Raw genomic sequence first — 115,343 nt, 5'->3', positions numbered from 1 at the left:
TACGAAGGCCGTAGCCCTTCAGTTGCGCTAGAAGTTCGAGATCGTGATCGACTTTGGCGGCGTAGATGTCGTTGAAGAAGTAGTCCGGTTCGACCTTGAAGAAGCGAGCCAGTGCGGCCACCGTTTCGTTCGACGGGTTATTGCGCTGACCGGACCGGAGTTGCGAAATGTACGGCTTGGAAATCTGATGTCCGTTGCCGGCGAGCGCGTCGGCAACTTCGGCATTGGTGTGGGGCCTGCGGCCAGGGGGATGCACGACACTGAATAGCTTGTTCAGACGTGCCGCGAAGTCGATGGACATCGGGATATTTCATCCTTCCGAAACGGAGAGGCACCGCCCGCATGAGGCGCCGTAACGATAACGAAATGATAACCCTATACCCGGTAGCCGACCGTTTTCTCCTGATCGACGGACATGTTGATCTTGTAATTCGAGGCAAACCGTCAAAACGAGGCTTTCGGGCAGGACCCCGAACCCTCGAGAAGACCGATATCTCTGTCTTCGTGTTAACCTACCAAGCACTTGCTTGTTTTTCAGCTTACGTGAGGATCCTTGATCAATGGCAATCACTTCGAGCACCACCGACGGAATCACCGTCGTCACGGTCGACTACCCACCCGTCAATGCGTATCCGACGCAGGGATGGTTCGACTTCGCTGACATAGTCACCGCAGCAAGCCGCGACGAGAACACACGCGTCGTGGTCGTGCGAGCCGAGAACCGCGGGTTCTGTGCGGGCGTCGATATCAAGGAGTTCGCGCGCGACTCCGGGCACGGTCGCCTCATCGACGCCAACCGGGGATGTGCCGCCGCATTCGCGGCGGTCTACGACTGCGCAGTACCGGTCATCAGCGCCGTGCAGGGCTTCTGCCTCGGCGGGGGCATCGGGATCGTCGGCAACTCCGACATCATCGTGGCTTCCGACGACGCAACCTTCGGACTCCCCGAGGTCGACCGTGGCGCCCTGGGCGCGGCGACGCACCTGTCCCGACTCGTACCACAGCACCTGATGCGCGCGCTGTTCTTCACCGCGTCCACCATCACCGCGCAGCAGTTGGAGCACCACGGCTCGGTCTACAAAGTGGTTCCGCGAGCGGAACTGGACGATACGGCGTTGGAAATCGCACGCGATATCGCCGCCAAGGACCCGCGGGTGATCCGAGCCGCGAAGGAAGCACTCAACGGTATCGATCTGCAGCCGGTACACAGAAGCTACCGCTACGAGCAAGGCTTCACCTTCGAACTGAACCTGTCGGGAGCAGCCGACGAGATCCGCGCATCGTTCGAGGACGATCTCGCACGCGCCAAAGGAGCAGCAGGAAAATGACAGCAATGCGCAACAAAGTGCTTACCGCCGACGACGTCGCGGGCCGGCTGAAGAGCGGCATGACGATCGGCATCGGGGGCTGGGGATCGCGTCGTAAGCCGATGGCCCTCATCCAGGCGATCCTTCGCTCGGACGTGACGGATCTGACTGTCGTCAGCTTCGGCGGACCCGACGTCGGCTTGCTTTGTGCCGCAGGGAAATTGAAGAAGCTCTACTTCGGCTTCGTCTCCCTCGACTCGATTCCGTACGACCCCTACTTCTCCGCAGCCCGGACAGCCGGAGCGATCGAGATACGCGAGCTCGACGAGGGCATGGTCAACACCGGCCTCCAGGCTGCCGCACAGCGACTGCCGTTCCTGCCGATGCGTGCAGGTCTCGGTTCCGATGTGCCGAAGTACTTCCCCGAGTTGAAGACCGTTGTCTCGCCGTACGACGACGGCAGCGAACTCATCGCGATGCCTGCTCTCGAACTCGACGCCGCGCTGGTTCACCTGAACCTCGCCGACGCCCACGGCAACGCCGCATACCTCGGCCCTGACCCGTACTTCGACGACTTGTTCTGCCTCGCTGCCGAACAGCGTTTCGTCTCCGTCGAACGCATCGTCGATACCGCAGACCTCGTTGCTAGCGCTCCCCCGCAGGCTCTCCTGCTGAACCGAATGATGGTCGACGGCGTCGTGGAGGCACCGGGCGGTGCCGGATTCACCTCGTGCGTACCTGATTACGGTCGCGACGAAGAACTCCAGAAACAGTATGCGGAGGCAGCGTCCGAACCCGACGGGTGGAAGCGCTTCGCTCAGCTGACAAATCAGGAAGGGGCGTCCGCATGAGCGGCATCGACATCACCCGGGCGGACATCTGCGCAGTTGCATGCGCGGACATGTTCGCAGGCGCAGGCGAGATCATGGCAAGTCCGATGGGCCTCATGCCCAGCATCGGCGCCCGCCTGGCCAAACTCACCACCGAGCCCGACCTACTCCTCTCCGACGGAGAGGCGTATCTCATGGCCGACACACCGGCACTCGGTGCCACCGGCGCGATCGAGGGATGGATCCCGTACCGGAAGGTATTCGACGTTGTCGCCAGCGGTCGACGTCATGTAGTGATGGGCGCCAACCAGATCGACCGGTTCGGCAACCAGAATATTTCGCACTTCGGCCCGCACGACAAGCCGACGCGACAGATGTTCGGGTCCCGCGGCGCCCCCGGCAACACGATCAATCACCGCACCAGCTACTGGATTGCGCGGCACTCGGCACGCGTCTTCACCGAGACCGTCGATCTGGTGTCCGGTGTCGGTTACGACCGCATCACCGACAACGCAGGGTTCGCCCACCACGATCTGCACCGGGTTGTCACCAACCTGGGCGTATTCGATTTCTCCGGCGAGAACCACGCGATGCGCTTGCTCTCGGTGCATCCCGGAGTCACCGTCGACGAGGTGCTCGAGAACACCGGATTCGAACTCGACACTGCCGATGTCACAGACTCCAGGCTCCCCACCGACGAAGAGATGACCCTGCTCGGCGTCATCGATCCCAAGGGGTCGCGTAGCCGCGAGGTCAAGGGATGAGCGGCCTTCGCACGCCGCTGACCGAACTGGTCGGCATCGAACATCCCGTCGTTCAGACCGGCATGGGCTGGGTTGCCGGGCCGCGCCTGGTCGCAGCCACCGCCAATGCGGGCGGCCTAGGCATCCTGGCATCGGCGACGATGACCTACGCCGAGCTCGAAGCGGCAGTGGCGAAGACGAAGACGTTGACCGACAAGCCCTTCGGCGTCAACATCCGTGCAGATGCCACCGACGCTCGTCAACGCATCGATCTCCTGATTCGGGAGAACGTGCGTGTCGCTTCCTTCGCACTGGCACCCAAGGAAGAACTCATCGCGCTGCTCAAAAAGGCAGGCGTAGTAGTAATTCCATCGATCGGTGCTGCCAAGCACGCCAAGAAAGTTGCAGCCTGGGGCGCCGACGCAGTCATCGTCCAGGGCGGCGAGGGCGGCGGTCACACCGGACCGGTCGCGACGACGCTTCTGCTCCCGTCCGTGCTCGACGCCGTCGACATCCCTGTGGTGGCGGCAGGTGGTTTCTACGATGGCCGCGGCCTCGCTGCGGCACTGGCCTACGGTGCGGCGGGCGTTGCGATGGGTACCCGATTCCTGTTGACGCAAGAGAGCACGGTTCCGGATTCGGTCAAGCAGGAGTACCTCAAACGGGGCCTGCAGGACACGACCGTCTCGCGACGCGTCGACGGTATGCCGCACCGGGTGCTCAACACCGAGCTGGTGACGAGTCTCGAACAGTCGAACCCCGCTCGTGGCCTGTTCGCCGCTGTCGGCAATGCTCGCAAGTTCAAGTCGATGACCGGTATGACGTGGTCGAATCTCGCCCGCGACGGAATTGCGATGCGCCGCAGCAGCGATCGGACGTGGCAGCAGATCATCATGGCTGCGAACACCCCGATGCTGCTCAAAGCAGGCCTGGTCGACGGCGATACGCGTGCTGGTGTGTTGGCTTCGGGTCAGGTTGTCGGAATGATCGAAGACCTGCCGACGTGCGCCGAGCTGATCTCCGCGATCGTCGAGGACGCAGTGCGTCGTATCGACGACATCCAGAAGTTCACGACCGTGAGCTGATCAACCTTCTGTCACCGCCCTCCACCGATATCGCCACCTGCCGGACCAGCCGAGAGCTAGGAAGCGGAAGCCTTCGCGGCAATCCGCGCCTGGACCTCGGGCCTGCGCAGTGGCGGGACGGTGGGGGGCGGTCGACGTCTATCGGGCAGCGCGTCGAGCAGCCGGTGCGTCGTGGCAGTTACCTCCGCGACGGCCTGCTCGAATGCCTCCCGGGTGGCGTCGGATGTCTTCTGGACGCCACTGATCTTGCGGACGTACTGTCTTGCCGCGGCCTCGATCTCATCGTCCGTGGCGTGCGGTTCGAGCCCGCGCAGCGTCGTGATGTTTCGGCACATGGACGCCACGATAGTCCTGGTCGTGCGATCCTTCTAGAGCCTGAGAAGTCCTTCGAGCGCTCGTAGGCACAGTCCGCGCAGATCTTCTTCGGAGATGGTCCGGCGGTCCATCCAGTCGAGGCATACAGCCCGCACGAACGACACCCAACCCCGTAGCGCCGTTCTGAGAACCTCGTCCTCTCGGACCTCCGGGGGAAGGGCGGCAAGGATGCGATCCTGCTGCACCCCTAGTTCGGCCGTCACCATCGCCTGAATCTCGGTGTCTCCGGACATCGCCCCTCGGTTGACCGCGCGGACCCCGTGTTCGTGGGCGAGCACGTAACCGATATATGCATCGAGCCCCGCTGCAACCTGCTCGGTGATCGGGAGCGAGGTATCGGGGGCTGTCATCTCGAGAATCCGTGCCGACTCGACGCGAATGATCTCGGCGAAGAAGTCACGCTTCGAGGAAAAGTAGTGGTACATCAAGCCGCGTGAGACCCCTGCGAGGTCGGCGACTTCCTCGATCCACACGTCTTCGTACGGCCGCTCGGCAAACAGGCGGGACCCGATGTCGAGCAATTGTGCGCGTCGCAGATCAGGTGACAGGCGTTTACGTGGGCTGGACATCGTGTGTGCGATGTTACTCGGCAGCACTTCGAGACGAAGATGGACGTGGACTCCGCCGAATGCTCGGAGAGTCCACGCCCATTGTCGGGTCAGTGTGCGGCGTGCGCCGCAACATCCTTCGACGTCTTCTTGGGCCGGTGGGTGAAGACCAGCAGTGCCACGGTGAGGACGAGCCATCCGCCCAGGATGAACAGTCCCTTGTCGACGCCAGTACTACCGAAGTAAACGATGGAACGGGCCGCATCCATCGCCCCTGAGCCGATCCAGAAGTTGCTGACGCCCGACCAGAATCCGGGGAGGAAGTCGACCGGGATAGCCGCACCTGCGCTGGGGAAGTTCAGGAAGATCATGAGGAGCATCACCACCATGATCGCGGCGTGGCCGAATACCTTGTTGGCCAGGATACTGACCAGTCCGACGGTGAAGGTATAGGTGAAGATCACCGCGAGCATCGCCAGGTTCTCCACGAACGAAGCTGCGTAGAACCCCACGAATATCGACGACACGAGGTACGACAACGCGATACCGATGACGGACATCGCAGCGAGAATTCCAAGCTTGGGTCGCATCCGCATGGCCGGGGCAACCTGTGCGAGGACGGTGATCGTCAGATAGCCGATGATCGTGGACACGACGAGCAGGTAGAACAACGCTTGGCCGGTGGGGTCATCTGGTGCGAGCGGCGCGTGATCGACGATGTTCGCCGGCTGTCCCTGGGCGGCGGCGAGTGGTTGGGTCAACCCCTCGACGGCTTGCACGAGCACCGGACCCTCGGCGGACGCGACGTGCACGGTCATAGGTGAACCCAGTTCGATGACGCCGGCAATCTCGCGGCCTTGCAGGCGTTCGATCGCTGCAGCGGTGTCTGTCGACGTCTGGAGGTCGAACTTGCCCTCGACTTTGCTCGCGAGTCGATCGACGAGTGCGGTGGTGGAGGACTCCGGACCGGTGACCACTATTTCCACATTCCGGGGCGTCGGATTGTGAAAGGCGCTCACATAACAGAGCGCGAACATCACGGCGAAGAAGATCGGAAACACCATCGCTTCGACGACGGAGCGCCACGCGGTCCGACTTTCCCCGGCGGCGGGCGCCGATGCTTGGGAATGCTCCAAAATATGAGCGGGTGCGATGGCTTCGGTGTCGGCCCCGAAGGCCTGATCCCAGTCGGGATGCCGGTGGTCACTGGAGTGTGGCATGCGCAACAGACCTTTCAGTTCAAGTGTCAACGATGATGACAAATGACAGTCAACAGTGTTGACGGCGCACTTGTCAACACTGTTGACTACGATGGTTTCCCGAGGAGCGTTACATCGATCAAAGGACGCAGCAATGTCGGCAGAAATCTCGGACGAGGGTGCCCGGTCGGGTACCGCCCACAACCGCCAAGCCGTACAGGCCGCCGCGACGCAACTGTTCGCCGAACAAGGCTTTGCCGCCACCGGGGTCCGCGATATCGCCAGACATGCGGGCGTGGATCCAGCTCTCGTCATTCGATATTTCGGGTCCAAGGAAAAACTCTTCATTCGCACGATGACGATGTCCGACGCGTTCGTAGAGGTCATGCAGGGACCACTCGACGAATTGGGTAGCGCCTTGGTCGATTTCGTCGTCCGCAGAACACGTCAGCGACAGGTGGGCACTTCGGCTGCCGTCTACGCAGCACTCGTTCGCGCATCCGACCGCCCAGTGGTCCGCGAACACCTGCAGGAGGCGATCGAGCAGATGATCATTGCGCCACTCGCTCCGCGACTGTCGGGGGGCGACGCCGAGTTACGGTCTCATCTGCTCGCAGCGCAGCTGTCCGGGTTGATGACCGCCCTGTACGTCGTCGAGAGTCCGTGGCTGCTCGCAGCCTCGACCGATGACATCGTCGAACGCTACGGCGACGCACTACAAACCGTCATCGATGGCGAGCCGCGTCACCGAGGATAGACGCTCGGGAGGGAGCCGATCGTGAAGATCGACATTGCTTCGCCGAGTGACAGTTGACACTGATTCAGTAGCGAGTAGGTTCACTGTTGTATTCGAGTTCAGTAGTGAATCGAGAGGGTCAGCATGGTCACCGACGTCGACGTGGCGACGCACGCACTTCCGCACCCGAGCAGGCGCCTCCCATTCCTCGGCGATGTCCTCGGAGTACACGCATCGACGCCCGTTCAGGATTCGATAGCCCTCGCCGAGAAACTGGGCCCGATCTTCGAACGAGTGGTCATGGGGCGCCAATACGTGATGGTTTCAGGCGCCGACCTGGCCGGGGAGTTGTGCGACGAACATCGGTTCGTCAAACACGTATCCCCCGCTATCGTGGGCTTGCGCTCGATCGGAGGCGACGCTCTGTTCACTGCACATTCGGACGAGCCGAACTGGCAGAAGGCACACGATCTACTCCGACCGGCCTTCACCCAGCCCGCAATGCGCAGCTACCACCACATCATGGTCGACGTCGCAGCCGATCTCACGGCACACTGGCGCTCGCACACCAAGGTCGATGTGTCCGCCGACATGACCAAGCTGACCCTCGACACCATCGGCAGAACCGGATTCAGCTATGGGTTCGACTCGTTCAACCGCGACAAGCCGCACCCTTTCGTCGACGCGATGGTCGGGGTCCTTTCACACAATCAGCGACGCGAAATCGTGCCGATCCCATGGTTGGCCGACATCGTTTTTCGCAGAGCCGACCGTAGGAACGAACGCGACAAGCACTACATCGCAACCCTTCTCGACGACATCGTGCGTACTCGCCGCGACGCCGGCACGTCCGGTCGAGGCGATCTTCTCGACATCATGCTCGATGCTGCGCGCGACGCCGACAATCCCAATGCCCTGAGCGAAATCAACATTCGCCAGCAAATAGTGACGTTCCTGATCGCCGGCCACGAAACCACTTCGGGCGCTCTATCTTTCGCTCTGTACTACCTCTCGCAGCACCCCGACATTCTCGAGGCCGCGCGCGCCGAGGTCGACGAGGTATGGGGTTCACAGACCCCGGAGTTCGAACAGGTCCCCAAGCTCCGACTGGTTCGACGCATCCTCGACGAGAGCTTGCGACTCTGGCCGACTGCGCCTGCATTCGCCCGCGAGGCGCGCGAGGACACCTCGATCGGCGGCATCCATTCGATGAAAAAGGGCGATTGGGCGTTCGTTCTCATCCCCGGTTTGCACCGAGACCCGGTCTGGGGCGACAACCCCGACGCATTCGATCCCGATCGGTTTCTGTCCGCCAATGTCCGGTCACGGCCGGGGCACGTCTACAAGCCGTGGGGTACGGGTGAACGAGCGTGCATCGGCCGGCAGTTCGCCATCCATGAGGCTGTACTTGTCCTCGGAACCATATTGCAGCAGTTCGATATTCGGGCCGACCCCGACTACCGACTGAAGATCGAGGAGCGGCTGACTCTGATGCCGAAGAACTTCGAACTGACGGTGTCAGTCCGGGAGTAGTGGAACCGACAGCCCGGAGTTGCGGCCCAACAGAACTCCCCTGGTGAGAGCACTCTTCCCGAATTTGGTGTGAACGCCGTCGAGAGCAGCATCGAGCGCAGAAGCACTCGGAGCGTCCTGGGGTCGGTCGAACTGCAACTCGAGTTGCTCGGCACCCGTGCGTTCGATATTCGAGACCGTGATGCCCACCAGAGTGATCCCACGCTCGGCGATCAGAGACGCCGCGTCCTGCAGAAGCGTCAGGGACGCGTCGAGAATGGCCTGGGTGTCGGCTGTCGCACGGCCCAGCGTGTGTGAACGTGTGATGCGGGTGAAGTCAGCGAACCGGACGCTCAAAACCACTGTGCGGCCAGTGCGCTCAGCGGCGCGCATCCGCTGTGTCACTCGATCCACCAGGGCAATGAGGGAGACCTTCACCTCCGCCGACGACGTCGGGCCGCTCCCGAGTGCGTGCTGCGCACCGATGGAACTGCGTCCCCGATACGTCTGAACCTGTCGGGGATCGCGATTGTTGGCGAGCGAATACAGATGATGCCCTGCGCCTTTACCGAGAATCGACACGATGGAGGCTTCACTGTGGGCGGCGATGTCACCGATCGTCACGATGTCGAATGCATGAAGCTTGTCCGCGGTGACCTTCCCGACGCCCCATAGCCGCTCGATCTTCAGCGGATGGAGAAACTCGAGCTCACGGCCGGGCGGAACCAACAACAATCCGTCGGGCTTTCCGACCGCACTGGCCACTTTCGCCAGAAACTTGGTGCATGCGATACCGACAGTGATGGGCAGGCCAACCTGCTCCTTGACCTCACGCCGCAGTCTTTCGGCGATCCGAACCGGAGTGCCTCGAATTTTGCTTAACCCACCGACCTCGAGGAACGCCTCGTCGACGGAAATGCCCTCCACGAGCGGAGTGGTGTTACGAAAGATCTCGAATACGGCCCGGCTCGCCTCGATGTATGCATCCATGCGTGGGGCAACGAAAATTGCGTGCGGACACAATGCTCGGGCCTGAGCGCCACTCATTGGCGTCCGGACCCCGAATGCTTTGGCCTCGTAGCTGGCGGCGAGCACGACCCCACCGCCGACCAATACCGGTTTGCCTCGAAGGCGTGGGTCGTATCGCTGCTCTACCGACGCATAGAACGAGTCCAGATCGGCATGCATGATGCTGGCCCCAGCACTGCTCACCGGGGCATCGGGGGCGAACTCGGTCACGACCACAGGGTCGCACACAGGTCCGACATTCGCCCCGACGCCAGCGTGCTACGCGAGAATCAGAGCCGTTCGATGATCGTGACGTTGGCGGTACCGCCGCCTTCACAGACGGTCTGCAGGCCGTAACGGCCTCCGGTGCGTTCGAGTTCGCACAGCATGGTGGCAAAGAGCTTTGCCCCCGTCGCGCCGAGTGGGTGCCCTAGAGCGATCGCACCACCGTTGATGTTGACCCGGGCCGGATCAGCGCCGGTCTCCTTCAACCACGCTAAGACAACGGGAGCGAACGCCTCGTTGATCTCCACGACGTCGATGTCGTCGATCGTCAGGCCGGCCTTCTCGAGTGCGTGCTTGGTGGCCGTGATCGGCGCACTCAGCATGAAGATCGGGTCGGCACCGCGGGCACTCAAGTGATGTATCCGGGCGCGCGGAGTGAGTCCATGTGCCTCGACTGCTGCTGCGGAGGCCACGAGCGTCGCGCTCGCTCCGTCGCAGATCTGGCTGGCGAGGGCTGCAGTGAGCCGTCCACCCTCGGTGAGTGGCTTGAGCGAAGCCATCTTTTCGAGAGTCGTCTCACGCGGGCACTCGTCGACCATGAAGTCGCCGACGCCGACGATCTCGCGATCGAATCGCCCTTCGGCTATGGCGTGCCGAGCACGCTGATGGCTGGCCAGAGCGAACTGCTCCATGTCTTCACGCGTGACGTCCCACTTCTCGGCGATGAGCTCGGCGCCGCGGAACTGCGAGACTTCCTGCTTGCCATAGCGGTGTTCCCACCCCTTCGATCCACTGAACGGGGTCTCGAAACCGTACTGCTGTCCCACGACCATCGCTGCCGCGATCGGGATCTGTGTCATGTTCTGTACGCCACCGGCGACGATCAGATCCGATGTCCCGCTCATGACGGCCTGGGCGGCGAAGTGAATGGCCTGCTGGCTCGAGCCGCACTGACGATCGACGGTGACCCCTGGTACTTCCTCCGGGAATCCAGCCGCCAACCAGGCTGTGCGCGCTATGTTTCCAGCTTGCCCACCGATGGCGTCGACGCAACCGAAAATGACGTCGTCGATCTGGGGCGGATCGATCGAGGACCGATCCATCAAAGAACGCAGGACGCTCGCACCGAGATCGGCGGGGTGCGTCTCGGCGAGGGAACCGCCGCGCTTACCGACCGGAGTTCGAACAGCGTCGATTATGTAGGCCTCGGGCATGGGAAGACTCTCCTAGGTTGACGCCGTGCGGGATCGTGTGACGGACTTGGGAGTGCTCGACAATCCGTCGAGCACGATGGCGAGATACTGCTGCGCGACGGCTTCTGCGGTGAGCTTGCCGCCCGGGCGATACCACCGGACGGCCACCCACACTGTGTCGCGCATGAATCGGTAGACGAGTTCGACGTCGACATCCGGCCGGAAACTGCCGTCTGCGATACCGCGCTCGACGACACCGTTCCAGAGTTCACGAAACTCACCATTACGCTCGGTGATGTACTCGAAGCGTTCGGTGCCGACGAGATGCTTGGCCTCGTCCTGATAGATCGCGACGGCCGAGTGCGAGCGGTCGATCGCGTCGAACGACGCCACTACGAGACCTTCCAGTGTTTCCCGCGGACCCAATCCCTCTGCCACGATCTTGTGGTAGCTGTCGAAGAGTTCGTCGAGGAATCCCCGCAGAATCTCGTCGACCATGGACTCTTTGGAGTCGAAGTGGTGATAGAGACTCCCGGAGAGGATCCCTGCTGCGTCGGCAATGTCACGGACCGTCGTTGCACGCATGCCACGTTCGGCAAAGAGCGTCGCGGCGAGCTCGAGCAGCTCTTCGCGTCGTCCTACGGCTTTGGGGGTTCGGGGCACCGGGACATCATACCAACCAAGCACTTGCTTTGCATACGTGCGTGGGTCAGGCCGTCAGGTGATGCACGAAGCACCACCGCCAGTTCTCCCCCGGCTCGGCGGATTCCATGACGGGGTGGCCGGTCTCGTGGAAGTGCGCCGTGGCGTGCTGGCGCGCCGAGGAGTCGCAACACCCGATGTGGCCACACTCCAGGCAGGCGCGCAGCGCAACCCATTCAGTCCCGTCGCGGACGCACTCGTGGCAAGTTCCGTCGGAGTGCGTTTGCGCTTCCGGGTAACGGTCGAGATCGGCGCACGCGACTGAAGGATGGCCACGCAGTTCGTTCGACGCTCGAATGTCGCGACGCGACTCGCTCGCTGCGTCGATCATCGATTCCTCGACGTCGAGCATCCCCAACACTTCGCCGACGACCTCGGACGGCACGGTTCCGGAGCTGCGGATCTCGAGAATTCGATCGCGTTCGGCCTTGATCATGGTCAGCCGGACGCGTGCATACAGCTCGCTGGGCGTCTCCTGATCCGCAGTGGTGCCGAGTCGTTCCCATGCAGCGTAATTGCGTTGCTCCACGCGTTGACGAACGAGCGTGCCGATGTCGTGGGGGTCCTCGAATTCGAGCTTGTCGAGCGCGGCGTATCCCGCTTTCGACGCCTGTTGCAGCAGGGTGGCACGGGCCAACGCGTCACCCATCGGATCAGGTGACGGGACCTTCAGGCGCCGGGCGAGCAGTGGAAGCGAGAGCCCTTGCAGGAACAGGGTCCCGGCCACGACCGTGAAAGCAATGAGAAGCAGAACTTCTCGATCTTGGGTTCCCAACGGAATGATGAAGGCAGCAGCGAGCGTGACGACCCCGCGCATTCCGGCCCAGCCGATGAGCAGCGTGTAGCGCCACGACGGGACCGTCCCTGTCGTGAGATCGGCACCCGGGCGTACCAGGGCGTAGCGGGAGACGAATACCCAGAAGATCCGGATCACGATGACGCCTACGAGCGTGGCCGTGCACACCGAGGCGATGGTCAGGGGTGAGAGCGAACTCTTGGCGACATCGCGCACGATCCACGACGCCTGTAGGCCGATCAGCAGGAAGACTGCATTCTCGAGAATGAAGGCGATGGTTCGCCAGTTGATACGCTCCGCGATCCGGGATTGCGCCGACTGCAGAATCGGGGCTTCGTGACCGAGCAACAGCCCGGCGACGACGACCGCCAGAACACCGGAGGCATGAATCTCCTCGGCCAAGAGATACGCAGCAAACGGCACGACGAACGAAATTGCGGTGTCCAGCACCGGATTGGTCAGTCTGCGCCGAACCTTGGCGACTACGTAGAACGTCACCAGCCCGACTGCGACGCCGCCGCCTGCCGCGATGACGAAGTCGAGTCCGATCCGGCCGGCATTCACCGAGTTGCTCAGCGCATAGATTGCCGTGCTCAGCGCGACGAGGGCGGTCGCGTCGTTGAGCAGCGACTCACCTTCGAGGATCGTCACTATTTGACGAGGCAGGCCGATTCTGCGACCGATGGCAGAGGCAGCGACCGCATCCGGTGGTGCGACGACAGCGCCGATCGCGAGCGCTGCAGGCCAGGAGATATCCGGCAGGATGGTGTGCACGATTGCGCCGACGCCGATTGCCGTGACGGCGACCAGCACGACCGACAGTAGAAGGATCGATCGGCGATTGGCATTGATATCGACCAGTGAGGATTGGATCGCCGTCGCATAGAGCAGGGGCGGAAGCAGTCCGAGCAATACCACCTCGGGTTCGAGGTGAATCTCCGGCATTCCCGGCGCGTAGGACGCCGCGACCCCTACCGCGATCAGCAGTAGGGGCGGCGGAACGCCCAGTCGCTCGGCCAGGCCCGCGACGGTGAGTACACCGACCGCGAGGGCCACGAGAAAGACAGCGATCTCCATAGCCAGTCATTGTCCCCGCACTCTCGCCGGCGGCGAAGTGAGGGACCCGTCTCAGGCCCGCTGGCTGGAGACGGACACCACCTCGCCCGTCAGGTAGCTCGAGTAGTCGCTGGCCAGCATCGCGATGGTTGCTGCGATTTCCCACGGTTCCGCAGCGCGGCCGAAGGCTTCGTCCGCAGACAGTTGGTCGAGAAGATCCTCGGAGGTCACCTTGGCGAGGAACGCGTGCTTTGCGATGCTCGGTGCGACGGCATTGATCCGCACTCCGAATTCGGCCGCTTCGACGGCGGAGCAGCGGGTCAGCGCCATGACGCCGGCTTTCGCGGCGGCGTAGTGAGCCTGTCCCTTCTGCGCGCGCCAGCCGAGGACGCTTGCATTGTTGACGATGACGCCACCGTGACCGGCAGTACGGAAATACCGCAATGCCTCTCGCGTGCAGCGGAATGTGCCGTTCAGCGTGATGTCGAGGACCCGATCCCACTGCTCGTCGGTCATGTCCACGACGGGAACTTCGCCGCCGAGACCTGCATTGTTGACGAGGATGTCGATGCGGCCCATCCGCTCGGCGGCCGTGTCGATGAGGTTGCGTACTTGTTCGGTGCTCGATACATCGCACACCGCGGACTCGACTCGGGCGTCGGGGAACTGCTCCGCCAAGCTCTCGCGGGTGGCGTCGAGCCTGCGCTCGTGCCAGTCGGAGACGAGGACGTCGCCACCTTCGGCAAGTATCCGACGTGCCGTCGCCGAGCCGATGCCGGTTCCCGCTGCGGCGGTCACGACGGCTACCCGGCCGACGAGTAGTCCATGGCCGGAGATCTCGGCCGGTGGGGTGGACAGTGGTCCGGTCATGGACGCGCCTCTCGGGGTAGGCCGAGCACTCGCTCGGAGATGATGTTGCGCTGCACTTCGTTCGATCCGCCGTAGATGGTGTCGGCGCGAGTGAAGAGGTACAGGCGTTGCAGGTTGGTCAGTTCTTCTTCGTAAGTCAGTGAATTCGCACCGAGCACATCCATCGCGAGTTCACCGAGTCCTCGATGCCAGTTGGCCCACAGGAGCTTCGAGACCGATGCCTCGCCGCCGCCCGTGCCGGCGTCGACGGTTGCCAGTGTGCGCAAGGCGTGCGCTCGCATCACCGACAGTCCGATCCTCGCCCGTGCCAGCCTGTCGCTCAGAATCGGGTCCGCAGCCGAACCGTTGCGCTGGGCAATTTCCTCGATACCGTCGAGTTCGCGGGCGAAGCCGACCTGCTGCCCGAGCGTGGATACTCCGCGCTCGAAGGTCAGCGTTCCCATGGCAATCCGCCAACCATCTCCGGGTTCGCCGACGACGAGATCCGCTTCGGTCCGGGCGTCCTCGAAGAACACTTCGTTGAACTCGGACGTTCCGGTCAACTGGTTGATGGGTCGAACGGTCACACCGGGTTGGTCCATGGGAACGAGCAGATACGACAATCCTGCGTGCCGTTTGGATCCTGGCTCGGTCCGAGTAAGGACGAAACACCAGTCGGCGACGTGTGCCAGCGAAGTCCAGATCTTCTGGCCGTTGATCACCCAGCCCTCGTCGTCGAGGCGCGCCGTCGTGGAGACGTTTGCGAGATCCGAGCCTGCACCGGGCTCCGAGTAGCCCTGGCACCAGAGTTCGGAGACCGTATTGATGCCGGGAAGAAAGCGCTTTTTCTGCTCCTCGGTGCCGAACGCGATGAGCGTCGGGCCCAGCAGTTCCTCGCCGACGTGGCTTACGCGCGCGGGCGCATCGGCCTTGGCGTACTCCTCGTGGAAGATCAACTGCTGATCGAGCGTCGCCGCCCGTCCGCCGTGTTCCTCCGGCCAGCCGAGGCACGTCCATCCGGAAGCCGCAAGGTGGCGATCCCACGCAAGCCGCTCTTCGAAGGCCTCATGCTCCCGCCCGGGTCCACCCAGCCCACGTAAGGCTGCGTACTCCCCGTTCAGATTCTCTGCCAACCATTGTCGAACCTCGGCGGCGAACTCCACATCGGACGCACCCGAGATACCTTGCCGAACCTGCCCCTGGCTTCCATCCACTTCAGTAGGATAACCTACCAAGCACTTGCTTGTTAACGAACCGCTCGAGGAGATCATGACTACGGAACCGAGCATCGGCCCGGACCCACTCCGACGTGCGGCCGGGCCGACCCCGATCAACACTCGTTACAAGTATTACGAGGCCCCCGGCAAGGCCTCCCGGATCGAACTAGGTAAGGAAATCCGATGAGCGAACCCGTGACATACGAAGTTGTGGACAAGATCGCGACGGTGACGTTGAACAGGCCCGAGTACCGCAATGCGCAGAACTCGGCAATGACGTACGCACTCGACGCCGCGTTCACCCGCGCGACCGAGGACCCCGATGTCGCGGTGATCATTCTGGCGGGCAACGGCAAACACTTCAGCGCCGGACACGACATCGGTACGCCCGAACGCGACGTGGACGTTCACTTCGAGAACAAGGCCGTCATGTGGTGGGACCACATCGATCGAGTCGGCGGTGACCAGCGTTTCGCTCGCGAGATGGAGGTCTATCTCGGAATGTGCCGCCGTTGGCGCGAAATCCCGAAGCCGATCATCGCTTCGGTGCAGGGCGCCTGCATCGCCGGCGGACTGATGCTCGCGTGGGTGTGCGATCTGATCGTGGCCTCCGACGATGCATTCTTCTCCGACCCCGTTGTGCGCATGGGCATCCCGGGAGTGGAGTACTTCGCGCATCCGTGGGTACTCGGCACCCGTGCCGCCAAGGAAATCCTGTACACCGGCGACCGGTTCTCGGCACAGCGCGCCTACGAGTGGGGCATGGTTTCGCGCGTCGTACCGCGAGATGATCTGGAGTCGGAGACCCGCGCTCTCGCCGGACGTATCTCGGCAATGCCGCAGTTCGGACTTGCGTTGACCAAGAAGGCCGTCAACCAGTGCGAGGACCAGATGGGAATGCGCGCAGGCATGGACTCGGTATTCGGTCTCCACCACTTTGCGCATGCACACAATGCCGAGGTCGACACCGACTCCCTCGGCGGCATGAACGCCAAGACGATGAAGGAGAAGGGCAAGTAAATGGATCTCGATCTCGATGACTCCACAATTGCGTTCCGCGACAGCGTGCGCGAGTTCCTCGCCGAAAACATCCCCGCGGAGCCGCTCGCCTCGATGGACACGGCAGAGGGCTTCGAGCAGCACCGGCAGTGGGAGAACACCCTCGCCGACGCCCGCCTCTCCGTCGTCTCATGGCCGAGCGCACTCGGTGGCCGTGACGCTTCGTTGCTGGAATGGGTAATTTTCGAGGAGGAGTACTACGCCGCCGGTGCCCCGGGACGCGTCGCGCAGAACGGAATCTTCCTGCTCGCTCCGACGCTGTTCGAGTACGGAACCGACGAACAGCGCGAGCGGTTCCTTCCGCGTATGGGACGCGGCGACGACATTTGGGCACAGGCTTGGTCCGAGCCCGAGGCCGGCAGTGACCTTGCCGGTATCCGGTCGAGCGCCAAGCAGGTCGAGGGCGGCTGGGTCCTGAACGGTCAGAAGACCTGGAGTTCACGCGCGAGCTTCGCGGACTGGGGCTTCGGTCTGTTCCGCAGCGATCCCGAAGCGCAACGCCACCGCGGCCTGACATACGTGATGTTCCCGCTGACCGCCGAAGGCGTCACGGTGCGTCCGATCCCGCAACTCGACGGTGAGGCCGGTTTCGCCGAGATCTTCTTCGAAGATGTCTTCGTTCCGGACGCCGACGTCATCGGGCAACCGAACGACGGATGGCGCGTTGCCATGAGCACCTCGAGCAACGAACGCGGACTCTCCCTGCGCAGCCCCGGAAGGTTCACTGCCGCAGCGGATCGCTTGATCGAGCATTGGAAAAAGAATTCCGATGCGGTGGCGAACTCGAACACGGCCGATCGCGTCGTCGACGCATGGATCGGGGCGCGGGCCTACCGGTTGCACACCTTCGGCACGGTGACACGCCTGCAGGAAGGCGGAGCACTCGGTGCAGAGTCCTCGGTCAACAAGATCTTCTGGTCCGAACTCGACGTCGCACTGCACGAGACCGCGCTCGACCTACTCGGCGACGACGGCGAGCTCGACGGCTCATGGCAGGACGGCTACCTCTTCTCTCTCTCCGGCCCGATCTACGCGGGTACCAACGAGATTCAACGCAACATCGTTGCCGAGCGTCTGCTCGGCCTTCCTAAGGCGGACCGATGAGATTCGCACTGTCCACTGAACAACAAGACTTCGCATCCAGTCTGCGTGAACAGCTCGCCGGTTCGGCCGGGGCAGTTCGAGCTTGGAGCCGCGACGAACTCGAACCAGGCCGCAAGCTCCTGCGCGGACTCGCCGACACCGGCGTCACCGGATTGACCATCGAGGAGAACCACGGCGGTCTCGGCGCACATCCGGTCGACCTCGTCGTCGGATTCATCGAGATCGGACGCGCAGCAGCACCCGGGCCCCTGATCGAATCCGTTGCGGTGGCCCCGACACTGCTCGCGCCGTTCGGCGATCTCGCCGAGAAATGGCTTCCCGGGATTGCCGACGGATCTGCATTGGCATCCGTGGCAAGTCCTCGCGCACTGGACGCAGACGTCTGCGACCTCGTGCTGCGCGTGAACGGATCACGACTCGAGCAGGTGCAGCCGGGGACTCGTCGCAATTCCGTCGACACTGCCCGCAGGCTGTTCGAGGTTGCCGACGGCTCGACGTTGGTCGAGGACCCCGCCGTCGCACAGGCCTGGGATCGCGCGTTCGATCTGGCAGCGTTGGCCTGTTCGGCGCAGCTTCTCGGACTCGGTCGCCATCTGGTGGATACGACCACCGAATACGCCAAGGGCCGTGTGCAGTTCGGCAAGCCCATCGGCTCCTTCCAGGCGATCAAGCACCAGTTGGCCGACGCACTCATCGGTCTCGAAATGGCGATGCCGCTCGTCTACGGCGCTGCTATTTCCATCGCCGACGGCAGCGAGGACGCATCCCGTGACGTCTCGGCCGCGAAGGTCGCCAGTTCCGAGGCTGCCTACCGCGCGTCGCGCGTCGCACTCCAGGTGCACGGCGCGATCGGCTACACCGCCGAGTTCGACCTGTCGTTGTGGCTGACGAAGACACGGGCCCTGTACACCGCATGGGGAACCGTCGCGGCTCACCGCGCACGGATCGCACGCGCTCTGGCCGCGGTATGAACGGGGTAGGAGTGTTCACCGAAGAGCAGAACGATCTGCGGGTCATGATCAGATCGCTGCTCGACAAGCGCTCGGACATGCGCGCCGCGATCGACACCGACCGCGGCTACCAGGAATCGCTGTGGCAGCAATTGTGCGAGGTCGGCATTGCTTCACTGGCAATTCCGGAGGAGTTCGGCGGCGCCGGATTCGGGGCCATCGAATCGCATGTGGTGCTCGAGGAACTGGGTAGATCCCTGACGCCGTCGCCGATGCTCGGTTCGGTCGTACTCGCAGGCCAGGCACTGCTCGTGTCCGGCGACCGCGAGGCCTGTGAGCGTTTGCTCCCAGGCATCGCCGAGGGCAGTTCCATTGCAGCGCTGTGCTGGGCCGGTTCGGTATGGAGTGACGACGACGTCCCGGTGACCGTCACCGACGGAACTCTCACCGGTGTTGCGGAGTACGTCCTCGACGGTCTGTACGCCGATGTCCTCGTCGTCGCTGCCTCGGACGACGGCACGGTATCGCTGTACGAGGTGGACCCGTCCGCCGCAGGCGTCACCCGTCGCGACACTCCGACGATGGACCCCACGCGTCGACTGAGCACCGTGGAGTTCGCCGGCGTCACCGGGCGCAAGATCGACACCGCACCCGATACGCTCGCAAAAGTTCGCGATATCGCTTGTACCGCACTGTCTGCCGATCAAATCGGTGCTGCTGCGGCAAGCCTTGATATGACCGTGGAATACAGTCGCACCCGGGTACAGTTCGGTCGCCCGATCGGAAGTTTCCAGGCACTCAAGCACCGCATGGCGGATATGTACGTGCTGCTCGAGAGCGCAAAATCGGTGTCGTACGCCGCAGCGCGGTCACTCGCCGAGCAGCTTCCGTCAGCCCACGACGACGCGGGTGTGGCCAAAGTGCACTGCTCCGAAGCACTCTCGCACATCGCCGCAGATTCGATACAAATTCACGGTGGCATCGCGATCACCTGGGAGCACGACACACACCTGTACTTCAAACGGGCACACGGTTCCGCACAGCTGTTCGGGCGACCGAGCGAGTACGTGAGCCGATACGCGCCTGCGGCTGTGTAGTCGGACGCGTCACCTGCTGTACAACCACCGGCGGAGAAGCGAACCGGCATGGACTCGCCACCATATGTCAGAAGCGAGTCCATGTCGGATGCCGGAACCTACGTGTCCAAAACTCATTCGGCAATGATCTCTGTTTCCTACGATGGAGCAGACATTCCGGGTGAGAGGTAACCATGACCGAATTCGAACGTAAGTCGATACCTCCAACCTGCCACGGTCTGCCCGGAGTGGTTCGATGACCTCTTACATCGTGCTCGGCAGAGAAGTCGAGATGCCGGTGCAGGTCCGCCGATCCCGCGCCGCAATGGGAGTGTTCTCCGTCGACGCTGCTGCTGCGCAACGCACCATCGACTACTCGGGTCACGCAATTCGGAAATATCGACCCAACCGCGGGCTATGCGCGTTGACCTTCATCCGATACGAAGACGGTGATCTCGGGCCCTACAACGAGTTCGGTGTCGTATTTCCGGTATCCGGGGGTGTCCTCATCCATCGGCTTCCGGTGGACGGTGAATTCACCATGATGGCCGGCAGACAGATCTGGGGATTTCCGAAAGAGCTGGCCGACTTCGACGTCAGTTACGGTTCGAAGTTCACCGGCCGGTTGAGCCAGCACGGCCAGGAGATTCTGAGGCTGGACATCGCCCCGGGCATACGTGCACCCGGGGCGATCTTTGCCCGACCCCTCGACGCCTTCTCGTGCCTCAACGAGGTATCCCGCACCACCAGCTGGACCATGACCCCGGGAGCCGTGCGCACGAGGCCCGGCGGCGCGAGATTGTCGCTCGGTGATCACCCGCTTGCGCACGAGTTGCGCGGGTTGGGCCTGGGCCGTCGCGCACTGCTCACGACGCACATGCCCAGGCTCCGTATGGAATTCGGCGATGCAGTTCGGACTCCGTGAAACGATCTACAACCAGGTATCCGGCGACGTCGCAGTCAGGAATGCTTCGAGGTCGTCCCGCCATGGCGCTGGAACGGTCTTGTCCGGTTCGATACCGGTGTACTGGCCGCGATAAAAGAGCAACGGACGCTCACCGGTGATCTCGCCGAGCGAGTGAACCCGACCGATGGCAATGTAGTGATCGCCACCGTCGAGAACCGTCTCCACCGTGCAATCTATGTGCGCTAGCGAACCTGCCAGAATGGGCGAACCCAGTTCCGACGTGCTCCACTCGATACCAGCGAACTTGTCCGGCTCACGAGATCCGAAACGCGCACAGGTGTCCTGCTGCTCTTCACCCAGAACATTGACTGCAAATTTTCCGCTTCGTTCGATTGCAGCCCATGACCTGGAACCCTTTGTGGGGCAGAATAATACGAGAGGTGGATCGAGCGACAGCGCGGCGAACGACTGGCAGGCGAAGCCCACCGGGACGTCCTCGTCGACCGTAGTGATGATCGTGATCCCGGTACAGAACTGCCCGAGAACCGTCCGGAACGTCCGCGGTTCGAAGTTCGCCACAGCTTCACTCACCTATCTGACTCCCACCGAGAAATCGTGTCCCCACAAGCTCACGGCCGTACTTTCGCGGGCAACCCACTTCTCGTCTTCGACCTGTCTTCCTTCGCAACCGAATTCTATGTCGAATCCGCCAGGAGTCTTCATGTAGAAGGACAGCATCAAATCGTTGACGTGACGTCCAAGCGTAGCGGACATCGGAACCTTCTTGCGCAAAGCGCGGTCGAGTCCGAGTCCGACGTCATCGGAGTTTTCGACCTCGATCATCAGATGCACGATTCCACTGGGGGTCGGCATCGGAAGGAACGCCAAGCTATGGTGCCGCGGATTGCACCCGAAGAACCGCAACCATCCGGGATCGCCGTCGGCAGGTCGACCCATCATCTGCGGAGGCAGACGCATCGAATCACGAAGCCGGAAGCCGAGGACATCGCGGTAGAACCGCAGTGAAGCGTCGTCGTCGTCGGTGGAGAGCACGACGTGACCCAGCCCCTGTTCGCCGGTGACGAAGGTATGGCCGTACGGGCTGACCACGCGCCGGTGCTCGAGAGCCGCCCCGTGGAACGCCTCGAGGGTGTTGCCCGACGGGTCCTCGAACACGATCAACTCGTCTACTCGACGGTCCTGAATCTGCTCGGCAGTGCCTTCCTTGTACGAAACACCGGCACTGTCCAAGGAACTTCGAATACTCTGCAGCTCAGCAGCATTCGCAGTTTCCCAACCGGATACGAGCAGTCGGTCCTTCTCACCCGGAACGATGACGAGCCGGGCCGGGAAGTCGTCCATACGTAGGTAGAGCGCACCCGGCGTGACGCCTTTGCCCTCGACCATGCCGAGCACCTTGAGCCCGTACTCGCGCCACGCGTTCATGTCGGTGGCCTCGATACGCATGTATGCCAGAGATCGGATACCCATCTCTCAGCTCCCCTCGGTAAGAAATGCAGCGGTCAAACGATTGAATTCCTCGGCCATTTCAACCTGAGCCCAGTGTCCGCATCGACCGAACACGTGCAACTGCGCACGCGGAATCGTCTTGAGTGCCACCAGTGCACCGTCGATCGGATTGACGCGGTCCTCGCGGCCCCAGATCAGCAGCACAGGCTGACGTAGCTTGTATGCCTCACGCCAGAGCATGCCCTTCTCGAAATCGGCGCCGGCGAACGACTTCCCCATGGCACGCATCGCGGCGATGGACTCCGGCGTCGATGCGGCGGCGAAGCGCTGCTCGAGCAACTCTTCGGTGATCAGCGACTGGTCGAACACCATCACTTTGAGGAACGCCTCGAGCTTTTCCTTCGACGGCCCCGGCGGAGCACTGAAGTTGCCGAGATGTTTGACGCCCTCGGTCGGGTCTGGGGCAAACAGGTTGATGCTCAACCCTCCGGGTCCCATGAGCACCAACCTGCCTGCGCTGGAGGGGAAATCGAGCGCGAATCGCACCGCGGTGCCGCCCCCGAGGGAATTTCCGAGCAAGTGGGCTCTCGCGACTCCGAGATGATCCAGCAAATCCTTGAGCGCAGACGACGAGTGCACGAAGTACTGCGGATGGTCGATCGGCTTGTCGGACAACCCAAATCCAGGCTGGTCGACGCACAGTACGTGGAACTGTTCCGCGAGCACCGGGATGTTGGCCGCGAAGTTCGACCATCCCGACGCGCCAGGTCCACCGCCGTGCAGCAGCACGATCGTCGTATCGTTCCCGACGCCCGCCTCGTGGTAGTGAAGTTTCATGTCCGGACGAATCTGCGCGAACTTCGACGTAGATTCGTAGGTGATCTCCTGCGTGGCCGCGGTCATACCATCGTATCCTTGAGCGGGAGGCCGAACTCGCCTCCACCGAACATCTGGTACGCACGTTCCGGATCGTTGGCAGCATGCACTCGGCCCGCATGAGCGTCTCGCCAGAAGCGTTGCAGCGGAGCATCGTTCTGCAGCGCCGTCGCACCTGCGCTCTCGAACAGAAGGTCGATCGAGGCGACGGATCGGCCGGTCGCACGCACCTGATCGCGGCGAGCTCGGAGCCGTAGCTCGATCGGCACTTCCTCGCCTGCCTTCAGCAGTGCGTACTCCTCGGCGACATTGCCCGACAACTGACGCCACGCGGCATCGATGTCACTGCTGGCCTCGGCGATACGCACCTTCGCGAAGGGATCGTCCTTACCGGTCTCGCCGACGAATGCCTTGCGCACACGCTTGCCCTGATGCTCGACGTGCGCAGCGTATGCACCTTCCGCCATTCCGACGATCGGGGCAGAAATGGTGGTCGGGTGAATCGTGCCCCACGGCATCTTGTACACCGGAGCTGTGTTGCGCTCGAGCCCTTCGGCGGTGTGATCGTTCATCTTTCTGAAACTCAACACACGGTGCGCCGGAACGAACTGCTCCTCGACCACCACGGTGTTGCTACCGGTTCCACGCAGCCCGACGACGTTCCAGACGTCGTCGATGCGGTAGTCCTCGCGCGGAATGAGGAACGTCACGAAGTCGACGGGCCGACCATCCTTGATTACGGGACCGCCGAGCATCGCCCATGTCGCGTGATCGCAGCCCGAAGACCACTGCCACGCACCCGACACCCGGTATCCGCCGTCTACGACGGCGCCTGCGCCCATCGGTGCGTACGAAGAGGAGATTCGAACATCGGTGTCCTGTCCCCATACATCTTCCTGCGCCTGCTGCGGGAAGAGCGCGAGGTGCCAGTTGTGCACTCCGATGATGGAGGAGACCCAACCGGTGGATCCGCAGGCACTCGCGATCTTTTTCACTGCGGTGTAGAACAACTCCGGGTCTGCTTCGTAGCCGCCCCACTGCGCCGGCTGCAACAAACGGAAGAAGCCCGTCTCCTGTAGGGCCTTCACCGACTCGTCGGGTAGGCGTCGCAGATCTTCGGTCTCCTGCGCGCGTTCGCGCAGAGTGGGCAGCAAGGCGTCGATTCGGTCTAACACCTCGTGGCTGGCGATCGGCTCCTGCGTCACGATTGACTCCTACCTTCTCAGTGGTTTCCTAGCAAGACTAGAACACGTTCTCTCATGTGTCGAGAACTCTATTCCGCGCTTTCACTAGCCATTTCTACCGCAATTCTATAACGTGTTCTAGTAGCAACAGCTCGAGTAGACCGTGAGGGGTTCACATGGCAAAGATCCGAGAGATCGACGTCGGCAGTACACCGACCCGCTACGCACGTGGTTGGCATTGCCTCGGCCTCACCACAACGTTCACCGACGGCAAACCGCACTCCATCGAGGCTTTCGGCACCAAACTTGTCGTCTTCGCCGATTCGGCCGGAAAAATCGTCGTCCTCGACGGCTACTGCCGCCATATGGGCGGCGACCTGACCCAGGGAACAGTCAAGGGTGACGAGATCGCCTGCCCGTTCCACGACTGGCGATGGGGCGCGAGCGGCAAATGCACCCAGATTCCGTATGCGAGGCGTGTCCCACCGCTGGCGCGTACGAGAACCTGGACGACGTTGGATCAGAACGGCCAGTTGTTCGTGTGGAACGACGCCGAAGGCAATCCGCCCCCGGAAGACATCACGATCCCGCGGATCGAGGGCGCATACAGCGACGACTGGACCGACTGGACCTGGAACTCGATGGTCATCCAGGGGGCCAACTGCCGCGAGATCGTCGACAACGTCGTCGATATGGCGCATTTCTTCTACATCCACTACGCCTTCCCGACGTACTTCAAGAATGTGTTCGAGGGCCACATCGCCTCGCAGTACCTCAACACCAAGGGCCGTCCGGATATCGGAATGGCCTCGCAGTACGGCGGCGACACCCTGCTGAAGTCCGAAGCCTCGTACTACGGCCCCTCGTACATGGTCAACCCACTGATGAACAGTTACGGCGGGTACGAGGTCGAGAGCGTACTGATCAACTGCCACTACCCGATCGATCAGGATTCGTTCGTGCTGCAGTGGGGAATCACGGTCAAGAAGCCGGACGGCATCGACGACAAGACTGCAACCAAGCTGGCGAACAAGTTCACCGAGGGCATCAGCGCAGGTTTCCTGCAGGACGTCGAGATCTGGAAGAACAAGACCAAGATCGACAACCCGCTGCTCTGTGAGGAGGACGGGCCGGTCTATCAGTTGCGTCGTTGGTACGACCAGTTCTATGTCGACGTCGCCGATGTCGAAGACAAGATGACCGGCCGGTTCGAGTTCGAAGTCGATACCAGCAAGGCCAATGAGGTGTGGCAGATAGAGGTCGACGAGAACCTCGCAAAGCAGAAGGCCGACAAGACCGAGAACGCCGACGTGTCATGAGCCTGAGCTGGGCCAAGGCACCGGACTTCGCGCAGAATCCGGAGCGAATCGACGAGATTCACGCGCAGACCTTGCGCGACAAGGAAAATTATCTCGATTCGTCTCTCGCGCCCGTGGAATGCCGAGCATGTGGAACGAGTGTTCTGGTGCGCAAGAACAGTTCCAAGCAGACCTCGGTGCAGTGGACCACCAGGCCGGCCGATACCTGCCCGGTGTTTCGCGATGCTGGGAACTCTGCCACGCAGGATTCGTGCCCCCGCATGCAGGACAGCATCGACCATGCTGTGATGGAAGGGATTCTGTCGGTCCCTTCCGACTAGACAGTTCTACGTGTAGGGGCCCAGCGTTGCTGGGCCCCTACACCTCTCTCACAACGCTTACAGGTCGACCTCGCGGTCATCGCTTGCCGATACCAGCGCGTGCGCACCTGCTCGGCGGCCCGAGAAGACACAGTCCGCAAGCGAGAGTCCGCTGACGTACGAATTCGAACACAGTCCGACGGCAGTGCGGCCGGCGGCAAACAATCCAGGAATGACCACCCCAACAGAATCTTTCACTCCTCCGGTGCGCTCGTCGACCACGAGTCCACCCAGGGTGATCATCGGGCACGGATTCATCATCTTCGCGATCGTCGAGCCGCCAGGAATGCCCGCGTCGAAGAGAGTGAACGGCGCCACGACGACGGGTCGTCGGAAGTCGTCGTGCTTGCCCATCGGATCTACGGTTCCCGACGCGATGGCCTCGTTGTGTCGGTCTACTGTTTCCCGCAGTCCCGCGGGGTCCAGACCGGCAGCGCGCGCCGCTTCTTCGATCGTGTCTCCACGCACAGCGGTGCGCATCAGCCCGGCGTTCTGGACTCGTTGGAACCACATCGCCTGTTTCGGCAGTTGAGCTTTGGCGTCCCGCACCAGATCCGCATCGGCGAGCAACCAGCCACGACCACCGCCCTTTTCGACGATGGCGTGACCGAGAGCTGCACCGTAACGAGATTCGTCGACCATGCGCTCACCTGCCCGATCGACGAGCAGGGAGCCGAGGAACGGAACCGGTGGGACGATGAATCGCCAGGCCGAGATGTTGGCCAGCTTTGCCGTCCCGGCGCCGACGTCGGTGGCCAAGCCGATGCCACTACCGTCGTCGCCGGCCGTTCCGAGTGCAATTCCACCGGTGTACTTCGGTGCGTGCGTCTTCATCATCGTGCGGTTCGCGGCGAATCCACCTGCGCTGAGAATGACACCTCCACGCGCTTGGATGCGGACGAGGCGGCCATACTTTTTCTCGATCCGAGCGAGTCTGCGCTCGAGCAGGTACCGAAGCTGCGGGGCGTAGATGCCCGGCTTCGCCGAGAGTAGTCCGATTCTTTTGTGAGCCAGCCGGATTCGAGCGGGGGCATCCTTCAGCGTCCGACACTCGATGCCTACGACTCGGCCGTCCTCGACGACGAGCGAGACCGCGCGAGTTTGCGGTATCAACTGCACCCCCGCGTTCAGCGCAGATTTCGCCATCGGACCGTACAACATCTTCCCCGAGGTGCCCTTGCCCTTGGCACGATGTCCACGCGGTGCAGGCGTAGCCACCTCTCGGAATTCCCCCGCAGCCTCGCTGCCCGAGTAGTACAGATAGTGACGATTGGTCGGATACGAAGTCTTGTACGGACACAGTGAAGCTTCGAACGGAACACCGTGATGGGAGAGCCACTCGATCATCTCGGGGCTCTGATCGCAGAACTCCCGCAGGGTGGCCGGGCTGACGGCGTCGCCGACCTCCTTGGCAAGATAGGCGAACATCTGTTCGGGGCTGTCCTCGACTTCCGCCTGCCCCTGAACGGACGTACCACCGCCGGCGTAGACGACTCCCCCCGAGATCGTACTGGCCCCGCCCCCGGCGTACCGATCGACTGCGATGACGGCACTGCCCGCGGCGACAGCCTCGAGCGCAGCCGCTGCACCTGCCACACCGAACCCGACGACTACGACGTCTGCGTGTAGATCCCAGCTCACTTCAAACCTCCCGAACACGAACTGAAACGTGTTTTCGTTCTCGAATCGATTTTTTGCAATTCTTCCTGGCAGAAAGCATGGACTGACACCCACATCATTCTATAACGTGTTCTACATGAACAAGCAGGAATACGACATCGTCGTGGTCGGTAGCGGCGCGGGCGGAATGACGGCTGCGCTTACCGCGGCACATCGAGGACTCAGCGTCGTCCTCATCGAAAAGGCAGCAAAATTCGGCGGATCCACCGCCCGGTCGGGTGGCGGTGTGTGGATCCCGAACAACGAGGTACTCGAACGAGACGGCGTAGACGACACCCCTGAGGCCGCGCGCGACTACCTGCACGCGATCATCGGCGACGTCGTGTCGAAGGAACGCATCGACACCTATCTCGAGCGCGGGCCCGAAATGCTGAGCTTCGTGTTGAAGAATTCGCCCCTGAAAATGCAGTGGGTCCCGGGATACTCGGACTACTACCCGGAGGCACCGGGCGGACGGGTCGGCGGACGATCGGTGGAACCGACTCCGTTCGACTCCTCCTGCTTGGGCCCCGAGGCAGACAATCTCGAACCCGACTACGGCAAGGCACCGCTCAACGTGGTGATCACTCAGGCGGACTACCGGACGATCAACCTTTTGCGACGCCACCCGAGCGGACTGGCCCGCGTGATGCGCGTCGGGATGCGCTGGATGGGCGCCAAGCTCACCGGCAAGCACCTACTGGGCCGGGGCCAGGCACTGTCCGCCGGACTGCGTGCAGGCCTCCTCGACGCCAACGTGCCAGTGCTCCTCGAGACTCCGATGACGGACTTCCATGTCGAGGACGGCCGCGTCGTGGGCGTCGTCGTGGCCGGTTCCGGCTCGGTCATCAGGGCCAAACTGGGCGTAGTGCTGGCGTCGGGCGGTTTCGAGCACAACGCGGAGATGCGTAAGAAGTACCAGCGTCAGCCGATCGGGACCGAATGGACGGTCGGCGCCGCGGCGAACACCGGCGACGGCATCATGGCAGGGCAAAAGCTGGGTGCGGCAGTAGATCTGATGGACGACGCCTGGTGGGGGCCGTCCATTCCACTCACCGGCGGCCCGTGGTTCTGTATCGCCGAGCGCACACTGCCCGGCGGCATCATGGTCAATACCGCAGGAAAGCGGTTCCTCAACGAGGCTGCACCGTACGTCGAGGCCGTGCACATGATGTACGGAGGCGAATACGGCATCGGTGAGGGTCCCGGCGAGAACGTTCCGACCTGGATGATCATCGACCAGCGCTATCGCGATCGTTACATTTTCGCCGGGCTGACCCCGAAGAAGCGTTTCCCCTCTCGTTGGTTGGAGTCCGGTGTGGTGGTCAAAGCGGACACCGTCGCCGAACTGGCCGAGAAGACGGGAATGCCGGTCGAGCAGCTCAGCGCAACGGTGGAGCGATTCAACGGATTTGCACGCAGTGGAATCGACGAGGACTTCCGTCGTGGCGAGAGCGGCTATGACAAGTACTACGGAGACCGGACCAACAAGCCGAACCCGAGTCTCGGCGTGATCGACAAGCCGCCCTACTACGCCGTGAAAATGGTGCCCGGTGATCTGGGCACCAAGGGCGGGCTCGTCACCGACGCCGACGCACGGGTTCTACGCGAGGACGGAAGCGTCATCGACGGCTTGTATGCAATCGGCAACGCCAGCGCGCCGGTGATGGGCCACACCTACGCAGGTCCTGGCGCAACCATCGGACCCGCGATGACGTTCGGCTACCTGGCCGTTCTCGACATGGCGAGCAGGGCGTCACAGTGAGCATCGATCCCGACCTCGCGATCGGCGCCGAGCTACCGGCGGAAGAGTTTTCGTGGACTGCGAACGACGTGCAGACCTTTCATCTGGCGATCGGGGCCGGTGGGTCCCCCACCGACCCTCGCGAACTCCGCTACCTGGACGACGCAAAACCACAAGTGCTCCCGACCTTCGCGACAGTGGCAGCCACGTTCCACGAGGTCGAAGCACCCCGGGTGCAGTTTCCCGGCGTCGACATCGACCTCGCCAAGGTGGTGCACGGCAGCCAGGGGGTGACAGTTTCCGGTCCCATTCCTGCTGTCGGACAGGCTCGGACGATCACTCGCATCACCGACATCTGGGACAAAGGCAGCGCAGCGGTCATAGTCCAGGAGAAGATCACCACCTCGCTCGACGGCACCGAGCTGTGGCGGGCGCGGTCATCGATCTTCGCCCGCGGTGAAGGCGGCTTCGGTGGCCAGCGAGGACCGACCAACAAGACCGTACTACCCGAACGGGCGCCGGACGCCGAAACTGCGATAGCGATTCTGCCGCAACAGGCATTGATGTACCGCATGTGCGGCGATCGCAATCCACTGCACTCGGATCCCGAGTTCGCCTCCGCTGCAGGGTTTCCCAACCCAATTCTGCACGGACTGTGCACATACTCGATGGTGTGCAAGGCCGTCACCGACACTGTCCTAGACGGGGATGCCGACGCAATAGGCAGTTTCGACGCCAGATTCGCAGGCGTCGTCTACCCTGGCGAGACCCTGGCCTGCCGTATCTGGCTCGAAGGCGGTAGATATTTGATCAGCGTCACCGTTCCCGCACGAGAGAACGCGCCGGCCCTCGCCGATGTCGTATTGACAACCCTCTAGCCCCCCTTGTTCGTAGCTTCGAGACGACGGAGTACCCAGCATTATGTCCAGTCTTAATCGCCGAAAGTTCATCGCCGCAGGCGCGGGCGCACTTGCGGTGGCATCCGTGATGCGCGCTGCCCCTGCGGGTGCCGTGCCTTTCGGAAGCCCTGAAAGCACCATCCCACCACCCCCGAACTTTCCGTCGGGAATTCCCCTCTACCAGCAGCGCTATCAGAACTGGTCGAAGGAGATCATTCTCGACGCCATCTGGACCTGTTCCCCGGCCACACCGGACGATGTAGTCCGACTGGCGAATTGGGCACATGAGAACTCGTATCGCATCAGACCGCGTGGTGCTATGCATGGGTGGACGCCGTTGACTATCGTCAACGGTGAGAACCTCGACCGGGTCGTACTGGTCGACACCATGGTTCATCTGAACGGGATTTCCGTCGACACCGCCGGGGGTGCAACCCCAGGGGCTCCGGCCACCGTGACAGCCGGTTGTGGCGCAACCCTCGAAGCCATCCTTACGCAGCTTCAGGCCAGCGGTCTCGGCTGGGTAAGCGTGCCGGCTCCGGGGGTACTGACCATCGCAGGGGCGCTGGCCGTCGATGCGCACGGTGCTGCGGTCCCGGCGGCCGGTGAAGTTCCAGTGCCCGGAACCACGTACGGCTCGCTGAGCAATCTGGTGACCGCACTGACTGCCGTCGTCTGGGACGGCAATGCCTACGCTCTGCGTTCCTTCGATCGATCCGACCCGGAGATCACCCCGCTACTGACGCATCTGGGGCGCGCATTCCTGACCTCGGTCACGCTTATGGCGGGCGCCAATCCACGTATGCGCTGCCAGAGCTACACCGACATCGACTGGCGTGAGTTGTTCGGCGCAGCAGGGGCACAGGGACGTACGTTCGAGAGCTTCCTGCAACAGACAGGCCGCGTCGAGGCCATCTGGTATCCGTTCACCGAAAAGCCGTGGCTCAAGGTGTGGTCGATCTGCCCTGAAAGGCCACTGACGGCACGTGAAGTCACCGGACCGTACAACTACATCTTCTCCGACAACTTGCCCGAAGTGGTTTCCGACCTGATCGGCCAATTGACGGCTGGAAACACCTTCATCGCACCGGCTTTCGGTCAGGTCTTCTATGGGACCACCGTCGCAGGGCTGGCGGCAACTGCGTCGAATGATCTGTGGGGTTGGTCGAAGGATGTTCAGTTCTACATCAAGCCGAGTACGCTCCTGCTGACCGAGGGCGGTGGAGCGGTCATCACAAGCCGCGACAACGTCGCGCAAGTGATCCACGACTTCACCGTCTGGTTCGAACAACGGGTGTCGTACTACCAATCGATCGGACAGTTTCCGATCAACGGTCCAGTGGAAATCCGCTGCTGCGGCATGGACGCAGAGTCGGACCTACTCGTCGAGTCCGCCGGGCCGCCGACGATCTCGGCGATGCGGCCGCGTCCGGATCATCCGGAGTGGGACACCGCTATTTGGCTCAACGTGCTCGGAGTCCCCGGCACACCGGGCATGTTCGCCTTCTATCGCGAGATGGAACAGTGGATGCGCTCGCACTACACCGGCGGATGGGCGACATTCCGCCCCGAGTGGTCCAAAGGATGGGCGTTCAGCACCGAACTTCCGTACAAGGACGCGGACGTGATCGAGAACATCCTGCCCGACACTTATCGTGAAGGGGTACCCGTCAGCGAGAACTGGGACACCGCTCGGGCCACCTACAACGATCTCGATCCACATCGGATCTACTCGAATTCCTTCATCGATCAACTGCTTCCCTGAGTCGCATATCTCATCACCCAGGCTTCCCACATTCTGCGTTCGAAGTGATTCGAAATGCGAAGTGTGGGAAGTTTGGCAGTGATGAGAAACCGACGACACGACGCAAAGGAAGGATGCACCGGGTGAAATGGTGGTTGTATCCGATAGTGGCATCGGCCGCATGTATCGGCTACATCTTCACCCCGGATGGCACCCTGTCCAATGTCCTCTACGTCGGTATCGGCCTGTCCGCGGTGATCGCAGTACTCGTCGGGATCGCGGTGAATCGTCCCGTCTCCCGCGCAGCCTGGTGGGTGATCGCACTCGGCACCTCGATGTGGCTGGCAGGGGACATCGCGTTCTTCTGGATCGAACACGTCGACGGCGAACTGCCTGTCCCATCGTATGCCGACGCCATCTACCTACTCGGCTACCCACTGTTCGCGGTCGGACTCTTCCTTCTGGTGCGACAGGGTTGGCGACGAGACGAGTTCGGGCACGTCGCCAACAGCATCATCGTCATGATCGCGTTCGGTCTCGTCCTATGGGTATTCGTCATCCCAGTCGACGGTGTGAACGTATCGACCATCCCGGGCATGGCTGCCATCGCCTATCCGGCTATGGACGTGCTCTTGCTCGGGCTTGTGGTTCATTTCCTCGGCACGTTTCAGTGGCAGAACATGTCTTTTCGACTTCTGGCTGCATCGGCTGCGGTAACCCTGGCTACCGATACCACCATGCGCGTGGGTTCCGCCGAGGTGCCGACCATGGCCCCGAATGTCACCGTCGGCGGGTACGTCGTCTGCTATGTCCTCCTCGGAACCGCTGCACTCCATCCGTCGATGAGCTACCTGACTGTCCCGCGTATTCGGCGCGGCTCACCGGGCACTCTCGCTGCCTCGTTCAGTACACCCACCACGATCGTCTTGACATTGGCGGTGTTGACCCCGGGCGCGATCATGGCAACCTTCCTCGTCCGTGGGACACCTGCCGACGAGTGGGGATGGGGCATCGTGCTGTGTGCTTCGGTGCTCGTGGCCCTGGCATTCGTCAGAATCACCGAACTGCTCCGACTGCTTCGTAGACAAACGGCCACCCTACGACTGGCTGCTCAGACCGACCATCTGACCGGGACTCGCAATCGTCGAGGATTGGAAGAGTGGATCGACACGAACGATGGTCCCCTCGCGCTGTTGTTACTCGACGTGGATCGGTTCAAGGAAGTCAACGACACTTTCGGGCACGCGGTCGGCGACGACGTGCTTCGCGCCGTCGCCGACCGACTTGCCTGCGTTGTCGGCACCGGTGGAGTACTCGCCCGACTCGGAGCGGACGAGTTCGCCGTTGCGCTCGCTGTGGAAGACACCCATTCCGAGGCTGTGGTCGCAGCACACGGGATGCATGCATCGCTGTCCTGCCCCATCAGTGTCGGAAGCGCGACGTTGCTCGTGGAGGCGAGCATCGGTATCGCGCTGAGCGACCCGATCTCCGAGAGGAACGGCGCACGTACTTCCTCGGGCAACGAACTGTCCGGTGCACGCTCCGACGACTTGGTCCACCGGTCCAATCTGGCGATGCAATCGGCCAAGATGGTGCAACCACGTATCGCATGCTACGACCCGTCGATGGCCCGCGACAGCAGCCGTCAGTTGCATCTGCTCAGTGAGCTCACCACTGCGATCGACGCCCGCGAACTCGAGCTGTACTACCAACTTCAAGTAGATCTCGACTCGATGGAGGCCACCGGGGTCGAAGCGCTGCTCCGATGGAACCACCCCCTCGAAGGCATCATCGAACCCGACCAGTTCCTCCCGATGGCCGAACACACCGGACTGATCAGGCCCCTGGCGAATTTCGTCCTGAGCGAGGCACTGGCCCACCGGAAAGGATGGAGCGATGCAGGGGTCGAGTTGAACGTCTCGGTCAACATCTCCACGCGCAACCTGCTCGACAGCACACTCGTCGAGCAGGTTCGACGCGCGCTCGCCGACGTCGGAACCGCTCCCGAACAACTGACCATCGAAATCACCGAAACCTCGACGATGGCTGATCCACCCGTCGCCATCGAGTCGTTGTTGGGCCTGCGCAAGCTCGGCGTCACGCTGGCGATCGACGACTACGGCACCGGGTACAGCGCACTCGCCTATCTACAGAGGCTTCCCGTGCAGCAATTGAAGATCGACAAGACCTTCGTCAGCGACATGGCACGCGATCAGGCTCACGGCATCATCGTCAGATCGACGATCGATCTTGCCCGAACACTCGGGCTGACCATCACGGCCGAGGGAGTGGAAGACGCCGCCACCTTGCTCGAATTACGTAGGCTCTCCTGTACTACCGCTCAGGGATACTTTGTGGGACGACCAGTTCCCGCACATCGAGTTCCGGATTCGGTCGCGGAGTCGAACGCCAAACTGAAGGAATACACGAAGACTTATGAACGATGACGACAATCCGATGTCGGTGTATACGGCAATCGCGATGCGGCGCGACGTGCGCGCAGAGTTCGACGGCAATTCGGTCGACGACGAGGTACTGCAGCGCATCCTGAGTGCCGCGCACAAGGCGCCGAGCGTCGGCAACACCCAACCGTGGGACTTCGTCGTCATCCAGAACCCCGACACGCTCGCCACCTTCGCCGCACACGTGGCGCAGAAACGACGCGCGTTCGCAGACTCGCTCCCACCCGACCGCAGAGCTACTTTCGACCCCATTCGCATCGAAGGAATCGAAACGAGCTGCACCGGCGTCGTGGTCACCTACGACCCGACTCGAGGAGGACAACATATTCTCGGACGCGCGAGCGTCGAGGACACCGGCTTGTTCTCAGCCGTCCTCGCCATTCAGAACCTGTGGCTGGCTGCGATCTCCGAACGCATCGGAGTCGGATGGGTGTCCTTCTACGAAGAGGACTACCTGAAAGACCTGCTGGGTATCCCGGACCCGATCCGGCCGATCGCCTGGTTGTGTGTCGGCCCGGTCACCGAGTTCGCCGAGACTCCCGACCTCGAACGGTTCGGGTGGCGCCATCGCCGCCCGCTGGCCGAGGCAGTGCACTACGAGAAGTTCGGTGGCGCGTGAAGCATCTACTTGTTGCTGTTGCCGTACTCGCACTGGTGACGGGGTGTGCCGCTGAGACCAGCGACAAGCCTGCAGCGCAGACTCCCGCAGCGGAGCCGGCCGAAGCGCCCTCGGCACAGGCACCGGTAGGAGTGGTGAGCCCGCTCGCGGGCGCGCCGGAGGGAATCGTCGTCACCACTTCGGGTATTGCCGCAGTCGGCGTTCGAGAACCCGACGGCATTCGATTGGTCGACGCGACCACCGGCGTCGAGCGTTCGTTCGTACCGACAATCGGTGCACCCAGACACCTGTCCCTCGCGGGACCGGATGGACCGGTACTCGCACCGCTAGAAGCGAGCGACGAGCTACTCGTAGTCGATCCAGCGAACGGTGATGTTCTCACCACTGTGCAGGGAGTCGGAAGACAACCGCACGATGCTGTCACCACCTCTGACGGGACCACCGTCGTAACCAATGAGATGGGCGGTGGCGTCGTCTTCGTTCGTGACGGCGCGGTGACCGCCTCGCTCCCAGCAGGACCGGTTCAACCCGGTGGTCTTGCCGCTGTCGGCGAATACGCTGCGGTCGCCGATGTCCAGGGCAACGGCGTATGGATCTACAGCGGACCCGATCAGGAGCTCGTGGCACAGGCACCACTCGGAACCAAATTGACCCACGCCACCGCACTCGGTCGAGACCTTGCCGCGTTCGCCGACACCGACGGTGGTGCGGTGTTCATCGAGAGAGTCGGTCCGCAGGTGAGCGAAGTATCTCGCATCGAAGCACCTGGCAATCCCTATGGGCTCGCGTACGACCCGCAGCGACAGTTGCTGCTGATCACGTTGACCGAATCGAACATTTTGCGCGTCGTCGACGTCGCAGACCCGGCGGCACCGCGACCGGTCGTCGACCTCCCGACGGTGCGCCAAGCCAATTCGGTTGCAGTCGATTCACGTTCGGGCGACGTGCTGGTGACGGGCAGCAATCCCGGTAACGAATCCAGCTTGCAGATCATCCCCGCCAGCGCTCTGACACCCTGAAAATCACCAACCCCAGCTACCAGGGATCCCTTTGAACGGACCCACAACCTCGCTCGTGATCCAGCCTTCGTAGAAGCCGCCCTCCTGAGGCGTCACACGTTCACCGTCGACCTCGCATTCCAACCGCGAAGGCGAAAACGCCAGATGCCCGGTTATCGGCAGGAACGACGCCGTCGGCTCCTCGTAACTCCACGCGGCGCCGTCGCTCACCGAGTTGGCACCGTGCACGGTCCAGTACGTCGCTGCGCCCTTCCACTCACAGTGCGTCGAGCGAACTGCGGAGGGTGACAACGCTCCGGCGGCAACATCATCACGCGGGATGTACCAGGTCGGTGGGTGCGAAGTCTCCAGAACCCGCCACGCATCACGAGTCTCGGCGATCAGCGTCCCACCGAAGCGCACCGTGATCAAACGATCCGAATGCTCCAACCGAGGTGGTCTCGGATAATCCCACACTGATTCTTGCCCTTGCCCGGGAACCTGCGGTATCACCTTGCTCATCCCTCGATAGTGCCACTGCACCACCGCGAGGTCACTTCCGTACTGCACAGCCGTGCGGAATCCAGGGCCTCTCGGTCATGGGGCATCTCGGTCATGGGGCATCGACCGGGTAGAGGTCCTCGATGCGTTCATCGTCGAGGATCCACCTGTCGACACTGTCCAGAGGCTCTGCACTGCCAAGATCTTCGATGCCGTCCGACAGCTCGACACCTTGTAGATCGGCATCTTGTAGATCGACACTGCGCTGCAATTCGGCACTACGATTCGGTTCGGTTGTCGGGTCGGAATTTTCTGCCGTGGCGTGGACGACGGTAACCGGAGGAGATTGCGGCGAGTCCGGACCGACCGACTCGACGTCTCGTTCAACCGTCACTTCGGGTCGCACGGTCACTTCGGGTTGCACGGTTTTTTCGGTTTGCACGACGGCGGCCGGTCCGGGTTGCGTCGACGGAATTCGCACGAGTATGCCGAGCCCGTGGGTGGCAGCGAGCAAGCTGACCGGTGCGACGGTGGCAATTGCAGCGGACAGCGCGGGATGCAGCGTTCCGGTGTTGGAGGTGAAGGCGTGCAATGCATTTGCCCCGATACTGACCAAGGCTGCAATGACGAGCACCCACCAGAAGAAGCGCCTGCCGCTACGCTGATCTGCGAATTGGGCAAGTGCGATGACCGAAATAGTGGCCTGCAGGATTGTGCCGTCGACGATGACCGGCCACAACCACGACAGATTTCGTGGAACTCCGGCCATGGTCGCCAAATCCCACAGTGCGGCGAAACTCAATACGAACGACGCGATGCCGATGACGGTGGTGATGACGACAGCGCTGACGAGTGTCGCACGCAGGACCTTGTTCATGAGTGCACATGATGCAGTACGCCTCCGACATATGTGGGCTGATGCTGCTGCAGGTGCGGTTGTTCGGACTCCTACGGATCAGAAGGAGGCGTGAGCAGATCGCCCGGCCGACTCTGCTTCTCTCAGTCGGTCCGGCGAATGTCGAGTTCGGCGATGATGCGAGCGGCGATCTCCTCAGCAGGTGGACCGATGTCGAAGAGGAGTGCGTTCTCATCCGGTCCGATCGGCTCCAGCGTCGAGAGTTGGGAGCCGAGAAGCCCGCGCGGCATGAAATGGTCCGTCCGATCGTTCAACCGGTCGCCGAGCTGAGTCATCGTTCCGAACAGATGAACGAAGATGACCTGGCTTTCGGATCCGTGCGCAAGCACGTCCCGGTAGCTCCGTTTCAGTGCGGAGCAGGTGACGATTCCAGGTTCGCCGCGGCGAGTGTGAGATCTGATCCAGTCTGCGATCGTGTCGAGCCACGGCAGCCGGTCCTCGTCGGTCAGCGGGACTCCGGACGCCATCTTCGCGACATTCGACGCCGGATGCAGGTCGTCACCTTCCTGGAAGTCCCATGAAAGCGCCCGTGCGAGAACCCCGGCGACTGTGGACTTGCCCGATCCCGACACGCCCATTATCACCAGGATTGGACGTGCGGCGCGCGTGCAGTCCGTCAAGACGGATCACCACCCTCTCCACAGGCGCTGTGGGTTCGAGGGTGGTGATCTGTCTTGCCATCACGATCCATGTAGTCGAGTTTTCCACACATCGGTACCCGACTACTTGCGCTACCGACTTCCGGAGAGGATGAGCCCAGAAGTAGGAACACCGGTCCCCGCAGTGACGAGCACGTTCTCCACGTCCGGAACCTGGTTGACCGAAGTCCCGCGAATCTGCCTGACGCCCTCGGCAATTCCGTTCATCCCGTGGATGTACGCCTCGCCGAGCTGACCACCGTGAGTGTTCAGCGGCAACCGTCCACCGAGTTCGATCGCGCCGTCGGCGATGAAGTCACGTGCCTCGCCGCGCCCACAGAACCCGAGTTCTTCGAGCTGCATCAATACGAACGGCGTGAAGTGGTCGTACAACACCGCAGTCTGCATGTCCTTCGGGGTGAGACCGGACTGCGCCCACAATTGATCTCCGACCAGACCCATCTCCGGGAGACCTGTCATCGCGTCGCGGTAGTAGCTGGTCATGATGTATTGGTCCGGGCCACTTCCCTGCGCTGCCGCGGTGATGACGGCGGCCGGATTGGGTAGGTCCTTCGCCCGCTCCGGCGAAGTCACGACAATCGCAATTCCGCCGTCGGACTCCTGGCAGCAATCGAGAAGGTGCAGCGGTTCGGCTATCCAGCGTGAATTCTGGTGATCCTCCAACGTGATCGGCTTGCCGTAGAAGAACGCAGCCGGATTGTTCGCCGCGTGCTTACGGTCGGCGACGGCAACTCGGCCGAAGTCCTCGCTTGTGGCGCCGTAGACATGCATGTACCGGCGCGCCACCATCGCCACGAACGAGGCGGGCGTACCGAGCCCCTGCGGGTATGCCCATCCTGCGTCGACACCCGAGGATGTCGGTGCCGCAGCGAGATGCGGAGCAACCTGGCCGAATCGTGAGCCGGAGCGCTCGTTGAATGCCCGATACGCGACGACGACATCAGCGACTCCGGTGGCAACTGCCATCGCTGCCTGCTGAACGGTGGCACACGCTGCGCCACCGCCGTAGTGAATTCGGCTGAAGAACTTCAGGTTCGGGATTCCGACGGCCCGCGCAACCGCGGTCTCGGTGTTGGTGTCCATCGTGAACGACGTCAGACCGTCGACGTCGGCGGGCGTCAAACCCGCATCCGTCAGTGCGGCCTGCACAGCCTCGGCGGCCAGGCGAAGTTCGCTTCGCCCCGAGTTCTTGGAGAAATCCGTGGCGCCGATTCCGACGATCGCCGCCTTGCCCGACAATCCGCTCATGCCGACCTCTCCCCTGTCAGCTCTGACGATGCCAGCTTTACTTTTGCCACGATGTGATCACCGAGAGAATCGGAGCCGGTCACGTCGACCGTCACTTCACCGTCGGTGACGGCAGATACCTTCCCGCGCAGCGTCAACGTGTCGTAGGCGTACCAGGGAACCCCCAGCCGCAGACCGATCGAGCGGAACACCGCAGTCGGGCCGGCCCAGTCGGTCACGAAACGCTGCACCAAGCCAGTGTCGGTAAGAATATTGACGAAGATATCTTTGGAACCGCGCTCGATCGCCTTGTCACGGTCATGGTGAACATCTTGAAAGTCTCTGGTGGCCAACGCCGTCGAGACTACGAATGTCGGATCGGCGAAAATTTCGAGCTCGGGCAGTTCGTCACCTACCTGCGCTGCAATCATCGAATCGCCTTCCATGCGGGGAGTGTGAAGTTCTCGTCGATGCGGAGGAATTCGACCTCGACAGGCAATCCGACCTCGACCTCGGACGGTTCGATTCCGCGTAGCTCACCCAGTACGCGAACTCCCTCGTCCAGTTCGACGAGAGCAACCACGAAAGGGAGTGTCCGCCCAGGCACTTTGGGTGCGTGGTGGACGACGAAGCTGAACACCGTGCCCGTACCGTGGGCGACCACGTAGTCGATCGGCGCAGCCTTGTCCTGCCAGATCGCCGGAATCGGTGGATGCCTCAGCGAGCCGTCCTCGACCCGCTGAATCCTCAATTCACCTACTCGCGCTCCCTCCCAGAAGAACTCGGTCTCCTGGGATACGACCGGGCGAATCGCCTCCGACGCATCGTCCGCCGCAGGCTTGGCTTCCGGCGCGAACTTGAGCACCCTGAACACCATCTCGGCGACGGCCTCGTCGCCGACGTACCAGATGTTGCGCGTGGTGACGAACCAGCCGAGGCCGAGACCGGTCTTCTTCGGACCGACGACGTTGTCGAGTTTCGTTGTGACCGTGACTTCTTCACCGAGCTCGAGATAACGGTGATAGGTCTGGTCACAATTGGTCGCCACGACGGAGGTGAATCCGGCGTCGTCGAGTATGCCCATCATCAGCCCGAGAGGGTCGTCGGACGACCGCGTGTAATGCAATCCGCCCATCGTCCACACCTGTGCCATGGCAGGAGGCGCGACGACGCCCTTGTGCCCCGCCGCTCGAGCAGCGCCGGCATCGACGTAGATGGGGTTCGCGTCGCCGATCGCTTCGACCCAGTTGTTGATCATCGGTTGATTGATCGGGTCCCGCCCCGCGCGAGGCGCGCATTCCCCCGCTGCCGCAATACGATCCGCTGCTTCGCTGACCGATTCGCTCATCGCACGACCCTGGGCAGTCCGAGACCGGATGTTGCGATCAGTTCCCGCATCACTTCGTTCACTCCTCCACCGAACGTGATGACCACATTGCGCTTGACCTGCTTGTCCAACCAGGCCATGAGCTTGGCAGTGTCGGGATCGAGAGGGTTTCCGTGTCGACCGAGCAGTTCCTCGGCAAGCCGTCCGACGCGTTGAATCCGTTCGGTGGCAAAAACTTTGGTAGCCGAGGCATCGGCGACGTCGACCGCATCCGCAGTGGACGAAGCGATCTGCCAATTCAGCAGCTCGTTGATCCGGAACGTGGCATGGATCTCGCCGAGAGCGCGTCGCACATCGGGCTCGTCGAGTACCCCGTGCTTCTGCGCCCACCCACGCAAGTGCACGTACAGTCCGTCGATCTTACCGGCCGGTCCGAGCATGACGCGCTCATGGTTGAGCTGAGTGGTGATCAGGCGCCAGCCGGCGTTCTCCTCCCCCACCAGCATGTCGACGGGAACTCGAACATCGTTGTAGTACGTCGCATTGACGTGGTGTGCGCCGTCGAGAGTGATGATCGGCGTCCACGAGTATCCGGGGTCGGTGGTGTCGACGATCAGCATGGAGATGCCACGGTGACGCGAATCCGCCGGCCCCGTGCGCACAGCGAGCCATACGTAGTCCGCGTCGTGCCCGCCCGTGGTGAAAATCTTCTGTCCGTTGACGATGTACTCGTCACCGTCGCGCACGGCCGTGGTGCGCAGCGAGGCGAGGTCGGTTCCCGCCTCGGGCTCGGTGTAACCGATCGCGAAATGCACCTCACCAGCGAGGATCGACTTGAGGAACTTGTCCTTCTGGACCTCGGTTCCGTACTTCTGCAAGGTCGGGCCGACAGTTTGCAAGGTCACCGCAGGCAGCGGAATATCTGCGCGCGCAGCCTCGTTCACGAAGATCGACTGCTCGACGTCACCGAACCCGTGACCACCGAACTCCTTGGGCCAACCGACTCCTAGCCACCCGTCGGTGCCCATCCGTTCGATGATCGCGCGGTACGTCTTGCCGTGCCGCTCGGTCATCATGATCTCGGCGTCCTCGTCACTGACAAGATCGGCGAAATACGTTCGCAGTGTGTGCTGCAGCTTCTGCTGCTCTTCGGTCAATTCGACGAAGGGTGACTCGCCGGTTGCCTCGGAGGAGAGCGCGACCGATTCGAGTACGTCCTCGCGCTGAATCGAGGCGCCCACCAGATCGAGCCGGTAGGAGGCACCACCGACGAGCCGCGCGAGATCCTTTGCAGCCGAATAGTATCGGTGCATCGGATACGTGACGTCTACTCCGATGCCGCCGTGCAGATGATGACACGCCTGCATGGCTGCAGGCAGCTCGGCGGCGATCCAATACGCGAGTACATCGGCATCGCCCGGCCGGCTCGGCTTCTCCTGCGAGGCCTGCCACACCGCCGACACGGCAGCGACATGAATGGTCCGAGCCGTCACATATACATCGGCGATCTCGCCTGCAACGGCCTGAAACGTTGCCAGCGGCTTGCCGAACTGATGACGGCTTGCCAGGTGCGACGCGGTGAGCGCCGCTGCTCCCGCAGCCAGTCCGTCAGCGACTGCTCCGATGGCCGCGATCGCGATCCGATAGAGCTCGGCAATGTTCTCGGTAACGAATTGTCCCGGTGCCGAATCGAATTCGATCGCGTACTCAGGATCGCCACTCGAAGACGGGGTCGGCACGAGCCGAACACCCTCCGCGGAGGGGTCGACCAATACGACACCTTTGGAAGTCGGCACCAGGATGCGGTACGCCTGCTCGGCATACGGGACCGCGATCTTGGTCCCGCTCACACGCATGAGATCGCCGTCGGGAACGGCTTTCGTCTTCGGTTCCGCGGGGAACGGCGCCCCGGGCTCCATGAGCGCCGCCGTCAGAATGCGGCCCGAGCCGACGGTGTCACGGATCAGAGCCGGTTCCGCGAGTCGCGTGAGCGGGATGATGCCGAACCCGAGGGTCGCAAGTGCCGGTCCGACTGCCGCGGCCTTACCGAGCTCGGTCAGAACCGTCGCCGCTTCCGGCAATCCGAGTCCGTCGCCGCCGAGATCCTCGGGCAGCACCATCTGGAACAGCCCTGCCTCGGACAGCGCCGCCCACAATGCTTCGGGCTCGGAGTCGCGAGCGAGCAATCCGGAGATCATCTCCGCGACCGTCGATTGATCGGAGTTTCTGGTGAAGTCCACGCCTTGATCCTGCCTACGGAAGATGAACCGAAGAGTTCTTCGGTAGAACCTGTTCTATTTTTAACACCATCGGTACGGATATACCAGCAGTCAGCGAGGCAGACCGAGAATCCTCTCGGCAGCGACGGTCAGCAGGATCTGTGAGGTGCCGCCCGCAATCGACAAGCAGCGAGTCAGCAACATCTCTTTCGCCAAGGGTCCCTCGATGACCCCGGCCTGCCCCGAGACCTCCAACGCGAATTCCGCGAGGTCCTGCCGATGACGCACGCCGACGAGCTTGCGAACGGAGGATTCTGCTCCGGGATCCTGCCCACCGAGTCGCCGAAGCGTCGAGCGGAACTCGAGCAGTGAACCCACCAGTCCGTTCGCGACAAGCCCGCCCAGCGCATCCGAGACACCGGGATCGGTGCTGGACGACGTCGCCTCGACAACGTCCTCGAGCGCAGAACCGAGCGTCGAGCCGCTGCTCATCGCAACCCGCTCGTTTGCGAGGGTGGTCCTGGCAAGCTTCCAGCCGCTGTTCAGATCTCCGACGAGGCAATCGTCCGGGACGAAGACATCGTCGAGGAACACCTCGTTGAACACGGCGTCACCGGTGATTTCCCGCAGCGGCTCGATACGAATTCCGGGCGAGGTCATATCGAGAACGAAGTAGCTGATTCCCCTGTGCTTCGGGGCGTCACGGTCGGTGCGGGCAAGGCAGATTCCCCAGTCGGCCTGCTGAGCGAGCGAAGTCCAAATCTTGTGGCCCTTGAGCTTCCATCCTCCATCGACCTTCGTCGCCGTGGTCCGCAACGCCGCCAGATCGGAGCCCGCCTCCGGCTCGCTGAACAGTTGGCACCAGCGAATGTCCCCATGCAGTGACGGACCCGCGAAACGCTCGATCTGCTCGGCGGTTCCGTGTTCGAGAATCGTCGGAACGGCCCACCAGCCGATGACCAGATCGGGAATCTCGAGACCGGCCGCAGCCATCTCCTCCGCGTAGAGCAGCTGCTCCGCTGCACTGGCGTCCCGGCCGTGAGGTTGCGGCCAATGCGCGGCAGCGAGCCCCGACTCGGCCAGCGTGCGACGAGGATCCTCCGCCTCTGCCACCGCGCGAACCTCCGCGCGAACATCCTCACGTCGATTCTCGGCCTCGCCGAGGTCGACGCTCAGGTGGCGTCGCACACCGGCACGGGTCAGATCCGTCACGCGCATCCGCCAATGCGACGTACCGCCGAGCAACTGCCGGATGGACAGGGCACGTCGCAGATAGAAATGCGCGTCGTGCTCCCATGTGAATCCGATACCGCCGAGGATCTGGATCGCGTCCTTGGCGTTGTCCACTGCGGCATCGAGAGCGATCGCGGCAGCGACAGCGGCAGCCAGTGGGTGTTCCTCTGCCGCGGAGTCCACTGCCACCGCAGCGTCCCATGCGGCGGCGCGAGCCTTCTCCACCCGGCACAGCATTTCGGCGCACAGATGCTTGATCGCCTGGAAGCTACCGATCGGTGCACCGAACTGCTCACGCATCTTGGCGTGCTCGACAGCGGTACGCAGCGCCCACCCGGCGACGCCTGCCGCATCCGCAGCAGCGAGGGTGGCCGCCAAATCGAGAACGTACGACGTCGAGACGTCGGACAGGACCGAATCCGGATCCACCGCGACATCCTGCAGAGTCAGCCGGGCTACCGGGACACTGCGATCGACGCCGAGCAACGACTCGATCTTCAGACCCGGCGTCTCGATTCCGAGCATGCACCAGACCGTCTCGCCGTCGACCGTTGCAGGCAACAGCACGCCGACGCCATCTGCCGCACCGAAGGCAATATCCGCAGTGCCGTCGAGGAACAATGTGTCACCGTCGCGGCGGGCTGCGACCGGCGCGTCGGACAGCACTACGGCGCAGGGAAGTCTGCCTTCGCAAAGGTCGGTACCCCAGCGGGTCGCTGCAGGTCCACCGGTTCGGCCGACTACGAGTGCGGCCAGTGCGGTCGAGAGCACCGGACCGCCGACGAGGGCGGCCGAGGTCTCCTCGAGCATCGCCGCGAGATCCGCGACCGTGCCACCGACGCCGCCCACCGACTCGGGAACGGCAACGGAGAAGACGCCCAGTTCAGCGAGTCCGCGCCAGTGCGAGCGCCAACCCGACTGCTCGTCGGCGCGTAAAGTCCGCATTGGATCGGCAGTGGAAGCCCACGACCGAATCGACTGTTGGACGTCGCGCTGATCGTCGGTGGTGGCAATTGTCACAATGCTCTTCCCTACTCCTCATAATGACTTTTTTGTCTAGAACGTGTTCTAATACGGTAGCTGGTTCAGAGTCAAGGTGCGAAGGACAACGTCGATGACCACATCTTCTCGGTCGCGATCGGTGAACAATGCCGACAAGAACACAGGAGCCGACAAGAACAGGGGAACGGCCGTGAACGAAACCAACACGGCTACACCGTTGCGTTCGGTCGGCGTCCTCACCGACGACGACCTGAGTTCCAACGCTCAGCGCGAGCGCCGTAAGCGAATTCTTGATTCGACCCTCGCTCTCGCGTCCAAAGGCGGTTACGAAGCCGTTCAGATGCGCGCCGTCGCCGAGCGTGCCGACGTCGCGGTCGGAACGCTGTACCGATACTTTCCGTCCAAGGTGCACTTGCTGGTTTCAGCACTCTCCCGGGAGTTCGAAAAGATCGACTCCCGTCGTAAGCTCCCGCCCGGCCAGACGCCGCAGGAGCGCATGCACCTGATTCTGGGGCAGATCACACGTGCGATGCAACGTGATCCTTTACTCACCGAGGCCATGACTCGCGCCTTCATGTTCGCGGACGCGTCCGCTGCCGCAGAGGTGGATCAGGTCGGCCGATTGATGGACCGACTGTTCGCCAAAGCGATGAGCGACGGTGAGCCAACGGAATTGCAGCTCAGCATTGCTCGCGTCATCAGCGATGTCTGGCTGTCCAATCTCGTCGCATGGCTGACCCGTCGTTCCTCGGCCACCGACGTCGCCGCTCGACTCGAGCTGACTGTCGACCTGCTACTCGGAGACTCCGAGCCACTCGACTGAGCGTTTGCGTCCGAATGAGCCGTATCGGCTCGCATCGCCTAGATTCGTTCCGTGACTGCTCTGAATTTACCGGTTGAACTTCGCCGCGCCCTCATAGCCGTGGCCCGGACGCCTCGCCTTCTCGTCGCCTCCGACTACGACGGGACGATGGCACCCATCGTCTCCGATCCGTCGAAGGCATTTCCGCATGATGAGTCCGTGACCGCTATGCGCGGGTTGGCAAGTCTCGCCGCAACGAAGGCCGCGGTCATCTCGGGTCGCGCTCTCCGCGATCTGGCCACACTGTCCAGGCTCCCTGCCGAGGTTCAACTCGTCGGCAGCCATGGCAGCGAATTCGACGTCGGATTCATCAATGCAATCGACGACGAGGCCAAGCGACTTCTGCAGGATATCGCCGTGGAGATGTCCTCGATCGCCGCCCGATTCCCCGGTGTGGCCGTCGAAACCAAGCCCGCGAGTGCAGCCCTCCACGTCCGCAATGCCGACCCGGCCGATGCGGAAGCCGCTCTCGTCGCCGTGCGCGACGGCGTGGCGCTGCGCGAAGGCGTGCAGGTGACCGAGGGTAAGTCCGTCATCGAACTCGCTGTCATCGTTACCGACAAGGGCGACGCCCTCGATATCCTCCGGCATCAGGAAGGCGCGACGGCTGCAGTGTTCTTCGGCGACGATGTCACCGACGAAAAGGCCTTCACCCGCCTGCACGGCCCCGACGTCGGCGTCAAGATCGGCCCCGGTGACAGTCTCGCCGAATTCCACATCGACAGCACCGAGCAGGTCTCACTTGCGCTGGCTTTCCTGCTCGGAGAGCGTCGCCGGTGGCTCTCCGGTGCCGATGCTCCACGCATCGAGCGGCTCACGATGCTCGCCAGCCCCAATGCCGTCGCACTGGTGACTCCGGATGCGAACCTGACATGGCTCTGCCACCCCGAACCGGACTCGGCAGCGATTTTCGCGCACCTCCTCGGTGGCAACGAGGCCGGGCACTTCAGCATCGGCCCCAAGCGCACTGCCTTGCCGCTGAGCCAGCAATACGTCGACGGCACCATGACCGTCCAGACCAAGTGGGCGAGCCTTCAGGTCACCGACTACCTCCCGCACGACGTCCCCGTCGGGCAGACCTCGCTCACGCGCGTCGTCACCGGCAAGGCCACGGCGATCGTGACGTTCGCACCCCGACCCGAATTCGGCAAAGTGTGGGTTCAGCTCGAACCCGAAGAGGACGGGCTTCGGATCTCCGGCACCGCAGAGCCGATGGTCTTGCGCAGTCCCGGCGTGAAATGGAACGTCGTATCCGACGGCGCGCAACAGACCGCGCACGCCGAAATCGACCCGACCGGTGGACCTGTCGTTCTCGAATTACGTTTGGGCAGCGAGGATCTCGGTTCGTCTGCGCTACCGGAACCGGAACGCCGGGCACAGGCCGAGGCCTATTGGAAGGACTGGGTCGATGCCCTGAACCTGCCGCCACTCAAACCGGATCTGATGAAACGATCAGCCCTGACGCTACGTGGGCTCGTTCACGCCGACTCCGGTTCGATCATGGCAGCCGCGACGACCTCACTACCCGAAGAGATCGGCGGCGTGCGCAACTGGGACTATCGTTACTGCTGGTTGCGCGATGCGGCCCTCACCGCGTCGGCGCTGGTCAACCTCGGCTCGACGGCCGAAGCCGAGGGATACCTCGGATGGATCCACGAGGTTCTGAAGTCTGTAACTGGCCCAGAACGACTGCATCCGCTGTACACGATCCGAGGTCTCGGTCTGCCGTCCGAGGCCGTCATCGACGAGCTTCCTGGATACGCCGGCTCGCGTCCGGTCCGCGTCGGAAACGCAGCCAATCAGCAAGTCCAGCTCGACGTGTTCGGGCCGATCGTCGACCTCGTCTCCTCCCTCGCACATGCCCGGCAGTCGCAGGGCCTGGCAGGGAAAGAGGCCTTGTCCGACGACGATTGGAGTCTGGTCCGCTCGATGGTCGAGGCTGTAGAACGCCGATGGGACGAACCCGACCACGGCATCTGGGAGATCCGCGGGACACCCCGCCACCACGTGTACTCCAAGGTCATGGGCTGGATGACCATCGATCGGGCGATAACCCTCGCCGCCGCATTCGAGCGGGATACCGAACCGAGCTGGGCCGGTCTTCGCGAACAGATCTATGCCGAGGTCATCGACAAGGGTTGGAACGAAGAAGTCCGATCCTTCACCGCCGCCTACGATGGCACCGACCTCGACGCTGCGACTCTGCACATCGGGCTCTCCGGGCTCATCGATCCGTCCGACCCTCGCTTTGCAGCGACCGTGACGGCAACCGAGGCCGAATTGCGCAGCGGATCGACCGTGTATCGCTACCATCACGACGACGGATTGCCCGGCGGCGAGGGTGGATTCCACCTCTGCGCGGCGTGGCTGGTCGAGGCATACCTACTCATCGGGCAGCGATCCGAAGCAGAGGCCTTGTTCGCGCAACTCGTCAGTGCAGCCGGTCCGACCGGCCTGCTCAGTGAGGAATACGATCCCGTCGCCGAACGCTCACTGGGCAACCATCCTCAGGCCTACAGCCACCTCGGCTTGCTCAGGTGTGCGAGTTTGCTCAGCGCGTGAGCGGGCCCGCAATCGCTTGAATGGTCCACTCATACGATCTGTCAGCATCAGGTGGCCATTCAAGCGGTCTAGCCGGGGTCTAGGCGGGCGGCGGAGCCGCCGTACGACCTTTGACCAATTCGGTCGGCAAGAACTCGGCCGCCATGATGCCCGACTGCGAGGTGGAGAGCAGGAGCGCACCTGCGCGTCGCCCCTTCTCCTCGGCATCCTGACGAACGGTGGTGACGTTCTCGCGGATTGCATCTTCCACGCCGTCGAAGCCGGTAATGGTGAGCTGACCCGGAACGTCGATGCCGGCGACCTTCGCGAAGTTGAGTGCGCCGAGTGCGAGGACATCGGTGGTGCAGAGCAGGGCGGTGGCGTCGCGGTTGGCTTGCAACGCCTGAGCTGCAGCGGAGTGGCCGGAGCGGGTGGTGTGTTCGAACCGCTCTACGACGGTGAGCGATTCCGGATCGAGGCCGCTGTCTTTCATAGCGTCCTTCACCCCTGCTATCCGCTCCCGTTGGACATGGAAGTGGCTTCCAGCGAGCCGGGCGGGCGGTACGACGCCGTCACGACGGTCGCGTCCGAGTCTCATACAGAGAACGGCGATGTGGCGGTGTCCGAGGGCGATGATCTGCTCGGCGATCATTTTCATCGCGGCACGATCGTCGATGGCGACGAGTGCAGCCTCCGGCACCCCGCGTGGTTGGTCACAGATGACAATCGGTAGGTGCCGCTCGCGGACGGCCATCAGGTAGGGGTCGTCGTCGGCGACGGAATAGACGACGAAGCCGTCGACCCCGGCTTGTTGCACGACGGCGGCGGCCGCAGTGTCATCTCGGTCGGGCCCTGCTGGAATCAGAAGCAGGCCCTGGCCTGCAGCTTCGCAAGATTCGGCGAGCCCGGCCAGGAATGCCATGGCGGCGGGGTCGCGGAAGGAATAGCTGAGCGCTTCGGTGAGAACGAGGCCGACCGCGCCCGCCTTACGAGTGCGAAGCGAGCGAGCGAGCGGGTCGGGGCCTGCGTATCCGCGGCGTTTGGCTGCCATGAGAACTCGCTCGCGAAGTTCGGGTGAGAGCTGGTCGGGCCGGTTGTAGGCGTTCGACACTGTGGTGCGCGACACCTTCAGGTCGGCAGCGATGGAAGCCAATGTGGCTGGGCGGCGCGGCTCGCTCGACCTGGACATACGGGGACGTTAGCCGGAAAAGGGTGTTGCAGTGAAATTCGGCGCCCGGGTACCCGATTCGGTCGAGAGCCATCGAATCGCTAGAGTACAACGGTAACCATTTCCAACTAGGCGAATATTTCGTTTTCGCAAGCTTCGACTCAAGGGGTCCCCAGTGCGACAACTCGCCCGCTCGACTACCGCTCTCGTAGGGCTCACATGCGCCGCCGCACTGGCCATGACCGCATGTAGTTCGGATACGAGCACATCCAATTCCTCGGCGCCCGTCACTGCCATCGACGGCCCGATCACCATCGTGGCCTCGACCAACGTGTGGGGCAGCGTCGCGCAAGCCGTCGCGGGAGACCTCGCTTCGGTGGAATCCATCATCGCCGACCCGTCGGCGGATCCGCACTCCTACGAGGCCAGCGCCGGCGACGCCGCGAAAGTGGCCGAGGCGTCGCTCGTCGTATACAACGGTGGCGGATACGACGAGTTCATCGACGACATCCTCGGCTCGGAGGGAAAGAACGTGCCGTCGGTCAACGCGTACGACCTCGTCGGTTCGGACCATACGCACGACGCCGAAGAAGCAGCCCCGAACGACTCCACCGACTCCACCGACTCCACCGACGGTCACGGCCATAGCCACGGCGACGCCAACGAACATGTCTGGTTCGACGCCGAGGTCGCCGCATCCACCGCGGAGTCGATCGCCGAGAAGCTCGGTCAGCTCGACCCCGACAACGCCGCCCAGTACACCGCGAACGCCGACACGTTCCACGATCAGGTCCACCGCATCACCGACGTGACGAACAAGATCGCCGTCGATCATGCCAATGCTCCTGTCGCACAGACGGAACCGATCGCGCACTACCTGATCGAAGAGTCCGACCTCGACGATCGGACACCCGAGGACTTCAAGAATGCCCTCGAATCGGGCAACGACCCGTCGCCCGCATCCATCGCGGCTACTCGTGACCTGTTGACCTCGAAGTCCGTTCGAGTCCTCGTCTACAACATCCAGACGCAGGACGCTGTCACCCAGGACATCCGCTCCACCGCCGAGGCTGCCGGAATCCCCGTCGTCGAGGTGACAGAGACGCTGCCCGAGGGCAAGACCTACATCGAGTGGCAGACGCAGGCAGCGGAGGATCTCGAATCTGCGCTGGCGCCGGCATCCTGAGCATGACGACCCTGGAAACCGGGAGTGGAACCCGCGGAACGACGCTCGGGTCAGGGCTGGAAAGCTGTAGTTCATGCCTGCTGTAGAACTGCGCGATGCCGGACTGGCGTTCGGGGAGCGCACGTTGTGGCGGAACCTCGATCTCGCGGTGGAGAGCGGTGAGTTCGTAGCTGTCCTCGGACCTAACGGTTCGGGTAAGACGTCACTTTTGAAGGTGCTGCTCGGCCAGAACCATTTGACGGCGGGGACTGCGGCGATCGCGGGAGAGCCTGTCCGCAAGGGCCAGTCCGGTGTCGGTTACATCCCACAGCAGCGAAGTATCGACGACGGTCTGCCACTGCGTGGGCGTGATCTCGTCGGTCTCGGCTGGGACGGCCATCGTTGGGGGCTGGGTCTTCGCGGAATGCGTGAGCGCACACGTGTCGTGCAGCATGCAATCGACCAGGTCGACGCCAATGCCTTCGCGGGTGCACCGGTCGGGACGATGTCGGGGGGCGAGCAGCAGCGCCTACGCATCGCCCAGGCGCTGGTTGGCAATCCGACAGTGTTGCTGTGCGACGAACCTCTGCTCAGCCTCGATCTGGCCAACCAAAGTCTGGTGTCCGGTCTCATCGATCGGCGACGGCGAGAGCACGACACGGCAGTGCTGTTCGTGACGCACGAGATCAATCCGATTCTGCCGCTGGTCGACCGCATCGTCTACATCGTCGACGGCAAGTTCCGTATCGGCACACCTGCTGATGTGATGACGACCGAAGTGCTCTCGGAGTTGTACGGAACCGAGGTAGAAGTTCTGAAGGTGCGTGGGCGACTCGTCGTTGTCGGCACCGGCGATTCCATCGACGCTCTCGGCTCTGCGGGTGCGCACCATCCACCGACCGAGGATCTCTGAATGAACGAGAAAGTGGTCGACGCCCTCTCCAAGATCTTCGACTTCAGCACGACGGCGAACTTGTTGAGCTACGACTTCGTGCAGCAGGCACTCCTCGCGGCGGCCATTCTCGGTCTCCTCTCCGGTGCGCTCGGGCCGCTGATCGTCAGTAGGCAGTGGGCGTTCGCGGTCCACGGTTCGAGTGAATTGTCGTTGACCGGCGCGTCAGCAGCTTTGCTTGTCGGAATCACCGTAGGTCTCGGAGCTATCGTCGGCTCGGTCGTCGCTGCGGTGATGTTCGCCCTGCTCGGCTCCAAGGCTCGTGATCGCGACTCGGTGATCGGTGTCATCATGTCGTTCGGGCTGGGCCTGTCGGTGTTGTTCATCTGGTTGTATCCGGGCAGAACCGGCACGAGCTTCTCGCTTCTGATCGGTCAGATCGTCGGCGTCGGGCAGAGCGGTATTCAGCTTCTGCTCGTGTGTGCAGTCTTGGTCCTCATCGTGCTCGCGATCGTCTACCGTCCACTGTTGTTCGCCAGCACCGACCCTGAGGTTGCGCTGGCGCGCGGTGTCCCCGTCCGTGGGCTCGCCGTCGTGTTCGCAGTTCTGGTCGGAGTCGCGTGTGCGCTCGGCGTTCAGATCGTCGGTGCGTTGCTCGTGTTGTCGTTGCTGATCACGCCCGCAGCCGCTGCCGCGCGTGTGACTGCAAGCCCACTCAAGGCGACGCTGTTGTCCATTCTGTTCGCCGAGATCGCCGCTGTGGGTGGCATTCTGCTCTCGCTCGCACCCGGCGTTCCCGTCTCGACATTCGTCACGACCATCTCGTTCGTCATCTACCTCCTCTGCCGCGCAGTGGGGTCTCGCCGAAAGGCCGACTCCGGTCGCATCGTTGTCGCCTAGACTCGAAGACGATGACGTCCATCGATATCAATTCAGACCTCGGCGAGAGCTTCGGAACGTGGAAGCTCGGTAACGACGACGCAATGCTGGCGGTGGTGACCAGCGCCAATATCGCATGCGGATTCCATGCTGGTGACCCACAGACGATCCTGGCGACCTGTCGTGCCGCGGCCGGCAAGGCCGTCCGTATCGGCGCTCAGGTCGGCTATCGCGACCTCGCAGGTTTCGGACGACGCTTCATCGACATCGAGCCTGCTGATCTGACTGCCGACGTGCTGTATCAGATGGGGGCCCTCGACGGACTCAGTCAGGCAGCCGGTTCGGCCATCGCCTACGTCAAACCGCACGGCGCGCTGTACAACGCCATCGTGACGCATCGTGATCAGGCGAAAGCTGTCGTCGAAGCCGTCCGAATCTACGATCCGACGCTCCCCGTCCTCGGCCTGGCAGGCTCGGTGTTCCTCGAGGAAGCCGAGGCCGCCGGTTTGCGAACTGTGGTGGAGGCTTTTGCCGACCGTGCGTACACACCCGCGGGTGAGTTGGTGTCTCGGCGTGAGGCCGGCGCCATCCTGTCCGATCCGGCCTTGGTCGCAGCGCGTATCCTTCAGCTCGTTCAGGAAGGAACGGTCGAGGCAATCGACGGCACCAGCGTCGCAGTCTCCGCGGAATCGGTGTGTGTGCACGGAGACTCCCCAGGTGCGGTCGACATGGCCTTCGCAGTCCGGAAGATACTGTCCGACAACGGTATCGCGATCTCACCCTTCGTCTGATGATCGTCCGAGATGCAGGTGAACATGCCGTACTGATCGAGTACGGCGACCTCCGCGAGACGATGGCCTTCTTTCGTTCACTGCACGCGACGGCCCCCGTCGACGTCGAGGATCTGGTGCCGGCCGCACGGACGGTCCTGGTGCGATTCCGGGGCGAGCGAGAACGGATCGTGACGTGGATCCGTTCGGTAAAACCAGTGGCAGATGACAGTGAGGCGAAGGCCGACGCGGTGACGATTGCGGTCAGCTACGACGGTCCCGATCTCGAAGATGTCGCCAGACACACCGGACTGTCGACGTCGGAAGTCGTGGCAGCGCACACGGGGCGGATCTGGACCGTCGCATTCGGCGGGTTCGCACCCGGGTTCGGCTACCTCGTCGGCCCCGACGACCGTCTGCATGTTCCTCGCCGATCCGAACCTCGCACTTCGGTCCCGGCAGGTTCGGTCGGACTTGCCGGCGAGTTCTCCGGGGTCTATCCACGCAGTTCCCCCGGGGGATGGCAGCTCATCGGGACTACCGACGCAGTCCTGTGGGACGAGGGCGGCTCGCCCCCCGCACGGCTACAGCCCGGCACGAAGGTCAGGTTCCAGCAGACGTGAAAGCTGTCGAGATACTGCGCCCCGGGCCGCTGTGCACCGTGCAGGATCGAGGCCGCCCCGGTCACGCGTCGATCGGTGTCGGGAGATCCGGCGCCGCAGACCTTCGCTCGCACGACGCTGCCAACAGGTTGGTAGGCAACACCGTCGACGCTGCAACGCTCGAGGCGACGATGGGCGGCGTGCAGGTTCGCATGCGGGGATCGGTCGTGGTGGCGGTCACTGGCGGTTCGGGCCAGATCACCGTCAACGGCATCGCGGGTGCGATGTACAACACGCTGTATCTCGCAGACGGAGACGAATTAACAGTCGCCACACCTGTTTCCGGGCTGCGTAGCTACATTGCTGCGCGCGGCGGATTCGACGTCGCACAATTCCTCGGGAGCAGGTCCACCGACACTCTGTCGGGACTGGGTCCGCTGCCACTGGCGGAAGGTGACGTCCTCGAGGTCGGCGATGAGCAGTCGGAGTGGCCGGCAACCGAACTAGCGCCGCCACCGGCCAGAACCGGGCACATCGAAGTGTCGGTGAACCTCGGTCCGCGACAGGACTGGTTCACCTCCGAGGCACACCGCATCCTGGCAAGCGAGGTATGGAAGGCAACCAGCGAATCGAATCGTGTCGGGGTCAAGCTCGACGGTACGACTCCGCTGCAACGAGCACGAACCGAGGAGCTACTCAGCGAGGGCATGGTTCCCGGCGCCCTGCAGGTTCCACCGAGCGGTAAGCCCGTCCTCTTCCTCGCCGATCACCCGGTGACAGGCGGATATCCCGTCATCGCCGTCGTTCGAGACGCCGACCTGCCAACGATCGGCCAACTGCGTCCCGGGGACTCGATACGGTTCAGAGTGCACTAGCCCACGACGGGCGTGCCGAGCCTATCGACGACGCTGACGCGCGATATCGGCCAACACGACGCCCGCGGCTACCGAAGCGTTGAGCGATTCGACCGGACCTGCCATCGGGATGGACAGAATCGAATCGCACGTCTCGCGAACCAGACGCGAGAGGCCCTTACCTTCGGATCCGACCACCACAGCCACTGGGCCGGTGCCGTCGAACTCGTCGAGCGTGGTGTCGCCCTCGGCGTCGAGACCGATGATGGTGACACCCTTGGACTGCCAATCCTTCAACGTCCGGGTCAGGTTGGTAGCGCGGGCAACCTGGAGTCGGGCCGCGGCACCTGCGCTGGTGCGCCACGCAACTGCCGAGACGCTGGCGCTGCGACGCTGCGGGATGACGACGCCGTGTCCACCGAACGCCGCCACCGAACGCACGACAGCGCCGAGGTTACGAGGGTCGGTGATGTTGTCGAGAGCGACCAGAAGTGCCGGTTCCTGATGCGAGCGAGCCGTGCTGATCAAGTCGTCCGGGTGAGCGTATCGATACGGCGGAACCTGCAAAGCGAGACCTTGATGCAGACCGTTCGCGCTCAGCTTGTCGAGATCCGAACGTGGAACCTCGAGAATGGAGATGCCGGCGTCGGCTGCGCGCTGGACGCTCTCTTTCAGCCGCTCGTCACTGTCGGTGCCGACGGCAACCCACAGGGCCGTCGCCGGAACTCCCGCGCGGAGGCACTCAACGACGGGGTTGCGACCCAGCACGACCTCGGGACCGTCGTCGTTCTTCCGAGTCGGGACCCGAGTGCTGCGACCACGGCTGTCGCCACGGTTCTGAGCGGACTTCTCCGCCATCTTGGCGCGACGTGACGCTGGATGCTTGGTGCGCTCCTCAGCGGGCGGCGTGGCGCCGCGGCCTTCGAGTCCTCTGCGCCGATTTCCGCCGGAGCCCGCGACCTGACCCTTCTTGGTGCCGGTCTTGCGTATCGCGCCGCGCCTACTTGAATTGCCTGCCATCACTGCCCTGCTTCGTCGTTACTGCGTGTTGCCCCAACGGACCATTCCGGCCCGTTGGGGGTATCTGTCACGTCTATGCCTGCCTTGGCGAGGCGATCTCGAATCGCGTCCGCGGCCGGCCAGTCCTTGTCCACCTTGGCTTGTGCTCGCCGCTGCAACTCTGCGTCGACCAACACTCCGAGCGCTCCCTCGAGGGCGTCCGTGTCGCCGGAGCCACTCGCCCAGTGCGGATCCAGCGGATCCACACCCAGAATCGACAGCATCGCACGCACCTGCCCGGCATGCTCGACGGCGGATTCGAGCTCCCCGCCTTCCAGCGCGCTGTTGCCTGCCCGCACCGTCGCGTGAAGCTCGGCGAGCGCCTTGGGAACTCCCAGATCGTCGTCCAGCGCAGCGGCGAAGCCGTCGGTCCAGGTGCCGAGTGGTACTTCTCCCGCTCGCTCGACCGTCCGTTTGACGAATCCTTCTATTCCTCGATAGGTCACCGCTGCCGTCTGCAATGCGTTATCCGAATACTCGAGCATCGAACGGTAGTGCGCACCACCGAGGTAGTACCTCAGTTCCTGCGGTCGCACGTGCTGGAGAACATTGGGGACCGACAGGACGTTGCCGAGCGATTTCGACATTTTCTCGCCGCCCATCGTGACCCAGCCGTTGTGCAACCAGTATCGACTGAATCCGTCGCCGGCTGCCTGGCTCTGCGCGCGCTCGTTCTCGTGATGCGGGAACACCAGATCGAGACCACCGCAGTGAATATCGAAATCGGGCCCAAGGTAGGTCTCGGCCATCGCCGAGCACTCGAGATGCCAGCCGGGCCGTCCACGACCCCAAGGTGTCGGCCACGACGGCTCGCCGGGCTTCGCTGCTTTCCACAGCGTGAAGTCCCGGGGATCACGCTTACCCTCGGCGGCGCTTTCGCCCTGATGTACGTCGTCGAGTTTGTGCCCGGACAGTGCTCCGTAACTCGGGAAGCTCATCACGTCGAAGTACACGTCACCGGCGGAGGCGTACGCGTGCCCGGACTCGATCAATCTGTCGATCAACTCCACCATCTGGGTGATGTGTCCGGTTGCTCGCGGCTCGACCGACGGGGGCAGCACCCCGAGCTGGTCGTAGGCCCAGGCGAAGGATCGCTCGAAGGTCGCGGCCCACTCCCACCACGGCCGTCCAGCATCGCGCGCCTTGTTCAGAATCTTGTCGTCGATGTCGGTGACGTTGCGGACGAAAGCGACGTCGACCTCGTGGGCGAGTAGCCACCTGCGAAGGACGTCGAATGCGACACCGCTACGAACGTGGCCGATATGAGGCTCACCCTGGACCGTCGCCCCACACAGGTACACCGACGCATGGCCAGGGACCAAGGGGGTGAATTCCCGCAAGGCCCTCGTCTCGGTGTCGTAAAGGTGAAGGGTCACGACTCGCCATGCTACCGGGGGTTTTACTCGCTCATGACAAGTGCCGTCGCAACGGCGGCAATTCCTTCGCCTCGACCCGTCAATCCCAATCCGTCGGTGGTGGTCGCAGACACCGAGACGCGGGCCCCGAGAATCGCCGACAACGTCTCCTGCGCCTCCACACGACGCGGACCGATCTTCGGTCGATTTCCGATGATCTGAACTGCGGCGTTGCCGATACCGAACCCGTGCTCGGCAAGCAGGCGACGCACTTCGGTCAACATTGCGGCACCGCTGACACCGTCCCACTCGGGTCGCCCGGTCCCGAAAACCGAGCCGAGGTCACCGAGACCTGCCGCGGACAGCAGCGCATCGCACAGCGCGTGGGCGGCGACGTCACCGTCCGAGTGACCTTCGAGACCGTCACCGTCCTCGAACAACAGGCCGGCGAGCCAACACGGCCGCCCGACCTGAATCGGGTGCACATCTGTTCCGATGCCGACTCTCATGCATTCTCCTGTGCGGTGATCGCCTCTGCGAGCAAAAGGTCGTGTGGAGTGGTGATCTTGAATGCGAGCAATTCACCGGTGATCGTGTGCACCGTCTCACCGAGGCGCTCCACCAGTCCTGCGTCGTCGGTCGCGGAGTCCGCGGATTCGGCGTAGGCGCGAATCAACAGATCCGCGCGAAATCCCTGTGGGGTCTGAATTGCTCGGAGTGAGCTCCGGTCGGGAGTTCCGACCACGGCGCCCATGAGATCGACCGACTTGACGGTGTCCGTTACCGGAACTGCGGGTACGACGGCACCGCGTCCAGCGCGCACCTCGGCGACCACCCGTGCAACCAGAGTGGGCGGAGTGAGCGCGCGCGCAGCGTCGTGAACCAGCACGATGGCTGCGTCTCCTGCCACCGCGAGACCGCAACGCACCGAATCGGTGCGTTCGCGAGCCCCTTCGACCACCGTGACAGCAGGCCCGAGGAGGTCACGCGTGTGCTCGACCAGATCGGCCGGCACAATCACAACGATTCGGTCGACGGCGCCTGATGCTGTCAGACCATCGACCGAATGTTGCAGAAGGGTTCTGCCCTTCAAAGTCACATACGCCTTCGGCATTCCTTGCTGGAGCCGAAGGCCCTGGCCCGCCGCCGGTACGAGCGCGACGACTGGGCCAGCATGCACGCTGGTCACACCTAGGAGGCTGCGGCCAGTACTTCGTCGAGAATGATGTCGGCCTTGGCCTCATCCGTTCCCTCGGCGAGCGCAAGCTCTCCGACCAGAATCTGACGCGCCTTGGCCAGCATGCGCTTCTCGCCTGCGGACAGGCCGCGATCCTGCTCACGACGCCAGAGGTCACGAACGACCTCGGCAACCTTGTTCACGTCGCCGGAAGCGAGCTTCTCGAGGTTTGCCTTGTAGCGTCGCGACCAGTTGGTGGGCTCTTCCGTGTGCGGTGCCCGAAGCACCTGGAAAACTTTGTCCAGACCTTCTTGGCCTACGACGTCACGAACACCGACGTACTCGGCGTTGTCCGCAGGAACTCGAACAGTGAGATCACCTTGCGCAACTTTGAGAACCAGGTACTCTCTCGGTTCACCCTTGATGGTGCGGGTTTCTATCGCTTCGATTAACGCCGCTCCGTGATGGGGGTAAACGACGGTCTCTCCGACCTTGAAAATCATGTGTCCCGTGCCCCTTTCGATTTTGCCAGTTTACCACGCGCTCAGATCAACGGCGCAGGTCAGGGGCATAACGCAGTCTTTTCAGGGGTTGACAGCCGCCGGTTAACGTGTATCCGCGGCCCCCCAGGCGGGCAACTCGGCACCCTCCGCCAAGGTGGTCCACGTAACAGTAATCACCGGTCAACACGCCGGTCGGAGCCCGATACCGCACGTTCCGGACGCCCCAGAGGTCTACCCTCGAAAGCTGACTACTACTCTGCCTAGTGGACCTGGAGCTACCGGCCTAGGCTCGGAAAAGGCACTGGCCCGGAACCGCATCGGCACCCCCGGACACACCGGCACAACTGGAGGACGACCCGTGACTGCGTTCAACGCTGCGACCACGCACCGAAAGACCCGCCTGTGGGCAACCGCTCTCGCGGCAGGCGCAGCACTGACTCTGACTGCCTGCGGCTCCGGCCAAATTTCTCAGACCGCCCAGCAGGTCTCGGCCGTCAACGGAAACTTCGCCAATGTCGGCGACATCTCACTGCGCAATGTGCATGTGGTGTACCCGCAGAGCGAGGAGTACTCGATCGAGCCGGGTGGCAAGGTCGAGCTCGGCTTCGTCGCCGTCAACAACAGCGCGACGACTTCCGATCGCCTCACACGGATCTCCACGACAGCGGCGTCCTCGGTGACGGTCGGCACGGAGCCTGGCGGAAGCGAGATTGCACCGTTGACCGCCCTCGGGGCCGGAGCGCCCGTGGACACCGAGGTCGATGACGAGCTGATCCCCTTGCAGATGATCGTTGTCGAACTCAACAGCATCAGCGAGGACGTTCGCCCAGGCCTCACGGTTCCTGTCACGTTCACATTCGAGGAAGCCGGTGACGTCGAGGTTCTCGTCCCTGTCGATGCAGGCCAGGTTCTCCCGCGCGACGTCTCGACGAAGTCGCCCATCGAAGCCGAGGCGCACAGCGCCGAGAACAGCGTCGTGGAGACTCAGGTCGAGGAAGGCGCCGACGGGAACAACTGACGTTCCTGTCGGAACCGTCGTCTAACGTTTTCCGCGTGGCCAAACTGAAGACCAATTACCGATGTTCGGCCTGCAAACACACCGTAGCCAAATGGGTAGGTCGATGCCCGGACTGCGGTAGCTGGGGATCGATGGACGAGGCGCCCGTACTCACCCCCGTTGCGAGCAGGCCGGGCGCGTCCGGTCTCGGCGCCGGCAACACACGCTCGGCGACCACCGCAATGATCCCGACGTCGCCGGCGACGGCCCTCACCCAGGTCAGCAGCAGCACTGCACAGGCCAATTCGACCGGTATCCCGGAGTTCGACCGCGTACTCGGTGGCGGGCTCGTCCCCGGGTCCGTAGTACTCCTCGCGGGCGAGCCTGGGGTGGGCAAGTCGACGCTCCTTCTCGAGGTGGTACATCGCTGGGCCCGTACCGGCGAAGACCGGCGTGCGCTCTATATCACCGGCGAGGAATCCGCTGGTCAGGTTCGGTTGCGGGCAGACCGGACAGGCGCGGTCCACGAACGCGTCTTCCTCGCCGCAGAATCCGATCTTGCGACGGTGTTCGGCCACGTGGAACAGGTCGCGCCGAGTCTGCTGATCGTCGATTCGGTCCAAACGATGCTTGCCGCGGACGTCGACGGAGTCATCGGCGGTGTCACCCAAGTCCGCGCGATCACCAGTGCGCTCACGTCGCTGGCGAAGACGACCGGCGTCGCGGTCCTCCTGATCGGTCACGTCACCAAGGACGGAGCCGTCGCGGGTCCGCGGTCGCTCGAGCATCTGGTCGACGTAGTTCTCCACTTCGAAGGCGACAAGCACTCCACTCTCCGCATGATCCGCGGGGTCAAGAATCGCTTCGGTGCTTCCGACGAAGTGGGGTGCTTCGAACTGCGGGATACCGGCATCGAGGGCATCACCGATCCGTCGGGTCTGTTCCTGCATCACCGCACCGACGCGGTACCCGGGACGGCCGTGACGGTCACCATGGACGGTAAGCGTCCGTTGCTCGCCGAAGTGCAGGCACTCGTCGTCGATACACACATGCCTTCCCCGCGTCGAGCCGTGAGCGGCCTCGACCATGCGCGAGTGGCCATGATTCTGGCCGTCCTGGAGCGACGCTGTGGGGTGAAAGTGGCACGAAGCGAGGTCTATGCGGCAACGATCGGCGGAATGCGTACCAGCGAACCTGCTGTGGACCTGGCACTCGCGGTGGCAGTGGCGTCGGCCGTAACGGACCGTCCGATACCGACAGGGCTCGTCATCCTCGGCGAGGTCGGACTGGCGGGAGAAGTCCGTCGGGTGTCGGGGCTTGGTCGACGCTTGGCCGAGGCCGCGCGTCTCGGCTTCACTCACGCCATCACCCCCGAACACGACGACACCGTGACGAAGGGAATCGAAGTCCGCACCGTCACCAATCTCGGCGAGGCACTCGATTACGCACATATGCGGACGGTTTGATCAACTCCAGTAGCCTCTAGCTGCGAGACTGTGAGACACCACTGTTGTTGAAGTAGTGCCGATGCAGCCGACAAGCCGTTGTGGAAGTAAATGCTGGGACGAGGGGACGAACGTGGACGAGAACGCACGCGATGCCAGTGCATCCCCGGCGCTACGTGAAACCATCGCTCGGTTAGCACCGGGCACAGCCCTGCGCGACGGGCTGGAACGAATACTTCGAGGCCGTACCGGCGGCCTCATAGTCCTCGGCTACGACGACGAGGTCGAGAAGATCTGCGATGGCGGATTCGAACTCGATGTCGAGTTCGCGCCTACCCGGCTGCGTGAACTCTCCAAGATGGACGGCGCCGTCGTCCTGTCCACGGACGGCAAACGAATCGTCCGCTCCAACGTGCAGCTTGTGCCGGATCACAAGATTCCTACAGTCGAATCAGGAACGCGGCACCGCGCCGCCGAACGTACCGCCATGGAGACCGGATACCCGGTCGTCTCGGTCAGCCAGTCGATGAGCATCGTCAGCGTCTACGTGGCCGGAGTTCGACATGTCATCGAAGGCTCGGCAACCATTCTCTCGCGTGCGAACCAGGCCGTAGCCACGCTCGAGCGCTACAAGCAGCGTCTCGACGACAACACCCGTCAGCTCTCGGTCGTGGAAATCGAGGACTTCGTAACCCTGCGTGACGCACTCACGGTCGCTCAGCGTTTGGAGATGGTTCGCCGAGTCTCGGTCGAAATCGAGCAGAACGTCCTCGAACTCGGCACCGACGGCAGGCAGTTGGCGCTGCAGCTCGAGGAACTACTCGGCGACAACGATGTCGACCGTCAACTCGTCGTCCGCGACTACCTTGCCGGTCCGGAGCCGTCGAGTACGGCGGCCGTGGAGAAGGCCTTGGCTGCTCTCGACAAACTGACCGATGTCGATCTACTCGACCTCACGACGCTCGCACGCGCATTCGGCTACCCGGCGACCATCGAAGCGCTCGACACACCGATGAGTCCACGTGGATACCGCGTCCTCACCCGGGTTCCGCGGCTGCAGTTCAGCCAGATCCATCGACTTGTCGGATCATTCGGCACCCTGCAGGGGCTTCTCGCAGCAACAGCGGCAGACCTACAGTCGGTCGACGGCATCGGCGGACTGTGGGCTCGCCATATTCGTGAGGGGCTTTCACGTCTGGCCGAGTCGTCCATCGCGGGCCCGTTCGACTGACTGGACCCGCACACCGGCCGGCTCAGGTCATGTTGAACGGCTCGGGAGAGCTACGCAGCTCACCGAGTTGAGCGATCACCTTGTACGAGCCGACGCCGACAGGTATCCGCTCCTCACCACAGCCGGGAACCGAATTGGTACCGGACCACTTGACCGTGAACCCAGCCTGCTCGCCGGGCTTGAACGTCCGCAGATCGGATTGCGCGTCGGGGAAGCAATCAGTGTTCGACCAGATACGCAGATCGTCGAGCGTGTACACGAGGGCCTGCTGCAGACCTGCACCCACGTCGCGCTGGCACTCCGTGGAACTGATGTTGGTGATGACGACGGTGAAGCCGGGCTCTTCGCCGACCTTGTACGACGCTTTGTCCGGCGTCGCCTTGATGGCAAGGCTTTGATCCGAGCACTGGTTGCTCGGGACGGCAGCTGCCCCGGCGGGCTTGGAGGCCGTCGTGGACGCTCCAGTGCTCGCCGAAGTGCCACTTCCGGAACCACCGGAAGCGGAACCACCCGATGCCGATGCGCCGGATCCAGCACCCGCCTCCTTGGCTGCGGCGGAGGCACTCGGCGTTGCGGCCGGACTCGGAGACGTGACGACACCTGCCGGTTCCGCCTGCGGCGGATCCTCGTTGCCACCACTGAGCGAGGAGATGAACCACACGATCAAACCGAGCACCACGACAGCCGCACCGATGGCGAGTGCGCGACGACGCCAATAGATTTCGGGAGGCAACGGCCCGCTTGGTTCCAACACAGACCAACCGTAGGCGTTACGCAGCTACGATTCCCTGAAGCGCCTGCGGCGTGTCGCCTTGTAGGTCACGAAGAATCCGTCTGATCGACGAACAACCTCAGGGAAGCTCGCCGATATCGCCGATTACTCCGCGCAAGCGAGCGTTCCCTTCGGACAACTGATAGGTCAGGCCGACGATGGCCACTTCCCCGGCGTCTACCTTCTCCGCGATGATCCGCGACCGCTGCATCAACAGATTGCCGGTCTCCTCGACGTGCCGTGCCTCGAAATCGTCGACGTTGGAGTAACCGTCACGGCGGGCGGACAGCACGGACGGGGTGACGCGTTCGACGAGGTCACGAATGTAGCCGCCGGGGATGTCACCGGTGTCCAACGCGTCGAGAGTGGCTTTGACGGCGCCGCACCCATCGTGGCCGAGCACGACGATGAGCGGCACATCGAGAATCGCCACACCGTATTCGATCGAGCCGAGGACTGAGGAATCGATGACGTGGCCTGCGGTCCGGACGACGAACATGTCGCCGAGGCCCTGGTCGAAGATGATCTCGGCGGCGACGCGGGAGTCCGCGCAACCGAAGAGCACGGCGCGTGGGTGCTGCTCCTCGGTGAGACGGGCACGGTCCTCGATACCCTGGCTCGGGTGCAGAGATTCACCTGCGATGAACCGCTGGTTACCCTCTCGAAGAGATTTCCAGGCGGTTATCGGATTCGTCGAAGGCATAGCGATCATTGTGCACCGATCCTGCTATTACCGGCGAGTCGGATACCGAAGAAGTCGAGGAGACAAGCGTGCCGATCAGTCCAGTTGCACTTCTCGGGTGGTTCGACACCGAGGAGCGGGACCTGCCGTGGAGACGGCCAGGTGTCAGCGCTTGGCAGATTCTGATGAGCGAGATCATGCTGCAGCAGACGCCTGTGTCCCGCGTTGCTCCGATCTGGGAAGAGTGGGTCGCACGGTGGCCCGTCCCGTCGAAGATGGCTGCGTCCTCACAAGCCGATGTGCTGCGCGCATGGGGCAAGTTGGGCTATCCGCGTCGGGCGTTGCGTTTGCATCAGTGCGCGGGAATTCTGGCCGCCGAGCACGGCGACGCCGTGCCGCAGGACGTCGAGACGCTGCTGTCGTTGCCCGGCATCGGCGCTTACACCGCGCGCGCTGTCGCATGCTTCGCGTACGGCCGGCGAGTTCCCGTCGTCGACACCAATGTTCGACGCGTCGTCGCTCGGGCAGTGCACGGCGCCGCGGAACCGGGTAACCCGTCGACGACACGAGATCTCGCCGACGTCGAGGCGTTGCTTCCCGTGGGGGACGCGCGCGCATCAAGGTATTCGGCAGCACTGATGGAATTGGGCGCGCTGATCTGCACCGCGAAGAACCCTGCCTGTTTGCTGTGCCCGCTACCGGAGTGCTCCTGGATCGAAGCGGGCCGCCCTGCATACAGCGGACCCGCCAAGAAGGTGCAGAAGTTCGCGGGCACCGACCGGCAGGTCCGCGGGAAACTGATGTCGGTTCTACGTGAAACCGACGGTCCGGTGGATCGGTCACGATTGGACGTCGTGTGGCTCAGCGACCCCGGGCAACGCGATCGCGCCTTGGATTCCCTGCTCGTGGACGGTCTGATCGAGCAGACGGCGGCAGGGCTTTTCGGGCTGGCCGGTGATGCGGGGTCCCCGACCGGTCTCGGATAGTCGGTGACCCCGAGTGTCAGCGCAAGAAATCGATGAGCACTTCGTTGACCTTCTCTGGCCGCTCGAGGTAACCGAAGTGTCCGGTGTCCGGGATCTCCTCGTATCGAGCACCCGGAATCGCCTGCGCGACTTCGCGACTCAGATGGACGGGGATGAGCCGATCGTCGGCGAATCCCACCACGAGGGTCTTGGCTGCAATCGTGCGATAGGCGGTGAGTCGTTCGGAACCGGCACGCATTTCGAGGCCGATCTGAGCACGCTTACCCGCCGATCTGGTGCCACCGGAGAACTCCATGACGGCGAGCCAGTCACCGATTACCGCCTCGTCGCGCTGCGTTTTCGGTGCGAAATTGTTCATTGCGGTGATTGCCGCGCGGTAGGTCGCCGGGAGTGTGATGCTCGCGTCGTACAGATCTCTTTCGCCCTGGGCCATGGCCTTCTGCATCGGCGACGAACGGCCGTACGTCGCCATCATCACTGCGTGCGACACGAGATCCGGCCGCGCCAACGCCAACTCTTGGGTGACACGTGAGCCCATCGACGTTCCGACGACTCGTGCCGGCGCTGCGCCCACGTGCTCGATCAACGCGGCGGTGTCGGCCACCAGATCGTCGAGCACCATGCCGCCGCCGCACTCGGACGACGGCGCTATCCCTCGGTTGTCGAACGTGAGGACCTGGAAGCCCGCCTTCACCAGTGCCGGCACCTGGTGTGTCTGCCACACCCGCCCCGGGCTCCCCGATCCCATCACCAACACGACGAGAGGGCCGGTACCTTTGACGTCGAAGTTGATATCGATTCCGTTGAGCTTCACCAGGGACATTCGCGTCATGGTAGTTGTCGGAGGAACGCTTCCACAGCTGCGCGGTAGAGCTCGGGTTGCTCATCGTGCACGAGGTGCGCCGCCTCTGGAATCAGTACGTAGCTCGACTTGGCGTTCCTCTCGTGCATACGACGCATCTGTCCCGGTGGTGTGATTCCGGACGCACCCTCGATCAGCAACGACGGAGCGGCGACGGATTCCCACTCGTTCCAGAAGTGCCTCGTACCCCACTCCTGCGAGATCGCCTCGAACGTCGATACCTCACCGTGCAGATACCAGCCGTCGTTTCGACGCTCGAAGGAATCCAGAAAGTAGTGCCCTGCGACGTCGCCGAAGAACTCCCGTACCGCCGATTCGGTCACGAACGGCTGTGGCCACCGACGAATGAGTGCAGCCCAGTCATCGGCCGTACGCCCGCGGAAGTCCGGTGCAATGTCCTCGACGACCAACCCTGCCACCAGATCGGGTCTCGCCGCGGCGAGACACCAGCCGTGCAGCGAACCCATCGAATGCCCGATGACGACACATTCCCCGAGTTGCTCCGCATGAGCAGTCAGGTCCTCGACGAAGGCCTCGGTACCGATCCCGCGCGGAGCGGGCCTGCCGTGCCCCGGCGCGTCGTAGGTGTAGACATGGCCGAACGCACGCAGCCATGGCACCTGGCGGCGCCACGTTCGCGCGCTACCCATCAACCCGTGCAACAGCAAGATCGGTCGCCCGTCCCCACCCTCGTCGTACAGCATCGTCACGACTGTAGCTCTCCGCACGACCGAGTAGCCTCTCGGTCATGGCTGTCGTGAAGATAAATGCAATCGAAGTTCCCGAGGGTGCAGGCGCGGAATTGGAGAAGCGATTCGCCGCCCGCGCCGGCGCTGTGGAAGGTTCGCCGGGTTTCATCGGATTCCAACTCCTGCGCCCGGTCAAGGGTGAAACCCGCTACTTCGTGGTGACCCAATGGGAGACCGAGGAAGCATTCCAGGCCTGGTCGGCGGGCCCAGCCAGGGCAGCGCATTCGGGCGAGCGCGCCAAGCCCGTCGCCTCCGGAGCATCGCTACTCGAATTCGAAGTAGTCCTGGACGTCGCAGCCAAGGCCTGATGCCCCGCCGGGGAGTTGGCCGTCGGCAATCGTTCCTGCAACGCTGCGACGGAGAGCTCGCGTTCGATGCGGGTGATCGACTCCTCCAGCTCTTCGGCCGGCACCGGACGTCCGATATAGAAGCCCTGCGCGCCATCACACCCGAGTGCGCGAAGTCGATTCAACGTGTCCCCGTCCTCGACCCCCTCCGACACCACGTTCATTCCGAGACTGCGTGCAAGGTCGATCGTCGACCGCACGATCGAGGCATTGATGGGCTGAGAAACCATCGCCGTCACGAACGACTTGTCGATCTTCAGAGTCTGAACGGGCAGCGAACGTAAATATGCCAGCGAGCTGTATCCGGTCCCATAGTCGTCGATCGCAATGGTCACACCCAGATCGCGTAGCGCGACAAGGGAATCGACCGACCGACGAGTATCGGTCATTGCCGAGGTCTCGGTCACTTCGAATTCCACAGCCGCCGGAGGCAGATTGTGACGCTGGAGTGCCCGATCAACCTGCCCGACGAGCGTGGGGTCGATCAGATTCCGGACCGAAAGATTGATCGCGACCCGAATGTTCGATCCATTGCGGCGCAGCGCGCTGCAGCACGCCAGCGCATCCTCGAGAACGTAGGCGGTGATCGCGGGAAGCATGCCGGTGCGCTCGGCATCGGGAAGAAACGCCGAGGGGGCGATCAGGCCCTCTCGCGGATGCTGCCAACGAATGAGCGCTTCGACGCCGGTGACCGATCCAGATCCGAGATCGAGACAGGGTTGAAAGAATACCGTGAGCTGGCGTTCGTTCAGCGCTGTCTTCAATTCCCCCAGCAAACGCATCTGCTCGTGGCGATCGCAGTCCATGGAGGGTGCGTACACCGATAGTCGAGTGTGCTCGTGCTTGGCCGACGTCAGGGCCACATGCGCATGTTGCAACAATCCTTGCGGATCGACACAGGGCTGATCTGCCGACAAGGCCATTCCGACTGTGGCCTCGAGCGCGACGTTGATATCGGTGACGAACATGGTGCGATTCACCGCACGCTGCAAGTGCTCGGCCCACCGAGACGGCGACAGCTCCATCGAGTCTGCGGGGACGGACACGACGAACTGATCGCCACCCAATCTTCCGACTACTGCATCTACGACGGCTGCCGAGACCAACCGGTCCCCAATCTCCCGCAGCACCCGATCGCCGACGGCATAACCGAACGTCTCGTTGACGTGGGCGAACCTGTCGATGTCCACGACCATCACCACAATCCCGGCCTCGCCTGCGGACTGGATCGACCGGTCGAGGAGCTCCACGAGGTGGGTGCGATTCGCAAGCCCGGTAACGGGGTCGGATATGGCCGCATGGGTCAGCGCCGCAGCCTGCCTGCGTAGCACCAGCAGGAAACACGCTATCCGGGCCGCCGCAAGCGCAATGATCACCATCGTGGAGCCGAGCACCACCCATCCCCACTCGGCTGCTGGAAGCCCGCGCGCCAGCTGCACTGCCATCACCGTGGGTGCCATCAGTATTGCCAACCCCAACCCGACCAGGCGGGTGCGATCGAGCACGAAGTGCGACTTCGGACCCCGACGGGGTTTCCAGGCACGAGAAGGCGGATACAAGGCCACCGAGCCGGCGAGGACGAAACCAGTGAGCCAGCAGGCCTGGACGAGGGCCGAGTCGCGCACTTCGACGCTGACGGCGACACGCGAAATCCAGGTACCAGCGAAAAAGAACAGAAATGCACAAGCAGCCAGTGCGAACGGCGCCTTCCGTGCCCTTTTCGACAGCAACAGAATCACCATCAGCGATACGAGAAAACCGCCGGCTCCGGCGTAGACGATGGCCTGCCAGTGATGAATGAAGGACGTCATGTCCAGCGTTGATTCGACCCGCGCCTGTGTGACAACCATCCATGTCGCCAGTGCGACACCGATGGCGACGATCGCTCCCTCGAGGATGTCCTCAACCCGGAACGCTCGCGTGTTTCCCACCCTGAACAGAAGTAACCCGACGATGAGGGCCAGATGGCCGCCGACCCAAAGAACATCTGCCCAGGACATCATCATCCTGTGACTCGGGTTGCCGACGAGATTGCCCAAACCCCACGCGAGCAGGCCTACAACCCACAGCGTCCAGCTGACGCCGTTCACCGACCGATTCATCCGGGCGCCGAAGACCACGAAGCCAAGCGCCGCCGCCATCAGTACGCCATTGGCGAGCGAGCGCGGCAGGCCTGCGGGCAATACAAGGTACAACCCCGTGCCCGACAAGCCCAACAGCAGAAACCTCGACCAGCGCATCCTTTTCAGAGCGTCCCCTTGTCCACCGACTACAGCCGTGCCCGACACCGAGTAGAAACGGTCCAACAGTGGACATTCGGAGCGAGAACGTCAGCGGATTGGTCAGATTTCACTCTGAGCAGAGCCCGATGAAAATCAGGATTCGAGTGCAGCATCCAAAGTGATGTCGACCCCGGTCAGCGCTTTGCTCACCGGACAGGTTTCCTTCGCGGCCTGCGCAGCCTTCGCGAAACCGTCGGCGTCGAGACCGTCGACTTCGGCTCGGACGGTCAGCTTGATCCCGGTGAGCTTGAAGCCCGGCGTATCCGGTCCGAGCGAGACCTCAGCAGTCACGTCGAGGATCTGCGGAGTGCCGCCCGCCTCCGCGATCACGGCCGACAGTTGCATCGCATAACAAGCCGAATGCGCTGCAGCGATGAGCTCCTCCGGACTCGTCGTGCCATCGGCGTTTTCAGCCGCGCGCTTGGGGAAGGACACGTCGAACGTCGCAGCACCCGAACTGGTCAACTCGACCTGACCCGACCCCTTCTCCAAGGTTCCGTTCCAGGCCGTGCGTGAAGTGCGTGTAGGCATCGCTTTTCGACTCCTCGTTCGATACAGGCTCGGATGAGCCCGGAGAATCCCAGGCTAACCGGGTTAGTCGATCGGCGTTGCAGATCGAACAGCGTCGATCGAATGATATTGAGCGAGAAGCTTTTTCTCCTCCTCACGACCCGGAAAAGCGAAGAAGACCAGTACAGTACCGACCAGAACCACGATTATCGCCGCGGCATAAGACATTTGATCGCCGTCGAGAAAAGCTTGTTTGGCTGCACCGATGATCTGATCGGCGTACTGCGGGTAGCTGCTCGCCAAATCGGTTGCCGACGAGAACGACTTGGTGAGAATCGACTGGGTCTCCGCGCTGATGCTGCTCGCATCCGGCGAACTCGAAATCTGCGAGGCCAACGATGCCGCATACCCAGCGGTGAGCAGCGCACCCAATGTCGATTGCATGATTGCTCCGCCAAGATCGCGCTGGAGATCCGCTGTTCCCGAGGCCATGCCGGCGCGAGCGACCGGCACCGAGCCGGTCAACGAACGCGAGGCCGGTGTGCCTGCAAGCCCGACTCCGATGCCGAGCAGCACGTAACTGATCGCCACCACTGCATAGGAGACGTCTTCCTTCCATGTCAGCCAGGCCATCACCAATCCGAGAAGGATGAAGAGGTAGCCGAGCAGCAAGGTGAATCGCGACCCCCGGCGCTCCACCAACTTCGCCGACTGCGGAGCCACCAGCACCATCGCAGCAGCCGCGGGTAGCGTCGACGCGCCGGCGGCAAGCGTCGAGTAACCGAGAACGTTCTGCAGAAACTGTTGGCCGACGAAGATGACACCCATCAACGAACCGAACACGATGATCCCGGCCAGAGCCGCGACCCAAAATATCCTACGACGTGCGATCTTCAGATCGAACAGCGGAAACGACGTGCGACTCTGCCGGAGGAGAAATACCGCCCCCGCTGCAAGCGCAATCACACCCAGACCGAGGGCGACGGCTCCCATACCGTCCACCGGCGCAAAATTAATGCTGAGCACCAGCGCCGCGATGAACACGACCGAGACGATTCCGCCGAGATTGTCCACCGGATCCGTTGTTTCGTTCACATGCCCAGGCACGAAGGCAGCTGCCAGAACCAGGGCGAGTAACGCCAGCGGCGACGTCACCAGGAAGACCGATCCCCATTCGAACTTCTCCAGCAACGCCCCGGACAACAGTGGTCCCAGCGCCGACATGGCGCCGCCGAGAGCCGACCACAGCGCGATTGCTTTCGTGCGCGAAGCACCGGCCCACAACGCAGTGATCAGTGCCAGGGTCGTCGGGTAGGCCATGCCCGCGGCCACACCACCGAGCAACCTCGCACCGAACAGGATCTCGAAATTGGGAGCGAAACCGGCGATGACACAGGCTGGTATCGACAGTCCCATTCCTAGAACCAACAACAGTTTGCGCCCATAACGGTCCCCGAGAGCACCGAGATAGAGGACCGAACCAGCGAGGCCGAGCGAATACGCGACCGCGATCAGATTGAGCTGCGTCTGACTGGCGTCGAAGTCTCGACCGATTTCAGGCAGGGCGACGTTGGCGACCGCCAAATTCAGGTTTGCCACGGAAGCAACAAGGATGAGGACGAACAGAACCAATCCGGCCCGCGCGGGTGCTGTGTGCCTGTCGAGAGTAGTCACGCACTCAGTAGAACCCAGCGTTGCGTTCTCCGCCTCACCTTCTGAGTGCGAATCCGTCGGATCCGCCGCCGCTTGAATGTGACATCGAAGCCATCAAATCGTATGAGTGGACCATTGAAGCGGTGGGGAGTCAGGAGCGGACGGAGCGGGCGAACCACCCAGCCCGCGGACGACAAAGCGGGCCGCACCCCTTTCGGAGCACGGCCCGCTGAGCGGAAACTACTGAACCAAAACTACTGACTAGTCGTGTCACTGTCGCCGGTGGCCTTGGCCAGGTCAACGGGCAGTTCGTCAGGAACGCTGATCGGCTTCTTCTCACCGCGGAACGTGAACTTGGCGTCCTCGCCCGAGCCTTCGCCGTCCCAGTTCTCGACGTCGACGAGGATGATCTGGCCGGCTTCGACCTCGCCGAACAGGATCTTCTCCGACAACGCGTCCTCGATCTCGCGCTGAATGGTGCGACGCAGTGGCCGCGCACCCAGTACCGGGTCGAATCCACGCTTGGCCAGCAGGGACTTGGCCTTCTCGGTGACCTCGATCGACATGTCCTTGTTCTTGAGCGCACCTTCGACTCGGTTGAGCATGAGGTCGACCATCTGGACGATCTCGTCCTTGGTGAGCTGGTGGAACACGACGATGTCGTCGATACGGTTGAGGAACTCGGGGCGGAAGTGCTTCTTCAGCTCGTCGTTGACCTTGAGCTTCATCCGCTCGTAGTTCGATCCGGTGCCTTCACCCGAGGAGAAGCCGAGACCGACTGCCTTCGAAATGTCCGCGGTACCGAGGTTCGAGGTGAAGATCAACACGGTGTTCTTGAAGTCGACCGTGCGTCCCTGGCCGTCGGTGAGACGGCCATCTTCGAGCACCTGCAGGAGGGTGTTGTAGATCTCCTGGTGTGCCTTCTCGATCTCGTCGAACAGAACGACGGAGAACGGCTTGCGGCGGACCTTCTCGGTGAGCTGACCGCCCTCTTCGTACCCGACGTAACCGGGAGGAGCACCGAACAACCGCGAAGCGGTGAAGCGATCGTGGAACTCGCCCATGTCGATCTGAATGAGGGCGTCGTCCTCGCCGAACAGGAAGTTCGCGAGTGCCTTCGACAGCTCGGTCTTACCGACACCGGACGGGCCGGCGAAGATGAACGAGCCCGACGGGCGCTTCGGATCTTTCAGGCCCGCACGGGTACGACGGATTGCCTTCGAGACGGCCTTGACTGCCTCGACCTGGCCGATGATCCGCTTGTGCAGTTCATCTTCCATGCGGAGCAGACGAGTGGTCTCTTCCTCGGTGAGCTTGAACACGGGGATACCGGTCCAGTTTCCGAGGACCTCGGCGATCTCGTTGTCGTCGACCTCGGCGACCACGTCGAGGTCACCGCTCCGCCACTGCTTCTCACGCTCGGCGCGCTGGGAGACGAGCTGCTTCTCCTTGTCGCGCAGATTCGCGGCCTTCTCGAAGTCCTGCGCGTCGATCGCGGACTCCTTCTCCCGACGTGCGTCGGCGATCTTGTCGTCGAACTCACGCAGATCTGGTGGCGCGGTCATCCGACGAATACGCATCCGTGCGCCGGCCTCATCGATGAGGTCGATCGCCTTGTCCGGCAGGAACCGGTCGTTGATGTAGCGATCGGCCAATGTGGCAGCTGCGACGAGTGCGCCGTCGGTGATCGAAACGCGGTGGTGAGCCTCGTACCGATCACGAAGACCCTTCAGGATCTCGATGGTGTGCTCGACGTTCGGCTCGCCGACCTGGACCGGCTGAAAACGACGCTCGAGAGCGGCATCCTTCTCGATGTACTTTCGGTACTCGTCGAGAGTGGTGGCACCGATGGTCTGCAGCTCACCGCGAGCGAGCTTCGGCTTGAGGATCGAAGCCGCGTCGATAGCACCCTCGGCCGCACCGGCACCCACCAAAGTGTGCAGTTCGTCGATGAACAGGATGATGTCGCCGCGGGTGTTGATCTCCTTGAGGACCTTCTTGAGGCGCTCTTCGAAGTCACCGCGGTACCGGCTACCGGCAACCAACGACCCGAGGTCGAGGGAGTAGAGCTGCTTGTCCTTGAGAGTCTCGGGGACCTCGCCGTTGACGATCGCCTGCGCCAGGCCCTCGACGACTGCAGTCTTACCGACACCGGGCTCACCGATGAGCACGGGGTTGTTTTTTGTGCGGCGCGAGAGCACCTGCATGACGCGCTCGATTTCTTTCGCGCGACCGATGACCGGATCGAGCTTGCCTTCGAGTGCAGCCTGAGTCAGGTTGCGTCCGAACTGGTCGAGAACCAGCGACGTCGACGGCGTACCTGCATCGCCGCGTCCGCTCCCGCTCTCGGACGGCTCCTTGCCTTGGTAACCGGAGAGCAGCTGGATAACCTGCTGACGCACCCGGTTGAGGTCGGCTCCGAGCTTGACCAGTACCTGAGCCGCGACGCCTTCGCCTTCGCGAATCAGACCCAGCAGGATGTGCTCGGTGCCGATGTAGTTGTGGCCGAGCTGCAGTGCTTCACGCAGACTGAGCTCGAGTACTTTCTTGGCGCGCGGGGTGAACGGGATATGACCGGACGGAGCCTGCTGGCCCTGACCGATGATCTCCTCGACCTGGCTGCGGACTCCTTCGAGGGAGATACCCAGCGACTCCAGAGACTTCGCTGCGACGCCCTCACCCTCGTGGATGAGACCGAGCAGGATGTGTTCCGTGCCGATGTAGTTGTGGTTGAGCATCCGGGCTTCTTCTTGAGCCAGGACGACAACACGCCGCGCGCGATCGGTGAACCTCTCGAACATCGCTCTCCCTCACTTCTCGGTGGGTGGTAGCACTCCGCCCACCAGGTCTTCTAGCACCACGGTATTTGGTAAATCGGGTTCGCCGGCATTTGAAGGTAAGTCTCACGCAGATGCCGAAAGGTATCCACGCCTCCAGCCTTACTCTAGTTGGCCGAAGGTTCACTTGCCGACCCTCGACCCCCTCTATAGATCATCTCTGATCTGTAGTGACGGACCTATGTGCCTGCTTACTGTTCATAACGCGCCGTCGGGGCAATTCGTTTCCCCTCGGGTGTCCGCTGTTGGCGAACAATAAACTTTGCTGGCAAGTCAGCCCTGAGACGGCTTCACGATCGGAAACAGAATCGTCTCTCGGATACCTAGTCCTGTCAGCGCCATGAGGAGCCTGTCGATTCCCATGCCCGTGCCCGTGGTCGGAGGCATGCCCTGCTCCATCGCGGCCAGGAAGTCCTCGTCGAGAACCATAGCCTCGTCGTCGCCGGCCGCGGCCTGACGTGCTTGATCTTCGAAACGCTCCCGCTGGATGACCGGGTCGACCAGTTCGGAATAGCCCGTCGCCAATTCGAACCCGCGAATGTAGAGATCCCACTTCTCGGTAACGCCCGGCTTGCTGCGGTGCTGACGAGTCAGCGGAGACGTCTCGACGGGGAAGTCACGAACGAAGGTCGGCGCGAACAAATCGTTACCGATCTGGTTTTCCCACAGCTCTTCGACGAGCTTGCCGTGACCGTAGATCGGCTTGCCGTCCTTGAGCGGCACGTCGACCCCGATCTTCTCCGCCAGGGCCAAAAGTTCCTCGACCGTGGTATCGGGCGTCACGACGATTCCGAGCGCATCCGACAAGGACGGGTACATCTCGAGCGTCGTCCACTCCCCGCTCATGTCGTAGGTCGTGCCGTCGGGCAGCAGGATCACCTGAGTGCCGAGCGCAGCCTCGGCAACCTCTTGGATGAGCTCACGAGTCATCTTCGCCGAGTCGTCGTAGGTTCCGTACGCCTCGTAGGTTTCGAGCATCGCGAATTCGGGAGAGTGCGAGGAGTCGGCGCCTTCGTTGCGGAAGTTGCGGTTGATCTCGAAAACCTTCTCGATGCCGCCCACGACGCAACGCTTGAGAAACAGTTCGGGTGCGATACGAAGAAACAGGTCCGTATCGAGTGCATTGGAATGGGTGACGAAGGGGCGAGCGGCAGCTCCGCCATGCAAGGTCTGCAGCATCGGCGTCTCGACTTCGAGAAAGCCCCTTCGCTCCAGTGCGTTGCGTAGTTCACGTACGACGGCGATGCGCTTGCGGGCGACCGCGCGCGCTTCCGGGCGCGTGATCAGATCCAAGTATCGCTGCCGGATACGCGTCTCTTCGTTCAGTTCCTTGTGTGCCACCGGGAGCGGCCGGAGAGCCTTCGACGCGATCTCCCACGAATCGGCCATCACGCTGAGCTCGCCGCGACGGGAGCTGATGACCTCGCCGTGTACGAAGACGAAGTCACCGAGATCGACGTCCGACTTCCACGCCGCCAGGGCATCCTCACCGACACCCGCGAGGCTGATCATTGCCTGGAGTTGAGTTCCGTCGCCTTCCTGGAGCGTGGCGAAACATAACTTGCCGGTATTACGGACGAAAATTACGCGACCGGCAAGTCCGACGAGCACGCCAGTCTTCGCATCCGCTTCGAGGTTGGAGTACCGGTCACGAATCTCGAGCAACCTGTGCGTCCGCGCTACGGACACGGGGTACGCCTCACGTCCCTGTTCGAGCAACCGGTCCCGCTTGGCGCGACGGATCCGAATCTGTTCCGGAGTGTCGTCGGCGGTGGAGGAAGCTGAATCAGTCACAGGCGCACACTTTATCTGTCGAACCCCACAACAGGAGAATCAGTGCGCACTGACGGCCTTTGCTTCACGGACGGTGTGCTTGGCCTTGGTCAGCACGCCGAGCAGCCCGGCCGACTTCAGTGCCTGATACCCGCCGACGAGGTCGGTGGCCTTCGTAAGCCCCAGATCCTGCAACGAGGCCGCAGCGAGGCTGGAGGTGTAACCCTCGGAGCAGATGACGATCCACTCGACATCGTGATCGACTGCGACAGCGAGCCGGGCGTCACTCGTCGGATCCAGGCGCCACTCCAGCACGTTGCGCTCGATGGCAAGCGCGCCGGGCAACGTGCCCTCGACGGCACGTTGCGCTTGAGGCCGAATGTCGACGACGACGGCACCACGCGCAATCGCGTCGCGAAGCTCGAAGACGGTGGTGCGCTCGATGCGGCTGCGCGCCTGATCCAACATTTCGACGATCGTCATTTCGATGCACCTTCGGGTTCGTCGGTCAGCTCGGTACGGGTTCGCCGGAGCGAGGAGTGCTCGGTCACTTCGTAGTAGGACATTGCTGTCAGCGGTGGCGAGTAAGCGTGAACGCTGAGCGTCGGACCGGGCGCGGTGGTGTCCGGTGCATGTATGACGTCGTGCACCCACCCGAGCGGGAACGATGCTTGATCCCCGGCATCGAGGTGCCGGCTCTTCAGTTCATTTCCAGCCCAACGAGATTCGATGAGGGAGCCACTGAGGACGGTCAAAGCGCCGATCGAACCCGCGTGATCATGAAGCTCGGTGGACTTGTCCGGTACCCAGCTGATGAGCCAGACGTCCAGGTCGTCGTCGGCGTGCAAACGGGCTGACCAGCGTTCTTCGGTCGGCCAGAGACCGCTCTCGGGCAGGATGTCGTCGAATCGGCCGTCGAGAACGTCCGAGGCGCCCTGGTCGGTGATGCGCAGTAGGTCATGTGGTCTGAGCCGAGTAGGTAGCGATAGCTGAGGTGCGGAACGGGCGCGGTGGGAAGCAGAGCGCACCGGTGAAGAAATAAAGACAGGTGTGGAAAGCACGGGAGGTACTCCAGAGTCGATGTTCGAACGAGGCAGCGATCAGCCTCGACAACACTCCTGGGGTCCCATGCACGTCATCACGAGAAAGATTGTTACACACGCCGCCTGCAAGCGCTAGCGCACGCGTCGTTTCGCAAGATTGCGCTCGTAGACCAAGCGCAGGCCCTCTAGCGTCAGGTCTGGCTCGTGGTGCTCGATCGCGCTGCTCTCCCCCATGATGAGCGGGGCACTGGCGCCGGTACCGATCACTGCCACGTCCGTCCCGGAGAAGTCGGCGAGTTCGCGACGGATGCGACCGATCAATCCGTCGACCAACCCGGCGAATCCGAACACGGCACCGGACTGCATGCATTCGACGGTATTCTTTCCGACCACCGAGCGGGGTCGCATCAACTCGATCTCCCGCAATGCTGCTGATCTGGAAGACATTGCAGCGGTGGAGATTTCCAAACCAGGCGCAATAGCCCCGCCGAGGAATTCGCCTTTGGCGGAGACGACGTCGACACAGGTCGTGGTGCCGAAGTCGACGACGATGCAGGCGCTCCCGTACAAATCGTGCGCCGCAAGGGTGTTGACGATCCGATCGGCGCCGACCTCCTTGGGGTTATCGACCAACAGCGGAACACCCGTTCGCACACCAGGTTCGACGACCACGTGCGGAATGTGCTCCCAGTAGCGGGTCAACATCGTCCGCATTTCTCGCAGCACCGAAGGCACGGTCGACAGGGCGCTCACACCGGTGATCTGATCGACGTCGTCGCCGAGAAGGCCGCGGAGCATCAATGCCAGCTCGTCCGCCGTTATTCGCGAATCCGTTCGCATCCGCCAATCACGCAACAACTTTGCGTGATCACCACTGCCACTGAAGAGGCCGAGTGTCATCGATGTGTTGCGAATGTCGATCGCAAGCAGCATTTTTACACCAGTACGGAATCGGCACGGAGCGTGCGAGGTGTGATCAGGCCCGAACCCTCGGGTGCATATGCAGGGTCACTACCGAGTTCGACGGGATTGTTCTTCTCGTCGACGAACACCACGCGGGGTGCGTAGTCCTTGCATTCCTGCTCGTTCATCACGCCGTAGGCAATGAGAATGACCAGATCACCAGGATCGACCAGATGTGCTGCGGCACCGTTGATACCGATCACCCCACTGCCACGCTCGCCGGTGATGACATAGGTTTCCAACCGTGCGCCGTTGTCGATGTCGACGATGGTCACCTGCTCACCTTCGAGCAGATCGGCCGCCTCCATCAGGTCCTGGTCCACGGTCACCGAACCTACGTAGTGCAGGTCCGCGTGGGTTACGGTCGCGCGATGAATCTTGGACTTCATCATTGTGCGAAACATGTTTTATCCCTTCAATTCTTCGGGTCGTCGGGGTATTCCAGAAAGCCGGTCCCGACAGCGACACCGACGTTGTCGATGAGTCGGGTGGTGCCCAGCGTGGCGGCCACGAGAAGTCGACCGTCACCACGCTCGGGAGCAGGTCCGAGATCGACACCTCGAAGTTCGAGATAGTCGACCTTCACCTCTGGTACCGCCGAGAGCACTTCGCCCGCAGTAGCCAGAATCACTTCGGCTCCGCCCGCTGCGGCGTGAGCCCCGGCTACCAGCGCCGCCGACAATGCCATGGCTGCCGAACGCTGGGCGTCGTCGAGATAGCGATTGCGAGAAGACAATGCGAGCCCGTCCTGCTCGCGCACGGTGGGGACACCGAAGATCTTCACGTCGAAGTTCAGATCTCGCACCAGCTGTCGGATCAATGTCAGCTGCTGGTAATCCTTCTCACCGAAGAACGCTGCATGCGGGGAGGTGATCTGCAACAGCTTGGTCACCACGGTGAGCATCCCGGCGAAATGCGTCGGCCGGCTTGCACCCTCCATCTCGCTGCCGAGTGGACCGGGGAGCACGGTCGTGCGTGGTCCGGCCGGGTACATATCCGACGCCGAAGGCGCGAAGACGATCTCGACGCCCTCGCTTGCCAGCAACTCCACGTCCGCGTCGAGAGTGCGTGGATAGGCCTCGAGGTCTTCCCCGTCGCCGAACTGCAGGGGATTGACGAAGATCGACACGAACACCACTGCGCCGGTGCGTTTGGCCTGCCGAACCAGATGGATGTGCCCGGCGTGCAGCGCGCCCATGGTCGGTACCAGCGCTATCTGCCTGCCGACACCGCGCAGTGCCTTCGACACCGCGGAGACGACAGTCGGATCGTGATGAACTGTCAACTCCCCCGCCTTGTGGCTACCTGCCAGGGTCATAACTCGCCTTCCAGAATCTCGATGAGTTCGGGCTTCGATCCCATGCGTTGTGCGGATCTGAGCGAGAGCGCGCGGTATCCCGCTGCAATCGCGGGATCGACGTCGCTGAGCACGTCCAGATGCTTCTGAACTGCGGCAACGTCGCCTCGCGCCACAGGCCCGGTAAGTGCGCTCTGCCCGTGCCGCAATGCGTTGTCCAACGCTGCTCGCACGAGCGGACCGAGAACACGCTGCGCTGCTTCGGGTTCGGAATCGATTCCGGGAAAACCTGGGCCGTCGAGTGCGACTCGCAACGCGTCGACGGCATCGGCTACGAGAGTGACGAGGTGGTTGGACCCGTGAGCCAACGCTGCGTGATAGAGCGCGCGATTCTCTTCGGCGACATGAACCGGTTCACCGCCGAGTTCCAGAACCAATGCTTGCGCGACGGCATAGCCGATCTCGTCGGCTGCCGTAATCCCGAAGCATGCAGCGGCCAGCCGATCGGTGTCCTCGGGACCGCCGGTGAACGTCATGGCCGGGTGAATCGCCAACGGGATCGCACCTTGCGCGGCCAATGGGGCGAGGATGCCGATGCCATTCGCGCCGGAGGTGTGCACGACGAGCTTTCCCCGGGCAACGACACCGGTTGCCGCCAACCCAGCAGCGATGGATGCCAACTCGTTGTCCGGAACGGCGAGGATCAGCAACTCGGCACGCCTGGCAACCTCGTCGACAGGCAGGATCTGCGAATCCGGCAGGCGAGTGTGTACGCGCTCCTTGGATTCTTCCGATACTGCAGCACAACCGAACACAACATGCCCGACGCGCTCCAGAGCCTCGCCGAGGGCGGTACCAACCCGTCCTGCGGAGACGATACCTACGGTCAAACGTGCAGGTGCCGGGTCGGCAGACATTGGGGGTATTCCGCGGGCACCACTCCTGAACTCAGGTGAGGTCACCGAAACTTCCTCTCGTTCGTTCCAGTCCCGCGCGGCGGGTACCAGACGTCCTGCACGAAGGATAGCGGCAACGGGATCCTCGGGCCACGGCCTGAGCAGTGATCTATTTCACCCTTCGGTACCTCGTCCAGCGTTCGGACGAGATGTCAGCAGGTCAGTCGGCGCGGCGTCGATGACGACGTGCACTCGGCTCGGTGTCGCTGGATTTCATTCCTGCCATGATCTCGGCCACCGAACGGCCATTGGAGTGTGCACCCGCGCCATCACCATCCGGCTCGGCTCGACGCCGTCGCCTCGGAGGGTCGGGAGCGGGCTCCGAAATGTCGTGACTTTCCACGTCCTCGGTGTTCGAGTCGGGTGCAGGTGCCACAGCTCCCTCGGGAACCGGTGCAGGTTGTTCCGTCGACTCCGCAACAACCTCAGGCTCGGACACCCGGCTCGCGTACGGCTGCGGGCTCGAAGAAGGCTGGCCCGAATATGGTTGCGAACTCGCGCCCGACCGCTGGGCTGCCGCGAGCGGTTCTTCGGCTTCGACGGCCGTCGACCGATCGGACGAATAGCCGACGGGCTCACTCACCAGCGGTGGTGTCGGAGCCGGGGCCTGCGGCGGTGTGGGTACGCGTCGACCGCTGGCCGGGGATTGTGATTCTGCGCGACGGGCCGGCTCGCTCGGCACATAACCCCCGCTGGGCACAGAACCCGCGCCGGGCATGTCCTCGCTACCGATGGGGACGTCGGGATAGAGCACCGACGTCTCGGCTGTGACGGGCTCGTCGTACGGCGTTCCAAGTCCGGGCACAGGGGCGTTCGGGCCCTCCGTGCCAGAGGAAGAGGACTGCGAAGATTTGCCGGGAACGAACAAGCCCGAAGGCGCCGGCTGGTAGCTGGCGTAGCTGCGACCGCCGAGCTCCTGCACACGCGTCGCATCGGCCCGCAGCGCCACCCGTTCGGTGGGCAGATTGCCGTCGAACAATAGTTGCAGGTTGTTGCGTAGGTGAGCCAGTTCTGCTCGAAGTGCCGCGATCTCGCTGGTCTCGACAGCTACCTCGCTCCGTACGCGAGATTCCACGCCGAGTTCGTACTCCCGCCGTGCCGAGATCTCACGGGCGAGCTGCAGCTCGTACACAGTCTGAAGATCTTTGGCCCTGGTTTGGTCGGCCACTGCTTCGCGGCGGTACTTCGTCATCGCGAACGCACCGATGATCGCGGCCCACAACGCTGAGACCAAGCCCACACGTAGCCACTGAACGTTTTCGCTGAACAACATCAACATGCTGGCGATGATGCCGAATACGACCAGCGCTGCAATGAAAAGCTGGCTCGCACTCCGCCGCTGACGGCGTGACGCTTTCGCGCGAGTCGGTTCGGTCATGACGTCCAGGGTAGCTGGCGAACCGTCGACAAACGGGGAAGCGGGACTATGCTCGTCCGCTTCGGCGGTAACGATCCGGCGCCGGGAACGGTAAATCCCTTCACCGTTCGGGCCTGTCACCGGAGTCGGTCGGGGTCCTGCAGCAACGCTCGAGCCACAGCGCCGCACCCACCAGGGCCACTGCAGCAACGAGTCCGACGATGACACCCGCCCGGTCCGAGGACGCGGCACGCACCGAGGACGCGAGCGGGACGATGTGGAGCAAGAATCCGAACCACACACCGGCAGCTGCTGCGCCTACCAGAGCAGATGCCTTGGCCAGGGCCAACGCTCGGGCCGCGGTGATCGGATGGAGCTGGTTCGGCCCGTCGCCGACCCGCAGTTTCTCGATACGCGATCGGATCACGAAGCCGAGCACCGTCTCGGCGATCGCGACGACGTAGAGCGACGCGCCAGCGAACGCGTGAATCGGTGGTAGCGATCCATAGAACGATCGCACGAGCAGCCACGTTGCGAGAGCCGCGAAGACTGCGAGGCCGAGCAGATCTCTCATTTTCGTGGCCGTCATGGAGCCGCATTCGGTGTGGGCAGTGTCATGTCCGTGCGGTGGACGCCCGCCCGTTCTTCCTCGCTCAGAGATTCGATCCATTCGCACACCGACCGAACCTCCCCGGCCACTTCGAGCGACGCACTCTGATCGACCTCGAGCCATGGCACCAGGACGAATGCTCGCTGGTGTGCTCGAGGATGTGGAAGAAGCAGTTGTGGATCACTACTCGAAATGTCGTCACACGCAATGATGTCGACGTCGAGACTTCGCGGTCCCCAACGCTCGACTCGCACTCGGTCGGCTGCCTTTTCCAGTTCTCGAGCAAGCTCGAGCCAGTCGTACGGGCCCCGCTGTTCGTCGTCCGCTACGACGATCGCATTCACAAAGTCCTGTTGCTCGACGCCTCCCCACGGCACCGACGAGTACACCGACGACACCGCAACGACGCGGTCGCCGAGCGCGGACGTCACCGAACGCAGATGCGCATACGAGTCGCCGACATTGCTGCCGATCGACAGCACCGCGCGCGTCACCGACGACTCCGCGAAGCAACTACCGCCACGTCGTCGAAAGCGAGCGGGATCGGCGCCGACGGTTTGTGCAACACCACCTCGACTGCATCGACGCGCGTGTCCTCCATGACTCCGTCGGCGATTTCGGCTGCGACGGTTTCGATGAGGTCCCGCGATGGACCTGCGATGATCGCCGCTGCCGCTTCCGCAAGCTCGCCGTAGTGCAGTGTGTTCGCCAGATCGTCGGTCGCGGCAGCAGGCCGCAAATCCATCCAGACGGTGATGTCCACGACGAAGTCCTGACCGTCACGTTTCTCGAAATCGAACACTCCGTGGTTGCCACGAATTTTCAACCCGCGCAACTCGATTCGGTCACTCATCTTGTCAGCCCCTGCCATGCTTTCACCACTGCCACCGCGTCCAGTGAGGCCTGGGCGTCGTGGACGCGAACACCCCACGCTCCTCCAGCGACCGCAAGCGCGGATACGACCGCTGTTGCGACTTCACGACCGTCGGGAGGTCTCGGTTCACCGTCGGATTCGAGAAGTGCGCCGAGAAAACGTTTACGCGACGCGCCGATCAGAATCGGCATGCCGAGCTCGACGAACTTCGGTAGCGCTCGCAGCAGTTCCCAGTTGTGCGCGGCGTTCTTCGCGAAACCGAGACCCGGATCGAGAATGATGGCCGCCGGATCCACCCCAGCCGCTACCGCACGGTCGACTTGCTCGAGCAGTTCGCGCCGAACATCGGCGACGACGTCGTCGTAATGCGCGGCTGCGCCACTGTCGTAATGCGCGACTGCGCCACCGGCGTAACGAGCGGCTGCGCCACCGGCGTAATGGGAACCAGCCCCCTTGGGGACGTAATCGGCGGCCGAGCGCCAATGCATGAGAATCCACGGCAGACCGGCATCGGCGACCACCGACGCCATCGCAGGATCTGCGCGGCCACCGGAGACGTCGTTGATGATCGACACCCCTGCTTCGACAGCCGCCGCCGCTACCGATGCCCGCATGGTGTCGACGCTGGTGGCGATGCCACGCGCCGACAGTTCTGCAATGACGGGCACCACTCGGCGCGCCTCGACCGCAGGGTCGATCCGATCGGCACCCGGACGCGTCGATTCACCGCCGACGTCGACGATGTCGACGCCGGTCCGGTGAAGTTTCGTTCCGTGTGCAACTGCTGCGTCCACGTCCAAGTACCGCCCGCCGTCGGAGAACGAGTCGGCAGTCACGTTGAGGACACCCATGACGACGGGTGCGACGGGCAAAGTCATTTGCGTCATTTGCGCAGGATGAGATCCAACGCTTCGGACCGAGAGGCGGCAGAAGATTGGAACAAGCCCCGCACAGCCGATGTCGTCGTACTCGCTCCGGGCTTGCGGATGCCACGCATAGCCATGCACAGGTGCTCTGCCTCGATGACGACGATAGCTCCGCGTGGGCTCAGCTTGCGCATCACCGCGTCGGCAACCTGACTGGTCAGACGCTCCTGAACCTGTGGCCGCTTGGCATAGAGGTCCACCACTCGCGCCAGCTTCGAAAGGCCGGTCACCTTCCCGCTGCTACCCGGGATGTACCCGACATGTGCAACTCCATGAAACGAGACGAGGTGATGCTCGCACGTGGAGAACATGGGAATGTCGCGGACGAGAACCAATTCTTGGTGGCCTTCGTCGAACGTCGTGTTCAGGACATCGTCCGGGTCGGTGTAGAGGCCTCCGAAGATCTCCTTGTATGCGCGTGCAACGCGGGCGGGAGTCTCGAGCAGTCCCGGTCGATCCGGGTCTTCTCCGACTGCAATGAGCAGTTCGCGCACTGCAGCCTCCGCGCGCGGTTGATCGAACGCGTTTCCGGTCGCCACTGCGACGAACTGGTCGCCGGGTATTACTCCGTCTTGGTCGATCTGCCTGACTGACACTGAGCTTTGTACCTCCGGTTGCGGGGCTCCGATGCCCCGAGGTTTGACAGTCAGCCTATCCGGCGGCGCCTCGGGCCTACCGAGCTAGTGCTGTCCGTTCGGACCTTCCCAGCGTTGCGTGCGGGGGCCATCGTTCTGGTCGCCGTCCGGATTCGGGGTCTCCCAGGGTGGATTCGACTCCTCGTTCCCACTGCCGCGAACGGCGTCATCCGGCAGGGCTCCGCTCAAAGGATCCCATCGAGGGGCTTCCTGCCCCTGGGACTCTTGTTCCCGGCTTTCAGGCTGGCGGTTGTCAGGCTGGGGGTACTCGGGGGGCTGATATTGCGGGGGCTGGTAGGAGGGGTCGGTGTAGCGATTGCCCTCCGAATAGCCCGTTGGGGGTCCGCCCTGAACGGGACCGAGCGGATCGCGTGGAGGCCAGCCGGGCGCGGACCATCCAGCCGGGGCGCCGTAGTCGGGACGCGAGCTCTTCGGTGGCTCCGGCTTGCGATACGAGCCACCGTTGTAGGGCGCGCCGTCATTGTGTGCTCCGGTGGAAGGTGCACCACCGTTGTATGCGCCCCCGTTGTATGCGCCCCCGTTGTAAGGACCGCCGTTGTACGGGCTGCTGTTCTGGGCGCCACCGTTGTAAGGGCCGCCACCGTTGTACGGACTACCGCCGTTGTACGGACTACCGCCGTTGTACGGGCCACCACCGTTGTTGCCGGCTGGGTTGTTGCCCACTGTGGGCGCACCGTTGGCGTAACCACCGCTGGAGTTGCCCGGACCACCCTTGGAAAGCTGGGGCGAACCTGCGTACGTCGGCTGCGGGAACTGTTGTGGTGGAACAACCTTCGGGGCGATGGGCTCTGGGGGCCAGGGCTCCCCGCGCTCGGCAGCGAGTTCACGTGGTGTTTTCACTGGTGGCTTGTCGGATGGGATCCGTGCGCCGAAATCGTTGAACGCGGTGATTCGAGGGCGTTTGCTGACACTCGTGAAGATCTTTTCGAGATCCTTGCGGGTGAGGGTCTCGCGCTCGAGCAGTTCGGTGGCGAGGATGTCCAGGATGTCGCGGTACTCGTTGAGGATCGCCCAGGCCTCGGTGTGCGCGGCTTCGATCAGATTGCGCACCTCCTCGTCGATCTCCCGTGCGACCTCGTGCGAGAAGTCGGACTGCATACCCATCGAGCGACCGAGGAACGGATCGCCCTGCTCCTGCCCGTAACGGACTGCGCCTAGCTTGCTGCTCATGCCGTATTCGGTGACCATTGCCCGCGCGATCTTGGTGGCCTGGTCGATATCAGAGGAAGCACCGGTGGTCGGCTCGTGGAAGACGAGTTCTTCGGCTGCACGACCACCCATTGCCATGACCAGACGAGCGATCATCTCGGAGCGCGTCATCAGGCCCTTGTCGTCCTCGGGCACCGTCATCGCGTGGCCACCGGTTCTACCGCGAGCGAGAATCGTCACTTTGTACACGGGCTCGATATCGGGCATCGCCCACGCCGCCAGCGTGTGCCCGCCCTCGTGGTAGGCAGTGATCTTCTTCTCGTGCTCACTGATGATCCGACTCTTACGACGGGGGCCACCGACGACGCGATCCACCGATTCCTCGAGAGCTGCTTCGGTGATGACGGTGCCGTTCTCGCGTGCCGTCAGCAGAGCTGCTTCGTTGATGACGTTCGCGAGATCTGCACCGGACATGCCGACCGTGCGTTTCGCGAGGCCTTCGAGATCGGCGTCGTGGGCCACCGGCTTGCCCGCCGAGTGGACGGCCAGGATCGCGCGTCGACCAGCGAGGTCGGGAACCCCGACGGGGATCTGTCGGTCGAATCGACCGGGACGTAGAAGAGCTGGATCGAGGATGTCGGGGCGGTTGGTGGCGGCGATGAGGATGACGCCGGTGCGCTCACCGAAGCCGTCCATTTCGACCAGAAGTTGATTGAGGGTCTGCTCGCGCTCGTCATGGCCGCCGCCCATGCCCGCACCACGCTGGCGTCCGACGGCGTCGATCTCGTCCACGAAAATGATGCAGGGACTGTTCTGCTTGGCTTGTTCGAACAGGTCGCGCACACGAGAGGCACCTACGCCGACGAACATTTCGACGAAGTCCGAGCCGGAGATGGTGAAGAACGGCACTCCGGCTTCACCGGCGACTGCTCGCGCAAGGAGCGTCTTGCCTGTTCCGGGAGGGCCGTACAGCAGCACGCCACGCGGAATCTTCGCACCGAGGGCCTGGTAACGAGCCGGATTCTGGAGGAAGTCCTTGATCTCGTACAGCTCTTCGACGGCCTCGTCGGCACCGGCGACGTCCTGGAACGTCGTCTTGGGCATGTCCTTGGTGAGCTGCTTGGCTTTCGACTTGCCGAAGCCCATCACGCCACCACGACCGCCGCCCTGCATACGGCTCATGAAGAACACGAAGATGCCGAGCAGAATGATCATCGGAAGAAGGAAGAGCAGCAGTGAACTGAACCAGCTGTCCTGGGACACCACGGTGTTGTAGCTCTTCAGCCCGTCCTGGCCGACCTTGTCGAAGATCTGCTCCGACGCAGAGGTCGGGTACTTGGCGAGGATCTTCGTCTCGCCGTCGGTTGCGTCGCTGCCGGACTTGAGGTCGAGGCGTATCTGCTGCTCACGATCATCGATCTGAGCTGTGTCGACGTTCTTGGAATCGAGCTGTGCTATCGCCACTGACGTGTCGACAGTCTTCCACCCGCGTGTGTCGTTTCCGAAGTAGCTGAAGGCAGCGATCACCATCAGGACGCCGAAAACGATGGCCAGGTTCCGTATAACTGTCTTCCGATTCATACAGCTTCAGCCGAGACGGCCTCGTCCTTTCCAGTCTTCTCCAGTACGCAGACTCCGGCCGCGCACCGGATGATCCAGGTTACCGCGAACGGCAACCGACTGCCCCAGGTGCATCACGTGCACAAACGGGCCGGCAACACTGCTGCGTTGCACAACGCATCTCCCCCTTCAACGTCTCCCCTGCCCCACAGGTTCCCCACCACAGTCTTCTTGTCCGACCTACTGCTTTCGGCAGAGGACAGCGACGCTGGAGGGTCTATTCTGTCAAAGTGCAGCCAGGCTCGGACAGAGTCACCGTAAATTCGGAGGGTGTCACAACCCATCCGGACGGCATGGCAGTGCCGGATCACGCCGATGCAGCAGCTGAGCTGCTGAGATCCGCCTGGCGGACGAGTACCTCGACGGCTGATCCCTGGGTGCCCGACCTTGCCGAATTCCTGCCTGATTCGACGACTCTGCGGCATCGGTGGCTCGCGGCACTCATTTCGGTCGACCTCCAGGAGCGCTGGTTGCGTGCACGCTTACCGAAGCGACTGCGGGAGTACTGCGCGGAGTTCGACCTCGCCGAGGCTCAGCTCCCGGCCGGATTGATCTACGACGAATTCTGTGTGCGACGTCAGAGCGGGGACTCGGTATCACCGTCCCACTACGTCGCGGAGTATCCGGTGCAGGCAGCAGCGTTGGCCGAGTTGCTCAACGTCGTACCAGGTGAAACCACCGAGCTTTCCCCGACCGAGCCGGAGTCGGAGCTCGATGCCACCCAGCTGGAACCCACGGCCGCCGGCACGACGGGAACCGCCTCCGCCGGACTGGAATGGACCCGCCCCGGATCCCAGGACGAGCTCGAGGACCTCGACGTCGGCGATCGGTTGGATGATTTCGACTTGTTGATGGGACTCGGCCGGGGCGCTTTCGCACGGGTGTTCCTGTCCAGGCAGCGCTCGATGCAACGAATCGTGGCGGTGAAGATTTCCGAGGACCGCGGCACCGAACCGCAGACTTTGGCGCAGCTCGATCACGACTACATCGTTCGGGTATTCGATCAACGTGTTCTCCGGAACCGCGGGCTGCGGCTGCTGTACATGCAGTACGTGCCTGGAGGCACCCTGCTCAATGTGCTCGGAAGAGTCAGGGCGAATCGAGAAGCCGACCGCTGCGGACGGCTACTTCTCGACAGCGTCGACGCCTCACTCGCCGAAAAGGGCGGCCTTCGACCCACCGACTCGACTGTGCGAGAACAGATTTCGAATCTGTCATGGCCGGAGACGGTGGCGTGGATCGGACGCCGACTGGCGGATGCATTGGACTACGCGGGCGAACGCGGTGTGTTGCATCGCGATATCAAGCCGGCGAATGTGTTGTTGACTGCCGAGGGCGTCCCCAAATTGGCCGACTTCAACATCAGCTTCAGCGGCGCCGTGGCAGGAGACAGCCCGGTCGCTTATTTCGGCGGGTCACTGAGCTATATGTCGCCGGAACAATTGGAGGCCTGCCATCCCGGTCGGCCGGGGCGCGCCGAAGATCTCGACACGCGCAGCGATCTGTACTCGCTCGCGGTGGTGCTGTGGGAACTACTGACCGGCCACAAGCCGTTCCCCGACCCCGACGATTCCGCTGCCGGTGACCGTACGGCCATCGACGGCTTGCTCGGTGCACGCCGGGGGGGAGTCGGCGCACAGGCACTGTCCGAACTGCCGGAAGACTGTCCGGCGACGCTGCGACGCATTCTCGTCAAATGCCTCTCGCCCGACAGGGAGGATCGCTGGGCCACCGGCCAGGAAATGGCTCAGCAATTCGACCTGTGCCTCGACGCACGCGCCCGCAACCTGGTCGACCCACCGCCCACCAGCCCGCGCGTGAGAATTCGGCCGTACACGGTCCCCGTCATGACCCTCGCGATCGGCGTTCCCAATGCCGTCGCTGCGGTCTACAACTACCAGCACAACAAGGCACTGATCATCAGCGACCTCGCCCCCGAGGCGCAGGAAAGATTCGGGTTCGTCGCGACGGCCATCAACGGCATGGTCTGGCCCCTGGGACTGGCGTTGATTCTCTGGTTCAGCCGCCGAGTTCTCGCAGTTCCGCGAGCATTGCGGACCGGAAGAATTGTTCCGGAAGAACGATTGGCGCAAGCAAGGGCAGACACGCTCATGATTGCGGGCCGAGTGGTCGCGGTATGCCTCGGACTGTGGGTCGTCGCCGGTATCGCGTTTCCCGTGTCCCTGCAATTCGCCGCCGGTTCGGTGCCGACCGAAGCGTACGTGCACTTCATCGCATCGCTGGTCGTCTGCGGCGCGATGGCAACCGCGTATCCGTTCTTTCTGGTCTCGCTGTTCACCGTTCGATGTCTGTACCCGTCGCTTCTTCCATACGGCCGCGCAGGGAGCGGGGACGCCTCACGACTGCGCACGTTGCAGCGCCGCAGCGTCGGCTTTCTGACCGTCGCCGCATCGATTCCGCTGATCGCCGTAGGTGGCCTGACTTTCGTTCCTACCGCGGACATCCCCAACATCATCGACGTCGTACGGGTTGTCTGCGTGGGCGGAATTTTGGCATTCGTCGCGTCGTACTCGATTTTCCGGTTGATCGAGGGCGATCTGAATGCCTTGCTGCGAGCCGTCTCTCGCAGGTCCCGCTAGCGTTGGCCAAGCCCGGTATCGCACGGTTCGATGCCAGTGACTCGACACCGCCGCGTCCATTGCAGTCGTGTAGACAGAGGTGCCTGAACCGAATTTTTCGGTCAGGCACCTCTGCAGCGTCGGTAGCTAGCCCAGCAGGCTGGCCGGGGGGTTCGAAGCGCTCGCTGTACTCGACGGCGAGCTCCTTCGGCGAGCCGACGTGGACGTGGACGTGATCATCACCGAGGACAAGGTCAGCGCAGGGACTGCTCGCGGGGCAGCCCCAGGATCAGCTCGGCGATCTGATTGCGCAGGACCTCCGAGGTACCCCCGGCGAGGGTGCTGTAGCGCGCGTACAGGAAGCTGCGCTGCAGCTCGTTCAGCGCCTTCGCCTCCAGCGCGCCGGCCTCGCCGGCCACCGCGAGGCTCACGGTCGCCAGGCGCTGTGTATGTTCGCTGCCGACCAGCTTGAGCACCGCACCCTCGGGCCCGGACGCACCGCCGCGCACGGCCTGCTCAGCGATGCGGCGGGTGAGCGCCGCCAGCGCGAGATCCTCCGCGACGAGGTCCGCGATCGACTGGTCCAGCCCGGCGTCGACGCGCACTGCGGCGTACAGCGCGAAAAGGTCGTAGGACAGGTCGAGGCCGAGTCGGTCGCGCCCGATGGTTACGCGCTCGTTGCCCAGGGCCGAGCGCGCCACGCCCCAGCCGCCGTCGACCGCTCCCAGGACATCCTCGTCGGCGACGAAGACGTCGTCGAAGAACACCTCGGCGAACAGTTCGACGCCCCGACTGTCCTGGATCGGCCGGACGGTGAGCCCCGGCGCGGCCATGTCGATCAGCATCATGGAGATGCCCTTGTGCTTGGCCGCGTCCGGGTTGGTCCGAATGGTCGCCATACCATGCGTCGACGTGTGCCCGCCGCTGGTCCAGGTCTTCTGGCCGTTGACGATCCAGCCGCCCTCCGCCCGCTTGGCCTTGGTGGTCACACCCGCGGCGTCCGAGCCCGCGCCGGGCTCGCTGAACAGCTGGCACCACGTGATCTTGCCCAGCAGGCTGGCGTGCACATAGCGGTCGAGCTGCTCCTGCGTGCCATGGTCTACAACCGTGCGCAGCACCCACTCGCCGATGCCGTACTCCGGCCGCTCCTGCCCACGCAGCTCCTCATCGAGCACCAACTGCTCGACGGCGCCGGCGCCCCGGCCCCAGGGCCGAGGCCAGTGCGCGATGGCGTAACCGGAGTCCACGAACAGCTCGCGCCGCTCGGGCCCGGCCGCCGAGCCCAACTGCGCGACGAACTCCCGCGCTTGGGCGCGGTAACCCTCCGCCTCGGGCGGCAGGTCGATGCCGGACTCACGGCGCACGCCCGCGGCGGTCGCGGCGGCGATCTCGCGGCGCGCGGCGACGACGCTGAACATCATGCTCAGCACTCCGGCGCGACGCATGTACAGGTGCGCGTCGTGCTCGCGGGTATAGCCGATGGCACCGTGCACCTGGACGTTCTGTTCGGCGGCACTCACCGCGGCGGGCAGCGCGGTCACGACCGCGGCCGCGGCGGCGAGGCTCCGCTGCTCCGGGGCGCCTGCCAGGATGCCAGCCGCGTCCCAAGCCTGAGCCATGCTCAGCTGCTGATCGACGAGGACGTTCGCCAGGATGTGCTTGATCGCCTGGAAAGACCCGATCGCCCGGCCGAATGCCTGTCGCTGCTTTGCATAGTCCACAGCCATGTTCTGGCACGCGCGTGTCACGCCCGTCGCCTCCGCGGCCGCCAAGACACGGCCGATGGCCTGGGCCAGCTCTGCGGCGCCCGGCAGCTCCATCCGCGGCTGCACGGGGCCGTCCGCACTGATCAACGCGACGCTGCGCGTCGGGTCCATGCTCTCCGCGTCCACGCTGACCAGCTGCACGCGGTCGAAGGCCAGCACGTCCGCGCCGACCGTCAGCAGGATCAGATCGGCCTCCATGCCGCCCAGCACCTGGACCGGGCCCGAGAGTCGGAACGCCCCGTCCGCGTCGCGCGAGGCGAGCCCCTCCGGCACGGTACCAACCGCGCCGACGACGGTGCCCTCGGCGAGCCCCGGCAGCGACAGCTGCTGCTCGGGGGTACCGCTCGCGGCGAGCAGCGCCGAGGCCCAGACTGTCGGTAGGACCGGGCCAGGGGCCAGCACTGCCGCGAGCTCCTCGACGACCACCGCGGCCTCGCCCATACCCATGCCCGCCCCGCCGACGTCCTCAGGGAGGTGGATGCCGAGCCACCCGAGCTCCGCATACTTCGTCCAGTCGCCAGGCAGGCCCACAGTCGGACTCTCCAGCCGGGCACGGGTCTGCCCGAGGGCGTCCGTGCGGCGGTAGTAGTCATTGATTGATTCAGCCAGCGAACGCTGGTCGTCGGTAAGCGCAATAGCCATATTGCGGACATTACTGTAAGGCTGGGGTGAGGTTGGCCACGTCCTAGGCGTAGGCGTAGGCCGGCACCGTCAGTAGGCAAAATCCGCGGCCGGCCGGATGAAAGACCAACATGCTCGTCTGCTCGAGGCCGTCCCACTCGCCGTCGATCCGGCGTCCCGTCCATCACACAACAGCAATATCCGTAATTCTTCCTTCGCGATGTACGCCGACAGTATCTGCGCCCTGGGATCTCGAGCATCGACGCCGTCTCCACCCAGTGAAACCGTTGTCCGACATACGTTCCCGCGCTCGGAGCAGTCGGCGCCGGTTCGGCCAGAAGGTGCTCCTCGCGAACCGGCATGAAGCACGAGACCAGGTCAGGCCAAAACTAGGCCGGTTTCAGCCGCCGTAGACCTTCGGGTGAAGAGTTCCGATGTACGGCAGATCGCGATAGCGCTCGTTGTAGTCGAGTCCGTATCCGACGACGAATTCGTTGGGAATGTCGAAACCCACGTTCGCGACCTCGATGTCCACTTTGATCGCGTCGGGCTTGCGAAGCAGTGTCACCACCGACAACGAGGCAGGGTTACGAGTGGCAAGGTTGCGCTTGAGCCAGGACAGCGTCAGTCCCGAATCGATGATGTCCTCGACGATGAGTACGTGACGGCCGCTGATGTCGCGGTCGAGGTCCTTGAGAATTCGAACCACGCCGGAAGACGACGTCGACGAGCCGTACGAGCTGACCGCCATGAACTCGAGTTGCGTCGGAATCGGGAGCGCGCGAGCAAAATCCGTCATGAACATGACGGCACCCTTGAGGACACCGACCAGGAGAAGATCACCCTCCGGCGCGCCCTGCGGATAACGCTCGGCAATCTCGTTGGCAAGCTCGATCGTACGAGTCTTGATCTGCTCCTCGGAGATGAGAATCGATTCGATATCGCCCTCGTACACGGCGCTTCCCTTCAATTGTTTCTCGTACCTTCACAACTCTCGCAGATTCAAGCACCGCCATGTCGCAGGCTCCACTCTTGCTCGAGCATCAGCCTGCCACGTCGACGCGCGACCACCAACCTGGCGTCGGACGCCCCTGAACGGACAGCTACGCCCCCCTGCCCGTGCCAATCTCCGACGAGATCGTCTATCAGCCGTAACTGCTTGTCCGACAGCGCCTTCACGCCACTCCGCAGCAACCACAAACGCAATGCCCGACGACGCAACGCAGCGGGGACCGACGTGAGGGTCGTCACGTCCACTTCTGGTTCGGCGAAGTTCTCCCTTATCAAGGTCTCGGCCATGGCGTCGAGAACCGTGAGGTCTTCACGAAGTTGCGTCGCCGTGCGAGCAAGAGCCGCCGCGACACCACCACCGAGCGCATCTTCGAGCAGCGGCAGAATCTCGTGCCGAAGCCGGACTCGAGTGAAATCGGTGTCCGTGTTGTGCGGATCCTCGAACGGCGTCAACCCCAACTCGGCACACGTTTGCCTTGTCACTGCTCGCCGAACCCCCAGCAGTGGTCGGCCCCACGGCTGATCCACCGGGGACATACCCGCGATCGATCGCGGCCCGGAGCCCCGCGAGAGTCCGAGCAGAACGGTCTCCGCTTGATCGTCGAGAGTGTGCGCGAGGAGGACCGTGGCGTCGCCGCGGTGGCGGTTCAATGCCTCGTACCGCGCGCGACGAGCCGCGGCCTCCATTCCCCCCGAGCCACCGACGGTCACCGTCAGCACCGACGCGTCGATGCACCCCAGCTCCAGTGCCGTCGCTGCAGCAGTCTTTGCCACCGTGTCCGATCCCTGCTGTAGCCCGTGGTCGACAACTAGTGCTCGGACGTCCGGGGCCTCCGCGGCCACTGCAGCGGTCAGAGCGAGTGAATCGGCACCGCCGGACAGTGCGAGCACCACTGGGCCCGGGCTCGATGCGATCCACCGACGAACTGCCTGGCGCAGCTCGAGAATCGCAGGCTTCTCCGGCAGCGCCACCCCGGTACGCCGCATCATCGAAGTACGCGGGCGATCCACCGGTCGGGGTCCTCGATCTCGTCGAGAAGCGGCAGCGTGGCGGCGTCGGTCCAGATGGTGTTGAACTGTTCCATGCCGACCCTGCCGACGACGTGGTCGACGAACGCTTTGCCTCGCACGTACTGCGCCATCTTCGCGTCCATCCCGAGAAGGGCCCTGATGAGGCGTTGGAGTGGGTTGGTCTTTCGTCGACGCCTGCTGTCGAAAGCCTGGCGGATTTGCTGGACCGAGGGCACCACTGCGGGCCCGACCGCGTCCATGACGTGATCGGCGTGACCTTCGAGGAGCGTCCCGAGCACGAGAAGTCGATCGATCGCGTCCCGCTGGGCCGGGGCTTGCGTTGCGCGCAGCAACCCGACGATGCCCGCGTCCTCGGCTTTGCCGGATTGCTTCCGGTTCTTCAACGCGCTCGTCAATCTCGCCGCGAATTCACCGATCGGTTCGTCGACACCGCCGGACAACAGTGCGACGGAACTGCGCATGTACTCGCCCAACCACGGCGCCGAGGAGAACTGAACTCGATGTGTCACCTCGTGCAGGCATACCCACAGCCGGAAGTCGCTCGGCGGCACTCGCAACGCCCGCTCTACGGCGACGACGTTCGGTGCGACGAGCAGAAGCGTCCCGTGCTCACCGGTGAACGGGTCGTACTGACCGAGAATCGCGCTGGACAGGAACGCGAGCATCGCGCCTGCTTGCACACCCGCGGGTTTACCGCCGAGCAGACCGGAAGGAGGCTCTGCATCGGCATCGCCTGTCAGGTGTTTCATCGATGCCGATGCTGCGTGGATCCACCCTGCCCGATCGACGACGAGTGCCCGCGGTACCGGAAGTCCGTCGGCGAGACCTGTCGTTTCACGTACCGGTCCTTCCGCACGCACCGACGCCTCCGACAACTCGGCGACGACAGCTTCAGCGGTGTATCGGGAGATCGACGGTTCTTTCGGAGCCAATTTGGCACCGGTCTTCGCGGCCAACGCCCAATCCACGGACCCGCTGAAGCCTTCTGTGTCCGCTGCTTCGTTCGTCATCGGCAACCACACAGTCTGAGAGTAGCCGCCACGGCGTCGAGCGCCGGTCTGCTGACTTCGGGTGGACGGTCGTTGGACATCAACGCGAACGTCAACGTCCGGCCGTCCACATCCACTACGTATCCAGCGAGAGCACTTGCGGTCGACAAGGTGCCGGTCTTGGCCCTCACCCAGCCTGCACCGACGCGTTCGGCGCTGGCGTATCGATCCGACAGCGTGCCGGTGGACCCGGCGACGGGAAGGTAGTCGAGCATCGGGCGGAGTTCGGGCTTGCCCGATCCTGCGGCCGAAGTCAATATCTGATCGAGCAGTCTTGCCGGGATCACCCCGTCGACCGACAGTCCGCTCGAATCGTGCAACTCGAGGCCGGACATGGCGAAACCGGCAGCGAAGAGTGTCTGTTCGATCGAGTCCACCGCACCGGTGAAGGAAGGCTGCGTGTTGGTCTCGATGGCGATCTCGCGCCCGATGGCTTCTGCGAGGACGTTGTCCGAGCGGCCCATCATCTGACCCAGACGATCACGAAGGGGTGCGGATTGAACACTCGCCACCTGATCGGCACCGGGTGGTGCCGATCCGGTGGACACCCGAGCCGGGTCGATCCCCAGGCCCCGGGCCAGCGCGCGACCAGCATCGAGGGCGGGCTCGACGCTTCGTGGGGACTCGTCTTCCAACGGATCGGATCGGCCGCCGTCGATCATGATCGGTTCGATCGGCGTGATGTAACCGGCTGCGATGTCAGGAGCGAACCATCCCTGTGCCATCGTCGGGCCGCTGTAGATGGATGTGTCCACGACGATTCTGTCGACCGGCGTACCGGATTTGGATATCTGCTCCACCAGATCGTCTATACGCGCCGAGCCTGAGTAGAAGCTCTCGCTACCCAGGGGCCGAGCGGTGATCGTCGGATCGCCGGCGGCCACGATGACGATCTCACCAGCGGATTGCCCCTTCACCACTCTGGTGGTGACGCGATGTTCCGGTGACAGCGCGAGCATCGCCGCGCCTGCCGTCAAGACCTTCGTCGTCGATGCGGGAGTCATCGGGGTGTCCGGCCCCGAGGACCACAGCACCTCCCCCGTGACGGCGTCGGCCACAGATCCGGTGAATGCGCCGAGATCCGGCGATGCGACCACCGGCGCGAGCGCGGCAGCGATACCTTCGACGGAGGGTGCAGGTGCAATGTCCGATATCGGCGCGATGGTCGGCACGAGCGTTACCGGGTCCGGCTCGGGCGCGAGAAGCACCTCGGAGTTCGTATCGGCTCCGTGCGGGACGATGGCCGCAATTGCTGTTCCGCCCGCAGCAAGGACCGATACCGCAACGAGAATCAGAAGGATGCGGGTTCTCCGTCGCCGCCTCCCAGCGGTGGGACCGAGATTTCGCTTGGTCAACCTGGCCAACATTCCTCCATCGGTGTCTTCTTCTTCCCGTTGCCAGTTTCTCCAACAGTATCCTCGGGTCCGGTACGCTGACCCCGCCACCATCGTGCGTCATTCGAGACGCAAGACGAGAACAAAGAAGAGCGAGGGCAGCGCGTGTCGTTCGACGTCACCATCGAGATCCCCAAGGGTCAGCGAAACAAGTACGAAATCGACCACGTTTCCGGTCGAATTCGCCTCGACCGCTACCTGTACACGGCGATGGGTTACCCGGCCGACTACGGCTTCATCGAGAACACCCTCGGCGAGGACGGCGATCCGCTCGATGCTTTCGTCCTTCTCCCGGAATCCGTTTTCCCCGGAGTCGTCGTCGAGGCCCGCCCAGTGGGAATGTTCAAGATGGTGGACGAGGCCGGCGGCGACGACAAGGTCCTGTGTGTACCCGCAGGCGACTCACGCTGGGACCACATCCAGGACCTCAGCGATGTCTCGACATTCGAACTGGACGCGATCAAGCACTTCTTCGTCCACTACAAGGACCTCGAGCCCAACAAGCACGTCACGGCCGCGGACTGGGTAGGCCGGGCCGAGGCAGAAGCCGAAATCGCTGCATCGTTCAAGCGTTTGGCAGACAATCCAGAGCACTGAAAACCTTTCGACACCTGCAGTTCCGTACTTGAATGTTCCCGGCAGGGGAAGTGTTTGCGCTTCCCCTGCGGTACGCAGCACAGCATGGTTCGATCGACGCACTAGTGGGGAGATTTATGAGCGAAAGCAATTCCGTCGATTCGTCCGCAGATTCGGGCGAGCGTCGTAAGAACAGACAAGTCAGCTTCGTCTCCGATGCAGGACAATTTCCGGAGCTGCCGGTGACGGTTGTTCTCGACCGCATCCCCGTGCCGATTCTCGCGGTCGATCCCAGTGGCGCAATCGTGTTCGCGAACGAAGCCTTCGACGATTTGTTCGGCACCGAGGAATCCGCTCGTGCAGACTTTCATTTGCACGACATCTTTCCCGATCAGGCCCCCGAGGGCGTCAACGTCGCCGACATGTTCTTGACGACGGTTGCCACGCGAGCTGATTCGCTGTGGCGCATGACCGACAAGACCGGCGATGTGGTCCAGGTTCGGGCCAGTAAATCGATCCTTCGTCGAGCCGAGGACACGGTCGTACTCGTCGCGCTGGAGGACTTCACCGATCAACTCTGGAACGACCCCAAAAGCGCCCTACGCTGACTCCGGGTCGTCATGCCTCGACCCGGGTAGCCCGGAGACGAGACATGACCGACCTGGATTCGGTCCTCACGAACCTCTGGACGCATCCACTCTGGATCGCTCGTAATCGGTCAGAAATCTGTCCAACAGTTCGACCAATGACGCACGGTCGTCGTTCGACCAGTCCTCGATGATCTTGCCGATGTGCGCGGTCCGGCGCAGCTGGATTCGATGAACTACTTCCTTGCCCGACTCGGTGACGGCCAGGGCAAACGCTCTGCCGTCGCTCTCGTCGCGAACACGTTCGACATGCCCACGGTCGACGAGCTGGGCGACCTGCCTGCTCACCGTCGACGGGTCCGAGTTGACCAGTGCCGCCAGCTCACTCGACCTCATCGGGCCGTCGCGAAGCAATCGAAACAAGCACACGAAAGCTGCCCCGTCGACGCCACCGGACTCTTCGGTCAGCTGCGCGATCTTGCGGTCCCGTGCGCGCTGCAGACGCACCAGCTGGGTACCGATTTCTTCGGCGTAATCCACGGTGGGTCAGCTTCCGGAGAACTCTGCCGGGCGCTTCTCGAACACTGCGGTGATCGCCTCGGTCAAATCATTCGAGGCGAGGAAAGCCGCGTTCCAAGCAGCTACGAATCGAAGGCCGGCGTCGACGTCGGCTGCACGTGAGTTGTCCAGGACCTCCTTGACGCCCTGCACGACGAGAGGCGGGTTGGCGGCAATCTCTGCTGCCGTAGCCCGAGCACCGGCGATCAGCGCGTCGTGGCCCTCGAACACGTCGTTGATCAGTCCGATCTTCTCGGCACGAGCGGCGTCGATGTCCTTGCCCGTCAATGCGAGTTCGCGAAGGTGACCGTCGCCGATGATCGCGGGCAGTCGCGCGAGCGAACCCATGTCGGCGACGATGGCGACCCGCACTTCGCGAACACTGAATTTGGCATCGGAGCTGGCGTACCTGATGTCGGCGGCACTGATGAGATCGAGGCCGCCGCCGATGCACCAGCCGTGCACGGCTGCAACGACGGGCTTGCGGCAGTCGGCAACGGCGTTGGTAGCCAACTGCATCCGCTTGATCGTGTTGTGGAATGCGGTGCGCGGACCCGCAAGGGCCTTGTCTGCCATCAGCGGTGCGAACTCGCCTGCCATCGCTGCCAGGTCGAGACCGAAAGTGAAGTGTTTGCCCGAGCCGACGAGGAGTATTGCGCGTACGTCGGGATCAGCGTCGAGCTGCGCGAAAACCAGTGGACACTCGTTCCAGAAGTCCGGGCCCATCGCGTTACCCTTGCCAGGACCGATCAGGGTAACTACCGCCACATGGTCGGCGATTTCGACGGAAAATGCGTTCCAGATTTGTTCCTTCATGCCGCTGAGCCTAGCGGCATGCCTGCGGTCACCTATTAGTAGAGACCGAAGATTCGACCGATCAGCCCAGCTGCGACGATGATCACAACTAGCCCGATAAGACAGAGAAACACGATCGGCAATGCCAACCCTCGCTGCGGCGGTTCGTGATGTGGCCCGCCGACGCCAGTTTCTGCCGGTGGCGTATCTCCGGGCTGAACACCGCCGCCTTTTTCCAAACCTGCGGTTTCGTTCGGATCCGGGTTCTGAGCGCTCATATCGGGTCGGATACCCGATGAGATCCGCTTCAATCTTGCTCGGTCGCCCGGGCGATTGCCCCTGCGAAGAGTTCGGTGATCGCGGCCCCGATGGTTCGTTCGTCGATCTCGTCCGGATCGACGGAATGCTCGACGGACAGTCCGGAGATCAGGGCCAGCAGTGACGTCGCGACTTCCCGCGCATCGAGGGTGTCCGCTACGTCCCACGCCTCGGCTCTGGCGGAGATCAGGTTGGCGAGTTCTTCGCGAAGGAGTCGACGCTCGCGTCGGTAGCTCTCCGCCAACTTCGGGTCTCGACCTGCATGTATGCCGAACTCGGTCACCAACAGTGGCCACCGGGGCTCGGCGACGATCCACGACGCGATGGCGCTACCACCTGCTCCGGCAGCGTCGCCGGGCCCGAGGTCGGACACGTCGTCGACGACTCGCGCGGCGAGTTCCAGCGAACGGCGCGAGAGCAGCTCGGCGAACAGCGCCTGCTTGGACTGGAAATTCGAGTAGACGGCGCCCTTGGTGAATCCGGCTCGTCTTGCGATGTCCTGGAGTTTGGCTGCCGCGAATCCGTGTTCGGTGAACTCGTCGGCTGCGGCGTCGAGCAGCCGTTCACGCACGTTCTCGCGTCCGGGCCTGGCCGTCGGCATTTGTGTCGACAACCACTCTTCTTGACCATCTACTATCACGATACCTAGAGTATTCAATACCTTAGGTATTTACAATTTTTCGAGAGGGAGTTCGACCCATGCGCAAGGTTGTCTGGCTAGCGGCCGGAGTGCTGATACTCCAACTCGGCTTCATCCTCAGCTATGTCGCGGCTTTCCATCAGCCCACGCCTCGTGAGATTCCGATCGTGGTCGTAGCCGAGCAAGGACTCCCTGCCGGAGTGGACTCCGACACAGCCGACAAGCTCAACGCCATCGACGGCACTCCCCTCGATGCCCGAACTGCTGCCAGCACGGGTGATGCACGTGCAATGATCCGCAACCGAGAGGTCCTGGGCGCCTATGTTCTGAGCCCGACGGGCACCGATACACTCATCACCGCCAGCGCTGCAGGCAGTTCCATTGCCAGCTCGCTCGAGGCAATCTTCACCGAAGTCGACCAGAGCCAGAACCGCACCTTCGTCGTCCGCGACGATATTCCCGTGAGTATCCACGACAACCGCGGATTGTCCGGCTTCTATCTCTCCGTCGGTTGGGTCGTCGGCGGGTACCTACTCGCGGCAGCAATCGGGCTCCTCATCGGCGCACCGAAGTCGCTACGCGAAGCGTCGGCTCAATCCGGGGTGCTCATCGGCTATTCGATCCTGTCCGGAATCCTCGGTGCGTTCATCACCACGCATGTCCTCGGCACGTTCGCCGGCCACTGGTTCCCTCTCGCACTGCTGGGGACAGCCGTGGTTCTGGCCACAGCACTGTTCACGCTGGGGCTACGCGCTGCGGTGGGTGTTGCCGCTGTGCCGATCGCGATCATCGTATTCGTCATTCTCGGAAACCCCAGCGCCGGAGGCGCATTCGGTCCGAACGTGCTTCCCGAGTTCTATTCGGCAGTCGGTCGCTGGATCACCCCAGGTGTCGGCACCGAAGGCGTTCGGAGCATCGTCTACTTCTCCGGCACCGGCCTGGGACAACCGGCCCTGGCACTCGCCCTGTACACAGTGATCGGACTCGCCCTGTTCTTCGGCTTCACCTACCGCAGACAACAGAAATCTTCGAACCTCCCAGTCGACGCCTAGTACGAGGCACGGACTGCCGTTTGGCAATACGCTTGCCCTATGCACCGGCTTCTTCACCCGAACGCAGCCCACGTCGCGGACGTCCTGATCTCGCGTGGACATCACGGGGTGGTCGTCACCGCGCCCGTGCCGACAGTGACCGCCGACGCCGCCGCCGAATCTCTCGGCGTCGACGTCGGCGCGATCGTGAAGTCGCTGGTGTTTCTGCTCGACGACGACCCAGTGCTACTGCTCGTCTCCGGTGCGCACCGCGTGAACCTCGATCGGACAGGTCGGCGCTTGGAGGGCACGTTGTCGCAAGCTTCACTCGACCTGGTCAAGCACTGCACCGGTCAACCGATCGGAGGCATCGCACCGGTGGGTCACCCGACGAATCTGCCCACATACGTCGACGAGCAACTGGCCGAGTACCCCGAATTATGGGCTGCTGCAGGACATCCGAACACGATCTTCCGGACGACCTATTCGGAACTGCTGCGCATCACCGCCGGACTCGCTCTGTCTATGACATGAAAGCAAAGGCTGCGGGGACATGAAGGCAGATGCGGAACGAGTAATAGTGCGAGCTACGAGGCGAGCACGTGCGAGGCAGGTCGAACTCCGGTGGCTCCCTCCACCTTCGACGCCGAGAACGCAACGCCACGATCTTCCAGCCACGGCACGACGCCGTAGGCGACCTTGCCGAAATTCGCTTCCTGGGGACCCACTGCGATCAGGGTGACGCCATCGGCGACGTCAGCAGCTTTCACATCGGCTATGAGGCCTGCCAGCCCGACGGGTGTACCGATATAGCGAATCGAGGCCGGAACTACCGGGGCGTCGAGGCCTGAAAACTCTCGACGGGCAGTGCGTGCATCGTCCGCAATATGTATCTCGATATCGAGATACACGGCCACGTCGTCGGCGTTCTTGCCCGACTCGACGGCCTCGGCGCGTAGCCGCGTGCGCAGATTCTGCGCTTCCCGTAGGTCCTCGGCCTGAATTCTCACCATCTCCGAAGACGGAGTCGAGTCGGTGAGTTCGGTCCACTGACCCAACACGTCGAGGGCCAGCCGGATGGGGCGAGCGTGGGCGATATCGGAACTGTGCGACATGCGATCGTGTCCTTCGTACAAGGCAAGGGATGCGGCTTCTGTAAGGGTCTAACCCGAGCGCCTACAAGATCCGGACGCGGTCCGGCACAAATCGACGTACCTGTCGCACCAGCGACGGTTGCGCCACAAGACAATTGCTGTCATATTCCGATGCTAACCGCTTCAGCCGGCGATGGGGCTTCGTTCCACTCAGCGGCACCTGGCTCCCCGAGGGCACTCACCGGCACCGCGGCAGGAACACAGGCCGATCCGACTCCTGCCTTCCCGTCCACCAGATCGGGGAAGGGACGCGGATCGGGCACCGGATTCCACCATCCGTCCTCCTCCGCGTACGTCCACGAAGCACCCTCGTGCACGAGCTGCGTTATGGCTCCGAGCAGGCGATCGACGTCGGCGCCCGAGCTTCCCAGACCGAGGCTCGCCCGCACTGCCCCGTCGGGACGGCCTAGGCGCGCAAGAAGTGGATGCGCACAGAATTTGCCGTCTCGAACACCGATGCCATGCTCGGCCGACAGGTAGGCAGCAATTTCACCGGGCCCGAAGCCGTCGATCGTGAATGTGACGATCCCCACAGTATCCGGAGCGTCGGTCCACACTTCGAGCAAGCGCACGCCGGGGGTTGCCGTCAGTCCGGCACGCAATCGGTCCGACAGAGCACGCTCGTGTTCGACGGATCCCGATCTCTCGTGCCCGGCGAGCGCCTCGCACGCCGCAGCCACTGCGGCGACACCGAGGAGATTGGGCGTGCCTGCTTCGTGACGCGCGGGCGAGCGCGCCCATGCAGTGGATTCCACGCTCACACTATGGACGGCACCGCCCCCTGCCAGGTACGGCTGAGCCGCATCGAGCCAGTCGCGACGACCCACTAGCACTCCTGCACCGTGCGGGGCGTACAGCTTGTGGCCGGAGAAGGCGAGGTAGTCGATGCCGAGGTCGCTGATGTCGACTCGCCGATGCGGTACCAACTGGGCGCCGTCGACGAGTATGCGGGCACCGTACCGATGAGCCAGCTCTGCGAGTTCACGAATGGGCAACACCTCACCGGTGACATTCGAGGCGCCCGTGACAGCAAGCAACGCAGCAGGTTTCGTGGCGAGCTCGACCTCGATACGCGCCACTGTCTCAGCGAGGGTGTCGGCAGCAACGACGACACGGCGGTCCCGCCACGGCAAGAGGTTTGCGTGGTGCTCGATGTCGAGTACGACGGTCTCACCGGGCACGCACCGTGCCAGCAGGTTGAGCGAGTCGGTGGTGTTCCTGGTAAAAATTGTCACCGAGTCGCTGTGTGCAACAACAAAATCCGAGACAGTCGCACGAGCCTTTTCGTACGCCGCCGTCGACACGCGCGAGGTATAGCCTGCACCGCGATGCACACTCGAGTAAAAGGGCAGGAGCTCGACGATCCGATCGGTCACCGCTGCGAGAGCGGGAGCACTGGCAGCGTAATCGAAGTTCGCATAAGTGCAGTTACTGCCGTCGACCAGCGGGACCTGGAGGTCCGCCCCACTGACCACGGCGAACGGTGCGCACGAGCTTTCGAGAACAGCAGTCATGACAAATATCCCCTTGTAGATCAAGGGACTCGAAATATCGAAGAAGGATGATCGAGTCCGCGCTTGCCGCGCCGGTATTCCGGCGTCAGCCAGGTCGTCACCCGGAGCACCCCACCGCGGAGGAGGGTTGCCGACCAGCAAGCCGGGGCTCGATGCTGGTACTCATGACCTGTGAAGAGGATGGCAAACGGTCTACGAGGTTGTCAACCCTTCCGGTAGGAAATCGCGTCTCCAGCCGAGCCGAAGCCGTATCCCGAGTAGAATTCGCGCGGTGTCGAGCCTCACCGATCCATCCGTCCGTTCACCTTCCGGCCACCCGAACATGAGATAACGACCGTCGAGGTTCACTCGCAATTCGGAACCAACGAGAAGAAGGACACCCGGTTTTCTGTGCAACCACAAGCGGATTCGGCCCCCGAGCTGCCTTCGGCCGACGTACCCACCGACTTCTTGCGCTCCGAGCACGCGCCCGAGCAGCGCACGCTCATCGATATCCTCCGCGCCACCGCAGAGCAATACCCTGACGCACCCGCAATCGACGACGGCACTGTCGCGGTGTCCTACAGCGAATTGCTCGTAGACATCGACGAGGGATCACAGTGGCTGTCTCGGGCCGGTGTTCGCCGCGGCGATCGCGTCGGAATCCGCATGCCGTCGGGATCCTTCGCCCTGTACGTCGCCATTCTGTCGATTCTGAACGCCGGGGCGGCCTACGTGCCCGTCGACGCGGACGACCCGGACGAGCGCGCCGAACTCGTATTCGGGGAGGCCCGAGTCACCGCGGTGGTGACCGCTAGCGGAATCGTTGCAGGCACTGCCGAAAAAGACACTGCACCCGCCTCGGACGTCGGCGCCCCGACACCCGAGGACGACGCCTGGGTCATCTTCACCTCCGGGTCGACCGGGACCCCGAAGGGGGTGGCCGTGAGCCACCGCAGTGCAGCGGCTTTCGTCGATGCAGAAGCGCGCATGTTCATGCAGGACGATCCACTCGGCCCCGGCGATCGTGTGCTGGCAGGCCTGTCCGTGGCATTCGACGCATCGTGCGAAGAGATGTGGCTCGCCTGGCGTCACGGCGCCGCATTGGTGCCCGCACCCCGTTCGCTCGTGCGCAGTGGCCTGGACCTGGGTCCGTGGCTCGTCTCGCGCGACATCACCGTCGTGTCGACGGTTCCCACTCTGGCGGCCCTGTGGCCTGCCGTCGCCCTCGAAGCAGTCAGGTTGCTCATCTTCGGCGGCGAGGCATGCCCACCCGAGTTGGCCGAGCGTCTCGCCGTGGACGGGCGCGAAGTGTGGAACACCTACGGTCCGACCGAGGCGACCGTCGTCGCCTGCGCATCGATCATGGACGGCAAGGGTCCGGTGCGTATCGGGCTACCTCTCGACGGCTGGGATCTCGCGGTCGTCGATGCTGCGGGCAAGCCCGTAGCCGTCGGAGAAGTCGGTGAACTGGTGATCGGCGGTGTCGGACTCGCCCGCTATCTCGACCCCGAGAAGGATGCCGAAAAGTATGCGCCCATGCCCACGCTCGGCTGGGAGCGCGCATACCGCAGCGGAGACCTCGTCAAACTAGAGCTCGAAGGTCTGCTTTTCCAGGGTCGCGCCGACGATCAGATCAAGCTCGGCGGGCGACGCATCGAACTCGGCGAGATCGACAACGCACTACAGGCCCTCCCCGGTGTTGCCGGCGCTGCCGCTGCAATTCGCACCACCGGCGCGGGCAACTCGGTGCTCATTGGTTATCTGTCCAGCACCGACCCGAACTTCGATCTCGACGCCGCGCGCACCCTGCTCGCCCAGCAACTTCCATCGGCGCTCGTTCCGCGGCTCACCCTCGTCGATGAGCTGCCGACACGGACGTCGGGCAAGGTGGATCGAAACGCGCTCCCGTGGCCACTCCCCGGCATGGGCGAACAGTCCGGGCTCGGCGGAACCGCAGGATGGGTTGCCGAACTGTGGACCGAAATTCTCGGCGCTCAGGTCTCCGACGACAACGCCGACTTCTTCCAGAACGGTGGCGGATCGTTGTCCGCCGCGCAGTTGGTAACAGCGCTGCGTCAGCGTTTTCCCGAGGTCACCGTCGCGCAGTTGTACGACCATCCGCGGCTCGGCTCACTCGCCCGCATGCTCGACGACCTCGCACCGCCGGTCGACGTCGTTCCGCGTGAGGTCATCCCGACACCGCGTCGGGCGCAGTGGATCCAGATCGCCGCAACGGTGCCGCTGACCACGCTGACCGGTCTGCAGTGGGTCACCTGGCTCGGCATACTCGCCAACGTCATGTCGTGGTTCGCCGACGTCCCATGGGCGCCGACGGTGTCCTGGTGGTGGCTCCTGGTCGCATTCTTGCTGTTCATAACGCCGGTCGGCCGGATGGCAATCTCGGTCGTCGGCTCACGCCTGCTGCTGACCGGAGTCAAGCCCGGCGCCTACGACCGCGGCGGCAGCGTGCATCTGCGCCTGTGGACGGCAACGCGCCTCACCGACGCCAGCGGCGCATCCAACCTGTCCGGCGCGCCGTGGATGGTCTACTACGCCCGAGCACTCGGCGCGAAGATCGGCAAGGGCGTCGATCTGCACACCATGCCTCCCGTTACGGGAATGCTCGAACTCGGCGACGGCTGCTCCGTCGAACCCGAGGTCGACCTAACCGGTCACTGGATCGACGGTGACATCGTCTACGTCGGCGGCATCAGGATCGGTGCAGGGGCAACTGTCGGCGCACGATCGACGCTCCTTCCCGGCACCTCGGTCGGCAAGAACGCCGTCGTCACTGCAGGTTCCGCGGTTGTCGGACGCGTCAAAGCCGGTCAGATGTGGGCGGGCTCCCCCGCCACGAAGATCGGCAAGGCCGAGCACCCGTGGCCCGAGGAAACACCACCTCGCGCGACCCGGTGGATCGTGGCGTACGGCGTCGCGTCGCTGTTCCTGTCGGGTATGGCGATCTTCTCGATCGGCGTCTCGTTGGTACTGATGGGTTGGTGGCTGCACACTGCGACGACGCTGCTCGGTGCACTCGGCCGCGGCGTGCTGCTGCTACCTGTCGCCACGATGGTCTCGCTCGCGACGTTCGCGCTCATCACGGTGGCCGCGGTGCGTCTGTGCAGCATCGGCCTGACCGAGGGCTATCACCCGGTTCGCAGCCGAATCGGCTTTCAGGTGTGGGCAACGGAACGAATCATGGACTCCGCGCGGACCTTCCTGTTCCCGCTCTACGCCAGCTTGTTGACGCCGGGATGGCTGCGACTTCTCGGCGCCAAGATCGGCAAGGACGTCGAGGCCTCGACAGTGCTGATGATTCCGAAATTCACCACCGTCGCCGACGGTGCATTCCTCGCCGACGACACGATGATCGCAAGCTACGAGCTAGGCGGCGGCTGGATGCGCCTCGGGGATGCCAAGGTCGGCAAGCGCGCATTCCTCGGCAACTCGGGCATGACGGGTCCAGGACGCACAGTCCCGAAGAACGGCCTCGTCGCAGTGCTGTCGGCTACCCCGGACAAGGCGAAATCGGGATCGTCCTGGCTCGGCAGCCCACCCGTGCGGTTGCGTCGTGCCTCCGGGAGAGCAGACTCCTCGCGCACGTTCGATCCGCCGACGAAGCTCAAGATCGCCCGGGCATTCGTCGAGACCTGCCGACTGATCCCCGTGGTTGTGACGTTCGCGATCGGCCTTGGTGTGTTGTTCGGACTCTTCGCACTGGCCGACAGTCATGGGTACTGGCTTGCCGCTCTACTCAGCGGAGTCGTACTGCTGATTGCCGGTGCCGTCGCCGCCGCCATATCCGCGCTGGCGAAGTGGGCCTGGGTCGGCCGCATCGACAAGGTGGAGCACCCGCTGTGGAGCTCGTTCGTGTGGCGCAACGAAGTGTCCGACACGTTCGTCGAAACCGTCGCGGCCCCGTGGTTCGCGCGGGCAGCAGAAGGCACGGCGGTGCTCAACATGTGGCTTCGTTGGCTCGGCGCGGACATCGGCCACGGAGTCTGGTGTGAAACATACTGGCTGCCGGAAGCCGATCTTGTGACACTTGCCGACGGCGCGACAGTCAACCGTGGGTGCGTTGTGCAGACGCACCTGTTCCATGATCGGATCATGTCCATGGACAGCGTCACCCTCGGACGAGGAGCCACACTGGGGCAGCATTGCGTCGCACTGCCTGCCGCGGGAATCGGCGACGGTGCGACCGTCGGGCCGGCATCTCTGGTCATGCGCGGTGACACCGTGCCTGCGCACACGCGTTGGCAGGGTAACCCGATCGCGCCGTGGGCAAAGGGCGATCCGTACCGCCGGATCACTGCAGCGGCCGAGGTGACCCTGTGAAACCTGGCCCGAAAACGGTGACTCCGATGTTCGACCTCGACGCCAACGATGCGCCGATCGACCCGTACCTGCCCGAGAGCGGCAACCGCGGATATCGGGTCTCGCGGTACGAGCTGGATCTCGAATACAAGGTCGACAGCAATCGACTGACCGGAACGGCACAGATAACCGCCGTCACCACCGCGACCATTGCGAAGTTCGCGCTCGATCTCGGGCCTGCACTGCGGGTGTCCAAGGTGTCGGTTAACGGGTCTCGCTCGGTGAAGTTCTCGCAGCAGCGCGGCAAGTTGAAGATCACCATGGCCAAACCGATCCTCTCGGGTGGGGCGCTCGTCGTCACCGTGCATTACGGCGGAATTCCCAAGCCCATCAACAGTTTCTGGGGTGAAGTCGGCTGGGACGAACTCGCCGAAGGGGCCATCGTCGCGAGCCAACCCAACGGTGCCGCGTCCTGGTTTCCCTGCGACGACCATCCCGTATCCAACGCGAGCTACGGCATCACGATCACCACGGACTCGCCCTACTATGCGGTGGCCAATGGAACGTTGGTGCGCAAGCAGACTCGGGCGAGCCGCACGACGTGGGTATACGAGCAGCCCGAACCCATGGCGACGTACCTTGCCACCATCCAGATCGGGCACTACGAGCACCGCGTCACCAGCACCGAGCCCGTACCGATAGAGGCGATCATCCCTCCACGGCTGCGTCGGCACTACGATCACGATTTCGGCCGTCAAGCCCAGATGATGGAGACCTTCGTCCGCCTGTACGGCCCGTACCCGTTCGCGGCCTACACCGTTGTCGTCACCGATGACGAACTGGAAATTCCGATCGAGGCGCAAGGCATTTCGATCTTCGGCGCCAATCATTGTTCGGGTGATCGCCGCTTCGAACGCCTTGTCGCACATGAGCTTGCGCACCAGTGGTTCGGCAACAGCCTCACCCTCGGAACCTGGGCGGACATCTGGCTACACGAAGGCTTCGCGTGCTACTCCGAATGGATCTGGGTCGAAAACTCCGGTGGCGCAAGCGCTCACGACAAGGCGCAGCGCGCATACGCCATCCAGCAGACCTTGCCGAAGGATCTGATACTCGGCGATCCAGGCAAGGCCAAGCTGTTCGATGACCGGGTCTACAAACGTGGCGCGCTGGCATTGCATTCACTGCGGAGGACCGTGGGTGACGAGCGGTTCTTCGCACTGATTCAGCTGTGGACCAAAGAATATCGCTATTCGACGGTATCGAGCCAGGACTTCATCGACCTGGCATCACGCTTCGGTTGCCCGCGAACACTCTGGGACAGCTGGCTCTATCAGGCGGAGCTACCGGCGCTTCCTTAGGCTCCGGCACGCTTCCGTAGGCTCCGCCGCCGACGCACATTTACTCCGCTATTCGGAATTCGTACCCTCTGCAGGGGGTACGAATTCCGAATGGGGGAGTAAATTGCCGCCCCGCACGACTCAGGGAAGGTGCGCTCTCGACCGAGTCCGAACGAACACCCAGCAGAGCGCAGCGAGAACCGATCCGAAGACGAAGATGGCGGGATAGGTCACGACCCCCGGCCACTGCTCGGTGAGCGCGGACAGAATCGCCGGTATCGCGAACCCCAGGTACGTGAGTGAATAGAACACAGCGGTCAGTCCGGCCAAGTCATCGGGGCCGGCGATACGTTGCACCTCGTGCAATCCGGATACCAACGCCATGCCGTAACCGCAACCGAGCACTGCCGCCGCGATGAGAGCGGCGGCGATCGTCAATACCGATGCGGCCCACGCTGCGAGCAACATCCCGACGACCAGAATGGCGAGGGCAACGAGCGCCCCTCTGGCGTGAGTCGGAGTGTCGATCTTGCGCCCGATCGCCTGGATGGCGAAACCGGAGCCGAGCGCGATCACCGACATCAGTGCCGACAGTGCGATGGGGTAACCCCCACTGTTGTCTGCCATCAACGATGGCAATACCGCGTACGCGACACTTGCGGCACCGAACACCCACGGCGCCAAGGGAACTACGACCAAAAGGAATCTTCGGTGCGACGCCGCGGGGATCAACAGATCTTTGCGAAGCGGTTCACGATCCAACGGCGGCACGGCAGCCCGCGTCTCCGGTACCGACGCCATGCCGATCCCTGCGAGGACGCAGATGCCCACATGAACGAGGTACGCGAAATGCGTCGGCCACGGCGCCCACTGTGCCAAGATGCCGGCGACGCCTGCACCGAGCGCGAAACCTGCAGTCAAACTCATCGCCGCGCGACGTGCTCCCGCGCCGGCTGCGGCCGAAGAGTCCAGGGCGGTCAGCTCTTTCACCCAACTGCCGCCGACGGCCATCCCGATACCGAGAGCGACTCCGCTGAAAACCCGGCCGCTGAACAGCACGCCTGCGCTGTCGGCGCCGAACGAGATGAGAATCGATCCGGCAGCGGCCACTGCCGTCGCGGGCAACATCACCGGCCGTCGCCCCAGCCGGTCGGACAGCGGCCCGCAGATGAGCAGCGCGGGCACTATCCCGATGACATACGCGAACAGAAACAAATCGACCGTGACGGCAGAGAAGCCGTGCTCGAGCCGGTACATCACCAGAAGCGGGGTGAATTCGTTTCCGCCCCATGCGACCGCGAACATGCCTGCGGCGACGAGTAGCCAGCGAGCAGTACCGACCTTGGTGACGTTCGACTCGGTGGAGAGTGCGGTCATTTCCGACCCCCCTCGGTCAATCCATGCACCCGGTTCATGTGTCGCTCTACCGCATCAGCGAAACCGTCGACGTCGCCTGCTTCGATCAAGTCGGAGAGCTCGGCGTGATCGTCGACGATCCGCGAGATCTGCCCGGGATCGCGGATGAGTGAATGCGCCGTCATCCGTCGCTGACGCTCGCGAAGACCGGTGTAGAACTCGTCGAGAAGTGGGTTTCCGCCAGCACGCACTATCAACCGGTGAAAGTCTGCGTCGGCAGCGCTGAATTCGGCTGCCGTCCCTGTCTCGACGAGGCTGCGTTGGTGCTCGAGGTTGCTGCGGAGATCAGCGAGAAGTTCGGTTCGGGCCCGTTCGTCACGGACGACAGTGCGAACGCTGGCAGTCTCGACGATCCAGCGCGCCGAGACGATATGTTCGGCCTCGCCGGGCGCGATCGGCACGACGAGTGCTCCTCGCTTGGGATAGAGGCGCATCCATCCTTCGACCTGAAGTCGGAGGAACGCCTCGCGAACCGGAGTCCGGCTCACGTCCATGCGTCCGGCGATGTCACCTTCGCTGACCAGCTCTCCGCCGGGAAGTTCACCGGTGACGATGAGTTCCTTGACGGTCAGGTAAGCCTGCTCCGATGCCGATGTCGAGTTCGATGCGGGGATAGACACAACATAGATACTAGATGTCGATGCTTCCCCGCCTCATCTTGGACTTCGTCACACAGGCCCATACAGCGAACCGCTCATTCGTCCTCACCCTTCTTGAACACGCGCCGAGCAGTCGGAATGAGCACCACAAGTGCCCCTATGAGAACCACAACCGAGAACACTTCGAGCCACATGCGCTTACTCCTTCGGGAAGACCAAGAGCGGACAACTATGACGCCGGCGCGAGCCAACTGCCGGCTGGAATGTTGCGCAGAATCGTGAACGCCACCACGACGGCGACACTCGCGACGAACAGCCACGTCGGCGGACGCCTGATGCCGAAGGCCCTGCCGCGCGCACGGGCGCGTAGCCACACGCCCCACACCACAACCCCCACGACAACGAGTACGACGGCCAGCGCGTTCGTGGTCAGGGCGGACTGTGGGTCACCGCGCACCAGGTCACCGAGGGCCCGCGTCGTGCCACACCCTGGACACCACAACCCGGTGACGGCATGGATCGGGCACGGAAGATACGTCGACGTCCGAGGATCCCGGACGTACAACAATGCCCCGGCTGCGACGGCGAGAACTCCGACAGCCAGCGGCGCTCCTGTCCCCCTACGCAGGTCGAGTGAGATCACCTGTTCCACGATATCGGTGATGCGAGCCCAGGACGTCCGACCAGCTACTACAACTCAGCCCTGAACAAGAACGGTTCCCGTCATGTCCGGGTGCGGGGTGCAGTGATACGTGTACGTTCCCGGTTCGGTGAACGTGTGGGTGAACGTATTCGAGGTCATCAGCGGGCTACGGAAGGACTTGTCATCGGCGACGACGTCGTGCGTGATGCCTCCGTCGTCGAACACCCAGGTCACCGTGTCGCCGACGTCGACGGTGATGCTCGCGGGCGTGTAGCTGCGGTCTTTCACCGTCACCTGGTTCGCCACCGGCGCCGGAGCTTGTTCGGGTTCCGGCGAGGAACAGCCGATCAGAGACGCGAGGACGAATGCCGATGCGATACACCCTGAGAAGGCCCTCGAAGTTTTCACTTCACCGAGGCTACCGGCAGGCGGGTGGTCCTGAGCTCGGGTAACATCATCGCGGAAGTTCACCCCTGCGAGAGGCACCACCCATGACCGAGCGACACGGTCGCAGCAGCGCAGCTGCCCTGTTCTCCCTCCTGTTCGTCCTCGTCGCTTCGCTGATGGGGTCGGCGACCGCCCAAGCAGCGCCTGCACGCTTCGTGCCCGCGGGGGAAATCAGCCCAACCGTCGGCTTCGATCCTGCAGGCGTTCTCCAATGGCGACTCGATCAGGTGTTCATCAACCAACCGATCTTCGTCCGGGTCGATCCCGCGCTCCCAGGCTTGAGCGACTTCTCCCTCAACAACTGGTGCAACTGCGCCATCAACTGGTTCAACAACACCACCCAGGTCGGTGGCGTCGCATACCCCGGACCGCTGGACACCGGGCCCATCCGCACCGGGTCGGGTGACGTCTCGGCGTGGACCGACATCCCGGGCGGCTGGACGATCGTCCGCGGTAACGGTCACTGGTGGGTTCCCTGAGTTCTCGCAGCTATCGGAACACCTGCTCGCCCAGATAGCCTCCTTCCTCGACCCCCGGCGGAATCGCGAAGACCGCAGACCCAATGGGGGTTGTCCACTCGTTGAGCGCATCATGGGCGTCCAGTCGTTGTTGCACCGGAAGAAATTGACTGTCGATATCGCGTTGGAAAGCGGCGAAGATCAGGCCGGAGTTGCTGGTCGTGCCATCCGACGGTGGATCGTCGTAGTTGTAGGCGCGGCGGAAGAATCGCTCACCGTCATGGGTGTGATGCGCACGGGCGATGTGCGAAGCCGGTGAGATCACCGATATACCGAAGCGGTCGGTAGCCTCGAAGTCCGCGACGTCACGCTCGAGCTTCCCGGTCAGCGGCGCCCCGGTGTCGAGTCGCCGCCCCAGCACGAACTCTCTTCCTCCACGGTCCAACTCGTCCCACGTATCGAGTTCGACGGCAATTCTGCGCAACACCAGTGAAGTTCCGCCGGTACTGTCCCACACCAGAGCATCGAAATCCGTTGCTGGATCGGGATTCTCGGTACCGTCGACCTGCCCCATCAGATTCCGCATCGTGGCGCCAGAGGGCTGCGCTCCGTGTGCTGCTCGAAAACCACGTTGAACCCAGCGGATCGACGCCGTCGAGCGCACATTCTTGGCCAACACGCGGACTGCGTGCGCGAGGGAAACGGGGTCGTCGGCGCACAGCTGTAGCAGTAGATCACCTCCGCTCCAACGCAATTCGAGTCGGTCGATACCGAACTCGGGCAATGGACCCAACCACCCCGGCTTGGTTATACCGGAGGCGCCATATGCGCCGGGGCCGAATCCGACAGTGACGGTGAGCCTTGCTGGGTCCAGTGCCAGTTCGGGCTCGGTATCGGCCAAAGCCGGCAATCCTTGCGTCAATCGCGCAGCATCGGCTGTCCACATCTTCATGATGCCGACGACATCGGCCCTCGTCGCGCCCGCTCGCAAGTCGAAGGCTACGAACATTCCGTGGGCTTGCGCTGGGGTGGCGATCCCGGACTGATGCTCACCGTAGTAGGGAACCGTCAGGCCTCCGAAGTCGGATTCAGCAGGCTCCCTGGCGATTCCATAGGTCATTCCGGCAGCGCCGAGTGCGGCGACACCTCCGCCGAGGAGGTGTCGCCGACTGATTCTCGTGCGATGCGGAGGTGTCCGCTCAGCCACCGTAGTTTTCCTGCGCGCCCGCGAACTCGCGGACCTGCGCCGTGAACGTCGAAGTCGACCCATCCTCGAAGGTCAGCGTGAACTCGGTGTCACTACCCGGGTCCAACGGCGCACTCACCCCCATCAGCATGATGTGGTCGTCGCCTGCCTGAAGCACTTTGGTTTCGCCACCAGCGACAGTGAAGCCACCATCCTTGGGCTTCATGACCATGGAACCATCTGCGCTGGAGACGATCTCGTGCAATTCCACCATCGGAGACGAAGGCGACTGCGCGGATACGACGCGCACCTGCCCCTCCCCGGTGTTCTGGATTTCAGCGAATGCCGAGGTCATGCCGTCGTCTGCCGCCTTGACCCATGCTTCCCTGACGGTGACGGAGTCCGCCTCGGGCGTCGGGGCGTCGTTCGAGGAACAGCCGACGAGCAGCGTCCCGGCAGCCAGTGCCACAAGCAATGTTCTTCCGAATGTCATGACGCCTCCATAGTGTTGGTTCGATGCCGGACTCCGAGTGCGGCATCGATGATGAGAAATACAAGAAGGCTGATTCCGAGCAGTGGCACGAACCACCCGAGGGCGGCGAACCCGATCACGAAAGCCACCTTCTTCACGAGGGATCGACGTGCGAACCCGCCGCGAGCAGCCGGGCTACCCACCACTGCGCCCACAGGACGCCGTTGCCACCACATCAGGTACCCGCGCACGATGACGGTGACCAGTGCGGCCACGAGCAGAGCCAGCGCGATCTGATTGACCAGGCCGAACAGAATGCCCATGTGCAACGCGATGCCCCACGTCGAGAGCTTCGCCGCGAGGGGCCACTCGCTGAACCAGTTGGTGTCCACCACATCGTTCGTGGCTCCGTCGATGGCGATCGAGCTGGGCGAGAATACGAACGGTTGCCGGGTCTGTGTAACGACGAACGCGGAACTCGGATCGGTGGGAATGGTGACCTCGACCTTGCCGTCGATACCCTGCGATCGAGCAGTTCCGAGCACGGCATCGACCCGGCC

109 protein-coding genes, 2 pseudogenes and 1 riboswitch (2 of these 112 running past the window's edge) are annotated in these 115,343 nt (G+C 63.1%); of the genes and pseudogenes, 41 read left to right on the top strand and 70 right to left on the bottom strand.

From position 1 onward, the window contains the following. On the bottom strand, positions 1–301 hold the 5' portion of the coding sequence (locus O1W68_RS08710) for a helix-turn-helix domain-containing protein (RefSeq protein WP_269302679.1). The gene continues 119 nt to the left of window position 1, outside the view; 301 of the gene's 420 nt are visible here — the first part of the coding sequence; its start codon is at positions 299–301; the stop codon falls past the left edge of the window. Positions 302–560: 259 nt separating this feature from the next. Between O1W68_RS08710 and O1W68_RS08705 the strand changes: the two genes are divergently transcribed. Genes O1W68_RS08705 through ipdC form a run of 4 tightly spaced genes read left to right on the top strand, consistent with a single transcriptional unit; the run spans position 561 to position 3,965 of the window. Next, positions 561–1,328 (top strand): enoyl-CoA hydratase family protein, encoded by a 768-nt coding sequence (locus O1W68_RS08705; RefSeq protein ID WP_269302677.1) that lies wholly within the window; start codon positions 561–563, stop codon positions 1,326–1,328. A 5-nt stretch (positions 1,329–1,333) separates the two neighbouring features. Then, a complete protein-coding gene (locus tag O1W68_RS08700) occupies positions 1,334–2,158 on the top strand; it encodes a CoA transferase subunit A (RefSeq protein WP_442972315.1) in 825 nt (274 codons plus the stop codon). Beyond that, positions 2,155–2,901 (top strand): CoA-transferase subunit beta, encoded by a 747-nt coding sequence (locus O1W68_RS08695; RefSeq protein ID WP_269302675.1) that lies wholly within the window; start codon positions 2,155–2,157, stop codon positions 2,899–2,901. Before O1W68_RS08700 ends, O1W68_RS08695 begins: the two co-directional genes overlap by 4 nt. Beyond that, complete coding sequence (gene ipdC, locus O1W68_RS08690; protein ID WP_269302673.1) at positions 2,898–3,965, top strand: (3aS,4S,5R,7aS)-5-hydroxy-7a-methyl-1-oxo-octahydro-1H-indene-4-carboxyl-CoA dehydrogenase; 1,068 nt, start codon at positions 2,898–2,900, stop codon at positions 3,963–3,965. Before O1W68_RS08695 ends, ipdC begins: the two co-directional genes overlap by 4 nt. Before the next feature lie 56 nt (positions 3,966–4,021). Here ipdC and O1W68_RS08685 read toward each other — a convergent pair whose 3' ends face one another. The 3 genes from O1W68_RS08685 to O1W68_RS08675 all read right to left on the bottom strand — a co-directional run bounded on the left by O1W68_RS08685 (position 4,022) and on the right by O1W68_RS08675 (position 6,108). Beyond that, a complete protein-coding gene (locus O1W68_RS08685) occupies positions 4,022–4,300 on the bottom strand; it encodes a DUF2277 domain-containing protein (protein ID WP_269302671.1) in 279 nt (92 codons plus the stop codon). A 33-nt stretch (positions 4,301–4,333) separates the two neighbouring features. After that, on the bottom strand, positions 4,334–4,909 hold the full coding sequence (locus O1W68_RS08680; RefSeq protein WP_269302669.1) for a TetR/AcrR family transcriptional regulator: 576 nt from the start codon (positions 4,907–4,909) through the stop codon (positions 4,334–4,336). A gap of 89 nt (positions 4,910–4,998) precedes the next feature. Beyond that, positions 4,999–6,108 carry a hypothetical protein gene (locus O1W68_RS08675; RefSeq protein WP_269302667.1) on the bottom strand — a complete coding sequence of 370 codons (1,110 nt, stop codon included), beginning with the start codon at positions 6,106–6,108 and terminating at the stop codon, positions 4,999–5,001. 133 nt (positions 6,109–6,241) lie between these two features. Between O1W68_RS08675 and O1W68_RS08670 the strand changes: the two genes are divergently transcribed. Then, complete coding sequence (locus O1W68_RS08670) at positions 6,242–6,844, top strand: TetR/AcrR family transcriptional regulator (protein ID WP_269302665.1); 603 nt, start codon at positions 6,242–6,244, stop codon at positions 6,842–6,844. A gap of 123 nt (positions 6,845–6,967) precedes the next feature. Beyond that, a complete protein-coding gene (locus tag O1W68_RS08665; RefSeq protein WP_269302663.1) occupies positions 6,968–8,356 on the top strand; it encodes a cytochrome P450 in 1,389 nt (462 codons plus the stop codon). Here O1W68_RS08665 and dinB read toward each other — a convergent pair. The 6 genes from dinB to O1W68_RS08635 form a co-directional block, all read right to left on the bottom strand. After that, a complete protein-coding gene (dinB, locus tag O1W68_RS08660; protein ID WP_269302896.1) occupies positions 8,342–9,523 on the bottom strand; it encodes a DNA polymerase IV in 1,182 nt (393 codons plus the stop codon). The genes O1W68_RS08665 and dinB overlap by 15 nt on opposite strands. Positions 9,524–9,633: 110 nt before the next feature. Further along, the gene (locus tag O1W68_RS08655; RefSeq protein WP_269302661.1) at positions 9,634–10,782 is read right to left on the bottom strand and encodes an acetyl-CoA C-acetyltransferase; all 1,149 of its coding nucleotides are present in this window, start codon (positions 10,780–10,782) and stop codon (positions 9,634–9,636) included. Between the two features lie 12 nt (positions 10,783–10,794). Then, positions 10,795–11,424 (bottom strand): TetR/AcrR family transcriptional regulator, encoded by a 630-nt coding sequence (locus O1W68_RS08650; protein ID WP_269302659.1) that lies wholly within the window; start codon positions 11,422–11,424, stop codon positions 10,795–10,797. Between the two features lie 46 nt (positions 11,425–11,470). Beyond that, the gene (locus O1W68_RS08645; protein ID WP_269302657.1) at positions 11,471–13,336 is read right to left on the bottom strand and encodes a Na+/H+ antiporter; all 1,866 of its coding nucleotides are present in this window, start codon (positions 13,334–13,336) and stop codon (positions 11,471–11,473) included. Positions 13,337–13,387: 51 nt separating this feature from the next. Beyond that, positions 13,388–14,185 carry an SDR family oxidoreductase gene (locus O1W68_RS08640; protein ID WP_186629594.1) on the bottom strand — a complete coding sequence of 266 codons (798 nt, stop codon included), beginning with the start codon at positions 14,183–14,185 and terminating at the stop codon, positions 13,388–13,390. Beyond that, the gene (locus tag O1W68_RS08635) at positions 14,182–15,378 is read right to left on the bottom strand and encodes an acyl-CoA dehydrogenase family protein (protein ID WP_269302652.1); all 1,197 of its coding nucleotides are present in this window, start codon (positions 15,376–15,378) and stop codon (positions 14,182–14,184) included. Before O1W68_RS08635 ends, O1W68_RS08640 begins: the two co-directional genes overlap by 4 nt. 55 nt (positions 15,379–15,433) lie before the next feature. Between O1W68_RS08635 and O1W68_RS08630 the strand changes: the two genes are divergently transcribed. From O1W68_RS08630 to O1W68_RS08605, 6 genes are all read left to right on the top strand, one after another. Continuing rightward, positions 15,434–15,568 (top strand): hypothetical protein, encoded by a 135-nt coding sequence (locus tag O1W68_RS08630; RefSeq protein ID WP_269302650.1) that lies wholly within the window; start codon positions 15,434–15,436, stop codon positions 15,566–15,568. Next, on the top strand, positions 15,565–16,401 hold the full coding sequence (locus O1W68_RS08625) for an enoyl-CoA hydratase (RefSeq protein ID WP_084345462.1): 837 nt from the start codon (positions 15,565–15,567) through the stop codon (positions 16,399–16,401). The genes O1W68_RS08630 and O1W68_RS08625 overlap by 4 nt, the downstream gene beginning before the upstream one ends. Continuing rightward, the gene (locus O1W68_RS08620) at positions 16,402–17,544 is read left to right on the top strand and encodes an acyl-CoA dehydrogenase family protein (protein WP_269302647.1); all 1,143 of its coding nucleotides are present in this window, start codon (positions 16,402–16,404) and stop codon (positions 17,542–17,544) included. Further along, a complete protein-coding gene (locus tag O1W68_RS08615; RefSeq protein ID WP_269302646.1) occupies positions 17,541–18,515 on the top strand; it encodes an acyl-CoA dehydrogenase family protein in 975 nt (324 codons plus the stop codon). Before O1W68_RS08620 ends, O1W68_RS08615 begins: the two co-directional genes overlap by 4 nt. Next, complete coding sequence (locus tag O1W68_RS08610; protein ID WP_269302644.1) at positions 18,512–19,591, top strand: acyl-CoA dehydrogenase family protein; 1,080 nt, start codon at positions 18,512–18,514, stop codon at positions 19,589–19,591. The genes O1W68_RS08615 and O1W68_RS08610 overlap by 4 nt, the downstream gene beginning before the upstream one ends. Before the next feature lie 235 nt (positions 19,592–19,826). Further along, complete coding sequence (locus O1W68_RS08605) at positions 19,827–20,495, top strand: acetoacetate decarboxylase family protein (protein ID WP_269302642.1); 669 nt, start codon at positions 19,827–19,829, stop codon at positions 20,493–20,495. Positions 20,496–20,501: 6 nt separating this feature from the next. Here O1W68_RS08605 and hsaB read toward each other — a convergent pair whose 3' ends face one another. Genes hsaB through hsaA form a run of 4 tightly spaced genes read right to left on the bottom strand, consistent with a single transcriptional unit; the run spans position 20,502 to position 24,028 of the window. Then, the gene (hsaB, locus tag O1W68_RS08600; RefSeq protein ID WP_269302641.1) at positions 20,502–21,068 is read right to left on the bottom strand and encodes a 3-hydroxy-9,10-secoandrosta-1,3,5(10)-triene-9,17-dione monooxygenase reductase subunit; all 567 of its coding nucleotides are present in this window, start codon (positions 21,066–21,068) and stop codon (positions 20,502–20,504) included. Beyond that, positions 21,069–21,968 (bottom strand): iron-dependent extradiol dioxygenase HsaC, encoded by a 900-nt coding sequence (gene hsaC, locus O1W68_RS08595; protein WP_269302639.1) that lies wholly within the window; start codon positions 21,966–21,968, stop codon positions 21,069–21,071. Positions 21,969–21,971: 3 nt separating this feature from the next. Next, complete coding sequence (gene hsaD / locus O1W68_RS08590; RefSeq protein WP_269302637.1) at positions 21,972–22,850, bottom strand: 4,5:9,10-diseco-3-hydroxy-5,9,17-trioxoandrosta-1(10),2-diene-4-oate hydrolase; 879 nt, start codon at positions 22,848–22,850, stop codon at positions 21,972–21,974. Then, on the bottom strand, positions 22,847–24,028 hold the full coding sequence (hsaA, locus tag O1W68_RS08585; RefSeq protein ID WP_269302635.1) for a 3-hydroxy-9,10-secoandrosta-1,3,5(10)-triene-9,17-dione monooxygenase oxygenase subunit: 1,182 nt from the start codon (positions 24,026–24,028) through the stop codon (positions 22,847–22,849). The genes hsaD and hsaA overlap by 4 nt, the downstream gene beginning before the upstream one ends. 155 nt (positions 24,029–24,183) lie before the next feature. Between hsaA and O1W68_RS08580 the strand changes: the two genes are divergently transcribed. Both O1W68_RS08580 and O1W68_RS08575 read left to right on the top strand, forming a co-directional pair. Continuing rightward, complete coding sequence (locus tag O1W68_RS08580; RefSeq protein WP_269302633.1) at positions 24,184–25,326, top strand: Rieske 2Fe-2S domain-containing protein; 1,143 nt, start codon at positions 24,184–24,186, stop codon at positions 25,324–25,326. Then, positions 25,323–25,646, top strand: a complete 324-nt coding sequence (locus tag O1W68_RS08575) for a hypothetical protein (RefSeq protein WP_269302631.1) — start codon at positions 25,323–25,325, stop codon at positions 25,644–25,646. The genes O1W68_RS08580 and O1W68_RS08575 overlap by 4 nt, the downstream gene beginning before the upstream one ends. 57 nt (positions 25,647–25,703) lie before the next feature. On the opposite strand, the gene O1W68_RS08570 is transcribed toward O1W68_RS08575, so the two are convergent. Then, positions 25,704–27,326, bottom strand: a complete 1,623-nt coding sequence (locus O1W68_RS08570) for an FAD-binding protein (RefSeq protein ID WP_269302630.1) — start codon at positions 27,324–27,326, stop codon at positions 25,704–25,706. Between the two features lie 115 nt (positions 27,327–27,441). Between O1W68_RS08570 and kstD the strand changes: the two genes are divergently transcribed. The 6 genes from kstD to O1W68_RS08540 all read left to right on the top strand — a co-directional run bounded on the left by kstD (position 27,442) and on the right by O1W68_RS08540 (position 35,831). Further along, entirely contained in the window at positions 27,442–29,109 is a 1,668-nt protein-coding gene (gene kstD, locus O1W68_RS08565) for a 3-oxosteroid 1-dehydrogenase (RefSeq protein WP_269302628.1), read from the top strand. Continuing rightward, the gene (locus tag O1W68_RS08560; protein ID WP_269302627.1) at positions 29,106–29,966 is read left to right on the top strand and encodes a MaoC/PaaZ C-terminal domain-containing protein; all 861 of its coding nucleotides are present in this window, start codon (positions 29,106–29,108) and stop codon (positions 29,964–29,966) included. The genes kstD and O1W68_RS08560 overlap by 4 nt, the downstream gene beginning before the upstream one ends. A 43-nt stretch (positions 29,967–30,009) precedes the next feature. Further along, on the top strand, positions 30,010–31,752 hold the full coding sequence (locus tag O1W68_RS08555) for a cholesterol oxidase substrate-binding domain-containing protein (protein ID WP_269302625.1): 1,743 nt from the start codon (positions 30,010–30,012) through the stop codon (positions 31,750–31,752). A gap of 122 nt (positions 31,753–31,874) precedes the next feature. Next, positions 31,875–34,178, top strand: coding sequence for a putative bifunctional diguanylate cyclase/phosphodiesterase (locus O1W68_RS08550; protein WP_269302624.1), 2,304 nt, complete (start codon positions 31,875–31,877; stop codon positions 34,176–34,178). Then, the gene (gene bluB / locus O1W68_RS08545; RefSeq protein WP_269302622.1) at positions 34,168–34,812 is read left to right on the top strand and encodes a 5,6-dimethylbenzimidazole synthase; all 645 of its coding nucleotides are present in this window, start codon (positions 34,168–34,170) and stop codon (positions 34,810–34,812) included. Before O1W68_RS08550 ends, bluB begins: the two co-directional genes overlap by 11 nt. Beyond that, positions 34,809–35,831 carry a hypothetical protein gene (locus O1W68_RS08540; protein WP_269302620.1) on the top strand — a complete coding sequence of 341 codons (1,023 nt, stop codon included), beginning with the start codon at positions 34,809–34,811 and terminating at the stop codon, positions 35,829–35,831. Before bluB ends, O1W68_RS08540 begins: the two co-directional genes overlap by 4 nt. A 3-nt stretch (positions 35,832–35,834) precedes the next feature. Here O1W68_RS08540 and O1W68_RS08535 read toward each other — a convergent pair whose 3' ends face one another. The 9 genes and pseudogenes from O1W68_RS08535 to O1W68_RS08495 all read right to left on the bottom strand — a co-directional run bounded on the left by O1W68_RS08535 (position 35,835) and on the right by O1W68_RS08495 (position 44,912). After that, complete coding sequence (locus O1W68_RS08535; RefSeq protein ID WP_269302618.1) at positions 35,835–36,332, bottom strand: DUF427 domain-containing protein; 498 nt, start codon at positions 36,330–36,332, stop codon at positions 35,835–35,837. A gap of 91 nt (positions 36,333–36,423) precedes the next feature. Then, the gene (locus O1W68_RS08530; protein WP_269302616.1) at positions 36,424–37,188 is read right to left on the bottom strand and encodes a DUF2637 domain-containing protein; all 765 of its coding nucleotides are present in this window, start codon (positions 37,186–37,188) and stop codon (positions 36,424–36,426) included. Positions 37,189–37,310: 122 nt separating this feature from the next. Continuing rightward, complete coding sequence (locus O1W68_RS08525; RefSeq protein ID WP_269302614.1) at positions 37,311–37,805, bottom strand: gluconokinase; 495 nt, start codon at positions 37,803–37,805, stop codon at positions 37,311–37,313. Positions 37,806–37,958: 153 nt separating this feature from the next. Further along, positions 37,959–39,134 carry a lipid-transfer protein gene (locus tag O1W68_RS08520; RefSeq protein WP_269302612.1) on the bottom strand — a complete coding sequence of 392 codons (1,176 nt, stop codon included), beginning with the start codon at positions 39,132–39,134 and terminating at the stop codon, positions 37,959–37,961. Beyond that, positions 39,131–39,559, bottom strand: a complete 429-nt coding sequence (locus O1W68_RS08515; RefSeq protein ID WP_269302610.1) for a MaoC family dehydratase — start codon at positions 39,557–39,559, stop codon at positions 39,131–39,133. Before O1W68_RS08515 ends, O1W68_RS08520 begins: the two co-directional genes overlap by 4 nt. After that, the gene (locus O1W68_RS08510; RefSeq protein WP_269302609.1) at positions 39,541–40,461 is read right to left on the bottom strand and encodes a bifunctional MaoC family dehydratase N-terminal/OB-fold nucleic acid binding domain-containing protein; all 921 of its coding nucleotides are present in this window, start codon (positions 40,459–40,461) and stop codon (positions 39,541–39,543) included. The genes O1W68_RS08515 and O1W68_RS08510 overlap by 19 nt, the downstream gene beginning before the upstream one ends. Next, positions 40,458–41,597 carry an acyl-CoA dehydrogenase family protein gene (locus O1W68_RS08505; RefSeq protein ID WP_269302895.1) on the bottom strand — a complete coding sequence of 380 codons (1,140 nt, stop codon included), beginning with the start codon at positions 41,595–41,597 and terminating at the stop codon, positions 40,458–40,460. The genes O1W68_RS08510 and O1W68_RS08505 overlap by 4 nt, the downstream gene beginning before the upstream one ends. Before the next feature lie 117 nt (positions 41,598–41,714). Continuing rightward, a pseudogene (locus tag O1W68_RS08500) lies at positions 41,715–42,638 on the bottom strand (acyl-CoA dehydrogenase family protein); the annotation flags it as partial. Positions 42,639–42,770: 132 nt separating this feature from the next. Next, entirely contained in the window at positions 42,771–44,912 is a 2,142-nt protein-coding gene (locus O1W68_RS08495) for an acyl-CoA dehydrogenase (protein WP_269302608.1), read from the bottom strand. 94 nt (positions 44,913–45,006) lie between these two features. Between O1W68_RS08495 and kstR the strand changes: the two genes are divergently transcribed. Together kstR and otsB are read left to right on the top strand one after the other, a co-directional pair. Further along, positions 45,007–45,717, top strand: a complete 711-nt coding sequence (gene kstR / locus O1W68_RS08490; protein ID WP_269302606.1) for a cholesterol catabolism transcriptional regulator KstR — start codon at positions 45,007–45,009, stop codon at positions 45,715–45,717. Positions 45,718–45,768: 51 nt separating this feature from the next. Then, positions 45,769–48,318: a trehalose-phosphatase gene (gene otsB, locus O1W68_RS08485; RefSeq protein ID WP_269302604.1), complete on the top strand. Its 2,550-nt coding sequence runs from the start codon at positions 45,769–45,771 to the stop codon at positions 48,316–48,318. Positions 48,319–48,397: 79 nt separating this feature from the next. Here the strand turns inward: otsB and O1W68_RS08480 are convergent, their stop codons facing one another. After that, the gene (locus O1W68_RS08480; RefSeq protein ID WP_269302603.1) at positions 48,398–49,486 is read right to left on the bottom strand and encodes a LacI family DNA-binding transcriptional regulator; all 1,089 of its coding nucleotides are present in this window, start codon (positions 49,484–49,486) and stop codon (positions 48,398–48,400) included. Between the two features lie 217 nt (positions 49,487–49,703). On the opposite strand from O1W68_RS08480, the gene O1W68_RS08475 reads away from it, so the two are divergent. The 6 genes from O1W68_RS08475 to O1W68_RS08450 all read left to right on the top strand — a co-directional run bounded on the left by O1W68_RS08475 (position 49,704) and on the right by O1W68_RS08450 (position 54,648). Next, on the top strand, positions 49,704–50,651 hold the full coding sequence (locus O1W68_RS08475) for a metal ABC transporter solute-binding protein, Zn/Mn family (RefSeq protein ID WP_269302893.1): 948 nt from the start codon (positions 49,704–49,706) through the stop codon (positions 50,649–50,651). Positions 50,652–50,724: 73 nt separating this feature from the next. Then, a complete protein-coding gene (locus tag O1W68_RS08470; RefSeq protein WP_269302602.1) occupies positions 50,725–51,543 on the top strand; it encodes a metal ABC transporter ATP-binding protein in 819 nt (272 codons plus the stop codon). Further along, positions 51,544–52,422, top strand: coding sequence for a metal ABC transporter permease (locus O1W68_RS08465; protein ID WP_269302600.1), 879 nt, complete (start codon positions 51,544–51,546; stop codon positions 52,420–52,422). It abuts the gene before it with no gap. A gap of 11 nt (positions 52,423–52,433) precedes the next feature. Beyond that, positions 52,434–53,192 (top strand): LamB/YcsF family protein, encoded by a 759-nt coding sequence (locus tag O1W68_RS08460; protein WP_269302599.1) that lies wholly within the window; start codon positions 52,434–52,436, stop codon positions 53,190–53,192. Beyond that, positions 53,192–53,794 carry a 5-oxoprolinase subunit B family protein gene (locus O1W68_RS08455; RefSeq protein ID WP_269302597.1) on the top strand — a complete coding sequence of 201 codons (603 nt, stop codon included), beginning with the start codon at positions 53,192–53,194 and terminating at the stop codon, positions 53,792–53,794. Before O1W68_RS08460 ends, O1W68_RS08455 begins: the two co-directional genes overlap by 1 nt. Then, positions 53,791–54,648 carry a biotin-dependent carboxyltransferase family protein gene (locus O1W68_RS08450; protein ID WP_269302595.1) on the top strand — a complete coding sequence of 286 codons (858 nt, stop codon included), beginning with the start codon at positions 53,791–53,793 and terminating at the stop codon, positions 54,646–54,648. The genes O1W68_RS08455 and O1W68_RS08450 overlap by 4 nt, the downstream gene beginning before the upstream one ends. Before the next feature lie 21 nt (positions 54,649–54,669). Here the strand turns inward: O1W68_RS08450 and rlmB are convergent, their stop codons facing one another. From rlmB to O1W68_RS08425, 5 genes are read right to left on the bottom strand one after another with little or no spacing between them, the layout of a single operon-like run. Then, entirely contained in the window at positions 54,670–55,647 is a 978-nt protein-coding gene (gene rlmB, locus O1W68_RS08445; protein ID WP_269302593.1) for a 23S rRNA (guanosine(2251)-2'-O)-methyltransferase RlmB, read from the bottom strand. Further along, positions 55,647–57,062 carry a cysteine--tRNA ligase gene (gene cysS / locus O1W68_RS08440; protein WP_269302591.1) on the bottom strand — a complete coding sequence of 472 codons (1,416 nt, stop codon included), beginning with the start codon at positions 57,060–57,062 and terminating at the stop codon, positions 55,647–55,649. Before cysS ends, rlmB begins: the two co-directional genes overlap by 1 nt. A 23-nt stretch (positions 57,063–57,085) precedes the next feature. Next, positions 57,086–57,550, bottom strand: a complete 465-nt coding sequence (gene ispF, locus O1W68_RS08435) for a 2-C-methyl-D-erythritol 2,4-cyclodiphosphate synthase (protein ID WP_269302589.1) — start codon at positions 57,548–57,550, stop codon at positions 57,086–57,088. Continuing rightward, positions 57,547–58,221 (bottom strand): 2-C-methyl-D-erythritol 4-phosphate cytidylyltransferase, encoded by a 675-nt coding sequence (ispD, locus tag O1W68_RS08430; RefSeq protein WP_442972314.1) that lies wholly within the window; start codon positions 58,219–58,221, stop codon positions 57,547–57,549. The genes ispF and ispD overlap by 4 nt, the downstream gene beginning before the upstream one ends. Positions 58,222–58,232: 11 nt before the next feature. Beyond that, a complete protein-coding gene (locus O1W68_RS08425; RefSeq protein WP_084345496.1) occupies positions 58,233–58,721 on the bottom strand; it encodes a CarD family transcriptional regulator in 489 nt (162 codons plus the stop codon). Positions 58,722–59,079: 358 nt separating this feature from the next. Here O1W68_RS08425 and O1W68_RS08420 point away from each other — a divergent pair, with 358 nt between their 5' ends. The 3 genes from O1W68_RS08420 (at position 59,080) to disA (ending at position 62,394) form a co-directional block, all read left to right on the top strand. Next, positions 59,080–59,739, top strand: coding sequence for a hypothetical protein (locus tag O1W68_RS08420; RefSeq protein WP_269302586.1), 660 nt, complete (start codon positions 59,080–59,082; stop codon positions 59,737–59,739). 35 nt (positions 59,740–59,774) lie between these two features. Beyond that, positions 59,775–61,184, top strand: a complete 1,410-nt coding sequence (gene radA, locus O1W68_RS08415; RefSeq protein WP_269302585.1) for a DNA repair protein RadA — start codon at positions 59,775–59,777, stop codon at positions 61,182–61,184. A 112-nt stretch (positions 61,185–61,296) separates the two neighbouring features. Then, entirely contained in the window at positions 61,297–62,394 is a 1,098-nt protein-coding gene (gene disA / locus O1W68_RS08410) for a DNA integrity scanning diadenylate cyclase DisA (RefSeq protein WP_269302583.1), read from the top strand. Between the two features lie 22 nt (positions 62,395–62,416). Here disA and O1W68_RS08405 read toward each other — a convergent pair whose 3' ends face one another. Then, the gene (locus O1W68_RS08405; RefSeq protein ID WP_269302580.1) at positions 62,417–63,148 is read right to left on the bottom strand and encodes a hypothetical protein; all 732 of its coding nucleotides are present in this window, start codon (positions 63,146–63,148) and stop codon (positions 62,417–62,419) included. A gap of 97 nt (positions 63,149–63,245) precedes the next feature. Next, positions 63,246–63,869, bottom strand: a complete 624-nt coding sequence (locus tag O1W68_RS08400; RefSeq protein ID WP_269302579.1) for a carbonic anhydrase — start codon at positions 63,867–63,869, stop codon at positions 63,246–63,248. 68 nt (positions 63,870–63,937) lie between these two features. Here O1W68_RS08400 and O1W68_RS08395 point away from each other — a divergent pair, with 68 nt between their 5' ends. Beyond that, positions 63,938–64,834, top strand: a complete 897-nt coding sequence (locus O1W68_RS08395) for an A/G-specific adenine glycosylase (RefSeq protein WP_269302577.1) — start codon at positions 63,938–63,940, stop codon at positions 64,832–64,834. Between the two features lie 16 nt (positions 64,835–64,850). On the opposite strand, the gene O1W68_RS08390 is transcribed toward O1W68_RS08395, so the two are convergent. Together O1W68_RS08390 and O1W68_RS08385 are read right to left on the bottom strand one after the other, a co-directional pair. Then, positions 64,851–65,666, bottom strand: a complete 816-nt coding sequence (locus tag O1W68_RS08390) for an alpha/beta fold hydrolase (RefSeq protein WP_442972301.1) — start codon at positions 65,664–65,666, stop codon at positions 64,851–64,853. Continuing rightward, on the bottom strand, positions 65,663–66,400 hold the full coding sequence (locus O1W68_RS08385; RefSeq protein WP_269302574.1) for an alpha/beta fold hydrolase: 738 nt from the start codon (positions 66,398–66,400) through the stop codon (positions 65,663–65,665). Before O1W68_RS08385 ends, O1W68_RS08390 begins: the two co-directional genes overlap by 4 nt. A 44-nt stretch (positions 66,401–66,444) precedes the next feature. Between O1W68_RS08385 and mhuD the strand changes: the two genes are divergently transcribed. Continuing rightward, positions 66,445–66,753 carry a mycobilin-forming heme oxygenase MhuD gene (gene mhuD / locus O1W68_RS08380; RefSeq protein ID WP_269302573.1) on the top strand — a complete coding sequence of 103 codons (309 nt, stop codon included), beginning with the start codon at positions 66,445–66,447 and terminating at the stop codon, positions 66,751–66,753. A gap of 116 nt (positions 66,754–66,869) precedes the next feature. Here the strand turns inward: mhuD and O1W68_RS08375 are convergent. The 18 genes and pseudogenes from O1W68_RS08375 to ftsH all read right to left on the bottom strand — a co-directional run. Beyond that, a pseudogene (locus O1W68_RS08375) lies at positions 66,870–68,171 on the bottom strand (putative bifunctional diguanylate cyclase/phosphodiesterase); the annotation flags it as partial. Positions 68,172–69,167: 996 nt separating this feature from the next. Next, entirely contained in the window at positions 69,168–69,605 is a 438-nt protein-coding gene (locus O1W68_RS08370) for an OsmC family peroxiredoxin (RefSeq protein WP_269302571.1), read from the bottom strand. 63 nt (positions 69,606–69,668) lie between these two features. Further along, positions 69,669–71,258, bottom strand: a complete 1,590-nt coding sequence (locus tag O1W68_RS08365) for an MFS transporter (RefSeq protein WP_269302569.1) — start codon at positions 71,256–71,258, stop codon at positions 69,669–69,671. A 233-nt stretch (positions 71,259–71,491) separates the two neighbouring features. Continuing rightward, positions 71,492–74,038: an ATP-dependent Clp protease ATP-binding subunit gene (locus O1W68_RS08360; RefSeq protein WP_269302568.1), complete on the bottom strand. Its 2,547-nt coding sequence runs from the start codon at positions 74,036–74,038 to the stop codon at positions 71,492–71,494. 309 nt (positions 74,039–74,347) lie between these two features. After that, entirely contained in the window at positions 74,348–75,868 is a 1,521-nt protein-coding gene (gene lysS, locus O1W68_RS08355) for a lysine--tRNA ligase (RefSeq protein ID WP_269302567.1), read from the bottom strand. Positions 75,869–75,907: 39 nt separating this feature from the next. After that, on the bottom strand, positions 75,908–76,330 hold the full coding sequence (locus tag O1W68_RS08350; RefSeq protein ID WP_084345520.1) for a rhodanese-like domain-containing protein: 423 nt from the start codon (positions 76,328–76,330) through the stop codon (positions 75,908–75,910). Next, positions 76,327–76,875 carry a cysteine dioxygenase gene (locus O1W68_RS08345; protein WP_269302566.1) on the bottom strand — a complete coding sequence of 183 codons (549 nt, stop codon included), beginning with the start codon at positions 76,873–76,875 and terminating at the stop codon, positions 76,327–76,329. Before O1W68_RS08345 ends, O1W68_RS08350 begins: the two co-directional genes overlap by 4 nt. 147 nt (positions 76,876–77,022) lie before the next feature. Then, positions 77,023–77,823, bottom strand: a complete 801-nt coding sequence (locus O1W68_RS08340; protein WP_269302564.1) for a type III pantothenate kinase — start codon at positions 77,821–77,823, stop codon at positions 77,023–77,025. 2 nt (positions 77,824–77,825) lie between these two features. Beyond that, entirely contained in the window at positions 77,826–78,257 is a 432-nt protein-coding gene (gene panD, locus O1W68_RS08335; protein WP_269302562.1) for an aspartate 1-decarboxylase, read from the bottom strand. Positions 78,258–78,268: 11 nt separating this feature from the next. Beyond that, positions 78,269–79,171 (bottom strand): pantoate--beta-alanine ligase, encoded by a 903-nt coding sequence (gene panC / locus O1W68_RS08330; protein ID WP_269302560.1) that lies wholly within the window; start codon positions 79,169–79,171, stop codon positions 78,269–78,271. Beyond that, the gene (locus O1W68_RS08325) at positions 79,168–80,067 is read right to left on the bottom strand and encodes a Rossmann-like and DUF2520 domain-containing protein (RefSeq protein WP_269302558.1); all 900 of its coding nucleotides are present in this window, start codon (positions 80,065–80,067) and stop codon (positions 79,168–79,170) included. Before O1W68_RS08325 ends, panC begins: the two co-directional genes overlap by 4 nt. Before the next feature lie 199 nt (positions 80,068–80,266). Beyond that, on the bottom strand, positions 80,267–81,484 hold the full coding sequence (locus O1W68_RS08320) for a DUF6779 domain-containing protein (protein WP_269302556.1): 1,218 nt from the start codon (positions 81,482–81,484) through the stop codon (positions 80,267–80,269). Positions 81,485–81,584: 100 nt separating this feature from the next. Next, positions 81,585–82,052, bottom strand: coding sequence for a DUF3180 domain-containing protein (locus tag O1W68_RS08315; protein ID WP_269302554.1), 468 nt, complete (start codon positions 82,050–82,052; stop codon positions 81,585–81,587). Continuing rightward, positions 82,049–82,567, bottom strand: a complete 519-nt coding sequence (folK, locus tag O1W68_RS08310; protein ID WP_269302553.1) for a 2-amino-4-hydroxy-6-hydroxymethyldihydropteridine diphosphokinase — start codon at positions 82,565–82,567, stop codon at positions 82,049–82,051. Before folK ends, O1W68_RS08315 begins: the two co-directional genes overlap by 4 nt. Continuing rightward, complete coding sequence (gene folB / locus O1W68_RS08305; RefSeq protein ID WP_269302551.1) at positions 82,564–82,926, bottom strand: dihydroneopterin aldolase; 363 nt, start codon at positions 82,924–82,926, stop codon at positions 82,564–82,566. The genes folK and folB overlap by 4 nt, the downstream gene beginning before the upstream one ends. Then, positions 82,923–83,834 carry a dihydropteroate synthase gene (gene folP, locus O1W68_RS08300; protein ID WP_269302549.1) on the bottom strand — a complete coding sequence of 304 codons (912 nt, stop codon included), beginning with the start codon at positions 83,832–83,834 and terminating at the stop codon, positions 82,923–82,925. The genes folB and folP overlap by 4 nt, the downstream gene beginning before the upstream one ends. After that, positions 83,831–84,436: a GTP cyclohydrolase I FolE gene (folE, locus tag O1W68_RS08295; protein ID WP_442972313.1), complete on the bottom strand. Its 606-nt coding sequence runs from the start codon at positions 84,434–84,436 to the stop codon at positions 83,831–83,833. Before folE ends, folP begins: the two co-directional genes overlap by 4 nt. 117 nt (positions 84,437–84,553) lie before the next feature. Then, entirely contained in the window at positions 84,554–87,259 is a 2,706-nt protein-coding gene (gene ftsH / locus O1W68_RS08290) for an ATP-dependent zinc metalloprotease FtsH (protein ID WP_269302546.1), read from the bottom strand. A 332-nt stretch (positions 87,260–87,591) separates the two neighbouring features. Here ftsH and O1W68_RS08285 point away from each other — a divergent pair, with 332 nt between their 5' ends. Then, positions 87,592–89,898, top strand: coding sequence for a serine/threonine-protein kinase (locus O1W68_RS08285; RefSeq protein WP_269302892.1), 2,307 nt, complete (start codon positions 87,592–87,594; stop codon positions 89,896–89,898). A 233-nt stretch (positions 89,899–90,131) separates the two neighbouring features. Here O1W68_RS08285 and O1W68_RS08280 read toward each other — a convergent pair whose 3' ends face one another. The 5 genes from O1W68_RS08280 to dacB all read right to left on the bottom strand — a co-directional run bounded on the left by O1W68_RS08280 (position 90,132) and on the right by dacB (position 96,723). After that, complete coding sequence (locus tag O1W68_RS08280; RefSeq protein WP_269302544.1) at positions 90,132–92,285, bottom strand: acyl-CoA dehydrogenase; 2,154 nt, start codon at positions 92,283–92,285, stop codon at positions 90,132–90,134. Positions 92,286–92,664: 379 nt separating this feature from the next. Beyond that, positions 92,665–93,219, bottom strand: coding sequence for a hypoxanthine phosphoribosyltransferase (gene hpt, locus O1W68_RS08275; RefSeq protein WP_269302890.1), 555 nt, complete (start codon positions 93,217–93,219; stop codon positions 92,665–92,667). A gap of 47 nt (positions 93,220–93,266) precedes the next feature. Continuing rightward, the gene (gene tilS / locus O1W68_RS08270; protein WP_269302888.1) at positions 93,267–94,262 is read right to left on the bottom strand and encodes a tRNA lysidine(34) synthetase TilS; all 996 of its coding nucleotides are present in this window, start codon (positions 94,260–94,262) and stop codon (positions 93,267–93,269) included. Beyond that, positions 94,262–95,317 carry a zinc-dependent metalloprotease gene (locus O1W68_RS08265; protein ID WP_269302542.1) on the bottom strand — a complete coding sequence of 352 codons (1,056 nt, stop codon included), beginning with the start codon at positions 95,315–95,317 and terminating at the stop codon, positions 94,262–94,264. Before O1W68_RS08265 ends, tilS begins: the two co-directional genes overlap by 1 nt. Then, the gene (gene dacB, locus O1W68_RS08260; RefSeq protein WP_269302540.1) at positions 95,314–96,723 is read right to left on the bottom strand and encodes a D-alanyl-D-alanine carboxypeptidase/D-alanyl-D-alanine endopeptidase; all 1,410 of its coding nucleotides are present in this window, start codon (positions 96,721–96,723) and stop codon (positions 95,314–95,316) included. Before dacB ends, O1W68_RS08265 begins: the two co-directional genes overlap by 4 nt. 132 nt (positions 96,724–96,855) lie before the next feature. On the opposite strand from dacB, the gene O1W68_RS08255 reads away from it, so the two are divergent. Both O1W68_RS08255 and O1W68_RS08250 read left to right on the top strand, forming a co-directional pair. After that, the gene (locus O1W68_RS08255) at positions 96,856–97,347 is read left to right on the top strand and encodes an inorganic diphosphatase (RefSeq protein WP_269302538.1); all 492 of its coding nucleotides are present in this window, start codon (positions 96,856–96,858) and stop codon (positions 97,345–97,347) included. A 116-nt stretch (positions 97,348–97,463) separates the two neighbouring features. Then, positions 97,464–97,934 carry a PAS domain-containing protein gene (locus O1W68_RS08250; protein ID WP_269302537.1) on the top strand — a complete coding sequence of 157 codons (471 nt, stop codon included), beginning with the start codon at positions 97,464–97,466 and terminating at the stop codon, positions 97,932–97,934. A gap of 66 nt (positions 97,935–98,000) precedes the next feature. Here the strand turns inward: O1W68_RS08250 and O1W68_RS08245 are convergent, their stop codons facing one another. The 4 genes from O1W68_RS08245 to O1W68_RS08230 are packed head-to-tail and all read right to left on the bottom strand — an operon-like array spanning position 98,001 to position 100,155. Beyond that, on the bottom strand, positions 98,001–98,453 hold the full coding sequence (locus tag O1W68_RS08245) for a MarR family winged helix-turn-helix transcriptional regulator (protein WP_269302535.1): 453 nt from the start codon (positions 98,451–98,453) through the stop codon (positions 98,001–98,003). 6 nt (positions 98,454–98,459) lie between these two features. Continuing rightward, positions 98,460–99,287, bottom strand: a complete 828-nt coding sequence (locus O1W68_RS08240; protein WP_269302533.1) for a crotonase/enoyl-CoA hydratase family protein — start codon at positions 99,285–99,287, stop codon at positions 98,460–98,462. A gap of 35 nt (positions 99,288–99,322) precedes the next feature. Further along, a complete protein-coding gene (locus O1W68_RS08235) occupies positions 99,323–99,544 on the bottom strand; it encodes a DUF6480 family protein (RefSeq protein ID WP_269302532.1) in 222 nt (73 codons plus the stop codon). Between the two features lie 29 nt (positions 99,545–99,573). Beyond that, positions 99,574–100,155, bottom strand: coding sequence for a TetR/AcrR family transcriptional regulator (locus O1W68_RS08230; RefSeq protein WP_269302886.1), 582 nt, complete (start codon positions 100,153–100,155; stop codon positions 99,574–99,576). Positions 100,156–100,283: 128 nt separating this feature from the next. Here O1W68_RS08230 and O1W68_RS08225 point away from each other — a divergent pair, with 128 nt between their 5' ends. Together O1W68_RS08225 and O1W68_RS08220 are read left to right on the top strand one after the other, a co-directional pair. Next, positions 100,284–101,276, top strand: a complete 993-nt coding sequence (locus O1W68_RS08225) for a hypothetical protein (RefSeq protein ID WP_269302530.1) — start codon at positions 100,284–100,286, stop codon at positions 101,274–101,276. Positions 101,277–101,315: 39 nt separating this feature from the next. Further along, entirely contained in the window at positions 101,316–101,789 is a 474-nt protein-coding gene (locus tag O1W68_RS08220; RefSeq protein ID WP_269302528.1) for a YbaK/EbsC family protein, read from the top strand. 53 nt (positions 101,790–101,842) lie between these two features. Here O1W68_RS08220 and O1W68_RS08215 read toward each other — a convergent pair whose 3' ends face one another. Both O1W68_RS08215 and O1W68_RS08210 read right to left on the bottom strand, forming a co-directional pair. Then, positions 101,843–102,370, bottom strand: a complete 528-nt coding sequence (locus O1W68_RS08215) for a hypothetical protein (protein ID WP_269302526.1) — start codon at positions 102,368–102,370, stop codon at positions 101,843–101,845. 140 nt (positions 102,371–102,510) lie between these two features. After that, positions 102,511–103,923: an aminotransferase class V-fold PLP-dependent enzyme gene (locus O1W68_RS08210; RefSeq protein WP_269302523.1), complete on the bottom strand. Its 1,413-nt coding sequence runs from the start codon at positions 103,921–103,923 to the stop codon at positions 102,511–102,513. A 54-nt stretch (positions 103,924–103,977) separates the two neighbouring features. Further along, positions 103,978–104,093: riboswitch (SAM riboswitch) on the bottom strand. 220 nt (positions 104,094–104,313) lie between these two features. Here O1W68_RS08210 and O1W68_RS08205 point away from each other — a divergent pair. Then, positions 104,314–108,243 (top strand): Pls/PosA family non-ribosomal peptide synthetase, encoded by a 3,930-nt coding sequence (locus O1W68_RS08205; protein WP_269302522.1) that lies wholly within the window; start codon positions 104,314–104,316, stop codon positions 108,241–108,243. A gap of 26 nt (positions 108,244–108,269) precedes the next feature. Beyond that, the gene (locus O1W68_RS08200; protein ID WP_269302885.1) at positions 108,270–109,583 is read left to right on the top strand and encodes a M1 family metallopeptidase; all 1,314 of its coding nucleotides are present in this window, start codon (positions 108,270–108,272) and stop codon (positions 109,581–109,583) included. 120 nt (positions 109,584–109,703) lie between these two features. Here the strand turns inward: O1W68_RS08200 and O1W68_RS08195 are convergent, their stop codons facing one another. From O1W68_RS08195 to O1W68_RS08180, 4 genes are all read right to left on the bottom strand, one after another. Further along, the gene (locus tag O1W68_RS08195) at positions 109,704–110,939 is read right to left on the bottom strand and encodes an MFS transporter (protein ID WP_269302519.1); all 1,236 of its coding nucleotides are present in this window, start codon (positions 110,937–110,939) and stop codon (positions 109,704–109,706) included. After that, the gene (locus tag O1W68_RS08190; RefSeq protein ID WP_269302517.1) at positions 110,936–111,598 is read right to left on the bottom strand and encodes a GntR family transcriptional regulator; all 663 of its coding nucleotides are present in this window, start codon (positions 111,596–111,598) and stop codon (positions 110,936–110,938) included. Before O1W68_RS08190 ends, O1W68_RS08195 begins: the two co-directional genes overlap by 4 nt. Before the next feature lie 208 nt (positions 111,599–111,806). Further along, positions 111,807–112,220 (bottom strand): DUF2752 domain-containing protein, encoded by a 414-nt coding sequence (locus O1W68_RS08185; protein ID WP_269302515.1) that lies wholly within the window; start codon positions 112,218–112,220, stop codon positions 111,807–111,809. 54 nt (positions 112,221–112,274) lie between these two features. Beyond that, entirely contained in the window at positions 112,275–112,628 is a 354-nt protein-coding gene (locus O1W68_RS08180; protein WP_269302513.1) for a cupredoxin domain-containing protein, read from the bottom strand. An 83-nt stretch (positions 112,629–112,711) separates the two neighbouring features. Between O1W68_RS08180 and O1W68_RS08175 the strand changes: the two genes are divergently transcribed. Next, the gene (locus O1W68_RS08175; RefSeq protein ID WP_269302511.1) at positions 112,712–113,146 is read left to right on the top strand and encodes a hypothetical protein; all 435 of its coding nucleotides are present in this window, start codon (positions 112,712–112,714) and stop codon (positions 113,144–113,146) included. Between the two features lie 10 nt (positions 113,147–113,156). On the opposite strand, the gene O1W68_RS08170 is transcribed toward O1W68_RS08175, so the two are convergent. The 3 genes in view from O1W68_RS08170 to O1W68_RS08160 are tightly spaced (each overlapping or abutting the next) and all read right to left on the bottom strand, a layout consistent with a single transcriptional unit that may run on beyond the window. Continuing rightward, entirely contained in the window at positions 113,157–114,332 is a 1,176-nt protein-coding gene (locus O1W68_RS08170; RefSeq protein WP_442972300.1) for a Dyp-type peroxidase, read from the bottom strand. Beyond that, positions 114,325–114,804, bottom strand: coding sequence for a copper chaperone PCu(A)C (locus O1W68_RS08165; protein WP_269302510.1), 480 nt, complete (start codon positions 114,802–114,804; stop codon positions 114,325–114,327). Before O1W68_RS08165 ends, O1W68_RS08170 begins: the two co-directional genes overlap by 8 nt. Then, a protein-coding gene (locus O1W68_RS08160; protein ID WP_269302508.1) for a PepSY-associated TM helix domain-containing protein crosses the window boundary here: on the bottom strand, positions 114,801–115,343 show its end. The gene runs 864 nt beyond the window's last position; only the last 543 of its 1,407 coding nucleotides appear in the window; the start codon falls outside the window, past its right edge — the gene reads right to left on this strand; the stop codon is at positions 114,801–114,803. The genes O1W68_RS08165 and O1W68_RS08160 overlap by 4 nt, the downstream gene beginning before the upstream one ends.

The organism is Rhodococcus sp. H36-A4 (genome assembly GCF_027158005.1).
Lineage (GTDB): Bacteria > Actinomycetota > Actinomycetes > Mycobacteriales > Mycobacteriaceae > Rhodococcoides.
Note: the sequence above shows the minus strand (reverse complement) of the source record. Positions and strands in the feature narration are given on the sequence as shown.

Coding starts and splice junctions, on each gene's coding strand:
- O1W68_RS08705 (WP_269302677.1), top strand. CDS start 561: ATGGCAATCACTTCGAGCACCACCGACGGAATCACCGTCGTCACGGTC.
- O1W68_RS08700 (WP_442972315.1), top strand. CDS start 1,334: ATGCGCAACAAAGTGCTTACCGCCGACGACGTCGCGGGCCGGCTGAAG.
- O1W68_RS08695 (WP_269302675.1), top strand. CDS start 2,155: ATGAGCGGCATCGACATCACCCGGGCGGACATCTGCGCAGTTGCATGC.
- ipdC (WP_269302673.1), top strand. CDS start 2,898: ATGAGCGGCCTTCGCACGCCGCTGACCGAACTGGTCGGCATCGAACAT.
- O1W68_RS08685 (WP_269302671.1), bottom strand. CDS start 4,300: ATGTGCCGAAACATCACGACGCTGCGCGGGCTCGAACCGCACGCCACG.
- O1W68_RS08680 (WP_269302669.1), bottom strand. CDS start 4,909: ATGTCCAGCCCACGTAAACGCCTGTCACCTGATCTGCGACGCGCACAA.
- O1W68_RS08675 (WP_269302667.1), bottom strand. CDS start 6,108: ATGCCACACTCCAGTGACCACCGGCATCCCGACTGGGATCAGGCCTTC.
- O1W68_RS08670 (WP_269302665.1), top strand. CDS start 6,242: ATGTCGGCAGAAATCTCGGACGAGGGTGCCCGGTCGGGTACCGCCCAC.
- O1W68_RS08665 (WP_269302663.1), top strand. CDS start 6,968: ATGGTCACCGACGTCGACGTGGCGACGCACGCACTTCCGCACCCGAGC.
- dinB (WP_269302896.1), bottom strand. CDS start 9,523: ATGCATGCCGATCTGGACTCGTTCTATGCGTCGGTAGAGCAGCGATAC.
- O1W68_RS08655 (WP_269302661.1), bottom strand. CDS start 10,782: ATGCCCGAGGCCTACATAATCGACGCTGTTCGAACTCCGGTCGGTAAG.
- O1W68_RS08645 (WP_269302657.1), bottom strand. CDS start 13,336: ATGGAGATCGCTGTCTTTCTCGTGGCCCTCGCGGTCGGTGTACTCACC.
- O1W68_RS08640 (WP_186629594.1), bottom strand. CDS start 14,185: ATGACCGGACCACTGTCCACCCCACCGGCCGAGATCTCCGGCCATGGA.
- O1W68_RS08630 (WP_269302650.1), top strand. CDS start 15,434: ATGACTACGGAACCGAGCATCGGCCCGGACCCACTCCGACGTGCGGCC.
- O1W68_RS08625 (WP_084345462.1), top strand. CDS start 15,565: ATGAGCGAACCCGTGACATACGAAGTTGTGGACAAGATCGCGACGGTG.
- O1W68_RS08620 (WP_269302647.1), top strand. CDS start 16,402: ATGGATCTCGATCTCGATGACTCCACAATTGCGTTCCGCGACAGCGTG.
- O1W68_RS08615 (WP_269302646.1), top strand. CDS start 17,541: ATGAGATTCGCACTGTCCACTGAACAACAAGACTTCGCATCCAGTCTG.
- O1W68_RS08610 (WP_269302644.1), top strand. CDS start 18,512: ATGAACGGGGTAGGAGTGTTCACCGAAGAGCAGAACGATCTGCGGGTC.
- O1W68_RS08605 (WP_269302642.1), top strand. CDS start 19,827: ATGACCTCTTACATCGTGCTCGGCAGAGAAGTCGAGATGCCGGTGCAG.
- hsaC (WP_269302639.1), bottom strand. CDS start 21,968: ATGGGTATCCGATCTCTGGCATACATGCGTATCGAGGCCACCGACATG.
- hsaD (WP_269302637.1), bottom strand. CDS start 22,850: ATGACCGCGGCCACGCAGGAGATCACCTACGAATCTACGTCGAAGTTC.
- O1W68_RS08580 (WP_269302633.1), top strand. CDS start 24,184: ATGGCAAAGATCCGAGAGATCGACGTCGGCAGTACACCGACCCGCTAC.
- O1W68_RS08575 (WP_269302631.1), top strand. CDS start 25,323: ATGAGCCTGAGCTGGGCCAAGGCACCGGACTTCGCGCAGAATCCGGAG.
- kstD (WP_269302628.1), top strand. CDS start 27,442: ATGAACAAGCAGGAATACGACATCGTCGTGGTCGGTAGCGGCGCGGGC.
- O1W68_RS08555 (WP_269302625.1), top strand. CDS start 30,010: ATGTCCAGTCTTAATCGCCGAAAGTTCATCGCCGCAGGCGCGGGCGCA.
- bluB (WP_269302622.1), top strand. CDS start 34,168: ATGAACGATGACGACAATCCGATGTCGGTGTATACGGCAATCGCGATG.
- O1W68_RS08535 (WP_269302618.1), bottom strand. CDS start 36,332: ATGAGCAAGGTGATACCGCAGGTTCCCGGGCAAGGGCAAGAATCAGTG.
- O1W68_RS08530 (WP_269302616.1), bottom strand. CDS start 37,188: ATGAACAAGGTCCTGCGTGCGACACTCGTCAGCGCTGTCGTCATCACC.
- O1W68_RS08525 (WP_269302614.1), bottom strand. CDS start 37,805: ATGGGCGTGTCGGGATCGGGCAAGTCCACAGTCGCCGGGGTTCTCGCA.
- O1W68_RS08520 (WP_269302612.1), bottom strand. CDS start 39,134: ATGAGCGGATTGTCGGGCAAGGCGGCGATCGTCGGAATCGGCGCCACG.
- O1W68_RS08515 (WP_269302610.1), bottom strand. CDS start 39,559: ATGGAAGGCGATTCGATGATTGCAGCGCAGGTAGGTGACGAACTGCCC.
- O1W68_RS08510 (WP_269302609.1), bottom strand. CDS start 40,461: ATGAGCGAATCGGTCAGCGAAGCAGCGGATCGTATTGCGGCAGCGGGG.
- kstR (WP_269302606.1), top strand. CDS start 45,007: ATGACCACATCTTCTCGGTCGCGATCGGTGAACAATGCCGACAAGAAC.
- O1W68_RS08480 (WP_269302603.1), bottom strand. CDS start 49,486: ATGTCCAGGTCGAGCGAGCCGCGCCGCCCAGCCACATTGGCTTCCATC.
- O1W68_RS08475 (WP_269302893.1), top strand. CDS start 49,704: ATGACCGCATGTAGTTCGGATACGAGCACATCCAATTCCTCGGCGCCC.
- O1W68_RS08470 (WP_269302602.1), top strand. CDS start 50,725: ATGCCTGCTGTAGAACTGCGCGATGCCGGACTGGCGTTCGGGGAGCGC.
- O1W68_RS08465 (WP_269302600.1), top strand. CDS start 51,544: ATGAACGAGAAAGTGGTCGACGCCCTCTCCAAGATCTTCGACTTCAGC.
- O1W68_RS08460 (WP_269302599.1), top strand. CDS start 52,434: ATGACGTCCATCGATATCAATTCAGACCTCGGCGAGAGCTTCGGAACG.
- O1W68_RS08455 (WP_269302597.1), top strand. CDS start 53,192: ATGATCGTCCGAGATGCAGGTGAACATGCCGTACTGATCGAGTACGGC.
- rlmB (WP_269302593.1), bottom strand. CDS start 55,647: ATGGCAGGCAATTCAAGTAGGCGCGGCGCGATACGCAAGACCGGCACC.
- ispF (WP_269302589.1), bottom strand. CDS start 57,550: ATGAGAGTCGGCATCGGAACAGATGTGCACCCGATTCAGGTCGGGCGG.
- O1W68_RS08425 (WP_084345496.1), bottom strand. CDS start 58,721: ATGATTTTCAAGGTCGGAGAGACCGTCGTTTACCCCCATCACGGAGCG.
- O1W68_RS08400 (WP_269302579.1), bottom strand. CDS start 63,869: ATGCCTTCGACGAATCCGATAACCGCCTGGAAATCTCTTCGAGAGGGT.
- O1W68_RS08390 (WP_442972301.1), bottom strand. CDS start 65,666: ATGACGCGAATGTCCCTGGTGAAGCTCAACGGAATCGATATCAACTTC.
- O1W68_RS08385 (WP_269302574.1), bottom strand. CDS start 66,400: ATGCTGTACGACGAGGGTGGGGACGGGCGACCGATCTTGCTGTTGCAC.
- mhuD (WP_269302573.1), top strand. CDS start 66,445: ATGGCTGTCGTGAAGATAAATGCAATCGAAGTTCCCGAGGGTGCAGGC.
- O1W68_RS08370 (WP_269302571.1), bottom strand. CDS start 69,605: ATGCCTACACGCACTTCACGCACGGCCTGGAACGGAACCTTGGAGAAG.
- O1W68_RS08360 (WP_269302568.1), bottom strand. CDS start 74,038: ATGTTCGAGAGGTTCACCGATCGCGCGCGGCGTGTTGTCGTCCTGGCT.
- O1W68_RS08350 (WP_084345520.1), bottom strand. CDS start 76,330: ATGACGATCGTCGAAATGTTGGATCAGGCGCGCAGCCGCATCGAGCGC.
- O1W68_RS08340 (WP_269302564.1), bottom strand. CDS start 77,823: ATGCTGCTTGCGATCGACATTCGCAACACATCGATGACACTCGGCCTC.
- panD (WP_269302562.1), bottom strand. CDS start 78,257: ATGTTTCGCACAATGATGAAGTCCAAGATTCATCGCGCGACCGTAACC.
- panC (WP_269302560.1), bottom strand. CDS start 79,171: ATGACCCTGGCAGGTAGCCACAAGGCGGGGGAGTTGACAGTTCATCAC.
- O1W68_RS08325 (WP_269302558.1), bottom strand. CDS start 80,067: ATGTCTGCCGACCCGGCACCTGCACGTTTGACCGTAGGTATCGTCTCC.
- O1W68_RS08320 (WP_269302556.1), bottom strand. CDS start 81,484: ATGACCGAACCGACTCGCGCGAAAGCGTCACGCCGTCAGCGGCGGAGT.
- O1W68_RS08315 (WP_269302554.1), bottom strand. CDS start 82,052: ATGACGGCCACGAAAATGAGAGATCTGCTCGGCCTCGCAGTCTTCGCG.
- folB (WP_269302551.1), bottom strand. CDS start 82,926: ATGAGTGACCGAATCGAGTTGCGCGGGTTGAAAATTCGTGGCAACCAC.
- folP (WP_269302549.1), bottom strand. CDS start 83,834: ATGACGCAAATGACTTTGCCCGTCGCACCCGTCGTCATGGGTGTCCTC.
- ftsH (WP_269302546.1), bottom strand. CDS start 87,259: ATGAATCGGAAGACAGTTATACGGAACCTGGCCATCGTTTTCGGCGTC.
- O1W68_RS08285 (WP_269302892.1), top strand. CDS start 87,592: ATGGCAGTGCCGGATCACGCCGATGCAGCAGCTGAGCTGCTGAGATCC.
- O1W68_RS08280 (WP_269302544.1), bottom strand. CDS start 92,285: ATGGCTATTGCGCTTACCGACGACCAGCGTTCGCTGGCTGAATCAATC.
- tilS (WP_269302888.1), bottom strand. CDS start 94,262: ATGCGGCGTACCGGGGTGGCGCTGCCGGAGAAGCCTGCGATTCTCGAG.
- O1W68_RS08265 (WP_269302542.1), bottom strand. CDS start 95,317: ATGACGAACGAAGCAGCGGACACAGAAGGCTTCAGCGGGTCCGTGGAT.
- dacB (WP_269302540.1), bottom strand. CDS start 96,723: ATGTTGGCCAGGTTGACCAAGCGAAATCTCGGTCCCACCGCTGGGAGG.
- O1W68_RS08250 (WP_269302537.1), top strand. CDS start 97,464: ATGAGCGAAAGCAATTCCGTCGATTCGTCCGCAGATTCGGGCGAGCGT.
- O1W68_RS08240 (WP_269302533.1), bottom strand. CDS start 99,287: ATGAAGGAACAAATCTGGAACGCATTTTCCGTCGAAATCGCCGACCAT.
- O1W68_RS08235 (WP_269302532.1), bottom strand. CDS start 99,544: ATGAGCGCTCAGAACCCGGATCCGAACGAAACCGCAGGTTTGGAAAAA.
- O1W68_RS08225 (WP_269302530.1), top strand. CDS start 100,284: ATGCGCAAGGTTGTCTGGCTAGCGGCCGGAGTGCTGATACTCCAACTC.
- O1W68_RS08220 (WP_269302528.1), top strand. CDS start 101,316: ATGCACCGGCTTCTTCACCCGAACGCAGCCCACGTCGCGGACGTCCTG.
- O1W68_RS08215 (WP_269302526.1), bottom strand. CDS start 102,370: ATGTCGCACAGTTCCGATATCGCCCACGCTCGCCCCATCCGGCTGGCC.
- O1W68_RS08210 (WP_269302523.1), bottom strand. CDS start 103,923: ATGACTGCTGTTCTCGAAAGCTCGTGCGCACCGTTCGCCGTGGTCAGT.
- O1W68_RS08200 (WP_269302885.1), top strand. CDS start 108,270: ATGTTCGACCTCGACGCCAACGATGCGCCGATCGACCCGTACCTGCCC.
- O1W68_RS08195 (WP_269302519.1), bottom strand. CDS start 110,939: ATGACCGCACTCTCCACCGAGTCGAACGTCACCAAGGTCGGTACTGCT.
- O1W68_RS08175 (WP_269302511.1), top strand. CDS start 112,712: ATGACCGAGCGACACGGTCGCAGCAGCGCAGCTGCCCTGTTCTCCCTC.
- O1W68_RS08165 (WP_269302510.1), bottom strand. CDS start 114,804: ATGACATTCGGAAGAACATTGCTTGTGGCACTGGCTGCCGGGACGCTG.